Source organism: Methylobacterium sp. E-045, assembly GCF_022829685.1.
Classification (GTDB): domain Bacteria; phylum Pseudomonadota; class Alphaproteobacteria; order Rhizobiales; family Beijerinckiaceae; genus Methylobacterium.
The window spans coordinates 1-96,553 of record NZ_JAKSYE010000118.1; the positions used below are offsets into that span (position 1 = coordinate 1).

At 62.9% G+C, this 96,553-nt stretch carries 90 protein-coding genes and 4 pseudogenes; 38 read left to right on the forward strand and 56 right to left on the reverse strand.

Going from position 1 to position 96,553, the window contains the following annotated elements; genetic code table 11:
• Positions 1–184: SRPBCC family protein (locus tag MKK51_RS21505; RefSeq protein ID WP_243980763.1), on the forward strand; the 184-nt coding region annotated here is incomplete at its 5' end.
• 316 nt (positions 185–500) lie between these two features.
• On the opposite strand, the gene MKK51_RS21510 is transcribed toward MKK51_RS21505, so the two are convergent.
• Positions 501–1,808 carry an MFS transporter gene (locus MKK51_RS21510; protein ID WP_243980765.1) on the reverse strand — a complete coding sequence of 436 codons (1,308 nt, stop codon included), beginning with the start codon at positions 1,806–1,808 and terminating at the stop codon, positions 501–503.
• A 291-nt stretch (positions 1,809–2,099) separates the two neighbouring features.
• Here MKK51_RS21510 and MKK51_RS21515 point away from each other — a divergent pair, with 291 nt between their 5' ends.
• From MKK51_RS21515 to MKK51_RS21550, 9 genes are all read left to right on the forward strand, one after another.
• Positions 2,100–2,891: an IclR family transcriptional regulator gene (locus MKK51_RS21515; protein ID WP_243980767.1), complete on the forward strand. Its 792-nt coding sequence runs from the start codon at positions 2,100–2,102 to the stop codon at positions 2,889–2,891.
• 17 nt (positions 2,892–2,908) lie between these two features.
• The gene (locus MKK51_RS21520) at positions 2,909–4,066 is read left to right on the forward strand and encodes a CaiB/BaiF CoA transferase family protein (RefSeq protein ID WP_243980769.1); all 1,158 of its coding nucleotides are present in this window, start codon (positions 2,909–2,911) and stop codon (positions 4,064–4,066) included.
• Entirely contained in the window at positions 4,066–4,779 is a 714-nt protein-coding gene (locus tag MKK51_RS21525) for an enoyl-CoA hydratase/isomerase family protein (protein WP_243980770.1), read from the forward strand. Before MKK51_RS21520 ends, MKK51_RS21525 begins: the two co-directional genes overlap by 1 nt.
• A gap of 27 nt (positions 4,780–4,806) precedes the next feature.
• Positions 4,807–5,634 (forward strand): CoA transferase subunit A, encoded by an 828-nt coding sequence (locus MKK51_RS21530; RefSeq protein ID WP_243980772.1) that lies wholly within the window; start codon positions 4,807–4,809, stop codon positions 5,632–5,634.
• Positions 5,627–6,358, forward strand: a complete 732-nt coding sequence (locus tag MKK51_RS21535) for a CoA-transferase subunit beta (protein WP_243980774.1) — start codon at positions 5,627–5,629, stop codon at positions 6,356–6,358. The genes MKK51_RS21530 and MKK51_RS21535 overlap by 8 nt, the downstream gene beginning before the upstream one ends.
• Positions 6,359–6,385: 27 nt before the next feature.
• Positions 6,386–7,849 (forward strand): class I adenylate-forming enzyme family protein, encoded by a 1,464-nt coding sequence (locus MKK51_RS21540; RefSeq protein ID WP_243980776.1) that lies wholly within the window; start codon positions 6,386–6,388, stop codon positions 7,847–7,849.
• A 590-nt stretch (positions 7,850–8,439) separates the two neighbouring features.
• Positions 8,440–8,508, forward strand: coding sequence for a hypothetical protein (locus tag MKK51_RS27430; protein WP_313898828.1), 69 nt, complete (start codon positions 8,440–8,442; stop codon positions 8,506–8,508).
• Positions 8,489–8,908: a hypothetical protein gene (locus MKK51_RS21545; protein WP_313898829.1), complete on the forward strand. Its 420-nt coding sequence runs from the start codon at positions 8,489–8,491 to the stop codon at positions 8,906–8,908. Before MKK51_RS27430 ends, MKK51_RS21545 begins: the two co-directional genes overlap by 20 nt.
• Before the next feature lie 20 nt (positions 8,909–8,928).
• Positions 8,929–9,303, forward strand: coding sequence for a hypothetical protein (locus MKK51_RS21550; RefSeq protein WP_243980778.1), 375 nt, complete (start codon positions 8,929–8,931; stop codon positions 9,301–9,303).
• A 79-nt stretch (positions 9,304–9,382) separates the two neighbouring features.
• On the opposite strand, the gene sucD is transcribed toward MKK51_RS21550, so the two are convergent.
• The 4 genes from sucD to MKK51_RS21570 all read right to left on the reverse strand — a co-directional run bounded on the left by sucD (position 9,383) and on the right by MKK51_RS21570 (position 14,278).
• Complete coding sequence (gene sucD, locus MKK51_RS21555) at positions 9,383–10,294, reverse strand: succinate--CoA ligase subunit alpha (RefSeq protein WP_243980780.1); 912 nt, start codon at positions 10,292–10,294, stop codon at positions 9,383–9,385.
• Positions 10,291–11,436 carry a succinate--CoA ligase subunit beta gene (locus tag MKK51_RS21560; protein WP_243980782.1) on the reverse strand — a complete coding sequence of 382 codons (1,146 nt, stop codon included), beginning with the start codon at positions 11,434–11,436 and terminating at the stop codon, positions 10,291–10,293. The genes sucD and MKK51_RS21560 overlap by 4 nt, the downstream gene beginning before the upstream one ends.
• Positions 11,433–12,812 (reverse strand): acylating sulfoacetaldehyde dehydrogenase, encoded by a 1,380-nt coding sequence (gene sauS, locus MKK51_RS21565; RefSeq protein ID WP_243980928.1) that lies wholly within the window; start codon positions 12,810–12,812, stop codon positions 11,433–11,435. Before sauS ends, MKK51_RS21560 begins: the two co-directional genes overlap by 4 nt.
• A 158-nt stretch (positions 12,813–12,970) precedes the next feature.
• On the reverse strand, positions 12,971–14,278 hold the full coding sequence (locus MKK51_RS21570) for an MFS transporter (RefSeq protein ID WP_243980784.1): 1,308 nt from the start codon (positions 14,276–14,278) through the stop codon (positions 12,971–12,973).
• Positions 14,279–14,514: 236 nt separating this feature from the next.
• Here MKK51_RS21570 and MKK51_RS21575 point away from each other — a divergent pair, with 236 nt between their 5' ends.
• The 7 genes from MKK51_RS21575 (at position 14,515) to MKK51_RS21605 (ending at position 21,809) form a co-directional block, all read left to right on the forward strand.
• Complete coding sequence (locus MKK51_RS21575; RefSeq protein ID WP_243980786.1) at positions 14,515–15,378, forward strand: LysR substrate-binding domain-containing protein; 864 nt, start codon at positions 14,515–14,517, stop codon at positions 15,376–15,378.
• 114 nt (positions 15,379–15,492) lie between these two features.
• Entirely contained in the window at positions 15,493–15,708 is a 216-nt protein-coding gene (locus tag MKK51_RS21580) for a hypothetical protein (protein WP_243980788.1), read from the forward strand.
• Between the two features lie 217 nt (positions 15,709–15,925).
• Entirely contained in the window at positions 15,926–17,608 is a 1,683-nt protein-coding gene (locus MKK51_RS21585) for a GMC family oxidoreductase (protein ID WP_243980790.1), read from the forward strand.
• A 53-nt stretch (positions 17,609–17,661) separates the two neighbouring features.
• The gene (locus MKK51_RS21590; RefSeq protein WP_243980791.1) at positions 17,662–19,026 is read left to right on the forward strand and encodes an MFS transporter; all 1,365 of its coding nucleotides are present in this window, start codon (positions 17,662–17,664) and stop codon (positions 19,024–19,026) included.
• Between the two features lie 122 nt (positions 19,027–19,148).
• The gene (locus MKK51_RS21595) at positions 19,149–20,222 is read left to right on the forward strand and encodes a YeiH family protein (RefSeq protein ID WP_243980931.1); all 1,074 of its coding nucleotides are present in this window, start codon (positions 19,149–19,151) and stop codon (positions 20,220–20,222) included.
• Positions 20,223–20,280: 58 nt separating this feature from the next.
• Positions 20,281–21,495 carry a molybdopterin-dependent oxidoreductase gene (locus MKK51_RS21600; RefSeq protein WP_243980792.1) on the forward strand — a complete coding sequence of 405 codons (1,215 nt, stop codon included), beginning with the start codon at positions 20,281–20,283 and terminating at the stop codon, positions 21,493–21,495.
• An 11-nt stretch (positions 21,496–21,506) separates the two neighbouring features.
• Positions 21,507–21,809, forward strand: a complete 303-nt coding sequence (locus MKK51_RS21605) for a cytochrome c (RefSeq protein ID WP_243980793.1) — start codon at positions 21,507–21,509, stop codon at positions 21,807–21,809.
• Positions 21,810–21,879: 70 nt separating this feature from the next.
• Here the strand turns inward: MKK51_RS21605 and xsc are convergent, their stop codons facing one another.
• Positions 21,880–23,655, reverse strand: coding sequence for a sulfoacetaldehyde acetyltransferase (xsc, locus tag MKK51_RS21610; RefSeq protein WP_243980794.1), 1,776 nt, complete (start codon positions 23,653–23,655; stop codon positions 21,880–21,882).
• Between xsc and MKK51_RS21615 the strand changes: the two genes are divergently transcribed.
• The 3 genes from MKK51_RS21615 to MKK51_RS21625 are packed head-to-tail and all read left to right on the forward strand — an operon-like array spanning position 23,596 to position 26,144.
• A complete protein-coding gene (locus MKK51_RS21615; RefSeq protein ID WP_243980795.1) occupies positions 23,596–24,636 on the forward strand; it encodes an IclR family transcriptional regulator in 1,041 nt (346 codons plus the stop codon). The two genes, xsc and MKK51_RS21615, sit on opposite strands and share 60 nt — an antisense overlap.
• 38 nt (positions 24,637–24,674) lie before the next feature.
• Positions 24,675–25,841: an acetate/propionate family kinase gene (locus tag MKK51_RS21620; protein ID WP_243980796.1), complete on the forward strand. Its 1,167-nt coding sequence runs from the start codon at positions 24,675–24,677 to the stop codon at positions 25,839–25,841.
• A gap of 39 nt (positions 25,842–25,880) precedes the next feature.
• Complete coding sequence (locus tag MKK51_RS21625; protein WP_243980797.1) at positions 25,881–26,144, forward strand: hypothetical protein; 264 nt, start codon at positions 25,881–25,883, stop codon at positions 26,142–26,144.
• Positions 26,145–26,495: 351 nt separating this feature from the next.
• Here the strand turns inward: MKK51_RS21625 and MKK51_RS21630 are convergent, their stop codons facing one another.
• Positions 26,496–27,419 (reverse strand): LysR substrate-binding domain-containing protein, encoded by a 924-nt coding sequence (locus MKK51_RS21630; protein ID WP_279601269.1) that lies wholly within the window; start codon positions 27,417–27,419, stop codon positions 26,496–26,498.
• 150 nt (positions 27,420–27,569) lie between these two features.
• Here MKK51_RS21630 and MKK51_RS21635 point away from each other — a divergent pair, with 150 nt between their 5' ends.
• From MKK51_RS21635 to MKK51_RS21670, 8 genes are all read left to right on the forward strand, one after another.
• Entirely contained in the window at positions 27,570–28,382 is an 813-nt protein-coding gene (locus tag MKK51_RS21635) for an ABC transporter ATP-binding protein (RefSeq protein WP_243980802.1), read from the forward strand.
• On the forward strand, positions 28,379–29,107 hold the full coding sequence (locus MKK51_RS21640; RefSeq protein ID WP_243980803.1) for an ABC transporter ATP-binding protein: 729 nt from the start codon (positions 28,379–28,381) through the stop codon (positions 29,105–29,107). The genes MKK51_RS21635 and MKK51_RS21640 overlap by 4 nt, the downstream gene beginning before the upstream one ends.
• Position 29,108: 1 nt before the next feature.
• Entirely contained in the window at positions 29,109–29,972 is an 864-nt protein-coding gene (locus MKK51_RS21645; protein ID WP_243980805.1) for a branched-chain amino acid ABC transporter permease, read from the forward strand.
• Entirely contained in the window at positions 29,969–30,889 is a 921-nt protein-coding gene (locus MKK51_RS21650) for a branched-chain amino acid ABC transporter permease (RefSeq protein WP_243980808.1), read from the forward strand. Before MKK51_RS21645 ends, MKK51_RS21650 begins: the two co-directional genes overlap by 4 nt.
• Positions 30,889–31,446 (forward strand): carboxymuconolactone decarboxylase family protein, encoded by a 558-nt coding sequence (locus MKK51_RS21655; protein ID WP_243980810.1) that lies wholly within the window; start codon positions 30,889–30,891, stop codon positions 31,444–31,446. The genes MKK51_RS21650 and MKK51_RS21655 overlap by 1 nt, the downstream gene beginning before the upstream one ends.
• 20 nt (positions 31,447–31,466) lie before the next feature.
• Entirely contained in the window at positions 31,467–32,702 is a 1,236-nt protein-coding gene (locus tag MKK51_RS21660; RefSeq protein ID WP_243980812.1) for an ABC transporter substrate-binding protein, read from the forward strand.
• A gap of 225 nt (positions 32,703–32,927) precedes the next feature.
• Entirely contained in the window at positions 32,928–34,259 is a 1,332-nt protein-coding gene (locus MKK51_RS21665) for an LLM class flavin-dependent oxidoreductase (RefSeq protein ID WP_243980814.1), read from the forward strand.
• Positions 34,256–34,768, forward strand: a complete 513-nt coding sequence (locus tag MKK51_RS21670) for a flavin reductase family protein (RefSeq protein ID WP_243980816.1) — start codon at positions 34,256–34,258, stop codon at positions 34,766–34,768. The genes MKK51_RS21665 and MKK51_RS21670 overlap by 4 nt, the downstream gene beginning before the upstream one ends.
• Positions 34,769–34,957: 189 nt before the next feature.
• Here the strand turns inward: MKK51_RS21670 and MKK51_RS21675 are convergent, their stop codons facing one another.
• The 4 genes and pseudogenes from MKK51_RS21675 to MKK51_RS21690 form a co-directional block, all read right to left on the reverse strand.
• Positions 34,958–39,004 carry a DEAD/DEAH box helicase family protein gene (locus MKK51_RS21675; protein ID WP_243980818.1) on the reverse strand — a complete coding sequence of 1,349 codons (4,047 nt, stop codon included), beginning with the start codon at positions 39,002–39,004 and terminating at the stop codon, positions 34,958–34,960.
• 535 nt (positions 39,005–39,539) lie between these two features.
• Positions 39,540–39,777, reverse strand: a pseudogene (locus MKK51_RS21680) (IS630 family transposase); the annotation flags it as partial.
• A protein-coding gene (locus tag MKK51_RS21685; protein WP_243980933.1) for an IS5 family transposase occupies positions 39,774–40,549 on the reverse strand; the annotation gives its coding sequence in 2 pieces (ribosomal slippage) (positions 39,774–40,226 and positions 40,229–40,549; 774 coding nt in all). The pseudogene MKK51_RS21680 and the gene MKK51_RS21685, both read right to left, overlap by 4 nt.
• Before the next feature lie 74 nt (positions 40,550–40,623).
• A pseudogene (locus tag MKK51_RS21690) lies at positions 40,624–41,450 on the reverse strand (IS630 family transposase); the annotation flags it as partial.
• Positions 41,451–41,792: 342 nt separating this feature from the next.
• Between MKK51_RS21690 and MKK51_RS21695 the strand changes: the two are divergent.
• On the forward strand, positions 41,793–41,984 hold the full coding sequence (locus MKK51_RS21695; RefSeq protein ID WP_243980820.1) for a hypothetical protein: 192 nt from the start codon (positions 41,793–41,795) through the stop codon (positions 41,982–41,984).
• Complete coding sequence (locus tag MKK51_RS21700) at positions 41,977–44,457, forward strand: AAA family ATPase (RefSeq protein ID WP_243980822.1); 2,481 nt, start codon at positions 41,977–41,979, stop codon at positions 44,455–44,457. Before MKK51_RS21695 ends, MKK51_RS21700 begins: the two co-directional genes overlap by 8 nt.
• A gap of 707 nt (positions 44,458–45,164) precedes the next feature.
• Here MKK51_RS21700 and MKK51_RS21705 read toward each other — a convergent pair.
• From MKK51_RS21705 to MKK51_RS21720, 4 genes are all read right to left on the reverse strand, one after another.
• Entirely contained in the window at positions 45,165–47,120 is a 1,956-nt protein-coding gene (locus tag MKK51_RS21705; RefSeq protein ID WP_243980824.1) for a hypothetical protein, read from the reverse strand.
• 402 nt (positions 47,121–47,522) lie between these two features.
• Complete coding sequence (locus MKK51_RS21710) at positions 47,523–49,190, reverse strand: recombinase family protein (protein ID WP_243980826.1); 1,668 nt, start codon at positions 49,188–49,190, stop codon at positions 47,523–47,525.
• On the reverse strand, positions 49,190–49,738 hold the full coding sequence (locus tag MKK51_RS21715) for a DUF2924 domain-containing protein (protein ID WP_243980828.1): 549 nt from the start codon (positions 49,736–49,738) through the stop codon (positions 49,190–49,192). The genes MKK51_RS21710 and MKK51_RS21715 overlap by 1 nt, the downstream gene beginning before the upstream one ends.
• The gene (locus MKK51_RS21720) at positions 49,738–50,268 is read right to left on the reverse strand and encodes a DUF3489 domain-containing protein (RefSeq protein ID WP_243980830.1); all 531 of its coding nucleotides are present in this window, start codon (positions 50,266–50,268) and stop codon (positions 49,738–49,740) included. Before MKK51_RS21720 ends, MKK51_RS21715 begins: the two co-directional genes overlap by 1 nt.
• A gap of 833 nt (positions 50,269–51,101) precedes the next feature.
• On the opposite strand from MKK51_RS21720, the gene MKK51_RS21725 reads away from it, so the two are divergent.
• Both MKK51_RS21725 and MKK51_RS21730 read left to right on the forward strand, forming a co-directional pair.
• Complete coding sequence (locus MKK51_RS21725; RefSeq protein WP_243980832.1) at positions 51,102–52,790, forward strand: methyl-accepting chemotaxis protein; 1,689 nt, start codon at positions 51,102–51,104, stop codon at positions 52,788–52,790.
• Between the two features lie 74 nt (positions 52,791–52,864).
• A complete protein-coding gene (locus tag MKK51_RS21730) occupies positions 52,865–53,935 on the forward strand; it encodes an HD-GYP domain-containing protein (protein ID WP_243980834.1) in 1,071 nt (356 codons plus the stop codon).
• 299 nt (positions 53,936–54,234) lie between these two features.
• Here MKK51_RS21730 and MKK51_RS21735 read toward each other — a convergent pair whose 3' ends face one another.
• The 4 genes from MKK51_RS21735 to MKK51_RS21750 all read right to left on the reverse strand — a co-directional run bounded on the left by MKK51_RS21735 (position 54,235) and on the right by MKK51_RS21750 (position 57,133).
• Positions 54,235–54,471 (reverse strand): hypothetical protein, encoded by a 237-nt coding sequence (locus MKK51_RS21735; protein ID WP_243980836.1) that lies wholly within the window; start codon positions 54,469–54,471, stop codon positions 54,235–54,237.
• A gap of 265 nt (positions 54,472–54,736) precedes the next feature.
• Complete coding sequence (locus MKK51_RS21740) at positions 54,737–54,958, reverse strand: hypothetical protein (protein WP_243980838.1); 222 nt, start codon at positions 54,956–54,958, stop codon at positions 54,737–54,739.
• 145 nt (positions 54,959–55,103) lie between these two features.
• Complete coding sequence (locus MKK51_RS21745) at positions 55,104–56,303, reverse strand: calcium-binding protein (protein ID WP_243980839.1); 1,200 nt, start codon at positions 56,301–56,303, stop codon at positions 55,104–55,106.
• A gap of 608 nt (positions 56,304–56,911) precedes the next feature.
• Positions 56,912–57,133 (reverse strand): hypothetical protein, encoded by a 222-nt coding sequence (locus MKK51_RS21750; protein ID WP_243980841.1) that lies wholly within the window; start codon positions 57,131–57,133, stop codon positions 56,912–56,914.
• Positions 57,134–57,348: 215 nt separating this feature from the next.
• Between MKK51_RS21750 and MKK51_RS21755 the strand changes: the two genes are divergently transcribed.
• The gene (locus tag MKK51_RS21755; RefSeq protein WP_243980843.1) at positions 57,349–57,561 is read left to right on the forward strand and encodes a hypothetical protein; all 213 of its coding nucleotides are present in this window, start codon (positions 57,349–57,351) and stop codon (positions 57,559–57,561) included.
• A 173-nt stretch (positions 57,562–57,734) separates the two neighbouring features.
• Here the strand turns inward: MKK51_RS21755 and MKK51_RS21760 are convergent, their stop codons facing one another.
• From MKK51_RS21760 to MKK51_RS21845, 19 genes and pseudogenes are all read right to left on the reverse strand, one after another.
• Complete coding sequence (locus MKK51_RS21760; protein WP_243980845.1) at positions 57,735–58,622, reverse strand: calcium-binding protein; 888 nt, start codon at positions 58,620–58,622, stop codon at positions 57,735–57,737.
• Positions 58,623–58,733: 111 nt separating this feature from the next.
• A pseudogene (locus tag MKK51_RS27640) lies at positions 58,734–58,967 on the reverse strand (calcium-binding protein); the annotation flags it as partial.
• 360 nt (positions 58,968–59,327) lie between these two features.
• A complete protein-coding gene (locus MKK51_RS21765; protein WP_243980847.1) occupies positions 59,328–59,654 on the reverse strand; it encodes a hypothetical protein in 327 nt (108 codons plus the stop codon).
• A 47-nt stretch (positions 59,655–59,701) separates the two neighbouring features.
• Positions 59,702–60,211, reverse strand: coding sequence for a hypothetical protein (locus MKK51_RS21770; protein ID WP_243980849.1), 510 nt, complete (start codon positions 60,209–60,211; stop codon positions 59,702–59,704).
• Positions 60,212–60,219: 8 nt separating this feature from the next.
• Positions 60,220–60,729 (reverse strand): hypothetical protein, encoded by a 510-nt coding sequence (locus MKK51_RS21775; protein WP_243980850.1) that lies wholly within the window; start codon positions 60,727–60,729, stop codon positions 60,220–60,222.
• Between the two features lie 303 nt (positions 60,730–61,032).
• Positions 61,033–61,710, reverse strand: coding sequence for a lysozyme (locus MKK51_RS21780; RefSeq protein WP_243980851.1), 678 nt, complete (start codon positions 61,708–61,710; stop codon positions 61,033–61,035).
• A 14-nt stretch (positions 61,711–61,724) separates the two neighbouring features.
• Positions 61,725–61,913 carry a hypothetical protein gene (locus tag MKK51_RS21785; protein ID WP_243980852.1) on the reverse strand — a complete coding sequence of 63 codons (189 nt, stop codon included), beginning with the start codon at positions 61,911–61,913 and terminating at the stop codon, positions 61,725–61,727.
• Positions 61,913–62,065: a hypothetical protein gene (locus tag MKK51_RS21790; RefSeq protein ID WP_243980853.1), complete on the reverse strand. Its 153-nt coding sequence runs from the start codon at positions 62,063–62,065 to the stop codon at positions 61,913–61,915. The genes MKK51_RS21785 and MKK51_RS21790 overlap by 1 nt, the downstream gene beginning before the upstream one ends.
• A gap of 106 nt (positions 62,066–62,171) precedes the next feature.
• Positions 62,172–62,495, reverse strand: a complete 324-nt coding sequence (locus tag MKK51_RS21795; RefSeq protein WP_243980854.1) for a cyclic-phosphate processing receiver domain-containing protein — start codon at positions 62,493–62,495, stop codon at positions 62,172–62,174.
• Between the two features lie 439 nt (positions 62,496–62,934).
• Positions 62,935–63,453, reverse strand: a complete 519-nt coding sequence (locus MKK51_RS21800) for a hypothetical protein (RefSeq protein ID WP_243980856.1) — start codon at positions 63,451–63,453, stop codon at positions 62,935–62,937.
• Between the two features lie 66 nt (positions 63,454–63,519).
• Positions 63,520–64,086, reverse strand: a complete 567-nt coding sequence (locus tag MKK51_RS21805) for a hypothetical protein (RefSeq protein WP_243980858.1) — start codon at positions 64,084–64,086, stop codon at positions 63,520–63,522.
• Positions 64,083–65,675 (reverse strand): FAD-dependent oxidoreductase, encoded by a 1,593-nt coding sequence (locus MKK51_RS21810; protein WP_243980860.1) that lies wholly within the window; start codon positions 65,673–65,675, stop codon positions 64,083–64,085. The genes MKK51_RS21805 and MKK51_RS21810 overlap by 4 nt, the downstream gene beginning before the upstream one ends.
• A gap of 3 nt (positions 65,676–65,678) precedes the next feature.
• Entirely contained in the window at positions 65,679–67,682 is a 2,004-nt protein-coding gene (locus MKK51_RS21815; RefSeq protein WP_243980862.1) for a hypothetical protein, read from the reverse strand.
• A 96-nt stretch (positions 67,683–67,778) separates the two neighbouring features.
• Positions 67,779–71,594: a host specificity factor TipJ family phage tail protein gene (locus tag MKK51_RS21820; RefSeq protein ID WP_243980864.1), complete on the reverse strand. Its 3,816-nt coding sequence runs from the start codon at positions 71,592–71,594 to the stop codon at positions 67,779–67,781.
• The gene (locus MKK51_RS21825; protein ID WP_243980865.1) at positions 71,594–72,028 is read right to left on the reverse strand and encodes an NlpC/P60 family protein; all 435 of its coding nucleotides are present in this window, start codon (positions 72,026–72,028) and stop codon (positions 71,594–71,596) included. Before MKK51_RS21825 ends, MKK51_RS21820 begins: the two co-directional genes overlap by 1 nt.
• A 7-nt stretch (positions 72,029–72,035) precedes the next feature.
• Positions 72,036–72,176: a hypothetical protein gene (locus tag MKK51_RS21830; RefSeq protein WP_243980867.1), complete on the reverse strand. Its 141-nt coding sequence runs from the start codon at positions 72,174–72,176 to the stop codon at positions 72,036–72,038.
• Complete coding sequence (locus MKK51_RS21835; RefSeq protein WP_243980869.1) at positions 72,173–72,679, reverse strand: hypothetical protein; 507 nt, start codon at positions 72,677–72,679, stop codon at positions 72,173–72,175. Before MKK51_RS21835 ends, MKK51_RS21830 begins: the two co-directional genes overlap by 4 nt.
• Entirely contained in the window at positions 72,667–73,107 is a 441-nt protein-coding gene (locus MKK51_RS21840; protein WP_243980871.1) for a hypothetical protein, read from the reverse strand. Before MKK51_RS21840 ends, MKK51_RS21835 begins: the two co-directional genes overlap by 13 nt.
• Positions 73,104–76,919 (reverse strand): phage tail length tape measure family protein, encoded by a 3,816-nt coding sequence (locus MKK51_RS21845; protein ID WP_243980880.1) that lies wholly within the window; start codon positions 76,917–76,919, stop codon positions 73,104–73,106. Before MKK51_RS21845 ends, MKK51_RS21840 begins: the two co-directional genes overlap by 4 nt.
• Positions 76,920–76,934: 15 nt before the next feature.
• Between MKK51_RS21845 and MKK51_RS21850 the strand changes: the two genes are divergently transcribed.
• Positions 76,935–77,330 carry a hypothetical protein gene (locus MKK51_RS21850; RefSeq protein ID WP_243980882.1) on the forward strand — a complete coding sequence of 132 codons (396 nt, stop codon included), beginning with the start codon at positions 76,935–76,937 and terminating at the stop codon, positions 77,328–77,330.
• 310 nt (positions 77,331–77,640) lie between these two features.
• On the opposite strand, the gene MKK51_RS21855 is transcribed toward MKK51_RS21850, so the two are convergent.
• From MKK51_RS21855 to MKK51_RS21920, 14 genes are all read right to left on the reverse strand, one after another.
• A complete protein-coding gene (locus MKK51_RS21855) occupies positions 77,641–78,030 on the reverse strand; it encodes a hypothetical protein (protein ID WP_243980884.1) in 390 nt (129 codons plus the stop codon).
• Positions 78,031–78,073: 43 nt separating this feature from the next.
• Positions 78,074–79,021, reverse strand: coding sequence for a phage tail tube protein (locus tag MKK51_RS21860; RefSeq protein WP_243980886.1), 948 nt, complete (start codon positions 79,019–79,021; stop codon positions 78,074–78,076).
• Between the two features lie 20 nt (positions 79,022–79,041).
• Positions 79,042–79,476 carry a hypothetical protein gene (locus tag MKK51_RS21865; RefSeq protein WP_243980888.1) on the reverse strand — a complete coding sequence of 145 codons (435 nt, stop codon included), beginning with the start codon at positions 79,474–79,476 and terminating at the stop codon, positions 79,042–79,044.
• Entirely contained in the window at positions 79,476–80,141 is a 666-nt protein-coding gene (locus MKK51_RS21870; RefSeq protein ID WP_243980889.1) for a DUF6441 family protein, read from the reverse strand. Before MKK51_RS21870 ends, MKK51_RS21865 begins: the two co-directional genes overlap by 1 nt.
• Positions 80,138–80,506: a hypothetical protein gene (locus MKK51_RS21875; protein ID WP_243980891.1), complete on the reverse strand. Its 369-nt coding sequence runs from the start codon at positions 80,504–80,506 to the stop codon at positions 80,138–80,140. The genes MKK51_RS21870 and MKK51_RS21875 overlap by 4 nt, the downstream gene beginning before the upstream one ends.
• The gene (locus MKK51_RS21880; protein ID WP_243980893.1) at positions 80,506–80,778 is read right to left on the reverse strand and encodes a hypothetical protein; all 273 of its coding nucleotides are present in this window, start codon (positions 80,776–80,778) and stop codon (positions 80,506–80,508) included. The genes MKK51_RS21875 and MKK51_RS21880 overlap by 1 nt, the downstream gene beginning before the upstream one ends.
• An 11-nt stretch (positions 80,779–80,789) precedes the next feature.
• The gene (locus MKK51_RS21885) at positions 80,790–81,842 is read right to left on the reverse strand and encodes a major capsid protein (protein ID WP_243980895.1); all 1,053 of its coding nucleotides are present in this window, start codon (positions 81,840–81,842) and stop codon (positions 80,790–80,792) included.
• Between the two features lie 4 nt (positions 81,843–81,846).
• Positions 81,847–82,227, reverse strand: coding sequence for a head decoration protein (locus MKK51_RS21890; RefSeq protein WP_243980897.1), 381 nt, complete (start codon positions 82,225–82,227; stop codon positions 81,847–81,849).
• Positions 82,228–82,229: 2 nt separating this feature from the next.
• Positions 82,230–82,721, reverse strand: coding sequence for a hypothetical protein (locus MKK51_RS21895; protein ID WP_243980899.1), 492 nt, complete (start codon positions 82,719–82,721; stop codon positions 82,230–82,232).
• A 161-nt stretch (positions 82,722–82,882) separates the two neighbouring features.
• On the reverse strand, positions 82,883–83,782 hold the full coding sequence (locus MKK51_RS21900) for a S49 family peptidase (protein ID WP_243980900.1): 900 nt from the start codon (positions 83,780–83,782) through the stop codon (positions 82,883–82,885).
• A complete protein-coding gene (locus tag MKK51_RS21905) occupies positions 83,779–85,308 on the reverse strand; it encodes a phage portal protein (protein WP_243980935.1) in 1,530 nt (509 codons plus the stop codon). Before MKK51_RS21905 ends, MKK51_RS21900 begins: the two co-directional genes overlap by 4 nt.
• The gene (locus tag MKK51_RS21910; protein WP_243980902.1) at positions 85,308–85,556 is read right to left on the reverse strand and encodes a phage head-tail joining protein; all 249 of its coding nucleotides are present in this window, start codon (positions 85,554–85,556) and stop codon (positions 85,308–85,310) included. Before MKK51_RS21910 ends, MKK51_RS21905 begins: the two co-directional genes overlap by 1 nt.
• A 3-nt stretch (positions 85,557–85,559) precedes the next feature.
• Positions 85,560–87,527 carry a phage terminase large subunit family protein gene (locus MKK51_RS21915; RefSeq protein ID WP_243980911.1) on the reverse strand — a complete coding sequence of 656 codons (1,968 nt, stop codon included), beginning with the start codon at positions 87,525–87,527 and terminating at the stop codon, positions 85,560–85,562.
• Positions 87,528–87,585: 58 nt separating this feature from the next.
• Positions 87,586–88,224, reverse strand: coding sequence for a hypothetical protein (locus tag MKK51_RS21920; protein WP_243980913.1), 639 nt, complete (start codon positions 88,222–88,224; stop codon positions 87,586–87,588).
• A gap of 302 nt (positions 88,225–88,526) precedes the next feature.
• Here MKK51_RS21920 and MKK51_RS21925 point away from each other — a divergent pair, with 302 nt between their 5' ends.
• Entirely contained in the window at positions 88,527–89,141 is a 615-nt protein-coding gene (locus MKK51_RS21925) for a BRCT domain-containing protein (protein WP_243980915.1), read from the forward strand.
• Between the two features lie 758 nt (positions 89,142–89,899).
• Here the strand turns inward: MKK51_RS21925 and MKK51_RS21930 are convergent.
• Positions 89,900–90,532, reverse strand: a complete 633-nt coding sequence (locus MKK51_RS21930) for a hypothetical protein (RefSeq protein ID WP_243980917.1) — start codon at positions 90,530–90,532, stop codon at positions 89,900–89,902.
• A gap of 222 nt (positions 90,533–90,754) precedes the next feature.
• On the opposite strand from MKK51_RS21930, the gene MKK51_RS21935 reads away from it, so the two are divergent.
• Both MKK51_RS21935 and MKK51_RS21940 read left to right on the forward strand, forming a co-directional pair.
• Positions 90,755–91,411 (forward strand): YoaK family protein, encoded by a 657-nt coding sequence (locus tag MKK51_RS21935; RefSeq protein ID WP_243980919.1) that lies wholly within the window; start codon positions 90,755–90,757, stop codon positions 91,409–91,411.
• A gap of 73 nt (positions 91,412–91,484) precedes the next feature.
• The gene (locus MKK51_RS21940; protein WP_243980920.1) at positions 91,485–92,015 is read left to right on the forward strand and encodes a hypothetical protein; all 531 of its coding nucleotides are present in this window, start codon (positions 91,485–91,487) and stop codon (positions 92,013–92,015) included.
• A 91-nt stretch (positions 92,016–92,106) separates the two neighbouring features.
• On the opposite strand, the gene MKK51_RS21945 is transcribed toward MKK51_RS21940, so the two are convergent.
• Together MKK51_RS21945 and MKK51_RS21950 are read right to left on the reverse strand one after the other, a co-directional pair.
• A complete protein-coding gene (locus tag MKK51_RS21945; protein ID WP_243980922.1) occupies positions 92,107–93,201 on the reverse strand; it encodes a serine hydrolase domain-containing protein in 1,095 nt (364 codons plus the stop codon).
• A 345-nt stretch (positions 93,202–93,546) separates the two neighbouring features.
• Entirely contained in the window at positions 93,547–94,065 is a 519-nt protein-coding gene (locus MKK51_RS21950) for a transcription termination/antitermination protein NusG (RefSeq protein WP_243980924.1), read from the reverse strand.
• A gap of 539 nt (positions 94,066–94,604) precedes the next feature.
• Between MKK51_RS21950 and MKK51_RS27645 the strand changes: the two are divergent.
• Positions 94,605–94,748: pseudogene (locus tag MKK51_RS27645) on the forward strand (IS1595 family transposase); the annotation flags it as partial.
• A gap of 711 nt (positions 94,749–95,459) precedes the next feature.
• Here MKK51_RS27645 and MKK51_RS21955 read toward each other — a convergent pair.
• On the reverse strand, positions 95,460–96,404 hold the full coding sequence (locus tag MKK51_RS21955; protein WP_243980926.1) for a toprim domain-containing protein: 945 nt from the start codon (positions 96,402–96,404) through the stop codon (positions 95,460–95,462).
• Positions 96,405–96,553: the final 149 nt, after the last annotated feature.

Genomic DNA, 96,553 nt, shown 5'->3' on the forward strand with positions numbered 1-96,553 from the left:
TGGGCCGCTACCCGTGAAGGCCTACAACGCGACGATCGCCGTGCATCCAAAAGGCAGTGGGTCGACCGTGGTCTGGACCGCGACCTTCGATGCAGCCGGGATGACCGATGCGGAGGCGAAGGCCGACATCGAAGGCGTTTACGAACAGGGTTTAGCTGGCATTGCAAAGGATGCGAGACCGTAGGGTTAGAACCCTATGGCATGCAGCTAGCATCGGCACCGCTCAAGGGTATCAGAGTGCTCAGGGGGGCACTGATGCTTTGGCAGAGGCTCCCCCTTCTCCCAGGGAGGAAGCCCCGGCCAGCCGCCGCCAAAGCGCCGTTAAACAGCACTCTAGGCGTTTCGATGGGTTTAGATGGAGAGTCGAAAGAGAGCGCACCCCGCCTTCCGCTGGATCGAGTAGCTAATGCAGGTGCATTTGCCGGATTGGGTGATACGAAGTCGCGGATGCTGGTGAATTCCAGCAGTATCCTCAGGGCTCCGCGACTGAAGTTTTTACATCAGACCGGGCCGGCCGCTGGAGCCAGCCTGCGGAATAGGTTGGTATTCCGAAATAGCGTAAGCGTTCCAATAATCGAGATCACCGCAGCGCAGGCGAGCCACAAGCCGGGCATGGCGCGATTGCCGGTCACATGGATGAGATAGGTGCAGATCGCGGGGGTGAAGCCTCCGAAAATCGCCTGGGCCAAGCTGTAGGCTAGTGAGAAGCCGGTGGCGCGTACATCAGCCGGCATGATCTCGGTCAACGTGACGACCATCACGCCCTGGTAGCCGCCGTAAAGGAAAGACATCCACATCAGCGCCGCGAACAGCCGCGCGAAGGATGGGTCCGACACCAGCCATGCCATGACTGGATAGGCCGTAATCGCAATCAGTACCGAGAAGGTGATCAGGACGGGAAGGCGCCCGACGCGATCAGACACGGCACCCATGACGGGCACCCAGATAAAGTTTGCTACGCCGACACAGACCGTGACAAGAAAGCTGTCGTTAGCGCTCAAGCCTAGCACCTGCCGAGCATAGGTTGGGGTGTAGGCGGTGATCATGTAGAAGAATACGCTCGTCAGCGTGACGAGAAGTACGGCCTTAAACACAATCGCCCAGTTCTGCAGGAGTGAGCCGTAGATCTCGCGTAACGTCGGCTGACGGCGCTTAGTGCGCTGGGTGAACTCCTCGCTCTCTTGCATCGAGCGTCGAATCCAAAACAGCACAGGAACGATCATGCAGCCGATGAGGAAAGGGATGCGCCAACCCCATTCGAGCATCTGCTGATCGGTCAGAATGCCGCGCAGGCTGACACCGATGATGGCAGCGAAGACAACGGCGACCTGCTGGCTAGCGGATTGCCAACTCACGTAGAATCCGCGGTTTCCAGGGGTTGCGATTTCGGAAAGATAGACCGAGACGCCGCCTGACTCGGCCCCCGCCGAGAAGCCTTGGAGTAGACGTCCGACAATAACCAGGAGAGGCGCGCCAAGGCCGATGGACGCGTAGGTTGGGGTGAAGGCGATCATCGCGACGCCGACCGACATGATGGCGAGACTTAAGATCAGGCCGGCGCGGCGTCCGTGCCGATCGATATAAGCGCCGAGCACGATGGCGCCGAGTGGGCGCATCAAGAAGCCAACGCCGAAAGTCATTAAGGAAAGCATCAACGAGACGAACTCGTTGTCGTTTGGGAAGACGGCTTGCGCTACGTACGAGGCGTAGAATCCGTAGACCATGAAATCGAACATCTCGAGGAAGTTGCCGCTAACAACGCGGACAACATCCTTCTTGGTCGGCCGTCCCTTAACTGTGGCGTCCATGTTTCCCCTCCTGTAACCCGCTATAGTCTCGACCGCCCAAACGTCCGGCAGGCCAGAGCTCCAAACACCGGCATTCTATTGTTCTAATATTTGGAACACTGGTCTACGATATGCTACATTAGGTAAATCATGTCGCGCCCGTCAATCGGATGCAGAAGCATCGTGCATAAAATTTATATGGATTGAATGATCTTAAGAAGCATTGTTCCATTTTCTCCCTTAACCGGCTTGACCATGCCGGTACGCAAGCGATATGAGTTTACTTAGAACGTCGTATTGAATATTGGAACGATGGACAGCACGCTTCTCAAAGGTCTAACCGTTCTGGAACACCTCGCGGCTAGTGATGCGCCGCGCGGCGTCAGCGAGCTCGCCCGGACTCTCGACCTGACTAAAAGTAACGTCCACCGCACGCTGCAGACCTTGGTCGTGGCGGGTTATGTCCGCGCAACTCCAGGAGGCGCCTACGAGTGCACCCTGAAGCTCTTTGAGCTGGCAAGTTCAGTCCTAGCTAGGGTGGATGTGCGGCAGGTCGCCGAGCGTTTCATGCGCTCGCTAGCGGACCAGACCCAAGAGACGATCCACCTGTCGCTGCTCGACAGGGCCGAGGTGATCTACCTGCACAAGATCGAGAGCCCGCATCCCGTGCGCGCCTATTCCTCAATCGGTGGCCGGGCTCCGGCCTACTGCGTCGCCTCCGGCAAGGCGCTGCTCGCCTACCAAGAGGAGGCGCTAGCACATCTCACCGATCCGCTGCCGGTTTATACCGCGCGCACCATCACCAGCCTCGACATCCTGCGGCGCGAGCTGGAGCAGGTGCGGGTGCAGGGCTTCGCAATCAACCGCGGCGAGTGGCGCGAGGGTGTCTGCGGATTGGCTGCCATCGTCCATGATGCGATGCGTAAGCCCATCGCCTCGATTGGAATTTCCGGCCCCTCGGATCGGCTCGATCCGGCGGCTCTACGACGCTTCAGCGACGTGGTCGTCGACGCCGCCCGTGGGTTGTCGCGCGCTCTTGGCTACAACCCCATCGACCTCGCGCCGCGGATCATCCGAACTGGCGCGATGCGCGAACCCGCTTGATTTCAGGAGGACAGGCTTTGGGACCGCTTTCCGGTATCCGCGTCATCGAATTTTGCAGCGTCGCTGCCGGTCCGTTCTGCGCCATGCTGCTTGCCGACATGGGCGCCGACGTCATCAAGGTCGAGAACCCGGAGGGCGGCGACACCATGCGGGCATGGCCTCCGATCAGCGCAGGCTACAGCGAGAACTTCGCATCGCTCAATCGTAACAAACGCTCGGTGACCCTCGATCTCAAGGATCCCGCCGGGAACAATCAGGCGCGCGACCTGATCCGCTCCGCTGACGTCGTGCTTGAGAACAACCGCCCCGGTGTGATGCAGCGGCTCAGCCTCGACTACGCTACCGTAAGCATGGACCAGCCCAAGCTCGTCTATTGCTCGATATCGGCCTTCGGCCAGGAGGGTCCACGCTCGCGCGAGGCCGGATTCGACCTGACGCTCCAGGCCATGAGCGGTGTCATGAGCGTAACCGGCGAGCCGGGAGCGCCACCCGTGAAATGCGGAGTGCCGATCTCGGATTTCGGGACTGGCCTCTATGCCGCCTACGCCATTGCAGCTGCGCTGCTGCAGGTGGGCGCCGGCGGCAGAGGTACGCATATCGACGCCTCGATGTTCGGGGCCTCGCTCGCCATGGGCGCTCTTCAGACGAGCCAGTATTTCGGGAGCGGCAAGGCCCCGGAGCGTCTCGGCTCCGCCCATCCGCGCAACGCTCCCTATCAGGCCTTCCGCGCCCAGGACGGTTACTTCGCTATGGCCGCGGGCAACAACACTCTCTATCGCGCGGCCTGCAACGCCATCGAACGGCCGGACCTGATCGACGATCCGCGCTTCGCCTCAACTGCCCTGCGCGCCGATCACCAGACCGAACTACTCAAGATTCTTGAACGGGATTTCGCAGCCCATTCCTGCGCAGACCTGCTCGAACGCTTCCGGAATGCCGGCGTGCCTTGCTCGCCGATCAACAGCTATGCCGAGGCGCTCGCCGACCCGCAGGTCGCGCATATGGGCTGGGTCCAGCCCGTAAAGCTGCCCTCGGGTGTCGAGACGCGCACCTTCGTCTCGCCGCTGAAATTCTCAGGTGAGGGGTTCCCAATCTACCGCGACCCTCCGGCACTCGGCGAACATAATGACGAGGTGTTCGGTGCTGCCGCCGTGGTTATCGCGAAGAGCGCATGATGGACGAGCTTCTGATCGCGCGGGACGGCGCCATGCTGACCCTGACACTCAACCGCCCCGATAAGATGAACGCGCTCTCGGCACAGCTCGTCGAAGCGCTGCTCGACCAGATCCAGCAGGCGAGCACCACCAATGTCCGCCTGCTCGTCCTTAAGGGCAACGGGCGCAACTTCAGTGCTGGCTTCGATTTCGGCGATTATGAGGATCAATCCGAGGGGAACCTCGTCCTGCGCTTTGTCCGGATCGAACAGTTGCTGCAGGCCGTCTACCACGCGCCCTTCGACACCCTCGCGCTCGCGCATGGCCGGAATTTTGGCGCGGGCGTCGATTTGATCTGCTCCTGTGGCCGGCGCGTCGCCGATCCCGGCGCGACCTTCCGGATGCCGGGCCTGTCCTTCGGGCTCGTGCTTGGCACGCGCCGATACGCCGAGCGAGTCGGCAACACGCTGGCCCGGCAGGTCTTGGAGGAAGGCCAGGCTTTCGACACGACCGAAGCGCTGGCCGCCGGCTTCCTGACAAAGGCCGCGCCGAAGGAGGACTGGGACGAGGTCGTCGCGAAGGCCGCTGCGACCTCGGTGCGGCTGTCGGTAGAAGCGAACGCCGCCCTCATCGCTGCCACCTCGACCGACACGCGGGCACTGGATCTCGCCGACCTCGTCACCTCGGCCGCGCGGCCGGGGCTGAAGGAACGGATCCAGGCCTATCGCGCCTGAGACGAAACACCGATCTGGAGAGCTGACGTGGCTTCGCACTCATCGAAAATCATTCCGCTGACGGAGCTCGCGGCCCTCGTCGCCGATGGCAGCTCGCTGGCTCTCGGCGGCAGCTTTCTGCACCGCGGCCCCTTCGCCCTGGTGCGCGAACTGATCCGACAGGGCCGCAAGGACCTTGAAGTCGTCAAGCAATCTCCGGGTTACGACATCGACATCCTGTGTCGCGCCGGCGCGCTGGCGCGGGCCCGGGCCGGCATCGTCGCCATGGAAGGCAATTTCGGCCTCGCGCCCTGGTACCGGAAAGCGGTTGAGAGGGGCGAGATCAGGCTAGAGGAGCATGCCTGCGCAACCCTGACTGCGGGTCTGCGCGCCTCGGCCTTCGGCGTACCGTTCATGCCCTGTGGCGGCATCCATGGCTCCGATCTGCCAGGGCTGAACGGTTGGAAGCAGATCGAAGACCCCTACGGCACCGGCGAGTCCGTCTATGCCATTCCGAAGATCACGCCGGATTTCGCGGTGATCATGGCCAACGAAGTCAGCGAGGAGGGTGATGTCCGCGTCTACGGTACCTCGCATTGGGACCGAATCATGAGCCGATCCGCCAAGCGCGTGCTGGTGGTTGCCGAAAAGCTTGCACCGAGCACTTCCTTTCGCGAGCAGCCAGAGCTGACGATGATTCCCCATTTCCTCGTCGAAGCAATCAGCGTGGTCGAGAACGGAGCCTGGCCAGGCTCGTGCTGGCCCCATTACGAGGTCGATTACCCGGCCGTGGAAGCGTACATGAAAGATGGCCCGGCCGTGCTGAAACAGCACCTCGACTCTGCCCCCGAGGCACGGGAGGCAGCCCATGCGTGAATGGTCGGGCTTCTCCTACATCGTCACGAACCTCGCCCGGTTCGTCCGCCCCCGCGAGATCACCTTCAGCGGTGTGAACTCGGCGCTGCCGATGCTGGCTTGCCTCGTCGCCAAGCAGGCTTACGATTTCGACTTCACCTACATCAACGTGGCTGGCGGCGTGGATCCGCGCCCGTCGAAGGTTCCGATTTCGAGTTCCGACCCAGTACTGGCAGAGGGCTCGCGCTCGATCTTCTCCAACGAGGATTTCTACGACCTTTGCACCCGAGGCCAAATGGACCTCTGCTACCTCGGCGCGGCCCAGGTCGACGGGCTCGGGCGCACTAACGTCTCGGTGATCGGGGATTGGCACGCGCCGAAGGTCCGGCTGCCCGGCGGCGGCGGCGGCGCGGTGATGCTCCCGACCGCTAAGCGGGCCGTCACTTGGCGCACCGAGCACTCGATCAGGACGCTTGTTGAGACCCTCGACTTCATCACGGCATCCGGCGGTATGCACGGGGTGGTGACGCCTATAGCGGTGTTCATGAAGCGAGAAGGACGCCTCGTCCTGTCCTCTTGGCATCCGGCGGCGAGCCTCGACGAGGTCCGTGCCCGCACTGGCTTCGCCTTTGAGGCAGACGGGGCCGAGCCCACGGCTCCGCCGACCGAAGCGGAAGCGGCCGCGCTGTCCAAGCTCGATGCGGACGGCGACTTCGAACGCGACGCGGCGATCAAGCTGCGCTGAGCCTAAGAACAACCGGGAGGACCCGTCATGGCCGAGTCGATCAGCGCACGCCTCCGCGAGGCGATGACGCGCCATGCTTCAGCCAGCCTTACAGCGATCATCGCTCCGGAACAGGTCAGCTACGCAGATCTCCAGACTCGGATCGATGGCTTCGCAGCGGGATTCCGCACCTGGGGCGTCAGTCACGGCGCGATGGTCGGCGTGATCGCTCCGAAATCGGTCGACGCCATCGCGGCCTATTTCGGCGCTATGCAGGCCGGCGCCTGCGTCTGCTTCCTCGAACCAGGCCTCGCTCCCGACATCGTCGCGGAACAGGCCGATGTGGTCGGCATGCGCCACCTCGTCGTGGACGAGACGCTAATCGGCCGCTTCGACATTCCTGCACAGACGCGCCTGGACATACGCACCCTAAGCGACCTTGAGGGTGAGGGTGCTTTCATCGACGAGGCGCTCGAAGCCCACGACAACGCCATGCTGCTGTTCACTTCAGGCAGCACCGGCCGACCCAAAGGTGTGCTGCTTTGCCATGGAGCGCTGATTTGCAACGCCGATGGCGTCGTGCGGCACACGGGCACCACGTCGGATGACCGGCTGCTCCACGTCATGCCGCTCTATCACACTAATGGTGTCAATAATCAGCTGATCGTGCCCTTCCTAGCTGGAGCGAGCGTAATCTTGCTCGACCGATTCAAGCCGGAGATGACCCTCGCGCACCTTCGCAACGACCGGCCGACCTACTTAACGGGCGTCCCGACGATCTACGCGCGGATGCTGCCGCACCTGATACCGGGTGAGCGGTTTCCTTCGCTGAAGTTCCTGCGCTGCGGCTCGGCCCCGATAACGCCGGCCCTCCATGAGCAGATCGAGGAGGCCTTCGGCGTACCCCTCATCGTATCCTACGGCCTATCAGAGGCGACCTGCACCTCGACGATGAACCCGCCGGAGCGGCGCAAGCTTGGAACGATCGGGACGGTCCTAGCGGGCCAGACTGTCACGTTGTTCGATCCGGTTATGAACAAGCCGGTTCCGTTAGGCAGGGAAGGCGAGATCCGGATCACCGGACCGGCCTTGATGACCGGTTATCTCGGCAGCCCGGAGCAGCCTATTGTAGATGGCTGGCTGCGTACGGGCGATCTCGGCCGCTTCGACGAAGACGGTTTCCTGGCGATCACCGGCCGGATCAAGGACGTGATCATCCGCGGGGGAGAAAACATCTCGCCAGCCCTGATCGAGCGGCAACTCGCGACCCACCCAGCAGTACGCGATTGCTGCGTCGTCGGCGCCCCAGATGACGATCTCGGCGAGGTGCCGGTCGCCTTCGTGGTGCTGCGCGACGGGGAGTCTCTAGACGAGACGGGCCTCAAGGACTTCATCCGCGGCTCGCTTGCGCGGATCTACGTTCCGGCCGAGATCCGCAGCCTCGCCGCGCTTCCTACGAACGGAGTTGGCAAGACCGACCGCAAGTCGTTGCGGAGCCTGCTGAACGCCTGAGGCATCATCGGCTGAAGGGAAACGGGCCAAAGAGCCATCTGGCAGCGGGATGTCATCGTACAGATAGTCTCGAACTTGCCGGCGACGCGGCTCGACCCCAGATTATTCTTCAGCCGCGGGACACTGATCCCCTATCTGGGGCAGGCGGAGCGCTATACGAGGCGGTACGACGCAGTGGCAGCCACCGAACACACGATTCTCGCGCTGTAGGATCACGGCGTCGCACCGATCCTCGCCGTGCACGACCCGAACTAAGTCGCCTTCCTGCGCGAGGTGTGGGATCATCGCGATGACAGACCCCGTGTCGAGGACGAGCTCCTCACGGGACATTTCGCCCGCCCCCACATACGTCGGAAGCCGAAGGGCCTGCTGGCCCAACTCGGCTACTAACTTGTCGACACGTATACCACGATCCGGGTGAGCACCTGGGACGCGGTCTCCGAATCGACCTAAGCCGCAATCGGCGCGGCCGATACGGCTGGGAGCATCATTGCGCCTACACGCTCTGCCGGCCGCCCGGCCACCACGCCTATGCCGATTCTCCCTGAGGCTTCTGCTACCTCAACAACACGGCGATCGCCGCCCAGCGCCTGCGCGCGGCCACCAGAGATCCTGTCGCGATCCTCGACATCGGCGTGCATCACGACAACGGTACGTAAGGCTTCTTCTTGCGCGCTCGGACGTGCTGACCGTTTCGGTCCATGCCGATCCAGCCAACCACATCCCGTTCTTCGCAGGCTTCGCCGACGAGACTGGGATGGGGCAAGCGACGGCTTCAACCTCAACTTTCCACTGGCCTCAGGAACCCGCGATGACGGGTGGCTCGCCGAGATCGATCAGGATCTGGCGCGCATCCTCAGCTATCGTCGGACGGCGCTGGTGGCCGCCTTGGGGCTCGACGCCGCACAAGGCGATCCACTCGGCGTGCTCGCTGTGACGGAATCGGGGTTCTCGTCGGCTGCTTGGCGCATCGCGCGTGTCGGCCTACCGACGACGATCATCCAGGAGGGCAGCTATCTCTGCTACGCGCTGGCGCCGAATCTAGTGGCACTCCTCTAGGGATTAAACAGGACTGGAAGATGCGTCCGAGTGAAATATTCTCCGCCGCACTCAACAAGGAGAAGGACTCTCTCCATCGTCACCTAAATATGGAAATTGCAGCCATTGCTTCGAGGCTATGCTGTGACGACTTAAAGAACAGTCATCAAGCACTCGTGATCGTCATGCGTCCCATTCAATTCGACCCCTACGGCGAGCCCGTCGCGCAGGGCTGCGACCAAAATCGTCCCAGCGCCTCTTCGCGGATTGTGTTGCGTTCGGGCGTCGGTCTTTTTTGGGCGATGGTTGTCTTGATCGTCGCCGCGCGCGCCGCGTATTTTGATCCGGACTTCGCCGAGAAATTCGGCACCGTCGCCTCGCTGGTCGGTCACCTCAAGACGATCGTCGGCGCCTAAACTGCCGAAATCGCAACATCGAAAGCGCCGCGGGCTGATAGGCCCGGGCAATTTCAATGCGAGGTCTTCGGTCAGCGATTCAGGCCCTGAATGCCATGACTTCCGATTGAGTAGCGGCGCCCCCGAGCCCGGCTTCGAGCAGGCCGGGGATCTCCGCTGGCGTATCGGCAACGACGACGCCTGCCGCCAAGAGCGCGCGGCGCTTGCCGTCGTAGCTTCCTACCGTCCCCGACACGATTGCTCCGGCATGGCCCATCTTCTTTCCGGGTGGGGAGGCGCGTCCGGCGATAAAGGACACGACGGGCTTCGACATGCCTGAGGCGTATTCCGCCGCCGCCTCTTCCATCGCGCCGCCGATTTCGCCGACCAGCACCACCGCACGGGTCCGCGGATCCTCATCAAGGGCCTTCAGCGCGTCGCGGGTCGTGGTGCCAATCATCGGATCGCCGCCGATGCCGAGGAAGGCCGATTGGCCGATCCCCGCCCTGGTCAGGTTGAGGCAGATCAGCGTGCCGAGGCTGCCGGAGCGCGAGATCACGCCGATCTCGCCCGGCTGGAAGATGTTCGGGTTGTGCCCCGGCATGATGCCGACGAAGCCCTCGCCCGGGGTGACAATGCCTGCGGTGTTCGGCCCAATGATACGGGTATGGTTTGTCGAAGCTGCGTGGTGGATCGCGATGACGTCCCGGACCGGAATGTGTTCAGTGAGGATCACCACCGTCTTGGCGCCGGCTTCGATCGCGTCGAGCGCCGCATCGCGGGCCATGGCTGGCGGGATGAACATTACCGCGATGTCGAAGGGCGTCTCAGCCATGGCGGCCTTGGCTGTCGCGTAAACCGGCACAGCGAGATGGGTTTCGCCGGCCCGCCTAGGATTCACGCCGGCCACGACCTGCGCGCCGCACTCAATCATCTTTTCGGTCCAAAAGGTGCCCTGCTTGCCGGTGATGCCCTGGACGAGCACGCGGGCGGACTGGCGATAAATGATCATCGGGCTGCTCCTGCACTGCTGGCCGCGTTGACGGCGGCCTGGACCGCGTCCTCCATCAGATCGAAGGGCTCCTGGCCGAGCCCCTCGCGCACGAAACGCACGGCCTCGTCTTCACCGGTGCCGTGGATCGAGAAGAAGACCGGGATGGCCGGGTTCAATCGCTTCCAGGCCGTGACGACGCCCTCCGCCATCACGTCGGTGCGGGCGAAGGCACCGCAGAAATTTACCACGAGGCTCTTCACACCGGGATTCGACAGCACGAGTTTCAGCGCCGCTTCCGACTTGGTGTAGGCCTCGCCGCCAATCTCCAAAAAATTCGCCGGGCGGCCACCGCAATGGGCAATCACGTCCATCGTCGTCATGGTGAGCCCGGCGCCGTTGGCGAGAACGCCGACATTGCCGTCGAGTTGAATGAATTTGAGGCCATTCTCGGCGCCCTCCCGTTCGAGATCGGTCATCGGCTCGGCGGCCGCCTGCGGAGCAAGTTCCAGCTGCCGGAAGGCTGCTGCGTCGTCCAGCGTGAGTTTGCAATCGAGCGCGACGACCCGCCCGTCCGCGAGTACGGCAAGGGGGTTGATTTCGATGAGTTCCGCATCTGTCCCGGCGCTCGCGCGGTAGAGCGCCGCCAGCACCGTGGCAACGCGCTGCTCGGTGCCTGCCATGTCGAGCCCGGACAGCATGGCGAAGGCCGCCGCCTGCTCGAAGCCCGTGTCGAGATCGACGAGGTGCCGGCGCAACGCGTCGGGCCGCGTCGCGGCGACCACCTCGATGTCCATGCCGCCTTCGGTGGAAAACAGCACCAGAGGACGCCGGCTCGCAAAGTCGATCAGGATGGCAGCGTAGAACTCTCGTGTTATCTCGGCCTGCTCCTCCAGCAGCACCGAGCCGACGGCATGGCCGTCGATGGTCATGCCAAGGATGTGCTCGGAGACGCTCCTCGCCTCCGTGGCCGAGTTCGCCGGCTTGATGCCGCCGGCCTTGCCACGCTTGCCGGTGGGGACCTGGGCCTTGACCATGCAGGGTCCGAGTTCCTCGAAGGCCAGCGCAGCCTCCTCGGCCGTGTGGCAATGGACGCTGCGAGGGACCGGAATCCCGGCCGGGGCGAGGACGCGCTGCTTCGCGACGACTTCCAGGAAATTCATTGTGCGGACTCCTCGTATCCGATCCGCTTCCAGTGCGGCCCGAACAGTTCCAACTCGGTCGGCTTGTCCTCCGGAATCGGCGTCACGAGGTGGGTGATGTTGATCATGTGCCGGAAGCTCAGGTTCTCGGAGATCGAGTTCTTTTGCCAGGAGCCGCAGCCCATGCTCAGGGTGAAGCCGAGGCCCGAGTTGAAGCCGCCGCCATTACCGAAGGTGTGAGCGAAGTTTACGAGGACGCGCACCACCTCGAGGTCCTCGGCGAGTTCGCGACCACGGTCCATATTCCGGGTGTGCAGGCCGCAGGAATGGCCCTTGCCCTGGTGCTCGAGGATCGCGCGGACCCGCTCCTTGGCGGCCGCGAAGTCGCTGGCGCGATAAACGGTCAGAACCAGGGCGAGCTTCTCGCCGGAGAAGGGATAGGCCTTGCCGACCCCGCTCTCCTCAACCAGGAAGAACTTCTTACCCTCAGACTCCGGCGCCAGCGCGAACGCTTCTGCCAGCACGCTCGCATCGCGGGCGATGAGGTCCCGGTTGAGCTTTCCCTTGACCCATAGGCGCTCGGCGATCCGCTGTGTCTCGGTGGGCGTGCAGAGATAGGCACCAGCCTGCTCCAACGCGGCGATGGCTCCGTCGTAGACAGCGTCGACGATCACGACCGCGTTCTCGGACGAGCATGAGGTCGCATTGTCGAAGATCTTCGACTCGCAGATCCTCTCCGCAGCAGCATCGAGATCGGCGGTCTCGTCGATAATGACCGGCACGTTGCCGGCGCCGACGCCGATGGCCGGCGTTCCGCTCGAATAGGCGCGGCGGACATTGTCCTGCGAGCCGGTCACCACGACGAGGTCGCAGGCCTTCATCAGGGCCTCTGTCGAGTCCTTAGTCACGGGGGAGGGCAGGATCTGCACCAGATCGTCGGGCAGCCCGATCTTGTCGAGCTCCTGGCGCATCAGCTCAACAATGCGTGCCGTGGTGCGATAGCCGAGCGGAGAGGGCGCGATGACGATGGCGTTGCGACCCTTGATCGCCATCATCGCCTTGTTGACTGGCGTCGCACCGGGATTTGTCGAGGGCGTCACCGCGCCGATCACCCCCATCGGCTTCGCGTATTTCACGAGTCCCTTGGCCTCGTCGCGCTCGATCACCCCGACCGATGACGCGCGCAAGAGGTCGCGCAAGGTGCCGAAGGTCTTGCGCTGCTTCTTGCGGATCTTGTCGGGGATGTTGCCGAGGCCGGTATCCTCGACGGCGAGGCCGGCAAGTTCGCGGGCATGGTCCGGGTTGTACAACGCCCAGGCCAGCGCCCGGACGGCGGCGTCCGCAGTCTCCTGGTCGACGGTGGCGAAATCCCGCTGCGCGGCACGGGCCTTTAGCATCACGCCCTCGACGGGACCCGGCGCGATCGGGTTGGGGGGGACCGGGACGGTTTCCTGCCGCTCGATGGGGCGGTCGGGGGTCTTCAGACCGACGACGGGCATGGGCGGATTCCTTCTTTCGGAGGGAAGGGGAGGTGAGGGCCGTTGAGGCTCTGGGGTCAGACGCCTGGCCTGACCGCCACCGGTGAGGTCAGAACTGGTGCATCGGGCTCGACATCGTCGAGGAAAGGCTCATCGGGCCGCATGCGCAGCGCCAGCACGGCGCCGAGCAGGAGCAGGCCGAGGGAGGCGACGAAGGGCAGGTCCCAACGCCCCGTCGCGTCGATGACGGCGCCGAACACCACCGGCGAGATCATGCCGGCCAATCCGAAGCCGAAGTTCATGAAGCCCGAGGCGGTGCCCGAATGCTGGGGCGCGATGTCCATCGGCACGGCCCAGATCGGAGCGACGATCAGTTCGGCGAAGAAGAACGCGCCGGACAAGCAGAGCGCGATCGTGACGAGGTCGTGCACGAACAGCACCGGCAGCATGAACACGAAAGCACCCAGGAAGCCGACGACGATCACGCTGACCCGAGCCTTCGAGACGCTGCCGGTTTTGCGCAGGATCCGGTCGCTGACGATGCCGCCGACCGTGTCGCCGACGACACCGGCGAAGAACACGCCCGAGGCGAAGATCGCCGATTTCTTGATGTCGAGATTATGCTCGTGGAGGAAGTAGGAGGGGATCCAGTTGAGGAACAACCACAGGGTCCAGCCGTAGCAGAAGTCGGTGAGGGTCACCGGCAACATCCGCTTGAGCAAGCGGCGCCACGGCACGGCCTTTCGCTCGGATGCAATCTTCATGACGGGCAGGACGGCGAGCTCCTCCTGGGTGATGTGCTTGTGCTCGCGCGGATCGTCCCGGAAGTACCAGAACCACAGGCCGACCCAAGCGAAGCTGATCACGCCGACGATCCAGAAGCTGTCGCGCCAGGATAACGTGACGATTAGGAAGGCGATGATCGGCGGCGTCAGCGCGTTGCCGAGCCGGGCGAAGGCGTGGGTGATGCCCTGAGCGAAGCCGCGCCTGTCGGCAGCCATCCAGTTGGCGAGCGCACGGGTCGCGGTGGGAAAGGCCGAGCCTTCACCGACACCCAGGATGAAGCGGGCGACGATCAGCGACATGGCGCCCTCGACGAACCCGATGGCGATCGTGGCCGCCGACCAGATTGCGCCGCAGATCAGCAGCGTTTTCCGGGGCCCGAGTCGATCGCCGAGCCAGCCGCCAGCGATCTGGAAGAAGGCGTAAGGGTAGGCAAAAGCCGAGAAGGCGAGGCCGAGTTCAAAGTTGCTGAGCCCCAGCTCCTTCTGCATCGCCGGGGCTGCGGTGCCGATGTTCACCCGGTCGATATAGGTGACCAGATACATCAGACAGATGATCAGCAGTACGCGATCCGTGGCTTTAAACCGAACAAGCCTCAGCATTCTGCCCTCCTGACCGATCTCAGACAGACTTCGCCAGCCGGCGCGCAGCATCGCGCGAAGGTGGGGCAAGTCCCCGACATCCGTTGAGCGTTTCTCTCCTTTGAGACGACGACCGGTTCAGGATCTTTGATTGCCCTGAATCAAGCGGGAACGCCGCCTCAATCTCACTCTAGAGATTGCTCTTGCATCGGAGAAATTTATTCTCTTTATCGAGATCATTCAGGAAATTGATCGATATGATTCCGGATCTCGAAATTCCGCTGCTACGGACCTTCGTCGCGGTCGTGGAAACCGGCAGTATAACGCTAGCAGGAAAGCAGGTCGGCCGCACCCAGCCAGCGATCACCCACCAGATGCATCGGCTGGAAAAGGCTCTCACCAAACCGCTCTTCGAGGGGGATCGCCGCCACCTCACCCTAACGCGCGAGGGCGAGATGCTGCTCAGCTACGCGCGGACCCTGCTCGGGCTCAATGACGAGATCCGCGAGCGGTTCGAGGCGCCCGACGTCACTGGGCATGTCCGGCTTGGCGTACCAGATCTATACGCGGCCTACCTGCTGCCTGTGGTCCTCGCGGGTTTTTCGCGGGCCTATCCACAGATCGAGATCGAACTTCGTTGTTCTCGCAGCGTGAACCTCTACGCGGCCCTGCAGAGGGAAGAAATCGATATCGCCTTGATGACGCGCCAGCCCGAATTCGGTGGCGGAGCGATCGTCCGGGAGGAACCGCTGGTCTGGGTAGCCGCGCGCGACTACCCCCTCAGCCCGCTTGGGGTTCTGCCCTTGGCGCTGCTGCCGGCGGGCAGCATCTATCGGCAGCATGCCCTGGAGGCACTCGGCCATATTAGGCGGCCATGGAGCATTGCCGCGGTCAGCGACAGCATCGCGGGGCTCCAGGCCGCGGTCTATGCGGGCCTCGCCATCTCGGCTTTTCCCCTCTGCGCCGTGAGCCCCCAAGTTCGACGCCTAAGCCGGGCAGAAGGTTTTCCGGACCTGCCCGGTCTCGAAATCGTCCTGCAGCGGAAACCCAACGGCATTTCTGCAGCGGCCGATCACCTTGCGGAATACATGATCTCGGAACTCGCAAACGTGCAGCGTTAAGATCACGCCACGCGCGTGGGGCAACGGTACCATGCTGCAATGCCGAAAGCCCACATATTGCGATGCACAATAATCTCGATTAAGTGGGATGCATCGCAGCAGGATCTGCCCACCATGCACCCTACCGAGCGCCTCCGCCAGATCCTGCCCTTCGCTGTAGCACTATACCTCGCTGGCAGCATCGCTCAGCTTCAGGCGGCCCGCCCGATGGTTCACATGCCGCGCGACGGCGTATCGCTTAAAAATATCGTGTCCGGCATCAAGTGGCACATGCTTGAGATGGCGAAGAACGAGCAGGCTGAAACATTCGTCGGCTTTACCGGCAACTAGCGTTCACGCAGCACCCCAATCTTCCAGTCTCGCCGGCCTGATCCAGCCGAAGGCTCTCACGCACCCGCCCCCTGCACGCGTGTGAAGTATTCTGCCTGACCGCATTGACAGGACCGCTCTTTCCTCATTTAATCGAACGTATTGTTCCATTTTTCGAGATAGAAAAAGCTCGAAACGGTACGATATCGAGGAAACGCAGACGGGCGAGGTGCAGGCGATGACAATCGCCCCCTTCGACTTCATCATCATCGGCGGCGGTACTGCGGGGTGTGTGCTCGCGAACCGGCTTTCCGCAGATAGCCGGCATCGGGTCCTGATGCTGGAGGCAGGGCCGCGCGATCGTTCGCCCTGGATCCATCTTCCCATCGGCTACGGGAAGACGATGTTCCATCAGACGCTGAATTGGGGGTTCTACACTGAGCCCGAGCCGACCATGAAGGATCGGCGAATCTACTGGCCGCGAGGACGGACGCTGGGTGGCTCCTCGTCGATCAACGGCCTGATCTTCGTTCGCGGGCAGTCGGACGATTACGATCATTGGGCCGCGCTCGGGAACGCGGGTTGGGCCTGGAAGGACGTGCTGCCGTACTTCGTCCGCTCCGAGCACAACACCAGGGGCGGCGGGCCGGCCCATGGCAGCGATGGCCCCCTCTGGTGCTCCGACATCGAGCGCAAGCACGAACTCATCGAAGCGATCATCGCGGGCGCCGGCCACCTCGGGGTCAAGCGCACCGAAGATTTCAACGGTGGCGACCAGGAGGGGGTCGGCTACTATCAGCTCTTTACCCGTAAGGGCTGGCGCTGCAGCAGCGCCGTCGCCTATCTGCGCCCGGCCGAAAAACGGCCGAACCTGCGTATCGAGACCGATGCCCAAGCCACCGGCCTCATTCTCGAAGAAGGCCGCGCCGTCGGCGTTCGCTACCGGCGAAACGGCCACATCCACGAGGCGCGCGCCAAGCGAGAGGTCATCCTCGCGGCGGGCGCGCTGCAGAGTCCGCAGCTTCTCATGCTCTCCGGGATCGGACCGGGGGCCGAACTAAAACGACACGGGATCGCGGTCGCGCACGATCTGCCGGGCGTCGGCGAAAACCTGCAGGACCATCTACAGGTCCGCATGATCTACCGGGTGAGCAAGCCCATCACGACAAACGACGACCTCAAGTCGTTGACTGGCAAGATCCGGATCAGCCTGCAATGGCTGCTGACCCGCAGTGGGCCGCTCGCCGTCGGGATCAACCAGGGCGGCCTGTTCACCCGCGTCATGCCCGGCCCCGGCACGCCGGACGTGCAGTTCCATTTCGCCACGCTCTCGGCCGACATGGCCGGCGGCGCGCCGCATCCCTGGCCCGGCTGCACCTTTTCGGTCTGCCAGCTGAGGCCTGAGTCGCGGGGCACCGTGACCCTTCGCAGCGCGGACCCGTTCGAGGCTCCGGTGATGCGAGCGCATTACCTCGCCACTGAGATCGACCGCCGCTGCACGGTGGAGGGGATGAAGTTCGGCCGCCGCCTCGCCGCCACGGCTCCGCTGCGGAATCTGCTCACAGACGAGATCAAGCCAGGGCGCGATGCCGAGGACGACGCGGCGCTGCTTGATTTTGCGCGCGGATCGGGCGCAACGATCTTCCACCCCTCCGGGACCTGCAAGATGGGCTCGGACCCGATGGCGGTCACCGACATGCGCCTGCGCGTCCACGGCATCGTTGGCCTGCGCGTCGTCGACTGCTCGATCATGCCGACGCTCGTCTCCGGCAATACCAGCGCACCCGTGGTCATGATCGCCGAGAAGGCCTCGGACATGATCCTTGCGGATGCGAGGTCCGAGCCGCAGGCCGTTCGCGTCGATGCCCGGGCGACCGTGATCCAGGCACAGCCGAAGCCGGAGCCGGCCTCGGCCCAGTAAGCCTTGCAACGGCCCCGTCCAGCGGGCCGGCCAAAGACGAAGGGAGGATGGCGATGAGGACGACGGATCGTGCAGCGGCCGCCGAAAGAGCAGGTCTTGGTCGGGTAGTATCGGCGGCACTGATCGGTGCCACGATCGAGTGGTACGACTTCTTCCTCTACGGTGTCGTTGCCGGCATCGTCCTGAACAAGTTGTACTTTCCAGCTAGCGATCCTCTCGTTTCGACACTACTTGCCTACTCGACCTTCGCGGTGGGATTCATCACGCGCCCGCTCGGCGGCGTGATCTTCGGGCATTTTGGCGACAAGATCGGCCGCAAGAGCATGCTCGTCATCACGCTGATGCTGATGGGCGTGGCGACCTTCCTGATCGGGCTGGTGCCAACTTACGCGCAGATCGGCGTCGCTGCGCCGATCCTGCTGCTGGTTCTGCGCATCTTTCAGGGCATCGGGCTTGGAGGCGAGTGGGGCGGGGCCGTTCTGATGGCCTTCGAATACGCTCCGCCGGAGAAGCGCGGGCTTTATGCGAGCATCCCGCAGATAGGGCTGGCCCTAGGTCTCTGCATCGCCTCCGGCGTCGTCGCGGCTCTGTCTTATGGTCTGACGGAGGAGCAGTTCCTCGCCTGGGGCTGGCGGCTCGCTTTTCTCCTCAGTGCGATCCTAGTCGCCGTGGGGGCCTATATCCGCCTTAACGTCATGGAAACTCCGGAATTCGCGAAGGTGAAGGAGACTAACCGCGAAGCCGCGATCCCCTTTGTCTCCATGATGCGGGACTATCCCGGCAACGTCATCGCCGGGATGGGCGCCCGCACTATCGACGGCGTGTTCTTCAACATCTTCGCAGTGTTCTCCATCGGATATCTAACGGGGACCGTGAAACTGCCGCGAACCGAAGCTTTGCTCGGTGTAACCACTGCCGCGCTGCTCCTCTGCGCCACCATTCCGCTCGCCGGCTGGCTTTCCGACAAACTCGGCCGCACACGGGTCTATGCGTGGGGTTCGGTGATCACCGGCTTCTCGGCCTTTCCGGCCTTCTGGCTCTTCCTGAACAGCGGCGGCAGCACGGCGATGATCTGGCTCGCCCTGATCGTCCCCTTTGGCATCTTCTATGCTTCGGTCTACGGACCTGAAGCAGCCTTATTCTCGGAGCTGTTTCCGGCGCGCGTGCGCTACACCGGCATCTCGTTCGTCTATCAATTCTCTGGAATCTTCGCGAGCGGGCTAACACCGATCATCGCGACCGCGCTGTTGCAGTATTCCGGCGCGGACAAGCCTTGGCTCATCTGTGCCTATTGCGCCTTCGCGGGCCTGGTCAGCGCGGCCTCCGCCATGTGGATCGGCCGCAGAGCCCGCCAGGCTGCACTGTCCAATTTGGTGCGGCCTGAACCCCCTCAATGGGTACAAACCCACACCAGCTAAAGAATGTTCTATTATTTAGAACGCTATTGGAAGATTGTTCTCGAAACAGGGTGTGCTTCAGCAAATAATTGCTATGAGGGCATAGGAATAACGGCGCTATGGCTCGGCGCCGAGGGGTGACGATGCTGCAGGACAATCGTTTCGTGACGCCGAAACCACCGCATCCGATCATGGAGCGCCTCACGGCCTTGGCACCAGGCATCGCACTCTGCATCGCGGTGACCCTCGCCTCGATCGGCCTGCAGCATCTGGAGGAGGGAGCGGTCGAGCACCCCTATATCGAGGCTCTCGTTATCGCGATCCTGCTTGGTATGGCGATCCGGACGTTCTGGCAGCCGAGCGCGCTCTGGCGCTCTGGCATCGCTTTCAGCGCCAAGCAATTGCTCGAAGTCGCAGTGATGCTGCTCGGCGCCTCGATCAGCTTTGCGGCGATCATCGCCTCCGGTCCCCTGCTCCTCGCCGCGATCGTCGCAACGGTGATCGTAACGATCGCCGCGAGCTTCATGATCAGCCGCATGCTCGGCCTCGCCGTGCGGATTTCGATCCTCATCGCCTGCGGCAACTCGATCTGCGGAAACTCGGCCATCGCGGCAGTGGCCCCGGTGATCGGAGCGAGTAGCGATGACATCGCGTCCTCAATCTCCTTCACCGCGATCCTGGGCGTCCTGATGGTGCTGGGCTTGCCGCTCCTGATCCCGCTACTGGGGTTGGGCGCGAGCCAGTATGGAATCCTCGCCGGCCTCACCGTCTACGCAGTGCCGCAGGTCCTTGCGGCCACCGTCCCGGCTGGTCTCGTCGCGACGCAGATCGGCACGTTGGTCAAGCTCGTACGCGTGCTTATGCTCGGCCCGGTCGTGGTAGGCCTCTCGCTTCTCGCTCCGCGCTTCAGCGGCACCCAGAGCGATCCGGCGAAGTCCCGCAGGTTCGATCCGTTCAAGCTGGTGCCGTGGTTCATCCTCGGCTTCCTCCTCCTCGCGGCCTGCCGCTCGCTCGGCCTTGTGCTCGACGTCGCGCTTGGGCCGATCACGAAAATCGCCGGCTACCTCACCGTCGTCTCAATGGCCGCCCTCGGGCTCGGTGTCGACGTGCGCGTGATTGGTCGAGTCGGCAGTCGCGTCACGGCGGCCGTGACGCTGTCGCTCGTGCTGCTTCTGCTGATCAGCCTCGGACTGATCCACCTGCTTAGGCTCGGCTGAGGGCGGATATCGACGGACACAGCCGCCGAAGAGGGGGCTGACAACGATGGAGGAAGCCATGTTGCATCGACGCGACGTCCTGCGCGGAGCCGGCGCCGCCGTTCTTACCGCGGCGGGACCATTCGGAGGGCGCTCCGCCCAAGGGGCGGGTACCGACGACGTCATGTTGCCGTTCGGAAATGGCGAGCGCGCCCTCGTGAAGTATCCCGGCAAGCGCCCACTCATCCAGATGACGAGCCGGCCGCCGCAACTCGAGACGCCGTTCTCGGTGTTCGACGAAGGTCCGATTACGTCCAACGATGCCTTCTTCGTGCGCTATCACCTCGCCGGCCTGCCCAGCGAGATCGATCCCGACACGTACCGCCTTGAGATCAAGGGCAAGGTCAACACACCCTTGTCGCTCACCCTCGCCGACCTGAAGAGGCTCGACTCCATCGAGATCACGGCGGTCAACCAATGCTCGGGGAATTCCCGCGGCTTCTTCGAGCCGCGCGTCGCAGGAGGCCAGCTCGCCAACGGCGCCATGGGCTGCGCGCGATGGAAGGGCGTCCCGCTCAAGACCGTACTCGAGCGGGCAGGGATCCAGGCCGATGTGAAGCAGGCGGTTTTCGAAGGGCTTGACGGGCCGGTGCTGGAGGCGACGCCGGACTTTGCCAAGTCGCTGAATATCGATCATGCCGTCAACGGCGAGGTGATGCTGGCCTATGCCATGAACGGCGAAGACTTGCCCTTCCTCAACGGCTTTCCCCTCCGGCTCGTGGTGCCGGGCTATTACGGCACCTACTGGCTCAAGCATCTCAACGCGATCACCTTGATCGACACGGTCTTCGAGAAGTTCTGGATGAAGCCGGCCTATCGCATCCCGGCCAATGCCTGCGCCTGCACGGAACCGGGTGGAAAAATGCCGGCCGAGACGGTGCCAATCAACACGTTCAACGTCCGTTCCTTCGTTACCAGCCTCGCCGACGGCTCCAGGATCAGGGCTGGCACGATGCCCTTGCGCGGCATCGCCTTCGACGGCGGTTCCGGCATCAAGGACGTCGTAGTGTCGACCGACGACGGAAAGAGCTGGGTACCAGCCTCGCTCGGCACCGATCTCGGGCGCTTTGCCTTCCGTCAATGGAGCCTGAACGTCGACCTCGCCGAAGGACGACACGCGATTCGGGTCAGGGCGACGAGCCAGGCCGGGCAGACCCAGCCGATGGATCCGCTCTGGAACCCGCCCGGCTACATGCGCAACGTCGTCGAGACGACGCATGTCACGGCAAGCTGAGGAAGATCGCCATGACCCGCTTCACCACGGCGGCCATCGCCGCGTTCTGGCTTTCGACGGGCGTGGCCCTTGCCATTCCCAAGACCTACGACATGCCCCAGGAGACCGCGAAGCTGCATACCGGCTCCGGGGTCGAGGTCGCGGAGGCGCATTGCCTCACTTGCCATTCGCCGGACTACATCGCCATGCAGCCGGGCCAGAAGGGTCACGCCTTCTGGAGCGCCGAAGTCACCAAGATGATCAAGACATTCGGGGCGCCGATCGAGGAGGAGGACGCTAAAAAGATTGCAGACTATCTCGCGGCGACCTACTGACGAGGTCAGCATGCAACGAAGGGAGCAGCGGGTTGCCCCGCCACTCCCTTCCTCCTCGGTGCACCGGTTTTCACGCCGGCCGTTGCGGCCGCATGTCGGCCTTTTCGATGCCCGCGACTTGCACCGGCTTCTTCATCGCGTCGCGGCGGAAGGGCTCACCGAGTTCCTGATTCAGGATCACCTCGATGAAGGTGGTGACGCCGTTCGATTGTGCCTCCCCGGCTTGCTGGATCGCCTCGGTTAGGGCTTGCTGTGTGTCAACACGGATCCCCTTGAAACCGCAGCCATCGGCGATCCGGGCATAGCTCAGCTTCGGATCGAGCTCGGTGCCGACGAAGTTGTTGTCATACCAGAGCGTCGTGTTGCGCTTCTCCGCCCCCCATTGGAAATTGCGGAAGATCACCATCGTGATGGCCGGCCATTCATCACGGCCGATCGAGGTCATCTCGTTCATCGAGATGCCGAAGGCACCATCGCCCGCAAAGCCGAACACGGGCGCATCGGGGCAGCCGATCTTCGCGCCGATGATCGAGGGGAAGGCATAGCCGCAGGGGCCGAACATGCCAGGCGCCAGATATCTGCGCGGCTTTTCGAAACTCGGATAAGCGTTCCCGATGGCGCAGTTGTTGCCGATGTCGGTCGACATGATCGCGCCGCGCGGCATCCCGGCCTGGATAGCACGCCAAGCCTGCCTGGGCGACATCTTCACGCTCTCGCGTTCGCGCGCCTCCGAATTCCAGCTCGTGCCCTCATCGTCCTCCTCGTGATCGATCGAGGACAGGGCTTGAGCCCAGGCCGATTTGGTGCGGTGGATCAGCGACGTTCGCTCGTTTCGGTCGGCGTCGCCGGCCGTTGCGGGGAGCTGTTCCAGGAGCGCCCGGGCCACATGCTTTGCATCGCCGCAGATACCGACTGAGATCTTCTTAGTAAGACCAATCCGGTCGGGATTGATATCCACCTGGATGATCTTAGCGGTCTTCGGCCAGTAATCGATCCCGTAGCCGGGCAGCGTCGAGAACGGGTTAAGACGGGTGCCAAGCGCCAGCACCACGTCGGCCTTAGCGATTAGCTCCATCGCCGCCTTCGAGCCGTTATAACCGAGGGGCCCGACGGCGAGGGGATGCGAGCCGGGGAACGAGTCGTTGTGCTGGTAACCGCAGCAGACCGGTGCATCTAGTCGTTCGGCCAGCTCGACAGATTCTGCAATGGCATCGCCGATAACCACACCCGCACCGTTGAGGATCACTGGGAACTTGGCGCCGGCCAAAAGCTCGGCCGCGTCGGCGATCGCCTGCTTGCCGCCTGTCGACCGCTCCAGCCGCACGATCTGCGGAAGCTCGACGTCGATGACGTGGGTCCAGTAGTCGCGTGGGATGTTGATCTGGGCCGGGGCACAACCGCGCCAGGCCTTCTCGATCACCCGATTCAGGACCTCGGCGACGCGGGTCGGGTCGCGGACCTCCTCCTGGTAGCAGACCATGTCCTCGAAGAGCGCCATCTGCTCGACCTCCTGAAAGCCGCCCTGGCCGATGGTCTTGTTAGCCGCCTGCGGCGTCACCAAAAGCATCGGCGTGTGGTTCCAATAGGCCGTCTTGATTGCGGTGACGAAGCCAGTGACGCCTGGGCCGTTCTGAGCCACGGCCATCGCCATCTTGCCGGTTACGCGGGAATAGCCGTCGGCGATCAGCGCCGCATTGCTCTCGTGCGCACAGTCCCAGAACGTGATGCCGGCCCGGGGAAACAGGTCCGACACCGGCATCATGGCAGAACCGATGATGCCGAAGGCATGCTCGATCCCGTGCATCTGCAGCACTTTGATGAAAGCCTCTTCCGTGGTCATCCTCATGGCGCGCTCTCCCAGCATGGCTGTGCCAAGTCGTTGACGGTCGTTCGTACCTCGGACGGCAGCGCATGGTCGTGGCGGCCAAACCGAATCTGGGAGAGGACGCGCAACGCGCTGTCGCTTACCCAGACCGAAACTAACCGCGATCGACAACCGCACGCAACGTTAATCTCAATTTTTTGCTTCTTTCATTCAGGAAAATGGAATATCAAGTTGGCAACCATGGATGACGTCACCGAATCGTCGCCGGCTCTTAAGGCTTTCAGCCTGCTGGAGATCATCGCTGCGATGGATCACGCGCCGACGCTCGCAGAGCTCACGGAATCCGCGAACCTGCCGAAACCGACACTGCATCGGTGGTTGAGCATGCTGGAGGGAGCGGAGTTGATTCGGAGGTTGCCAGATGGCCGGCGCTACGAGCTAGCATCGCGGGCGACCGCGCTTGCCTTTGCGATCCTGTCGAACAATCCCGGCTCGACCCAGCGTCATCAGATCTTGGAGCGCGTCGTACGCGCGCTCGGCGAGTCATGCAACCTGACGGTGCTGGAAGGAAGCGAGGTCATGTATCTCGATCGCGTAGAGGCCGCTGCGCCGCTCCGCGTTGCCTTCCAGAAGGGCTCACGTGTCCCCGTGCACGCCTCCGCCAGCGGCAAGATGTTTTTGGCGATGATGCCGCCGGCCAAGCGCGACCGCATGATCGGCACCCTTATGCTGGAGCGCTACACCGCCAACACCCTGGCCGATGTCGCTGCGCTTAACGAAGAACTGAGCCGGATCAGGCGCGATGGCTACGCCTTCGACGACGAGGAATTTCTGTCCGGCCTTTTCTGCGTGGCTGTGCCTATCTTCGACCGCAATGGCCGCGATTGCCTCGCCGCACTCGCGCTCCAGGCCCCGGTAGTGCGGCTGTCGCGAGGCAATGCGGCGGAGCGTCTCCCGACCCTGCGCGAAGCAGCCGAAGCCCTTGCCTTGACCCTGCGATAAGCGCCGCACGGCGCACAACCAGAGAGGACATGCGCGCCATGGACAAAGCCTTCCTCGTCCTCAACGCCGGATCATCGAGCGTGAAGTTCGCACTCTTCCGGGCAGAGTCGCTCGAACCGCTGTGCCGAGGCGGCATCGAAGGGATCGGAGGAAAGGCACAGTTCGGCGGAGCCAAGGGGCGAGAAGCCGTCCTGTTCGACAGGGAGGCACTGTCGGAATCGAGCAACCACGAGGTCGCGACCTGCTGGCTCCTCGACGCCATAAGGCATTCGGACCATGTCGCCCTCGCCGCCGCCGGGCATCGCGTCGTCCATGGCGGCCCGGATTTCGCAACGCCCGTCGCAATCGATGATGCAGTCCTCGCCGCCCTCGATTCCTTGGTCCCACTGGCCCCTGCGCACCAGCCGCACAACCTCGCGGCGATCCGCGCCGTGGCGAAAGCATGGCCCGGTCTGCCGCAGGTTGCCTGTTTCGACACGGCCTTCCACCGGACCATGCCGCGCCTGGCCCAAATCTTTGCAATCCCGCACGAGCTGACCGACCAGGGCCTTGTCCGCTACGGCTTCCACGGCCTGTCATACCAGCACATCGCCGACGTATTGCCCGACATCGCCGGCGAGGCTGCGAGGGGCAGGGTCATTGTCTGCCATCTCGGCCATGGCGCTAGCCTCTGCGCCATGAACGAGCATCGCAGCGTCGCCACCACGATGGGCTTCACGGCGCTCGACGGGCTGATGATGGGCATGCGCTGCGGCACCATCGATGCTGGGCTCGTGCTCTACCTAATCGAGCAACGCGGCATGACCCCGGCCGAGGTCTCCGAAATCCTCAACAGGCGATCAGGCCTCCTCGGCGTCTCCGGTATCAGCAATGATGCGCGCACCTTGCTCGCCAGCGCGGATCCCCGCGCGGCCGAGGCGCTCGACCTGTTCGCCTACCGCGTGGTGCGCGAGGCCGGCTCGTTGATGGCAAGCCTCGGCGGCCTCGACGCCCTGGTATTCACCGCAGGAATCGGCGAGCGTTCGGCCCGGATCCGCTCAACGATCTGCCGAGGCCTGGGCTGGGCTGGCATCGCCCTCGACGAGACACGGAATGCGGCGAACGCGCCTTGTATCAGCGAAGACGGGTCAAAAGTCCCCGTCTTTGTTGTCCCGGCCGACGAGGAGTTGCCGATTGCCCGCGCTGTCGCGAGCGTAGGACGGTAAGCCTGCCCTCGAGAGAGGCTGGGTTGCTGAATATTATCGATGGTAGCTGCGGCCCTTGAGATTGATAGGATCGCGTTCGGCCTCAAAGAGCTTCTGGTAGAGCGGCGTCACCTATTCAGCATCATCGAGATCAGGGCGAGGCTGATCAGGATGAGCACGGCTAGGGATGCCGATACCGCCAGCGCGACTTGCGGTCCGACACGTATGACCGCCCGCAAATCCACGTCGAGGCCAAGTGCTCCCATGGAGACGACGGTCAGGGTGGCGGCTAAGTCAGAGCTCGGCGTTGTAAGCGAAGACTAGACAAGTTCGAGGGGCCGCATAGCGGCGAGGGTTAGAAATCCGAGAATTAACCAGGGCGCCACCTTGGAGAGCGATACGCGTGTGCTGAACAGTTAGGGCCGACCTATTGGCACCGCCGCCGACGCTCCAGTGGATGGTTTTGTCACCGCCCTACACAGAAGGCGGCAGCAATCGACAATCGCGCCGCTACCAGGAGGGTTCGACCAGCAGGCAGCGGCCGGGATCATGGGCGGCCTCCGGAACTGGAGGCACCATGCGGACTCTATGGTCGACGCGGGGCAAACGCCGGCACCATCGCGTTTACGACACGCTCCACGTTCGTGATCGTCCGGAAGGCGAGGCCGAGCTGAACTATTCGGCGGCTGCGCTGTGGGACATCTCGTCCTCGTCTTGGCTGTCGTCGGCGGTCGCACCCGAGACACCGAGCTCGATGTGGCGCGCGAAGTGTTCGGCGGCCTGGGACAGCCCCTGCATTCGTCGCCAGAGCATGATGTCGACCTCCGGCAGTTCGGGAAGCCCGGAGTCCGGCGGCAACCGCTCAAGGCCGTTAACGTGGACCGAAGCCGACAGCACGAGCACGGCTGCATCGGCGAGCGCCATCGCCTGAAGCCCCGCAATGCTTTCCGACACGCAGGCGATGCGCCAGCCGACGCCTGCCTCGTTCAACGCCGCGAGCGCGACGTCGCGGTAGAGATTGCCCTCGGGCAGCATAGCGAGTGGCACGGACGAGCGGCGGTGCGCCTCGCCGTTTACAGCGCCGAGCCAGACCAGCCGTTCCGAGCGCAGCCGCGTGGCGTTGCCGGTCTTCGGTCCGACGCCCGGCATGCGGGTCGCGATCGCCACATCCACGAGGCCTGCATCCATGTCAGCTGCGATCTGCCGCGACAGCGAGCAGCGCACCGAGACCTCGACGCGCGGATAGGCGCGGCGGAAGCTCGCTAGCGTCTTGGGCAGCAGATAGGCGGCATAGAGGTCCGGGCAGCCGAGCGTGACGCGGCCGTCGATCTCCTCCGACGAGAGCTTCATCTGCGCCTCGTCGTGCATCTTCAGCACCGCGCGCGCGTAAGGCAGCAGCGTCTCGCCCTGCGGCGTCAGCCTCAAATGCCGGAGATCGCTATCGAAGAGGGGGCGACCGGCAGCGTCTTCGAGTCGCTTGATCTGCAGGCTGATGGCTGGCTGCGTCCTGAACAGCATCCGCGCTACGCGCGTCACGCTGCGCTCCTCGACCAGCAACACAAAGGTTCGGAGCAGAGAGATTTCGAGTGGCCTCACCATACAAGATAAATATTACTTTGCTTTATGCAAAGCAATATAAATTTGCGCTAATGTATCGCCGGGTAATAAGATTGAACAGATCGAAGAACTCTGGACAATTATTTAGCTTATGCATAAAATTATAGCCGTAGTTGCACGCCGAATGGGCAATTGCTCGGCCGCGACTGCATCGCGCCTCGCGAGGCGTGCGTCGTGACCGCAGGCTCGTTGCTCGAAGTCCGCGACGTCGCCAAGTGGTTCGGCGGGCTTGCTGCGCTCGACGGTTGCTCGCTTGCTCTGGAAGCCGGGCAGGTTACCGGGCTCATCGGCCCCAACGGCGCCGGCAAATCCACGCTGCTCAACGTCATGACCGGGCTCGTTCGCGCCGACCAGGGTTCCGTCCTGTTCGAGGGCCGGGACGTAACGGCCGTTTCGGCGCATCGTTTCCCGAGCCTAGGCATGGCGCGCACGTTCCAGATCGTTCGTGAGCTCGGCAGCCTCACCGTATTCGAGAACCTGCTGCTCGCTCCGCGCTTCCAGACCGGTGAAGGCGTAGTCGCAAGCATCTTTTCGCGCCGCAAATGGTGGGCGCAGGAAAGTGGCAACGCCCAGAAGGCCAAGGCGCTGCTCGAACGCGTCGGCCTGTTCCGGCTCGCCGACCACCCGTCCGGCGGGCTTTCTGGCGGTCAGAAGAAGTTGCTGGATCTCGCCCGCGCGCTGTTGCTCGAGCCTAAGCTCATTCTTCTCGACGAGCCGGGCGCCGGCGTCGCACCACCGCTAAAGCTCGAGATGATCCGGCTGATCCGCGAGCTGAAGGCTGAGGGTGTGTCTTTCGGCCTCGTTGAGCACGACATGCATCTCGTCGGCGAACTCTGCGACCACGTCCATGTGATGGCCGAGGGCAAGCGGCTCGTATCCGGGAACTTCGAGGAGGTTTCGAAGGATCGCCGCGTCGTCGAGGCCTATCTCGGGGTGGCGGCATGAGCGTGGTCCCGGCCTTGTCCGTTAGCGAGCTTCGCGCGGGCTATGGCCGCGGCGACGACATCGTGCGCGGCATAACGCTGAATCAGAGCCCTGAAACCATCCTCGCGGTGATCGGCCCGAACGGGTCGGGCAAGTCGAGCTTCGTGAAGACGCTCGCGGGCCTGCTCGACATCCGCCAGGGCCGCGTCTTGGTGACTGGAACGGATGTCACCTCCGAGACGCCTGCCAAGCGTGTCGCGGCCGGCATGGCCTATGTGCCGCAAGAGCAGAACGTCTTCCCGAGCCTCAGCATTGGCGAGAACCTGAAGCTCGCAACCGAATTCCTGCGCGGCCGCGCAGGCGTCGGGCCTGAGCAGCGCGAGCGTGTGCTGGCGCTGTTCCCGGAGCTTGCCGCCAGGCTCAAAACCCGAGCGGGCGATCTTTCGGGCGGCCAGCGACAAATGCTTGCCTTCGCAAGCGCGCTGCTGGCGAACCCCGAAGTACTGCTGCTCGACGAGCCTTCGGCAGGCCTGAGCCCCATATTCGTCGCTCAAACCATGGAGGCGATCGTTCGCGTGCGGGCGGCCGGCGTTACGGTGCTGCTCGTTGAGCAGAATGTTGCGGCAGCGCTCGAGATCGCCGACGAGGCGGTGGTGTTGGTCGCGGGGCAGGTCAGCTTGCGCGACACCGCCGCGGCCGTACGAACTGCTGATCTCGGCGACCTCTTCTTCGCGAAGGTCGCCTGAGATGGCCGCGCAGCTCTTCTTCAACGGCCTCGTCACCGGATTTCTGCTCGCTCTACCAGCGCTCGCGCTGACGCTCGTGTTCGGCGTGCTGAAATTCGCGAACTTCGCGGTCGGCGCGATGCTCACCCTCGGCGCTTATGCGGCCTGGGTCGCCAACGTCCAGCTCGGCATGCCGATGACCGCTGCCGCCGCCATCGCGGCCGTCACAGTGGCGGGCGCGGGACTTATCGCCGACCAGCTCGCCTTCGAGCGCTTGCGGCTGCGCGGCTCGATCACGCTGCTGGTCGCATCGATGGGCGTCTCGCTCGTGATCGAGAATGTCTGCCGCTTCTTCTTCGGCAACGCCAGCCGCGGCTTCTACGTCGCGCTCTCCCGCCCGATCCGCTGGGAGGGGATCCGCATCAATCAGGAGCAGATCACCATCGCGATCACCGTGGTGGCCTGCCTCGTCGCTGTCGACGTGCTGCTGCGCTTCACGCCGCTCGGCCGCGCCATGCGGGCGGTCGCGGACAATGCCTCGCTTGCGGCCGTCCGCGGGGTCGAGCGTCGGACCATTGCGCGGCTTACCTGGGTGCTCGTCGGCGCACTGCTGGGTCTCGCCGGCGTGCTCGCCGGGCTCGACCGCTCGATCGATCCGCTGATCGGCTGGAACTACCAAATCGCGATCTTCGCGGCCGCGATCCTCGGCGGCCTCGGCTCGCCGATCGGCGCCGTGCTCGGGGCGCTCACAATCGGCGTCGCCGAGGAAATGTCGGCGCTCGTCATCCCCACGAACTACCGGCAGGTCGTCAGCTTCGCGGTGATCCTCGCGCTGCTTCTGTTCCGGGCGAACGGGCTTCTCGGAGCGAAGGCGGCGCGCAAATGATCGCTTATCTCGTCACCATCGCAATCCTGGTCTGCATCGCGGCGCTCGTCGGCCTCGCGCTCAACCTCCAATGGGGCCAGGCCGGGCTAGTCAATTTCGGCGTCGTCGGCTTCGTAGCGATCGGCGCTTATGCGACCGCGCTGCTCGCCCCACAGATCGGCTGGTTCCCAGGTATGCTAGTCGCCGGCGCGCTGTCGGCGATCTTGAGCGCAGGCCTCGCGCTTCTCTCGATCCGGCTTGAGGAAAACTACCTTGCGATCGTCACGATTGGGTTCGGGGAGGTCGTCCGTCTCGTCATCCTCAATGAGGGCTGGCTCACCAACGGGGCGCTCGGCATCCCAGATATTCCGCGCCCCTTCGCGGCGCTCGGACAGACGATCGGCGGCGACACGGTGTTCATCGTCTTCGCGCTGGCGCTGGTCGCTATCGTGTTCGTCCTGCTGGAAGCCATGGCCCGCTCGCCCTTCGGCCGGGTGCTCCGGGCGATCCGCGACGACGCGACGGTGACGTCCGCGCTCGGCAAAAACGTCTTTGCGCTCCGCGTCCGGGCGTTCGCGGTCGGGGGGGCCGTGATGGGAATCGCGGGCGCGCTCCACGCCTTTTACCTCACTTATATCGACCCGGGTCAGTTCAACCCGATCGTCACGGCTTACGCGTTCATGGCCGTGATCGCGGGCGGCCGCGGTTCCAATGTCGGCCTTCTGATCGGCGCCTGCTCCATCATGGCGCTACTCGAAGGCACGCGGTTGCTGAAGGACTTCGTCACCGTCATTGACGGCGTGCAGCTCTCCGCGCTCCGGCTGGGGATGATTGGGGCTGGCATCGTGCTGCTGCTGATCCTGCGGCCGCAGGGCCTCGCGCCGGAGCCGAAGCGCCGCGCCGCGGATGTGCTTCCACAAGACAAGGGGAGCGCCTGATGCCTCGCGTCGCCGTGCTGCCGTCATCAAGCCTACCGCCGCATCTCGCCGAACTCTACGAGACCTTCGCGTCGGGCTACGCTGACTTCAGCGACCAGGCGGCGGTGATGGCTCATGTTCCAGCGGCGCTCGAAGGCCTGTTCGGCATGCTGCTCGAACTGCGCGAGCAGGGAAATCTCCCTCGGCGCTATGTCGAGCTCGGCGTGGTTACCGTCTCGGTCATGAACGCCTGCCCCTACTGCGTCACCCATCACGCGCCGCTGCTCGCCGTCGAGGGCGTGCCCGCGGAGGCGATCGCGCAGCTGCCGTCTGCTGACCACCCAGCCTTCGACGACACCGATCGGCTCGTCGTCGAATACGCCACGCTCGTCACAAGCCGCGCCTGGGGCATCCGCGAAGCCGTGTTCGAGCGGCTGAAAGCGCGGTTCGAGGACGCTCAGATCGTCGAGCTGACGCTGCGCATCGCTCTCGCGGGCTTCTTCAACCGCTTCAACGACGCCCTACAGATCGACGATGGCCGCGCGGCCGCCGCCATGAACCTCCCAAGCCCGCCGTGACAGTGAAAAGGACGCTCTCGATGACTGACAGCAGATTCGTGGTGAACCGCCGGACCGTCCTCGCGGGCGTTGGCTCACTGCCGCTCGTGGCCGCGCTCGGAAAACCAGCCATCGCGCAAGGGGCCGCCGGCGACGTGCCGCTCGGCATGGTCCTGCCATTCTCGGGCGCGACAGGCTCCTATGGGCCGGCAATGAAGCAGGCGGCAGAACTCGTCGTCTCGAAGGTCAACGAGGCGGGCGGCATTCTCGGCGGCCGCAAGGTCAAGCTCTTCATTGAGGACAGCGAGACGAGCGCCACCGCGAGCGTCGTGGCGTCGAAGAAGCTGCTCGAGGTCAACAAGGTCGAGCTCGTGGGCGGCTTCTGGGGCAGCCCCGAAGCGCTGGCAGCAAAACCCGTGATCCTCGCGGCCAATAAAGTGCAGATGCTATCCTGCGCGGCGAACGCCGTGACCGAGGGCGACACCAAGGGCCTGATTTACCGGCTGCAGGCGAAGTCGAGCCAATGGGGCCCAGCCGGTGCCAAAGTGATGGACAAGATCGGCGCAAAAAAGGTCACGGTGCTGGCCCAGCAGAACCCGTTCATCGTCGCGATGGTCGAGCCGTTCAAGTCAGAAATGAAGAAGATCGGCGGCGAGGTGGTCGACGTCGTGATGTACAATCCCGACCAGGCCTCCTATCGCGCCGAGGTCGAGAAGGCCTTCGGGCGGGAGCCCGACGCGGTGTTCGTGCTGCCGCTGCTGACCGATATGGTGTCGATCTCCAAAGAGATCTTCCGCGGGGGCTTCAGTTCGAAGGTCGTGTCGCTCGGAACCGGCGCGGACGCGGAAGGCAAGTTCCTGCAGGCGGTCGGCCCGGAGGTCGCGGAAGGCATCTACCACCTCCAGCCCTCACCCCCGATCGACAGCCCGTCCTACGCCCGCTTCGTCAAGGCAATGGGCGCGCCGGAAGGCACGGTGTTCCTGTTCGCGGGAAATGCCTGGGATCAGGTCTGCGTCACGGTGCTGGCCATGCAGCACGCCAAGACGCAGGAGGCGGCCGTGTGGACCAAGTCGGTCCGCGAGGTCTGCAACCCTCCCGGCGAACCCGTCGACGACATCGTCGAGGCGCTGAAGATGGTCCGCGAGGGCAAGGCCATCAATTTCAACGGCGCCGGCTCCACCTGCGACTTCGACGAGAAGGGCGACTCCCTGAACCGCTCCTTCTACGTGCAGCTCATCAAGGGCGGGAAGAACACGCCGTTCGGCGTGGTCAGCTGACGGAAGGCTGAACCGGCCGTCATCGTCGGACTTGACGGCCAAAGCGACCGAAGTCGCCACGCTGAAACCGGCGCCCCATCGCTCATAAGTAAAACTTTGCTTTATGCAAAACAATATCAATTTGCGTTTGTATGTGGCGATTACTAGGATTTTGAATATCGCTTGATCCTGGTTCTAAAGTAAAAAATCAAACCAATAAAAAGCTATGGCTTGCAAGGGGCGCACATGACCAAGTCAAAGCCGATCCATTTTTGCGGATTTCTCGTCGCGGGCCCGGTGGTCCACAGTCACGCGATCTGGCGCAACCCCGCGCATGAGACACCGTTTCTGAGTCTCGCGTACTATGCCGGCATCGCGAAGACGCTGGAGCGGGGTTTTTTCGACTTCGTGTTCTTCGCCGACCGGCTCGCGATCGCCGACCGCTACGGCGACAGCCATGAGATGGGCCTGCGTCTCGGCGATCAGGACGCGACTCGCATGGACCCGCTGCCGATCCTCGGGGCGATGGCGGCCGTGACGAGCCATCTCGGCCTCGGCGCGACGCGCTCCACCACCTATGACGCGCCGTTCAACATCGCGCGTGAATTCGCCACCCTTGACCACATCTCCGGCGGCCGCGCCGCCTGGAACGTCGTCACCTCGATGAACGACGGAGAGGCGCTTAACTTCGGCGATGTGCCGCACCTCAGCCATGACGAGCGCTACGACCGCGCCGATGAATTCATGGAGGTTGCGTTCAAACTGTGGGACAGCTGGGAGCCGGACGCGCTGGTGCTCGATCGCGCGGGCGGCGTCTACGCCGACCCGTCGAAGGTTCATTACGCCAACCACAAAGGCCGGTGGTTCAAGGCGCGCGGGCCGCTCAACATCCCGCGTAGCCCGCAGGGTCGGCCGCTCATCATCCAGGCCGGTTCGTCGGGCCGCGGCAAAGCCTTTGCGGCGCGTTGGTCGGAGGTGATCTTCGCGCTGCAGCCGAGCATGACGCGCATGACCGCCTTTACCAAGGACGTCCGCGCCGCGCTGGAGACCGCCGGCCGCGCGCCCGACGCGGCACGCGTGATGATGGCCGTGATGCCGTTCATTGGCGAGACGCGAGAGGAGGCGCAAGCCAAGCGTGACCTCCACGACAGTCTGATTGATCCGCGCGTCGGCCTGTCGACGCTCGCTGCCCACGCCAACGCGGACTTCGGCGCGCTGCCGCTCGATGCCACGATCGACGAGATCGCCGATACCGGCAGCCAGGGCAATCTTGCGGCGCTTCGCTCGATCGCCGGCGACGGCTCCATGACGATCGCGGACGCAGGGAAAATCTACGGTCGCGGCGTGATGTGTCCGCGCCTCGTCGGCACCGCGGAAGACGTCGCGGACGAGTTAATCGCGATCGTGGATTCCGGCGCAACCGACGGCTTCGTCATCTCGCCCGCCTTCCTGCCCGACACGTTCGACGATTTCGTCGACAAGGTCGTGCCGATCCTTCAGGCGCGCGGCCGCGCTCGCACAGACTATGGGGCTGGTTCGCTGCGCGAGCGTCTCGGAACGTCGGGAGCACGGCCGTGAGCGCGACCGCTGTCATGCACGCCACGCCGCAGCCGGGCGTCGACCCGGCCGCCTTCAAAGCCGCGATGCGCCGCTTGGCGGCCGGGGTAACCGTGGTGACCAGCCGCCATGACTCGACCGTCAACGGCATGACCGCGACCGCGGTCTGCAGCGTCAGCGCCGAGCCGCCACTGGTGCTCGTGGTGCTGAACCAGTCGAGCGCCTCGCATGGCGTCGTCTCGCGCGGAGGGGCTTTCGCGCTCAACTTCCTGAGCGAGACGCAAAGCGAGCTCGCGACATACTTCGCGGGCCGCGACGGCAAAACCTTCGACGCCGTCCCCCACCGCCTCGGCGCGACTGGTTGTCCGCTGATCGAGAGTTGCGCGGCGCGGCTCGATTGCGTGTTGGAAAGCCGCCACGACGAGGGCACCCACACGATCTTCGTCGGCAGGGTGCTTCATGCCGAGACCGGCGACGGCTCGCCGCTCATCTATGTCGACTCGGCGTTCCACGGCCTGAAGCCGATCTAGTGATGAAAATCTGACGTTTGGTACCCACTGCCGGGCCTGCTTTTGACCCTACGCGGAACTTGAAAGCGTCCGCTTCGGGGCCGCCCGATATGGTGGTGGGAACGATCTGAGTAGGGTGGATTGTGGTCAGGCAGCTTTCCGGCCAGCACACGGCAAAGCGGTTGCTCTTACCCCGGTGTCACGCACCGGTCACGCCTTCGCGATGCGGTCGCTCAACCATCTCTGCACCCACTGTTGTAGCTTGATGCCACCTAGCCCATCCAGAGCCGATGCTGGCAAGTGCCCTTCCTCGACGTCGAAGAGACGACGCGCCGGATGACCATGCGGAAGGAGATCGAGAATCGCGTCGCTAGCAGCCGGCTCGCGATCATGGAGGACATAGGCGCCGAGCACAGCGAGCGACCTTTTTTCGTTCGAATGGCCCATGCGCTCACAAAGTGCGACGGCATCGTCGAGCATCGCATGCCGGCAGACGAGGACGATTGCCGATGTCGCGAGCGCAGGACCAAGCTTCATGATCCGCTCCGCTGTGAACGGGGCCAGTAGCTCAGGCTCGATCGTGTCCGCTAGGGCTAAGGCATTCAGCGCATCAAGCCGAAGCCAGCCACTTTCGCGATCGCCAATTATCGCACGGATCTTCATCCGGATAGCCGGTGAGCCACGGCCGGCAGCAACCTGCAGGCACTCCTGACTTAGCGCCCGGTCCGGTGTCGCGGTTGCGAGCTTGATGAGCTGATCGCAGATTCGGCTAGACAAAGGCTCGTATGCTGCGAGCGCCTCCACCGCGTCTCGCGCGATCGGAAACGAGTCGGGCTCGTTATGCGATGGGTCGGCGTCGGACCATGTGTCGCCGGTCAGGCGGAGCAGCACAGATAAATGGTCCGGGTGCGGCTTGGCCGCGAGCGCTCGCACCAATGCCCGGCGGACACGACAGCCGGGATCGGCAGCCAGCGCGAGCAATTCGGCGGGGAAGGGTGAATCAGCCCGGCCTGCGAGGTATTGAAGAGCGATCACTCGCGCATCGGCCCGAGGATGGCGAAGGGCCAGTGCAATCGCTGCCTCGTCCCCGATTTCCGCCGCCGCGGAGGCAGCCGCCTCAGCGAGGTCCTTGTCCGTGGTGTCGGTCAACCACCGGCGGATCAACTCGGCTGGAGCCTCGCCGGCTCTAATTAGGAGCGGCATGATCTCCGAGAGGATGCGGGCCGGCACAGTATTGGCCGCCTGCCCGAGGACCTCGATGGACTGGCGGCTGAGCGGCGCAGAGCGGGACGCACCGCGAAGAAGCGCCCAACCGATTTCGCGGAACGGCACCTCCAGCGTTTGAAGGAGGCTCGGTAACCCGGCTTTCTGAATGCGTGAATAGCGACGCCGCGTACCTATGAGATCGCAAAGGAAGGCAATACGCAAAGCGGCAGTCGGCGAGGCCGTAAACGCCTCGGCGAGAAGGGTTCGATCGACCGACATAGCGCAAGCCATCGCGGCGCGACTGTCGCTCTGATCAGGGATGCCGGCGGTGAGGGCTTGCTTGAGCGGCTCGCGAAAATACGGATGCCAATGGTGGCACACAGCGTCCCAAGCGTCTTTTTCGCGGCCACCTAACTTGGCTGCAACAAACATAGCTGCCATCTCCTCAAAACTGGGAGGAGCGCCTGTGTCGGCGTCTTGGATCGCGCGCGCCCATTGATAGCAGAATTCCGACGCGTGGTTGTGTCCGGCGAGTGCCTTCCAATCGCCAACCGCACGGACTGCTTCGACATAATGCTCAACAATGACGCCGGACGAATAGCCCTCCTCGTCGTTGCCGGAGGTGAAATATTCCTTGATGCCGTAGTCGCACTCGCCGTCGTCAATAGCGCGCCATCGTTCGGTATTTTTCATCCGTGTGGCATCATCGCGGGCGAGATCTTCGAGCGCTGCTTCGAAGACCGCCTTAAATGCAGGAAGATCGCGGAGCGCGCCAGCGATGACAGCCTCCGCGTTGGATACGTAGCCCCTGCCGACGAGACAATGCGCCGCCTGGAGGTAGGCGCCCTCAAGGCCTGTCGCGATGCGATCGAGCTCCGCCGCGAAGCCAGCACCATAGGATCCGTGCTCGTTAGACAGCTGGTCGCGGACGAAACGCTCAGCGATCGGAAAAGAGCGCGCATCCCGCGAGATCCGCTCGTACCATTCCTCGGGAAAGGTCGGCGCTTTCCACCGGTCGATGAAGAATGCCGCTCCACGCTTGACGTTGGTCAACAGCCATCGAGCAAGCTCCGATGGGTTGGAGGTCGGACTGCCAACATCACTGGCGAGCTGAAGGAGCTTGGGGAAGTCCGTGTCAGGGTCGAGCAGGGATGCTTCGAGCCAACCGTCGATGGCCGCGTGCGCGGCCGCCGGAACATCGAAGTTGATCGCACCGCCCTCGACATCGGCGACAAGCCGGCGCGCCTCGTCGATCAAGCGTGCGGCCGTCTCCATGCCCCAATTGGCATGCGGTTGCGGAAGGGTGGTGAGCGCTATCAGCACCGCCGCAAAGGCCGTCTCATATCGGAACCAGTCTTCATGCAGATGCTTTTCGAAGCCCGCACGCACGCTTGGATGTGCGAAGGCGACCGACGAAGTGGGCTGACGCAGATGACGCGCGGCAATCATCGTATCAACTAGCTTGTCCAGACCGACGGCAAGGTCCGGGGCACTGGTTCGCAACGTTCGCATCAGCGCGATGAGCTGCATACGATCGAATGATCCTCGGGCTGCCAACACGCCCCAGATCACAGCCGATTGTCCGGTCTTGTCGACATTGCTTAAAAATCGATCGACCACGCCCTCGACCGCGTCACGATGCGCGAGACCAATCAGGCGACGCAACCATTCCCCGTCATTCTCGCCCTCCCCGCGACCTGACAGGATGTTAGCGAAGAACAGGTCGAGCTCAAGTGGCTTCTCAAGTGCGTACAAGACGTCGGGCCTGAAGCTGAGCACCTTCGACTGTAGATCAGGGGGGAGGAGGTCCATGCGCTTATCATAGATTTTGCCGAACCGACCGTTGAGATATCGATCAGACTCGAGCTCTATTGACCAAGGCGCGAGCCCGACGACAGCTTGCGCGCCGAGCAACATATCGCTCCGCGACGTGACGACGTACTGGTTTTCGGGATGGGCATCGCGAAGCATGCGCGGAAGCTGCTCCGTCCACGTCTCGGAACCGGTGCGGAGGCTGTTCTGGCCCCAGGGGTCTTCGAGATAGAATAGCTTCGGTCCGGTCTGGACGATCTGTCGTATGCTCGATGGGTCGCTGTTCGGATTGACCACGACGATATCGAGCGAGCCATTGCGCTTGCGCGCCTGGTCGCACAGCGCGCGTGCAGCCAGCGTCTTGCCCGTGCCGGATGATCCGGCGATCACAACCACATTCTTCTTTTCGAGCTGGCGGATCATGTCAGGGAAGTTTGTCGGCGCGACGAATGCGTCGAGCTCGGCGACACTCGCCAGAAATCCGCCATGGCTACGGATCGTACCGAGGAGATCGTTATAGGCCCAGACGCCTGGCGTAGTCCCCCGCATCCGAACCTTGGCTTCGTCACGGAGCGCCGTGAGGCATGGTCCTTGCCGATCCTTTGGCACCCGCAGGATTTCGGTCAGGATATGTTTAATCTCATATTCTAATAGCTTCGGCGACAGACCGGCATAGATGGCGACACGTCCTTCCGGGGCGTCGGGCAGAGTTTTACGGAGTGAGGCAGGGAAATCGTCTTTGCCGGTCGACTCTTCGAAATCTTCAACCAGCAGACTTCGAGCCTCGCGCGAGACATCGGCATTTGTCACCAGGATGTAGCGGGTGTCGGGATCGGCAAGATGATCTTTGGCTGGCGAGCGTCGCTTCCCATGCTTGAGCAGACGCTCAAACGCGGCGAGCGACCATGGATCCCCTCCGCGCAACTTAACCTGCATGATCAATCGGGTGGCGACGCCCAACTGCGCCTGCGTCTGGACGTGGCCGGGATCATCGTCATCGAGCTCGACCTCGATATCCTCGGCATTCGCCGGCTCCAGCGTAATGCGTGTCGCTGATTTGGTGACAAAGAGGATTCGCAGAGCCGCAAGGATTGAGACGTCAAGCTGATAGTCATAACCGGCGAGCGCGGCTGTGGCGCCGGTATCGTTTCCCAGTGCGGGAGCAGTGCTAGCAGGTTCGTTCATCAGCGCATTGTAGATCAGATCGGAAACTGAAAGACAGTGGGGAGGGCAGGTCATGGCGCTTTCGCCGGCAGCGGTGACATAAGGAACAACTGGCTGCTACAAGCCACCACGCTCCAGATGTGCAATTTTGCCGTCTGCAATCAGACTAAGGGCAGCCAAACGGCTGGCATCGCGATTGCGTCAGGCAACTATCGCTGCTCGTCGCCCGAAAAGCGGTGTAGCTTCTTTTTTCCAGAGCTGGTCACGGACCGAGGCAGTCAGCACGCCCTGCGAACGGCTGCTCTTGGGATGCCTCTGCAAAGCTCGCAACGAAAATGATAGGTGAAGACCGGATAGTTGGGCTTCCGAAACTGAACGTCCGCTACCGGGTGTCGAGCCGACTGCTGTTTTTTTGAGCGGATTGCTGAACGAGGCGGACGCGAGCTGCTGACCCTTTGCAGAAGAGCAGCATTTCTGCTTCCGGGAACCTCGATACACTTGTCGAAAAGCGGCAGATGTCTAAGAGCAGCTTAGCTTTCTCGGATTGCAATATGAACAAAAGCTGCGTCCCTGCCGAGAGGGCAACGCCTCTCAAGCCTAGTGCACTGATTCAGACGGATGGTTCAGGGGCACGATTGAGTGCATCTAAGATGGCGGTTGCGGGTTTGGTCCAGACGAAGGGTCGGGCGCTGCGGTTGTGCTCGGCGATGTAGCGTTTGATGGCAGCCTAAAGATCGACGACACCGGTGAAGGTGCCCCGTTGCAGGCGGCGGCGCATGAGCGTGGAGAAGAAGCTTTCGACCGCATTGAGCCATGAGGCAGAGGTCGGGGTGAAGTGGAAGGTCTAGGTCGTAGAATCATAAGATCGGATCCAGATGCGGACGGCTGCGAGTTTGACGCTGGCGAGATAGTTGGCTGGGTCCTTGTCGTAGCGGGCGGCTACTGCTCTGAAGTGTTTGATTTTGTTGAAGAAGCGTTCGACGAGATTGCGGTAGCGGTACAAGAATGAGCTGAAGGCCGGGACGTTCTTGCGGTTGGGCATCGGCCGGACGTTGGCCCACGCTCCCTGTTTCGCCAGACGGTCTCGCCGTTCGTCGCTGTCATAGGCTCGGTCGGCGAGCAGGGTCTGCCCCGGAACAAGCGCGCTGAGCATATCGTCCGAGGAGCGGCCGTCATGGGCCTGCCCCTCGGTCAGCTTGAGGGCGATGGGGCGGCCCTCGGCATCGACCAGGGCATGGATCTTGGTGGTCAGGCCGCCGCGCAAGCGACCCATGCAACGGGATCGGGCGTCTTTTTTCTAGCGGTGGCAGCATGCTGGTGCACCCGCACGCTGGTGGCGTCGATCATCTGAATGTCGCCATCGTAAGCCTTTGACACGGCATCGAGAAGGCGATCCCACACCCCGGCCTTGCGCCACCACCGGAAGCGGTTGCCGCAGGTCGTTTGAGGTCCGTACCGCGCTGTGATGTCGGCCCAGGGCGCACCCGTACGCAGACGCCAAAAGATGCCATTGAGCACGCGCCGGTCGTCCACCCGCTCGACACCTCGTGTGTCCGTCGGCAGGACCGGCTTGATCACCGCCCATTCTGCATCCGTCAGATCAAACCGATCCATCGCCATCTCCTTCCAGAGAGGGAAAACCTGATGATCCTCATCCTGATCCAAAACCCGTTATGAGTTCACGACCTAGCGTGATGGCGGGCAAGCCAGGAGCGCACCTCCGGGTGCTTGTGGCTTCCGTAGTTGTCGAGCACCACGTGGATCACCTTGCCCGCAGGGACCGCGGCCTCGACGGTGTTGAGGAAACGGATGAACTCACCGTGGCGATGGCGCTGCATGCAGCGGTCGAGCACCGTGCCGTCCAGGGCGGCGAGGGCGGCAAACAGCGTCGTGGTGCCGTGGCGGGTATAGTCGTTCGTCTACGCGGCCGGATGCCCGGGTCCGAGGGGCCGTCGGGGCGTGTGCGCTCCAGGGCCTGAATCTGGCTCTTCTCGTCAATGGACAGCACGACGGCATGGGTGGGCGGGTTCATGTAGAGACCAACCACATCCTCGACCTTCGCAGCGAAGTCCGGGTCGTGCGAACGCTTGAACGTGCGCACCCGGTGCGGCTGCAGGCGGTGCGCTTCCCAGATCCGTTGCACGGCACGCAAGGCGATCCCGACGCGCTTGGCCAGGGCGCGCCCGGTCCAGTGGGGGACCTCGTCCGGCGGCTCCGAACAGGTCAGTGCCAGTACTTCCGCCACCGTCCGCGTGGAATGCGACGGCGTGCCGGGTGGGCGGGTCTTGTCGCATAGCAGGCCCTCGACGCCCTCCTCGGCAAAGCGCTGCTGCCAGCGCCAGACCGCGGGCCGACTGACGCCGGCTTGCCGAGCCACCTCTTGCACGGTCAGGCGCTTGCCTGAAAGCGGGACGATCCGGGCGCGCAGAATGTGCTTGAGGGGACGGGAGCGGTCACCCGCGATCCCGGCCAACTGGGACATCGTGGCGTCATCAAGGAGTACACAGACAGTCTGAGCCATGGCCCAGACTCACACGCTTCACGACCCGCGTGAATCATCAGTCCGCGTCACTGCACTAGCGTGAGCGTCATCGATAGCCGGGACGCAAACAGGATCGAAGTACGTGGCCTCAATGTTGAGTCACATAAGAGCCTTTCGTCATAGTACTTTAACGCGTCGCGGGCTTCTCTCGGAGAAGGCGGCAGGCGAGATTGTCATCAGGCAGAGGAATAATTTCCCTTAAAGTTAGTGGAATTATTCACCACGCGGGATTCACTTTAATCAGAACTCAACGTAGAGTCGAAACGGAAAACAGGAGGACCGATCGTGGATGGGGATTCAGTACCGCCGGAAACGCCCGATATGTTCCTCATCGCCTTGGGGCAGAATCTCAAGGAAAAGAAAGGCATTGATGCCGAACTTGCGGCCATCCTGATGACGCACATTCTGAAAGCCGTTACAACGCAGAATGCCGTCGCTCAAGCAAAGGAAGCCATTCTTAAACTCGCCGTCGAACGGGCGACTCCACCGAAGGTAGAGGCGATCAATGGCTGACCCCTATTATTTCCATTCATTAAGCCTTGCTGGATTTCGAGCATATCTTCACCCGAAGACATTCGATTTTAGCAAAAAGAAATGCCTGGCGATCTTTGCGCCAAACGGTAGCGGCAAATCCAGTTTAATCGATGCTCTAGAGTTCATGTTCTCCAAGGATGGAACACTCGAACGGCTCGGACAGCGCACCGTCAACACCAAGGCTGGCCCTGCAGCATTGGCGCACAATCTGACCGAAGAAGCGAAAATCGCGCCGACAGTTACGATTGACATGATCGCGGGCAAGGAGATCACGAATGGTAGTCGTGCTGCGGCCGGCCCAAAGCGAGCTATTCCAGCAGTAGCAACACTCGTGAATGCCTGTTTCGCGGTGCAACCAATCATTCGCGGCCATGCTCTCCGCACCTTCGTCGAGGTTCATACGCCAGAAGATCGCTACGCCGATGTGGCAAACTGGTTGCAACTCAGTCCATTGGTTGAGGTGCAGAAGAATCTTCGCTCGCTGCGCACTCAGGTGAGGGCTGCGGCCGACGACGAGACTGCGTTCATGCGCGTTGATACCCAACTCGCTAAGGCGACAATTCAGACGGTCAAAATTTGGGACGCAGCAGCGGTTATCTCTCACGCCAATACGTTAATCCTTGCGCCACTTGACCCGGCGCTTGTCCTCACGACTCTGACTGCGCTAGATCCAGCCTATGTCGAACTGGAGGTGCGCGCCAAAGCGGAGGAGAATAAGATCGGACTTGCCAGCTTGCGTCAGATCCGCAATGCGGCTGAAAGCTTGTGGCAGGAGACGACTGACGTCGATCTTGGTGAGACCGTGTTCAGCGGCGCAGTCCCAACCTTTGATGCCGCCGTCACGAAGCTTGCGATGGCCGAACGCAAAGAAGCAGAGGAACGCGATAAGGCAGCCGGAACCGTGTTTCAGGCTTTGTGGAAAACCGCTGAGCCGTTCTTCGCCGAAGATGCGCCCGTACCTGATGTTTGTCCGATCTGCATCACACCGATTGCAGAAACGACGGCCGGAAGCCCCGAGGCGATCCGAGACCACCTTTCCAAACATCTCGAAAAATTGGCCGAATACGCTACCGCCAAGAAGAATCACGATAGCGCTAAGACCTCGGCGACTATGGCCCATACCCTACTGGTAGCATCACTGCCGGGGCTGATTGGCTCACTTGGGGATAGCGAAGCAGCGCTCAAATCAAAACTGATCACTTATCAGGCTGGCGTCGCCGGTTGGCCGAAAAGTGCTGCGCCAGTTTCAGCCGACATTGCCGCATCGATCGCCAAATTACTGACTGCACTTGATAAAACTATTTCAGATATCGAGGGGACACAAGGGGATCACACCTATATCAAGGCTAAAGCGATGATTGATCGCCTGCTGGAGCTGGAAGCCGAACGGAATCTCGCGCTACTGACAAGCAGAGAGTTGGGGACGTTGTCCGAGGCGCTGACAGTGCAGGCAGCAACGATCTCGGCCGAGATCCGCAAGAAGGTCCAGGCACTGCTCAATAAGCTTCAGACGCCTATGAATGACATTTACAAGATGATCCAGGGCGCGGGCGCCAAGCCAATTCGATTGGAACTGCCAGGCGAGGACGATACCAACCAGCAGCGTCTCAATCTGCTGATCGATTTTGCTGCAAACCGGAAAGGTGTGCAGCCAGGCGGCTATTTGAGCGACTCCCAAATCCATTCTGTAGCGTTGGCGCTGCGTATGGCGGCGATTAAGCAGTTCAACGTCGGTGCACCGATTATCGCCCTGGACGATATTGTCACCTCTTACGACGCCGATCACCGCCGTACCATTGCCGGACTGATCGCTACCATATTCAGAGATTGCCAGGTCGTGATCACAACTCACGACGAGCGGTTTTTCAACTATCTGAAGGACCAGCTCGAAGCAAAAAATTGGCATTTCACACGTATCATTGGTCTTGACCCCGCATATGGACCGAGATTCGCAGACCATAAGATCAGCGATGACATGATAGAGGCTCGCTGGGCAAGCGGGCAATCGGCAGCCAATGAGATTCGTCAGGCCGAAGAGGAATGGCTGCTCGGCATATGCCGGGATTTTGGAGTCAGCGTCCGTATCCGAACTCTGGAAAAGGCCTATTCCTATGAGCGTAGTGAGTTGGCATCAGCGCTCGGCGGTTTGCTCAAGGACGCCAAGCTGGAACCATCGCTGGTGCCTGGCGTAAACAACCGCTTTCTCACCAGCCTTGCGTCAGGCATGATCGAAAACTTTGGAAGCCATTTTCAGGATGTCCCCTACGGCGATGGGTCAATTGGCGATGAAAAGGCGCGATGGGACGAGTTCAAGTTGTTCCGTAGCCAGTTCGCCTGCAAGAAATGTAACCGCACCAAATTCCAGCGCCCCTTCATGCTGAAGAAACCGGTGTGTGCGCATGGTGGGTGTGAGGCTCAGTTCGAATTCGCAAATGCAGAAACGGCACGATAGGAGGGCGATCGAAATTCGTTGAGCTGGCGACGCATTTTTGGTGAAAGGTAACGCTATTTGTTCGTGAAAGCGATGCTGAACCGCACACGCCCGTTAGCTGGGTCAACTACGAGGATGTCACGGACGTCACCGCGACGGCGTCAGTTTGCTTACCACCATCGTTCAGCAGATACGGTCCGGCCGGTTCCGTTCGAGTTGACTGAGACAGCCCGCGAGACGCAGGCGGCATGGCTAAAGCTGCGGGGACTGCGGGCCGGCGGCTCGCTTTTTCCGAGCCACTGCCGCCCGGGCCAGTACCTGATGACGCGCCAGTACGGCAGGCTCGTCCATGACTGGGTAGTGTTGATTGTCCTCGACCCAGCGGGATACGGCACGCACAGCATGCGGCGGAGGAAGGTCGCGCTAATCTATCAGCGGACTGGCAGCTTACCGGCCTGCCAGCTGCTCCTTAGGCATACCAAGCTTGAAGCACGGTATGCTAGCTAGGCATCAAAGCGCACGACGCACGCGTAATGTCACGGCAGACTGGCATTTGACGCTGACCGAGGCGGCACCTTGAGTCGCGTCACATGACCTCTTTCTCAGAGAGGGAAGTTAAGTCGATATAGTTTACTGTCTATGAAACGGCCTTTTACGAAAATGTCCACTTTGCTGTTTTGTGTCCACATAATCACCAAGACAATCATTTTGGAAATTTAGTATTATAGCTAACGGCGATCTTCGCTGCGCCTCAAAATCGCGACCTCTACATTAACGGCAGGAATGTTCATCAGCCGTCGCGGCAAGGATCCAGAGCGGCCCTCGGCTTTAGCCACGAGCTTTGTGTAAGGATCGCCGACGCGCAGCGCGAGCGCATCATAGGTTAGCCAGTCTGCCAGCGATCGAGACGCAGTCGCTACGGTCGCTCGGGCAAGCTGGGATCCAGAGCCTTGATGCTCTGACAGGTCAGCTACGAGCTGGGTTGGGATAACTGGTACGCCTCGCCCACCGAGCGGTGGGCCGTGGAAGAAGTAGACGCTTGCGTTGGTCTGCATCTGCAGCGAGCGACGCTGATCCACGTTAATTGCGAACGAACTGCTCCATGCGGGTTGAATGGCAGCGGTATGATCGCGGTAGAGTCGCTTCGCCTGCACAAGGGTGACGCGACGGCCCAAAGACTTACCGTCGAGAATTGGATCGACGATCAGGCAGAGATCGGCGGAGAAGCTCTTCGCGCCCCTGATACCCTTCTTACCTTCTTCCGCACGGTCGACGTTGCGATAACGCATATTTACCGAAACACGGCTGGGCGCCGAGGCGGCTCGAGCAAGCCCCTCTAGAGCTTGATCGAGATCAGCGAAGCGCATTGCTAGCGTCGTGAAGAGGGAAGACAGTAAGCGGTCCTCTCCTTCGTCGCCATGTGCCTCATACTCCCGTGCGACACGCGACTCGACCGATGATATGGTGCGCTCGATCAGTTGCTCCACTGCGCGGTCACCTAGCCATGTGAAGGCAGCCTCATCATTCGCCGCGACGTTGCACTCGATCGCGGCAAGACTTTGTACCAAGCCGCCGATTGTGGGAAGCGCCGGGACGGTCAAAGGTTCACCCAATTTGGCGGCGCGCACGGCGCGCGCAGAAAAGCGGACAATTTGGATTGGGTGGGTCTCAAGTTCGATTAACCAGGGGCGATCACTGGCTTCCGCTACGGCAAAAGCAGCAAACTGCGCTAGATCGCTTGTTCGGTCATTGGCTAACCACAACAAAGCCTCGATCACAGCCCGGCGAAGCGCATCGTCGCCAGCAATCGCGACGTGCAACCTATCTACATAAGCGGCACGGACCTCGGCGGGGCGCGAGAGGAGGCTTTGATCACCCCAGCCGGCGGATGGACCTACAAGCTGAAGAAGAATTGCCGCGACCTCACGGACTTTGCACAACGGCTCAATGGCATTTGCCAGCTCGAGACGCGCATCTATAGCGACTTGAGACTCTCGGGATCGATCGCCGGATCGCTCGAAAATAGCGGCGGGATGTGCATAGTCTGGCCGCGCTTGAAGTAGAGTTTGCAACGCAATCCACGGAGACCAGTTCATGCTCCGGCCGATTGCCGCGAAAAGCGCACCTTTGACCGACGCTGCGCTTCGTTCATCGCTAAGATGACGCTCGTTTAGTGCGACAATAAGAAGACGCGCATCGCCCGTAGATATGTGTGAAACTTTTACAAGTATATCGTCTATTCTCGCGTAATTACGATGATCGGAAATTGCAGCGACCAATCTCGAAATCAGGATGGGATCCCGCAGCAGTTGCGGGAAGGCGGCGAAGATGAGCTCTGTATCATACGTGCTTACGGCTTTGTCGGCGAGAGATGTAACTAAATCAGCCCAGCGGCGCTCGACGTGGGCCACAACCTCCGTCGACAACGCGTCGATACTTGCACCACTGTGGCCAGAGCGGTTGATAGCGCGCAGTAAAGCTATTGCGACCTCACCGTCGACATATTGATCAGTGCGGGGGTCGGAAAGGAGCGCAGCTACCAATTCTAGCTCGGCATGACTCACTTGGCGATCACTGGTCGCAAGAAACCTGTGGCGCTTCAGGTGGGGTTTCCGATCGGGCAACAGGATGCCTATGACAGTCATCAGATTGTCGATTGGCGTTATCGCAACGTTGTCAGGCAACGGACATCTCCTAGTTCGCTATTAAACGTATGATTTAAGTGGACTATTGATGATCTGCCGAATATACGTACGGGTAATGCCAATTTTTGGGTAATAAATTTTAGAATTTGGTGGATTTATCCTGGCTGCATATACGTCTCAAGCTTAGGCTGCTCTCAGGCATCGGCGATTAAGTAGCGGACGGGCGACTTTTGGCCAACCTAAGCTGTATACGCCTAAGCGTACCACCGGCAAGCGGATATCCGAAGGTTTTAGAGGGGTCGTTAGGTCAGATACGGAATGTCCGCTTCCAGGCAGACGGCCAATTTCCGCTCATGGCGCATTGCTGCCGGAGCAATATGGCGACGTGCGTCCGTCTAATAGGACGGCTTAGAAAGTTGGGAAAGCAAAGCAAGCCCGCCTTCATGCTCCGTTACTGCTATGGGCATCAGCGTATTCGCTCCAGATCGTTGATGCGTTCATGAGCGTGGAGATGCCAGAACCCTCTGGTAGGGTTCCCTCGATTGCCGCCTGAATGACGGATGGTGCGAGGAAGGCGAGGTTGAGGGTCATGCGAACCGAGCGCTCGCTGCAGCTTTCTGCTATGGCGATTGCGTGGGTGTCCGCCACGCGGCCGGCGATAAGATCATCGAGCCAGGAGCGCGCCTTGGCGATCCCATCGACGAGACGGGCCCGGGTCTCGACCCGCATCGGCCGCGGTGGAGTCGCCTGCTCATCGCCCTCAACGCGGATGACCTCGCGCCGACGACGGCTCGGTCGGGCCGACCACGGCACACGAAGGGGGGGCGGCTCGATGGCTCCTGCTCCGTTTGTGATGTCGTCTTGGTCTGCCCCGTCCGGCTCGACGAAGCTGATGGCAAGATAGCTTGGGTGAACGACGATCCGGCTGACGTGAGCGAGCAGGGGCATCTCTTCGGATGGTGAAGGTTGATCAGGGGAGGGTTGTGGAAGCGCCTCCCGCACCGCCTGCTCGATCTCGGGCGCCGACACCCGGGAGACCGAACCCGCCTCGCTGCGCTGCCCGGTCTCGAGCGCGCGTGAGACGTAGTAGCGGTAGTGGAGTGCCCCTTTCCTGGCCGAGCTCGGCGTCATCCGGTTGCCGCGGTCGTCGTAGAGCAGCCCCGTCAGCCACGAGCCGGTGTTGCCCCGGACGGAACCCTGCGCCTGCGCCTTCTCGCTCAGCGCCGCCTGGACCGCATCGAAAAGCTCGCGTGGGACGATGCCCTCGTGCTCTCCAGGATAGTGCCGGTCCTTGTGGATCACCTCGCCGATATAGACCCGGTTGCGCAGGAGATAGGCCAGCGGCCCCTTGGTGAAGGCAATTCCGCCACGGATCGTGCCGTCCCGGCGCGGGGATCGCTTGGTCAGGATACCCCGGTCCTGGAGATCGGCCGCCAGCCCGTTCAAGCAGCCGAGCGCGAGGTAGCGTTCGAAGATCGTTCGTACCTGGGCCGCCTCATCGGGGCAGGGGACCAGCTTTTTGTCGTGGACGCGGTAGCCCAGCGGCACCGGTCCGCCCATGCGCATGCCTTTGCGCTTCGAGGCCGCGATCTTGTCGCGAATGCGCTCGGCCGTAACCTCTCGCTCGAACTGGGCGAACGACAGCAGGACGTTGAGCGTCAGCCGCCCCATGCTGTTGGTGGTGTTGAAGGCTTGGGTCACCGAGACGAAGGAGACGCCGTGCGCGTCGAACAGCTCGACGAGCTTGGCAAAGTCCGAGAGGGCGCGAGTGAGCCGGTCGACCTTGTAGACCACCACCACATCGATGCGCCCCGCCTCGACCTCGGCAAGCAGCCGCTGCAGGGCCGGACGCTCGAGGCTGCCACCCGAGACGCCGCCATCGTCGTAGGCTTCGGGTAGCAGGCGCCAGCCTTCATGGGCCTGGCTCTTGATGTAGGCCTCGGCGGCCTCACGCTGATTGTCGAGGGAGTTGAAGGCCTGCTCAAGCCCGTGCTCGGTGGATTTGCGGGTGTAGATTGCACAGCGCAGGGACTTGGGGGCGTGGGTCTTGGAAGGTTGGGCCTTCGAAGGCGAGGTCTTGGGATGCGGCGGCTTGGAAATGGATGCCATTACGCGATCCCTCCCAACGTCAGAGCTATCGATGCATCGCCAGCGCCGCTTGGTGCTCTGGAGGCTACCTTGTCCCGCAGCCCGAAGAAACGGGGACCGTTCCAGCGAGTGCCGGTAATCGCGCGGGCAACCTCCGATAGGCTGGCATAGGTCGTTTCCTTCCAGGCGAAGCCACCCGTCACCACGGTGACGGTGTGGACCTCGCCCCCGAACTCGCGCACCAGCAGTGTGCCGGGCCGAAGCCCGGGAGCCGGGATCGGCGGGACGATCGGAGGAGCCTTCGGCTTGGCCGCGCGTTCGGCGGCGGCGCGGCGGCGCAGCCTCTCCTTCGCAATCCGATCGAGCAGTCGGGCACTGTCGCGATCGAGGTCGCCCAGCACCTTGGCCTGGATGCGGTAGGCCAGGAGCCGCACCATCAGGGTGCGGGACAGATGCGGGGGAGGGGCCGTTCGCAGATGCTGACGCCAGCGGATACGCAGGTCGCCCAGATCGAGGGAGGCGAGCGCCTCGATCTCACGCTTGAGCTCGGGGCTGATCACGGCGGCCATCACCGGGCCTCCGTCGTGGCATCGTTGGTCAGGCGATAGACGGTCCGACCCTCCGCATCGCATCCCTTCGTGAGGATCATCCCTCGCTTGCGCAAGCCGGTGAGGGCGGCGCGCGTCGAATGGGCGAGCCAGCCGGTGGCAGCCATCAGGTCGCCGACCCTGGCGCCCTCGTCACGCTGCAGCATCGTGATGATCAGCGCCTGCTTCGTCCCGGATCGCGGCTTTGTCCCGGCGCTGTCCGGTCCGGCATCCGCAACCGGCATCGAGGCGACGGAGCCGCCTACGTCGGGCCCGAAGCCAAGACTTTCCCGACCAGCGGTCGTGAGGCGCAGCCCGATCGGACCGCGCTGGTCTTGATGCCAGTGCCGCTCATCCCCGGTGACAACGACCTCGACCGCCAGCGCGGTCTGGCAAAGCTTGGCGGACAGCGCCTTGGCGGCTCTGGTGTTCAGCCCTACGGGCCGGGCGATGAGCTGATCGTGTGACTCGGCGGCTGTCTTCAGCAGCGCCTGGTGCGTCTCGTCGATCATGAAGGTGAGCCTTGCGATGGTGAGGCAGCGGGTCTGCTGCCACCAGCGCAACCCCGCGGATCGCGAGGGATCGGCAGGGGGTCGAGGGCGCACCGCGTCGGCGGCCTTGCGAACACCGACAGTTCCGCTCCATTCGCAGCGCAAGTCCAGTCCGAAATGACGGGGATCGCTCACACACCAGTGCACGGCCGCCGGCGAACCTATGCTCCGCTGGCCTGCGAACTGGTCTCCAGCACGGCGAGCCGAAATGCTGCGGAAGATGCATCGACGACCGGCGAGAAACCGGTCGAAATCGCCCAGAATCAGGCCCTCAGCACCGCCCCGGAGAAGGGACCGCCAAACAGCAACTCTTCGCTAAGTTCTTGAGATTGCCCACGTCTCCCGCGAAATGCGAATTCCCGTCATTCGCGGGGAGTGAGTGGTGGGCCCGGCAGAAGTGAAATTACCCAGTGAAATCAAGGGCCATATCCGCAGGTGCGGGAATATAGGCCCGTATGATTTCACACGGTTATTTTCCGCCCATCCCGCACCGACCAAGGGCGGACGAGGCGCAAAAGAAAGCCCGGCGCGGAGTGATCCAGCCGGGGTTCAGTCGCTTTGTTGAAGTACGGCATCGAATGATCGAAGCTTAACCACCTTGCATATTTGTTGAGCATCCATGTCATCGACTCCTCACTCACTCAAATCTGCGTGATCGAGTTAACTTTAGGGATGCGTTAAGTTGTGTGAGGTCTATCTAGATCAAGATAGCGCGCAATCGAACCGTTTCAGGGCATAAATTTGCCCGACATTGAGTTTCGTGCGGCCTTCGCTCTATAATGAGGAATATCGTCGTGCTGCTGCCCAATATTGCCATTCGAATCAAGCTGGTTGCTGCGTTCAGTTTGCTAACACTGCTTATGTTTGGGCTTGGTCTTTTCGGCCTACATTCAACAACTTCAATACATGGGTTGCTGCTTGACGTCCAGACAAACTGGATGCCCAGCGTAAGAGCCGCAGGCGAAATTAATTCTTGGACAAGCCGTTACACTACTAACGTTTTTCGGCATGTACTCAATACCGATGAAGCTGCCATGACAAGCATTGAAGCCGAGGGGGAAAAAAGAGCCAAAAAAATCTCGGAATTCACCAAGTCGTACGAGGCTTTGATTTCCTCTCCGGAAGAACGAGCACTTTTTGATGTTTTCAAGCGTGAGTGGCAAGATTTCACGAGGGAAGTTCAGCCGGTATTGATTCTATCTCGTCGGAATGAGAATGATCAGGCTCGGTCTTTACTTGATCAAAAAGCTACGCCGCACCAGAAGGCAGCGTTCAATGCGATTGAGGAAATCATCGCGGTTAACAACAAAGGCGCAGAGGCAGCTCAGCGGCAAGCATCCGACACCTACTCAGTGACGAGGACGCTTTCGCTTGCGTCCGTCTGCCTTGGCCTCATTCTGTCAGTGGCGCTCACCGTGTGGATCATTCGCGGAATTTCCGGTGGTATCTCTTCTGTCGTGCAGCCGATGCAGGCTTTGGCAGCAGGCGACCTTACCATCTCTATTCCTCATCAAGGGGCAAAAACCGAAATCGGCATGATCGCGGATGCGGTTCAGGTTTTCAAAGACGGTTTGATCCGTATGCGGGTTCTCGAAGAGGAAACAGTTCTTGCCCGCGCCAGTGCGGAAGAGCAGCGTAAGAAGGGCATGCGGGACATGGCTGATGGCTTTGAGCGGGCCGTAAGTGGCATTGTCAGCACCGTCACGGCTGCTGCAACCGAACTGCAGGCCACCGCCCAAAGCATGGCCGGCACCGCAACCGAGACCGCCAATCAGTCGACCACCGTGGCCGCGGCTGCTGAAGAAGCGTCAACCAACGTCAACACAGTCGCCGCGGCCGCTGAAGAGCTAGGTTCGTCCGTCCAAGAGATCGGCCGGCAAGTTGATGGTTCGGCGAGCCTTGCGCAAGCGGCTGTCAACGAGGCTGACCAGACGGCCGCTCTCGTGCAGGAGCTGAGCGGCGCCGTAGCGAAGATCGGCGACGTCGTAACGATGATATCGACCATTGCTTCGCAAACGAACCTGCTTGCTCTTAACGCTACCATCGAGGCGGCCCGGGCAGGAGAGGCGGGACGCGGCTTCGCCGTGGTCGCTGCTGAGGTGAAGGAACTGGCCAACCAGACCGGCCGAGCGACAGCTGAAATCTCTGCCCAAATCGGACGGATCCAGGGGTCGACGGGTGAAGCTGTATCGGCGATCGGCCGGATCACAGCGCGTATCCAGGAGATAAGCAGTGTAGCTACAATGATTGCTGCAGGCGTCGAGGAACAGGGCGCGGCAACTCAGGAGATTGTACGCAACGTATCTCAAGCTGCCGTGGGTACGAGCGAGGTGACATCGAACATCTCTGGGGTTGCTCGGGCCGCTGAGGACACCGGCGCTGCCGCCAGTCAGGTGCTGGGTGCGGCTGATGAACTGTCCCGCCAGTCAGAGTGCCTTAATGTAGAAGTGGCGCGGTTCCTCCAAACTGTTCGCGCTGCATAAGACGGGTTCGATCCGAACCAGATGACGAAAATCACGGGAGCGAAAACGTAAACTGATACGATGAGAGATCGACTATGAAAGAACTGATGCTTATCAGTGACGATTTTCGACGCACAGAGCGATTACTCCACGATTTACGGCTATCACTCCCGACGACGATCTACGATCTCTATGACCACATTCCTCCAGCAAATCCCCCTGTCATCGTCCTTAGTGATATCAGGGAATTAACGTCCGATGCCGTCGCTCGGCTGAAGCATCTCCTTAGCCAAGCCGGCATCGGCAAGAAGCCGCATGTCTTCGTCGTTTACAATGAAGGTCCGCGGACCCAAGCTTATGCCCAGATGCTTGGGGTAACCACGATGATTAACGCTGCGGCCTTCTCTACCCTGCCGCGAGTTATCGAACGCGTCGTGGTCGAGGCCGGGATGGTGCCTCTTTCAGTAAAGAAGCACGCCAGCCGGGCGCGGGAGTTTTTACGCGACACGATTATGGCTGGCGTGCTGACACCAACCGAGGTTGCGAACGGAACGGAGATCGTTGCCACTGCCATTAGCACCCACGGGATCTACGATTGGATCCGCGTAGTGCGCGACTTCGATGATGGAACGCACCAGCATATCCTGCTCGTTGCAGGTCTGGCAGCAGCCTTCGCCGGCACCCTTGGAATGTCGATAACCGACCGACACCGATTAGCTCAGGCGGCTCTCCTTCATGATGTCGGTAAGATCAAGATCCCTGTTGCCATCCTGAACAAGCCAGGTAGGCTTGACGCATCCGAGATGACGGTCATGCGAACGCACGCCATCGAGGGCTATCGCATGCTTATCGGGTTAGGGTTCGATGACGCCATGCTCGGCGTCGTCCGATCCCACCACGAGATGTTAGATGGATCTGGCTACCCCGATGGATTGTCGGGGAACTCCATTCCTGACTTTGTCCGGTTGATTACGGTCTGCGACGTCTACGGCGCTTTGATAGAAGAGCGACCTTACAGAGAGCCGATGGCCGCGACGGAGGCGTACTCGATCCTGGTAGGCATGATGGGAAGGTTGGATGCCGATCTAGTGCATGCGTTCAGGCCCGTCGTGATAGCGTCGGCGATGCACGCCAATCGCTTTGGAAGCCCCGTGTCATCACATTGACCGAACGCAGATATGACGGCGCTGACATTTCCGCGCTCTTTGATTCGGAAGGCCAGGATATCGCTGCTAACCCCATAGGAAGATCCGCCGCGGCGCAAGCCGGGCTGGGCCAAGTCGCCAGCTCAGGGAAGAGCTGCCCCTCGTAGAGGAACGCAAGGGCGGTACATGGGCTGTGCCGGGCTAGGTCATCAGAGCGGGCTGACCTCAACCTTGACCCGGATCACGGTCTCGTCCCCTGTCAGGGGCCAGCTTTTGGAGATGGCGATCGGTTGATATGCAACATCCCGTGAACCGGGATCTTAAGCCATCCCGTCGGCATCGTTCATCGGATCGAACATGCAGGCGGCGAGCTCACCTCGCACTCGAAGCGCCTCGATCCGATGCGCTCTTACGATCAAGGTCACGGCATCCGCTTCAGGCCTGCCACCCTGCAAGCGCAGATCGGCTGCAACACCTGCCATAACGAAAGCAAGGTGTTCCAGTGCATCAATTTTGCCAGTCAGAATTTCTATGAGCTCGGCTCGTATCTGGTCCATTTCGCAGCTCGCTCCTGAGCGGCAGGGGGCGCAGGTGGAAATGACGCCTCAAGCCATTGGGCCCATTGCGGGGCTGGATATTAAAAAGGCGAATAGGGAAAATCCCGCTGCGACCTAAGCCGAGCGCGCTAGTAGCTAATGCTCCTCAGAGGAAGCAGCCCCCATAGCAAGCGTCACATGGCAGGCATGTGGCATCGTGTATGCCCTTCTGCATCGCGTAAGCCAAGTCCGCGCTGGATCTGGAGGCGGTGCGTTTTAGAGGCGCCTAACGTGAGCCATCCGCCCAAGTGATGGACAAACCGGGTTCCTTCCGCTCCGGCGCATTCAGCGCGCCTGCAAGATCGTCGGCGTCTTTAAATGGTAGCCCAACCCGCCGGACACTTTTCACCAGCGCGGCCTCCAGCGTCTTCACGTTGTAGACCGTCCAGGTGTGCCACCCGTCCGCTTCGGGCAAAATGTCGTAAACGGGCGGCTCGTTGTCGTTCATCGGGCGCAACCCCTGAATCGGCAGGCCAGCATAGCCACGTCGATCCCAAACGAAAAACCCGCCCGGCTCAGGCCGCGGCGGGTTTGGGCAGGGCCTACAGAGTCGCAAGCCAATGCGTACGGCGGTGGGCGCCGTACGATCCCGCCTAGATGAAGAAATTGTCTGCCGTCAGGCTCGATGCAATCACATCATGCAAAATGATTTTATCAGCCGGGTTTGTGCTCGTGGCGAAGGTGATCTCAGTGTCCTGTCCCTTATGGACGGACCTGATGTTCACCTCATCGAAGCTGTCAACGATGTCAACGACATCGAGCCGGTCGTGGGTGACGTCGAACCGGTAGATGTTGTCTCGGCCAAAATCCAATGGCAGCTCGGTCAAGTAATGCTTCTGATAGGTGAAGATATCTCCGCCCGTTCCCGCGAACATCTTGTCGTTGCCTGCGCCTCCGATGAGGATGTCGGATCCACGTCCTCCATAAATCCGGTCGGCGGCCTCAGAGCCGATGATGACCGCCATGTTGCCCGCTGTGCTCTGCGACACGACGGTCTGGCCCGTCGTCATCGGCGTAAAATCGGCTGAGCCGCCATTGCGCACGTAGGTTTTCTCAACATTTATGAAAGTCCCGTCCGTGAAGAGGGACGGACCGACGACGATCATGATGTCAGTGCCACTGCCCCCGTCGACGATCATGGGGGTCTCTGACACAACGAGGCGGTCGTTGCCGCCCGCGCCGAACAAAGAGTCGTAGACGCTGCCCCCAATCAGCGTATTGGCCGCATCATCCCCAGTGAGGACGTCTTCATGAGCGCTGCCGATGATCCGCGAGATCCCGCTCAGCGTGTCACCCTCGGCGTCGCCGCCGGTGTTGATGCCGGTGAGGAGATTGACCGTTACGCCTATGGACGAGCTCGCATACGAGGCCGTATCAGTACCCCCTCCACCATTCAGAATGTCGGCTCCGGCGCCCCCTTCCAGCACGTCGCTGGCTGCGCCTCCCGTAAGGGTGTCGTTTCCTTCGCCGCCTGTAAGCGTGTTCACACCGGACCCACCGGTGATGATGTCGGCGAAATCACCGCCCTGGATCGTCACCGTTCCGGTGCGGTCGGAGAAGTCGAAGAAGTACCCGCCCGTCCCCGGCGTGGCGTCTACGAGCCCGGATCCGCCGCTGTAATAGAGTCGAGCGCTTGTTCCGCTACTACCCTCAATAACGTAGCTGCCTAGAAATTCATCGAGGAAGATCAGAAGATTCTCTGCCGGGTCGGCATTGAATTCGAACGGTGGAAAGATCACCGTGGTATCATTCACGTTGAAATCAGCGCCGAGGGTGACGTCGATCGTAGGCATAGCTCACCTTGCCAAAAGTATGTCGCAGGTATGAAAACTACCAAATTAGCGTTAATTGATAGTTTATGTCAACGCGCTGATGACGCTGGCATTCGTTCCCGGTAGCGGCGTCCGCCACGTGGATGCGTTCCTGGCGGTGAGAACTAAAAGCCCGGCGCGCCATGACGGCGGCCGGCCGGGCTTTTAGTTTGAGAGGCAGGTCGTGAGGTTAGGTCCGGAGGGCTAGCTCAGACCACGCACGCGTTGCCAATCACTTAGGGCAATGCTGCGGGCATCGCAGAGCGCGCGAAGCCTGGTTCCGTCTTCCCCACGGCCCGCCGGTTGGTCCGAGACTGCATTGACCATCTCGTCACCAAACAGCGCCACGAGCTCTGCAGCCCAAGCCGCGTCAGCCGCATGAAGGCGGCTGGCTGTGACCGACAAGAAGGGGACAGGTCTCGGGTGGGCTTTCGCATTCGTCATGCGTGCCGATACGGGCGACTCACCGCTCCGGTTTCAAAAATGAATACAAAATTTCTTAAAATTTTAAAGGATTGCCCCCTTTCGAGGTAGCGAGGCGAGTTTGAGGGTAGCGATCAGCTACCAAAGCTAATGCTTGACGAGCGCCTTTAGCGTGAGCCGTCGGCCCAGGTGACGGACGATCCCGGCTCCTTCCGCTCCATGGCGTTCAGGGCGTCGGCCAGATCGTCGGCATCGGCGAATGCTAGCCCCACCTGCCGCACGCCCTTCACAAGCGCTGGCTCCATCGTCTTGGTGTTGTAGACGGTCCAGGTGTGCCATCCGTCCGCCTCGGGCATGATGTCGTAGACGGCCGGCTCGTTGTCGTTCATCTGGCCCAAGCCCCGTATCGGAAGGCCAGCATAGCCACGTCGATCCCAAACGAAAATCCCGCCGCGGCGCGAACCGGGCGGGTCAGTCATTCAGAGGAGCATCGGGGAGGATAGCTCCGGAAGAGGTGGGGCACGGGGCGTGCCGGGGGCTATGGCTGCGAATAGTGACGGCACCTTCTGTCTGCGGTAACCCTGGCGCGAACAGGGACACGCACATGTCGGACAAGCCGAGCCATACCCAAGGCCGCAACGAAACTAGAGCAGCGCTCGCATCGGAGCGGGCGGAATTGGCCGAACGTGTATGGGGGGAAGTTGAAGTGCAGAAGGTCGCCGCCGATCAAAACACCGCACGGCTGAAGGCGCTGCGGCTGGAGCGCGATGCCGCTGTGGCGGCTGTGAAGAAATCCGAGTCGGACGCCAAACCATAGCTGGCGCCGCAGTAGCGCGAGCCTGCGCGTCCGGCTCTCGATCGCCTGCTCTCACTCATTTGGCAGAGAAAACCCGCCGCGGCTGGAAGGCCGGGCGGGTGAAGTGATGGCTCAATGGAAGAGCGCTCCTTGGGGAGGAACTACTTCAGTCTCGCAGCGCTGGCATACCAGCGTCAAGCCCCGAACGTGAACAGGTCACTGGGACCCGCGTGGATCTCGGCCACGGTCACGTCGTGCAGGATGATCTTATTGGCCCCCTCGACGCCGGCGAACGTGACGATGGTGTCCTGCCCACCGTGGAACTCCTTGAGCGTCACGCCGGTGGCGCCCGCGATGTCGACGGTGATGTGATCGGTCGCGACATCGAACTTGTAGACGTTGTCGCGGCCAAAACCGGCCTGGAAGTGGAAGGTGTCCGACCCGGCGCCGGCAAACAACTTGTCACCGCCGGCACCGCCCTCGATCGCATCCCCGCCCTTGCCAGCCTTGATCGTGTCGGCGCCGGATGTGCCGATGATCTCAACGCCATGGCCGACAGTGGACTGCGATGCGATCCTACTGCCGGTGATAACCTGCGACATGTCTAGGTGCGTGTCGTTGCGGACGTAGACACTCTCGATGCCGGTGAAGGTGCTTTCGCTAAGGCTCACGGAGCCACCGCCAGACACGAACAAGAAGTCCTTGTCCGATCCACCATCGATCATGGTCGGGGTGTCAGTGATCACCAACCGGTCGTTTCCAGCCATGCCGTAGAGCGCATCGCCACCGCCGTTGCCAGTTAGCGTGTTGGCTGAACCATCGCCAGTGAGGGTATCTGCAAACTTGCTGCCGAAAAGGTTCGAGATGTCGAACAGCAAATCCCCCTCGGCATCTCCGCCGGCATTCACGTTGGTCGAAAGATTGACGTTCACCCCAGCCGATGAGCCATTGTAGCTCGCCGTATCGATCCCGCCATTGCCGCGTATGGCGTCAGCGCCCGCGCCTCCCTCAAAGACGTTGTTACCTAACGACCCATTCAGCACATCATCCTTAGCGCTACCAATTACGTTCTGAATGTTCAAGAACGAGTCGACGAGTCGGCTGGTATCAATCAGATCGTAGGCGTAACCGTTATTAAGATAGACAGCGATGCCGGCATTTAGCGACAGCGAAAGATGTTCGTAACTGATCGTGTTGGTGCCCGACCCGCCGTCGATGGTGTTATTCCCGAGCCCCGCCTCCAGTACGTCGTTGCCAGCGCCACCATTCAGCGTGTCGTTTCCCGAGCCACCGCGAAGGATGTCGCCATGGTCGCCCCCCGTGAAATCGACTGCGGCAATGTTGTCTGAAAGATTTATATAAAATCCACCATAGGATTTGCTATAAAAAGCGCCCGCTCCATTGTTTGGATTTGACTCAAATTCAATGGAACTGCCTAGATCTACAGACTAGTAAGAAACATTTGCACCCTGATAGATTACCGCATCGAAAAAAGTTATTTGAGAACTTTTTTCTTCACTGTAATTACCGCCAACTGTGTACCTAATAGAAGCCATTCGACGGACCTTTCGAGATACAGATTATGCGCTGGGATTACTTATGTGATCGCGGTGTGCATGACCCTTCGCTTCTAAAAAAGGCGTGCGTGGCAACACTCTAACTCAGCGGTTGCAACCCATACTAGCTGCCCGAATGTAATGCAAATTAAGCAAAGCGAAGGCGCGCACCATGCGTCGTCTTAAGATGCAAATGGTTTGCAATTGGTACAGGAGATACGCGCTGCAGCCTCAAATGTGGGCATCCCGCCCGTGTGTCCGGTTCTCGATGGCCTGCTCCCTCTCGATCGCAGCGAGGAGCTTCGTGTGTTCCTTCGACTCGTCCTTGATGATCCGGACGCACTCGGCGATGCGACCGGTGTCCTCGATCTGCCGGCGGGCCAGATCGCGCATCTCCCTCATCAGATCAATGACCTCGCGAGGGCCCTGCAGAAAAGGTTGCGGAACGTCGGCCAGGGTGGCCGGCGCGGGCGCGGGGAGGTGATCCTTGTCGCCCTTCGCTCGCGTGACCATCCAGCCGATCAGGATCATCGTGCACCCGCCGACGAAGATCTGCATCACCTCTTGGCGGGCGATGGTGTTGCCCAGAAATTCCAGCCACCCCATTACCCGGCCATCCTCTTAAGCTTGTCCATGGCCGCGCCGATCCGGCTCTTGCGCGAAACACCGTCGAGGACGGCAATGTAGACCGACAGCGCCTCGAACCATGCGAGCGTTCCGAAGACCGGGATGTTGAGGCTGGGAGAGTGGGCGACGGTGAAGGCGTCCCAGATCAGGGCCATCGTGAATTGGCCCATGATGAAGCAGCTCACTGCCGCGCCGAAGGCTCGGAAATAGGCCCCCTTCGGACCGACCGTGACGTTGTTGATGAAGCCGTTGAGGAACAGGGCCATGACCCTGATCGCCCCGACGGAGCCGAAGACCATCGCCATGTTGGCCTCGCTGGCGCCCATCTCGGCGATGGGGCGCAGGGCGTTGCGCTCCATTGTGTCGCCCGGCATCGCCAGGGTGAAGGCGATAAGGAGCATCATCAAGGCCATGCACCACTCGAACAGCCGATAGGTGCTGTACGGCCCGGCGGGGTGCATCGGGAGGAAGGCGCGGCGGTACGGCATCCGCCCGCCTACTTCACGAACGACAGCGTCGACAGCGCCTGGACCAGCGGCGTCAGGGTGTTCTTGTCCGACACGGTCTCATCGAACTTGAAGACCCGGAACAGCCGCTCGGAGATGCCCTTCGGCCCGCCCATCTCCTTGATGAGCCAGTCGGGGGTCGAGCCGAGGATGCGCTCGAGCGCCACCTTCAGGACGGTGTAGCCGACGTCGACCGAGATGGCCTTGCCGGCGGTCGCGCCCTCTACCGCGTTCAGGGCGTAATCGGCGCCGGTCTGTAGCGCCCGGTCGATCCGCTGTGTCGTGAGCCACATGGAGATCCACCAGGGCAGCTTGCCGGCGGCATAGGCCACCGCAGCGAGCACAACGGGATACAGGGCCTCCACGGCGACCTTGAACAGGCCATTGGCCATGTCGCCCCACTGGATCGGGAGGGCGGTAGTCGAGGGCGTAGCACACTGCGCGAAGGCGACAGAGACGGCACAGGCGAACGCCAGCGCCGCGAGGAAGAAGCGGGTCATGATAGTCTCACGATGTCAGGGGTTGCGCGGCGACCGGCCGGCTCGGTAAGCATTGCAGGATGCCCTGAGCAGAGCTGGCACAGGAGGCTGCTTATGAGCGGCAGTGAGCGATCACACGCCTTGACGGTCAAGGTGTTCGAAGCTCTGTCCCCTACGGGTGAGACCGTCTCGGCATCAGTGTGGCCGATTGCGAACGGCGGTTGGGGGCTGTCCCTCTCCGTGGGCGACAAACTTGTCGGCGATGGCTGGAATGAGCTTCGCTGGAGAGCAGTGCAGCTATGTTGGACCGCTGCGCAGAAATATCTAATTCCTCCACGGGGAGGTGAGGACCATGAACAAGCGCCAACCCCATGACTGTTCGGCGACCACTGTATTGACGGGCACGGACATAGAGGCCGAAGAAGGGGTCACAATCAAAGCGGTCGCTGGCGAGACCACGACGGGCGTGGGCAGCGGCACGATCACCGGGGGCGCGTCGAGCGGCGTCAGGGTCGAGAACGGCGCGCTGACGGGCTTCGCATCGGTACTGCGGGCCTTCGGTGCCGCCTTGCTGTAGGGCGTGAGGAACTGGTCGCGCTCGGCGGTGCGCCGGCTGATGATCTCAGGCGGCTTGCGCCAAGACATGATTGCCGCGGCGCAGCCAGCCCGATCGCCCGCGTTGAGACGCTTGACGAAGGTCGACTTGCGGAAGCCTCCGGGGCCGATGTTGTAGCAGATCGAAACGAGGGCATCGCGCTCATGATCGGCCATCGGCACGGTGACAGCCTGGTCGACGGCAGTCTCGTACTGGACGAGGTCGCGGGCGAAAATGTCGAGAGCTTCGGCTTGGGAGATGACGAGGCCCGGCGTCACGGTCGGAGGGCCAGCCGCGGATGTATGGCCGACGCCGATCGTCCAGATGCCGACGCTGTCCTTGTAGGCGGTCGTCTTCAGCGCCTCGCGCGAGACGAGGGCTGCGCGACCGGTTGCCGTGAGGGCCATCGGAATTCCTCAGATCAGGGAGTTAAGGTCAAGGCGTGGATGGCCGCGAGTGCGAGCCCGGCGACGAAGAAGAGGAGCCCAACCAGCGTCACGACAGCCGCAGCGGCCATATCGTGCATGTCGGCCTCACGCCGTTCGGACATGGCGAGGCCGGATAGGACCAGCGCCAAGGCTATGGCGAGGAAGAGGGCAGACAGAAGCATCAGCGCCGCGCCGGCCGAGAGCAGACGAGGGACGGGATGCCCTCAATGTCGACGGCCACGCAGACCGGACGGCGCCGAGCGGCCATGGCTGGTGAGGCCAGCGCGCAGAGAAGCGCGAACGCGAGGATGACGCGGGCCATAGCGGTGCTCATGATGTCAGGGGTTGCGCGGCGACCGGCCCTCTCTGGAGGGGCGCTGGAGGCCCGTAGGCGTTGACCCGGAGGGGTCAGGCGTTGACTGTCGGCACTATGGCGTTGACTAGCGCCCCAGGTGCTCCACGAGCCCCAGCAAATAGCCGTTGATGTTGGCCGCCCCGATAGGGTTCTGCGAATGGACGTACCATTCGAAGCCGTCGAGGCTCAGGCCGTTGTCCATGACGAAATCGCCAAGCCAACGCGCGAAGTCGGCGCCGGTCGGCAGAGGCTTGCCAGCCTCGTCCGCGCCGAGGTCGTGATCGAACGAAATGAACGACGGCAGGCCGCGGGCCTGAACGAGCGCCTGAGCGGTTTCAAGCGACCGCACCACCTCCCACTCGCCGGCAGGCGGATCGCGCTCATCGTCGAGGAACAGGCGGTAGGTCACGGCAGCACCTTATCGTGGTAGTGTGGCCCCGACACGCCGGGGCGGCCCAGAGCCAGCGAGAGGCCCTAACCGCCCCACTCGAAGACGGTTAAGCGAACGGCGAAATCCTGCCGCCGGCCTTAGGATCCGACTGGGGTGCGTGTCGGATCAGATAGCGGACCTACCGCCTGTTCCACTTTCGATAAAGGTCATGGGTTCCAACATCGACGGCCTCATATACGTCGTCAGCGATTTGTCGAAGTATGATCCGGTCGCCCTGATTGACATTGATTATGAAATAACCTGGCGCCCCACCAAGCTTTCGTTTGTCGAACCCGGTCAGCAATGGCTCGAATTGGAACCTATCAATAGACATAGCCACTGTCCGCTGGCGATGAGGCGGCAGCTTCTTTATGGCCTTCTTAAAGGCCGGAGTGGGGATGACTCGAGCCTTCACAAGCTAGCTGAGGAGGTAGCTGGCCAGATCGCCCGGCTTATCAAAGGTTGGGCCACCTCTAGACTCAGGGTTCACCTCAGCTCGCATCGCCCGAAGCTCGGAAGAAACATCGACCCGCATATCAATCTCTTTGCCGATGATGGCGAAGAGACGCTCATCGAGATCGGCAAGCGCATTTAGCCTTCCTGACTGTCTCCGAGCCCGCTTTATTGTTTTGCGAAAGCGCTTAAACATCTTTTCGTGAAACTCAATGCGCTCATCGCTCACCATTATAAGATCGTCCAAAATCTCAATAATATTCTCCGGCCTATCATCGACAAATATCATGATACTCCAGAAGACTTCATGATTTCGCTTGAAGCCTTCCTCCAATTTTTTTAGGAGATTGTTCATATGGGCGAGAAGGGACTCAAGCCTGTTGCGCTCCTGGAATAGATGCGTGTCCGCCAGCCGCTCAACGATCGCTAGAGGCGACGTTGAAAGCGCGAGCACCATCTCCGAAAGGGCAAAATCTAGGGCCATGGGAAGGATCATACTCGGCCCCCTTCGATCCGGATAGAGAGGTGTGTCAGATCGCGAGCACGCGCTTCAGAACACTTCGACCTGCCGGATCAGGCGCCGGAACACGACGATGTTGATCCGCAGCGCCTCGGTGACGGTGGGCTTCCAGAGCAGACGCGGATACCGGGCGACGCGCTTCTGAAGCACGGGCACCTCAAGAACCGCATCATCGGCGTTGAGCCCTGCGAAGCTCTGCGAGGCGTCCACGAGGATCGTGCGGTTCGTGCTGTCGCCGCCGTAGAGGTTCGCGCGCAACGTGCTCGGCTGCTTCGTCGCCCCCCAGAACAGCACCGTGTCGATGACATAGGTGTCCTGGCCGTCCTGCGTCGCCATGCCGAGTTCGATCTCGTTCGTGGTCGAGCAGTCCACGCCCTCCACGGTCATGAGCACGCCATCCGGCCGCTGCCAGATGGTGAGCGGGCCATCGACGCCATCGTTGCTCTCGATGATGATGCCGCCGCGCCCATGGATCGGCATGCCCATGAGGAGCGGGTTGTCCTTTGTCCCGCCCAGCTGGAACACGACGCCCCGGCCCGGAACGCTCGGCAGCCCGCCGCCGGATCCGGTGCTGAACCCTCCGCCGATGAAGCTCATATCTTCAACCCCAAGCTGGATGCGATCTCGGCAATCTTCGCATACGGGACTTCCGTCACCGGGATTCCGTCGCGGATTGCGATGTAGAAGGCGATCGCCGCGGCCTCGCCGATGCTCATCCACGTCGGCTCCATCCGGAGCGAGCACATGACGATCTCGCTGACCGCCGGGCACCCGATCTCGAGCATGTTGTGGATGATGCCGGCCGGTGGCTTGATCGCGGCGAACGGCAGCCCCCAATACGAGCGACCGTCCTGGACGTCGTCGAGCATGTCGCCGTCCTGCATGTAGCCGCCGCCGGGCAGCGTCGCATGGCATTTGGCGTGGCTGTCGGCGTGGTATCCGCCCTGGCCCATCGACTCGAAGGTAAGGCCGCGCGCGGCCCGCCCGATGTTCTCGAACGAGATCTTTCCCGCGCACATCATGCGATGGCTGGTCCGGACGTAGAGGTGCGAGGACCAGCCACGCTGCCCGAACCATTCGGTGACGTTGTGGTTCGCAGGCAGGCCCCAGAGCGCCATGTTCGCCTTGAGGGCCGGATTCACCCGCGATGACGTCTGCGCGAGGTAGTACCAGCCGGCGGTGTAATAATAGTGCCACGCCCAGAACAGTCGACGCTGCGCCTTCGTCTTGCAGCGGATATACTCCATCGGCGAGCCCCACTGAGAGCCGCCGTTGGTGGTCATGCAATACTGATCGACGAACTGACCGGACGAGATCTGTTCGATGTTGGTGTAGACGCTGCCGCGCTTCGCGATCCAATCCTCGAAGTCGGCCTCACGGAATGGCAGACCGTCGGGGCGGGTCGGCGCCTGGAAGGGCAGGCGATCCGATCGCTGCGAGAACGTCGAGCGCCAGTTGAACGCCATGTTGCGGAGTTCACCGATACCGGGAGCCACGATGGTGTAGCCCTGGTTGCCCCGGATGATGTCGCCCTTGGGGTTCAGCAGGGCCGCCGGCTGGATGTTCCGGTTGTTGCTGTAGGCACCGGCCAGCAGCTCGTTGTAGGTCGCCCGGTTCTCCGAGCGGCCGGCAGTGTAGGGCACGCGAGCCGCGCGGCCGAGCTGCGCCTCGTAAGAGGCGGACGCGAACTGCTTCGCCCGCACCTGCCGGCCATCGGAGAAGGTGACAACGCCGCCGAGCTTGGTGACGGGATCAATCGCAAAATCAGCGATCTCGATATCCCAGAAGGGCTGAATCCCGGAGAGCATGCGGTCGCGGGCGAAGCGCCCCCATTCCGGCAGGTAGCGCCGGGGCAGATCCGCGTACTGCCGACCATACCCACGGACCTCCGCCGTCGGAGGTGTGGTGGTGTTATCTGCGGGCGAGCCGACCACAGCGCCGTCCGCGATGGCGGCGGTCTCGCAGTCGATGAAGAACTGGCGGCCGACACCGGTCAGCGTATCGGTGCTGGCCCCGACCCCGACATAGTCGGGCAGGCCGAGCCCCCCCGTCAGCAGGCCGCCTGGCCATTGAGCCTCGTCCGCCGTAGCGACGGAGAGGCCGAACTTGCGCATGCGCGCGCCAACCGAGAGCCCGGCACCACCCGAGCCCATGACAAAAACATCGACGTCTGCAACGATCGCCATGGCTTAGGCTCCCAGCGCGGCGTGGAAGGCCGTGAAGGCGTTCGCGAGCTTTGCCACCTGATCGTCGGTCGGCACGCCTACGCAGAAGCCCGCCATCCGCATGGGGGTGGTTTCGCCGAACTGCAGGCCGGACGAGGTGTTGAGCGCGCCGATTGCGATGGACTGCGCGCCGCCGGTCGTCTCGTTGATCGTCTTGGCGACGTCCTGCTTGAAATCGGCACCGCTGTAGTAGCGGAAGTTATCGACGTCCCGCCGGACATAGCCCTTGAGCCCGCCGTACCGGGGGATGCCGCTGATGATGCTCGACCCGGCGCCCGTGTAGACCGAATCCGCACCGTTGGACCGGTCCGGGTTCAGGCGCAGCACCGTGTTGCCCATTGAAACCTTGGCCGCGCTCTTGAGCGTCGGATCGGTCCACGAGAACATGCCGTGGCCCGGCAGCACCGAGAAGGCCGGCTTGACCAGGCTGTCGATGGCGTTGAGTCCGTTGAACAGGGTGCCCGCGAACGACGTGTCCGGGTAGACGTTGTTGTCGCCCTGCAGGATGCGCGCGAAGTTGTTCGTCCCAGTCCAGTTGATGAGACCGTCGAAGTTGCCGGGCGCCGAGCCGACCCAGAGGAACCCGCCCTTTTGCGCACTGAAGAGGTCGTTCCAGCCGGCGTCGAACAGCGTATTGAAGAGGGTGCCGATGGCCGTGCTCTGCGGAGCGGTCATTGCTGTGCCGTAGCGCGCCAGATGCTTCGCGGCCCGGTCGGACGAGTTCGGATCCAGGTTGACCGTGGAGGTGAACGTGCAACTGATCGGCGACCCCTCGGTATCCGACAGGAAGCTAACGCGACCCTGCTGGAGGGTATCGAGGAACAGCGGCATCCCTGGACCAAGAATGTACGACCCGCCATCCGTAAGGCTCGGAGAAATGCCCGCGAGCGCGACGGCGACATAGGCTGTGCGCGAAGTGTTCTGAACCCGCAGGTTCTGAATGATTGCGCCCGCAGCCGGGGCGGCAACCAGCGTTTGCTCGGCCTTGGAGGCGACCTTTGCCCCCTTGAACCAATAGACAGGGGGTGGTGCCAAGTAAGCCTCCACGTATTGTGCGAGCGTCAGGGGGGCGAGCTTTTTGATGAGCTTCGCGCTGTCATCGAGGATGAAGATGCGGTCTTCCGGCGCGATGGCGTCCGTCATCTCCGGAGCGCTGGTCAGGCTCTGCGACGAGCGTTCGACGCTCACGACGTCGATTGAGCCGGTGCCCTTGCCGCCGGGGATCAGATTGACGCGCCGGGTCCCGGCGGGCAGATCGACGGTGCCGAGGCCAGCAACGAGCGAAGCGCGGAAGGTGAAGGTCTTGAACCCCTGCGCGGCCGTCAGCGGGTCGACGGGCAGGGGTACGGTGCCGTTGTCGGTTCCATCTGGCTTGAAACACGCGAAAGCGAACGCCGGGGCGTTATTGGCTGGGTTCGCCGGCGTCGTCGTATCGTCAGCGCCACGCTTGATTGTGGCCTTGAACTCCTCGACCTGCGTGTCGTCGAGGAACACCTGCGCGATTGGACGAGCTGCTGCGACGCCGGTGATCCGAAGAGCCGGCCCCAGTGTGGTTGCGACAATGCTGTATGCGCCTCCCACCGTCAGCGGGACGGCCGCAGCCGATGTCGCGGCTATTGATGCCGTCCACGTGCGGATCGCCTCGCCGGGCCGCCCCCAGTACCGGGTCGAGCGAACGGCCGTGCCATCAGCCGCGAGATCGGTGCCGGGCGAGATGCCGGCCAGCCCCTCCAGGGTGGTGATGCGGGTGGCGAGGCTCGCGATCTGGTTGGTGTAGCCCTCGGCGGTGGCGAGGCGGCTTTCGATGACCGCGATACGGGCACCGACGAGGCTCGTCGAACCGAGGAGAATTGCCTGCAGGCGATCCAGGCCCATCCGACCCGTGGTCGGAGGCCCGTCACCGTTCAGCCGAAAGTCGCCAATGAACTCGAAGAGATCACCGACCGGCAGGTCCGTCGTCATCGGCATGCACAGGGTCTCCCGCGCGCCATCGCTCGCTTGAGGCGAGGCGGCGTCAGGTTGCTCGGATGGGTGGGGTGGGTCGGGTCAGGTGCGCCGCGGCGCTCAGGGCACCGGGGCGAGTGAGCAGGCCCAGGCGAGGAGGCCCTTGGTGGTGTCGCCGGCGTAGGAGATGGTCGTGCCGCCCGTGCCGAGGTTCAGACGATCCTCGACGGCCAGGGCGCCCGACGTGCCGGCCGAGGCCGACGTGGTGGCGGTGATGACGATCAACCAGAAGTCGGCGGAGACCTTCTGGATGGTCGCCGTGACGCCGCTGAAGGTGGTCCCGCTGGGAGTTCCGACGCTGATCGTCCCGGCGGTGAGATCGAACGTGGTCCGGACGTAGTCGCCGTTGCCCGTACCGCCGCTGTTGATGAGATCGATACGGCCTGCCGAACGGCCCGAGGCTTTCAGACCCCAGACAGCGCGGACCTTGGAACCCGAAGCGAGGCCCGTGGCCTTATAGGCGACGGTGTGCGTGCCGGTGGTCGCGGTCTCCGCGATCATGGTGGCTGCGGCGCCGTCCGGCCCGGTGCCGTTGAGCGCCGCTGTAGTGGCCGTCTTGATCCATTCAGCGTTCGTGAGATCGTTCGGGAACGAGTTCTTGGCCCCCGGCTGGGTGACGTAGAGGAGCGACTGCGAGGCGCTCGGCACGCTCGACACACCCGAACCGTTCTGCGCCGTCAGCCACCAGGTGATGTAGCCAAGCGAGATCGTATCAGTGAGCGTGTCGGTCTGGTTGGGATCGACCGCCTTGCTGGTGCTGAGGGCGGCATTGGCGAAGGTGCTGCCGAAGCCGTTGGCGCGGAAGAGCTGGACGCCGCGCGCGTTGCCGCCCGACTGCTTGATCGCGTGGGTGACGGTCGTCCCGCTGAGCGTGGCGGAGGTGTAGGTCGGCGCGTTCGGTGCCGCGGGATCGGAGACGGCGCGGATCGGCGAGCCGGTGGCGGCCACGAAGTTGCTGATGTCCGCCCCGGAATCCGTCGAGAGCGCGCCCTGGACCTCGTAATCCGTGGCATCCGATAGCGTGCCGGAGGCGATGGACGTCCGGCTGGACGTGTTGAGCGGGATCGCGGTCCACGTGGTCGAGCCGACGGGACGGTAGCGCCCGACGAGGGACAGGTCGGTTCGGGTCGGGGCCGAGCAGGTGAGCCGGAGGAAGGCGACGGAGGTCCCGCCGTTCACCGTAGCGCGCTCGATCGCGACGACGAGGCCGGTCGGGGACGGCGCATCCGTGGCGCCGACGGTGTGGGTGGCGAGGCCCGTGAGATCGCCCGCCGTGCCGCGCGTGGAGACGCCCCGGGCCTGATACTCGATGACGTCGCCCTTTGCGTAACCGGCGAGGAGAACGCTGCCTGCGCCGGCCAGGGCCGAACTGGTGAGCCACGTGGTGGTGCCGACCTTGCGGCTGAGCACCTGGAAGGTCGCGAGCGGCGTCGTGCCGGACGGGTTCGGCCGGAGGTTGACCACGACCGGATAGGGGTTTTCGGTCGTCGCGAGGCTCGAGGCGGACGTGCCGGAATCGACGCTGACGATGATCGGCGCGACGGGAATGCTGACCGGCTGGTCCACCACGGCGCCGGCGCGGCCGCTCCAGGCCGGGGGCACGTCGTTGGCGACCAGCGTCTCGATCTCCGGCGCGTGCGGGATCAGGGTAAGCGCCGCGGTGAAATCCTTCTGCGGCTGGATGCCCTTTACGGTGCATGCCTGGGAGATCCGGGTGGCCTTCCCGAACATGACGAGGTTGTCCATGTCCGGCAGCTGGCCGGGCCCGTCGAGGATAAGGACGTTCGAGGTGCCGGCCACGGTTCGGACTGGAAACACGTTCGAGGTGCCGTCGGCATAGCGGACGCGCGCCGCATAGCTCTGCCCCGCCTCCATCGTCAGCATCTCGTCGACGATGATGGCCGACAGGCTCTCTGGCTTGAGGATGATGCGGGCGGAGATCTGATCGCGGTCGAGAACGTCGTGCGAGAGCTCGACACGGTCGCCCCGGGTCGGCACCAGGCTCTCGAAGTCCTGATTGACCGTGAAGGTGTCGAGCCGGAGCATGATCTCGTACTGGCGCTTCCTGGCCTCCTTCCAGACCTGGGCCGGGTTGGTGATGCCGGGCAGTTCGAGCTTCTCGATGACCTTCGGCTGGCCGACGAAGCCGGGCCAGGGCACGATCCGGTCGGCCTTGGTGAAGCTGTTGGTCTCATCGAGGAAGCTGACGCGGAACGCGTCCGGAAAGGTCAGGTAGGCCCGCTCGCCCTTGAAGCCCCACGAGTTGCGCGGGGTGATGTGCGCAGCGACCGTATCGAGGGCGCGGTCGATGACGACTCCCCAGCGGTCCCCCTTGTCGTGCGGGCTCGCTCGGCCGGCAGCGGCGATGTCGGAAAGCACGTCGAGGACGGACGCCTCGTAGTCGTGGATTCGGTTGTAGGTGAGCCCGTTCGCGACACAGTAGGCGTGCCAGCCGCCCAGCGCGTCGACCTCGTCCACGGTCAGCGGATAGGCGCCGGCCGGACCCGTCAGCACGTGCCGGAAGAGCGAGGCCGGGTTCTGCGTCTCGCGCTCGATCCAGGTCTTCGAGGTCGCATCCCAATCCGGGCAGACGCAGAACGCGTCGCAATTGTACTCGTCGAGCGTGCCGTTTAGCTGTCCGGTCGCGCGGATGCGGATGGCCGTCACCGCCAGGGGAGTATCGAAGTTCAGCGGGTATTCGGGTCGGAACGAGCGCAGGGCCGACCATTGCGAGCGGCCGGTCCGCTGGATCTCCTTCTTCGACAGATCCTGGTCCGGACGGTCGAAGTCGGCGCTGGTGCGGGTGACCTCGACCTCGTACAGGCCGCGGTCGGTCACGTCATAGGGGAACGTGCGTGTAAACGGCTTGCCGGAGAGCTTGGCGTAGACCGAGATCGGCCGGACGGTCCACGGCTCGGTGCCGACTTTGCGGTAGCGCAGCGTGAAGGTGGCCTCGACGCCGACCTTCTTGCCATCCTTGTCGACGCCGCCGAGGCCGCCCGGGAAACCGATGTCGATCGAGAACGAGGAGATGTCCGCCTTCGTGTAGCGGGTCTGCGGGCCGGCGCCGGGGCCGCCGCTGAGCAACTCGATCGTCAGGCCGCGCTCGACTACCTGACGAGGGGTCAGCGTCAGCGCCGCGTCGCCGGCCCGTCCCTCGCGGTGCTCGGCCGTGACCTCCTGGTACTTCTCGAGCGGCGTCTCGCCGATGCGGTGGTTGCGCAGCGCGATCGGGCCGTAGCCATGGATGAAGAGCGCGGTGACGAAGCGATCGTCCCCGACCGATTCCGTATAGGGCAGCATCCCGTAGGGCGGCGTCGAACGGATAAAGCCGAGGATACCGGGGACGACTCCGTCGGGCTGCGCCTGATTGCGCAGGCCCTGGATGCCGTAGGTGGCCGTGTCCTTCTTGTCGCTGCGGATCGGGATCAGCGCGTTGATCAGGAGCGTGCCGGCAAGCAGCGTCGTTGCCGTGATGGCACCGGACAGCACCGTGCCGAGCGAACCGGTGCCGACGCCGCCAAGCCCGCCGAACAGCAGTTCGCCCGCCAGCATAGGGCCATAGAACTGGCCGGCAGCCACGGCCGCGACGGTGAGGGCGATGGTGAGCACGTTCCGCAGGATGTCGCCCTGCGGCACGACGCGGATCAGCACCTGCGTGCCAGGCTTCGGCTTCACCGCGTGCCAGAGGGCGTCCGCGATCGGGTGACCGTTGAGGGTGACCCGGAAGTAGGCGCCGCCCAGCCGCCGCCCCGACGGCATCGCCTCGGCAACCATCTGGGCGATGGTCTGTCCTGGCGCGACCGTGAACTCGACCCGGTCGCGGGTTGGGTCGAGCAGGTGCGGCTGTGCGAGAACGCGGACCGGTGCGTTCATCAGGCGGCCATGACCGCGTCGAGGATCCGTGCCTTGTGCGCATAGACCCCAACGAGCCGCGAAGCCCAGCGCCCGGTCGTGTAATCGACGAGGCAGCTATCCTGGCCCGTATCGATATGAAGCATGCGGCCGCCGTCGACGGCGATGCCGACGTGGTGCGCGAGCCCAACTCGGCGGAAGACCAGGATGTCGAACTCGGCAGCTTTACCGGCACCGACCTCAACCCATGGACCGGCGGACGAGGTCGCCTCGGCAAAGACCGCCGCGACCTCTGCGCGCTCCTCAAGCGAGGGCACCGCAGCAGCGTAATCTGGCAGGGGGATCCCGAGGCACTCGGCATAGACGAGGCGTGCGAGCCCCCAGCACGCGATACCATCGCGCGTGAGACCGCCGACCTGCCAGGGCAGGCCGATGTAATCGACAGACCAATGCATGAGGGGCCTAGCGGCTGAAGTGGTTGGTGATGAGCGCGGCACCCGCGCTGGCACAGACGGCAACCGCGACCTGCGTGCCGTCGAACCCGAAGGCGACGGAGGCGATGGCAGCCGTGGCGGCCGACAGGGCGACCTGCGTGCGGGTCATGGAAACAGCCCCGGGAACCGGGCCGGCGAGAACCGGCCGGAGGGCCAGGGTTCGGAGGTGTAGGGCTCGCGCGAGATGTCGAGCGATACGGCGTCGGCGTCGTAGGATGCCTTCACGCCGCGCAGGTTGAGGTAGAGGGCCTCGAGCTTATCCGGCGACAGGGCCATGACCACCGCAAGGTCTACGCGGGCCGGCGACGAGATGGCCCGCAGCGGCGCCGCCATGTCGGGCGCCACGTTCTCAAAGGCCAGGGTGGTCTTCGGCGGCGTGTCCTTCTCGTCATCGGGCATGATCGCGCCCATGATGACGAAGTCGTAGTCCTGCCCCTGGTGGCGGGTGCCGTAGCGCAGCGGGTCCATCGAGAACATCATCGTCGGATCGCTCGACAGGTAGACCGGCGCCGGCAGTGTGGCGTGCGTGATCTTGATCAGCATCACCGGCCCGTCGTCGGTCGCCGAGGCGTTCATAGCCTGGCGGGCGTTCAGCGAGATCAGGCGGCCCATGAGTACAGCACCGTCATAGGGACCGGGACGACGAAGGACATTCCACGGGTGCGGGTCCCGGCGCTGGGGGCGGTGCCGCCGAACTGGACGAGCCACCACTTCGCGTTCAGCAGCGGCGCGCCGCTCGCTGTCAGGATCGGCTCGCCGGCGGTCGTCAGGATCGGGATGCCCCCGCGGGTCTGGTCGGGGAACCAGAACGGGCGAACACCGCCGCCGGTATCGACATCCCAGAAGCGCTCGAGGGTGGTGAACTGCTCGGCGTCGATCTTGATCGATTGCAGGATCGGCTTGCCGACGGCCGACGAGCCACGGCGCAACTTCGGGACGCCCCGCTCGGGCGCGGTCTGCAACCGGCCTTCGCGAAGCCCCTCGTTGAAGCCCTCGGCGAGGACGCGCTGAGGCAGGCTGGCGGGCCAGAGGGGAATCATCGGGTGGCGACCCTCGGCTGGTTCATGGCCTGCTGCCCCTGACGGGTGCTCGCGCCCCGAACAAACGCCTCGCGGATGACGATCTCATCCCGCTGGCCGCCGCGACCGTCGGGGACCTGGCGCTTCTCGACCCGGGCGTCCTCGAACTGGTTGATGATCCGGAGATCGACGGGCTGCGGACCGCTCGAGTTGGCCGGGCCATCGAACTTCGGCACGTAGCCGCCGGCGAACCGAGGAAGCCGGTTCTCGTTCATCGCCTTGATGACCGGACCGAAGCGCCGGGTGGCATCTGCGTTGACGATGGATTCTCCGTTCGAGATCATCGCTAGTATGCTGTCGGACGTGCCGGTGCCGGGCCCGTAGACCACGCCGGCCGGCGTCATGCCGGTGGCGTACTTCGGCAGGATGCTGGACAGGAAGGTCTTGATCGAGCCGCCATCCTTGCTCGATCCGGCGAACATCATCGAGACCGCGCTATCCAGCACCTTGTCCGATAGGCGCGAGGCCAGACGGCCCAGCGCGTTCGACATGGCGGTGGTCAGCGACGCGCCCTGTGAGAGATCGTTCTTGAGATCCTTCAGGAACCCGCCCGTCGAGCTCTTCGTCTCGGACAGGCGCTGAAGGTCGCGCAGGCGATCTCGATAGGTGTCGAACTCCTTGGTGCCCTCCTCCGCGTAGCCGCGCGCACCCATGTAGGCGGACTGCTCCTCGGGGGTCCGGCCGAGCGCGCTGTAGGCGTTCGCGGTGTCGCGCTCGAACCGCGACGAGAGAGCGGTTGCAACGACCGTCTGACGGGCTTTCGCCACCTCCAAAAGTGCGGCTTTCTGCGATTGTAGCTCGGCGGTCAGGGTTTCCGTCGGTGCCTTCAGAAGCTCCTCGGCCGTTTTGAACCGAATGCCGATTTCCTCGCCGCGCTCGCGTGCGGCGTTCAGTTGCTCCTGGATTGCGCGGAGGTACTCCTGGCGCGACGCACTCTGGTCGTAGGCCGTCGTCTCCGCACGAATCGCGACGACCCGTTCGGTCGAAGCCCGGGCCGGGGCGTTGTTTCCGGTGGCGCGTTTCTGCGCGTAATCCAAGACGTCCTGAACCGTCGCGGCGCCGTTCTTGAAGACCTCGGGGTTCTTGGCGGCGGCGGCTCGATCAACAGATGCAGCGTTGGCCGACGGGTCGGCGTCGAGGAACTTCTTCGCGCTGCCAGGCCCGAGGAAGTACCCCAGCTGCGCATTCCGCGGCGTTCCGGCATATCCGTCCTTCACCAGGCTGTTGGTGACTTCCTGCAGGTAGAGCGCGATGTACTTTTCCGCGGTCGGACGGTCCGTGCGCAGCTGCGCAATCTTGTTATCTGCCTCCTTCCGTGAGGCGCTGGCCGCGTCGATCTCGGCCGACGCCTCGGAATCGTAGCGCCGGTAGAGATCGACGAAGGTACTCTTCAGGAACTGGCCCGCGCCGAGCGCCGACGACCGAGGGTTCTTGGCAAAGTTGTTGCCATCACTCTCTGCCGAGATGGTCGTGGCGACCGCATCGTTCGGGATCGCTGTCGCGCGGATGACCGCCTGACGATTCTGCGCCGCCAAGGCTGCGAGGGCGGCGGTGCGCGCCTCATTCAGCGTCTCGACCGATACTGTGCGCCGGCCGGCATCGCCCGCCTTCCGCGCTTGGTCGACGAGCTGATCGTACTGGTGGTTCAGCTGGGCCACTGAAAGGGAGTAGCCCTGAAGGTCGGCTGTCGACTTGGCGAAATCGGCCTGTTTTAGCGCCGATGCCGCTGCGTCACCGCCCTTCGCCATGTTGGCGCGCATCTCGACGATCTGTGCGTCGAGGGCCTTGACGGTCTCGAGGGCTTCCTGGGCGCCAGCGTTAATCTTCGGATCCGGGCTGAGCAGGATCGTCGAAGCTCCCTTGCTGATCCGGTCCCGAACGGCCTCCAGCGCCTCGATGCCAGCCAGTTCAGGGTTCACGAGCTTGGTCGCGCGGGTGGCCTGATTTGCGATGTCGTCGGCCTGAGCGCGCGCCGGGGCGTTGCGAGCAGTTTCCGCCTGGGCCTGAAGATCGGACACGACCTTGCGCTGGCGGCTGGTTTCATTCTCGTAGAGGTAGGAGTTCGAGCGGTTGCCGTACTTCGCGCGCGAGGCCTCGAGTTCGGCCAGCCGCGCCTGAGCGTCCGCGATCCGCTTCTCGAACGTGTCGGTGCCATCGCCGAACAGCGCCTTGCCGATGAAGTTGATGTTGTCCGAGAAGCCCTGCTTCGTCCGCTCCCACTCGCGCGACAGGCCGCCCATTTGCGAGGAGGCCTTGGTCAGCGTGGCCGGCAGCGCGTCGAGGATAACCTTGACGGCGCCTGTCTGGTCACCCGCCGCCGCCAGCTTCTTCGCCATGTCGCCCGCACCACCCCCGAGCGGGCCGAGCTTCGCCTCAAGCGCATCGACACCGGTCGCAACATTAGCCAGGGCGCCGGCCAAATCGCGGGTCGCGTCGGGAATCTCCTGCTTCGTCGTGGCGGCGTAGTCGCGCTGGATCTTGATGAGGTCGCCGAAGAACTGCGGCGCGATCCGGCCAGTTGAGGCATAGACGCCCGCCATCTCGCGCGCGGATGCGACGGACACCTCACCTTGGCGTGCCGAAGCTTCGGCGGTCGCGTTCAGCTGGGCCACGGTCGCGCCGCTGAGACGGCCGATGCCGTTCAGCGACATCTGGGCCTCGCGCTGGCCCGCCGAATAGGTGCTGTAGGCGTAGGCGAGCGTGCCGCCGATCGTGCCGATAATTGTAGCCGTTGCGGTCAGCGGCGTGACGAGCTTTCCGACCGCCTCCGCTACGCCGGACAGGACTCCAGACACGCCACCCTGGCCAGGGCCGAAGGTCTGCATGACCTGTCCGCCCTGCTGAAGCAGGATCGTCAGCGGAGAGGCCCCGCTGGCGGCGGACGCAACGACGTCCGAGACCTGATAGGTCAGGTTTTGCAACTGGTCCGGACGCAGCCCGCCGGTGCGCTGCCGCTCTGTCGTCTTGGCGAATTCGTCGTAGGTCGTGCGAGCCTTCGCAACGGCAGCGGTGTGCTCGGTGACCCTGATCGATCCCTTCGCCAGCAGGTCATCAGCGTTCGCAACGGCAGCGTTCATGCGCAGTTGTGCGGCGCCCAGCGGGTCGATGACCTCACGAAGAGCGCTGGCTCGCTTCTCCAGATCCTCCTGCGCGCGTGCCGCCTCCTCGAAGACTTCCGCCGATGCGCGGGCGGACTTCACCGGAGCGGCGTTCACGCCATAGGCGGCCGAGACGTTCGCCTGGTTGGTTGCGGCCATCTGAGCTGCGCGGGCATCACGAAGGGCGGCGGCACGGCGCTCCTCCTCGTCGGCAGCGCGCGCGGCTTCCTCGAACACCTCGGCCGACGCCCGGGCGGATTTCGATGGCGTGGACCCGATGCCGTAGATTGAAGAGAGGTTTGCCTGGGTCGTCGTCGCGAACTGCGCGGCGCGAGCCTCAGCGATGGCAGCGTTACGGCGCTCTGCTTCCTCGGCAGCCCGAAGCTGCTGTTCGAATACGCCCGCCGAACTACGCGCCGACACGCTGGGGGCCGTCTCAACGCCGAGCAGGGAATTGATGCTGGTCTGCGCGCGGCCAGCGGCTTCGGCCTCTTTGGCGGCCTGCGCAAGACGCTGGAATCGCTGGACCTGCCGGTCGGACGCGGTCCCGGCCTTGTCCATCGACACGACCACGCCATCGAACGCCTGCTTTCCAGCGGTGCCGACGTCGCCGAATTCGCGTTTGACTTCGGCGCCACCCTCGACACCGAGGCGGATTGCGACAGATTGGGTCATCACGCCTCCATAAGTATGAGAGCGGCAGATGCCGCCCAAAGGAAGGAAGCCGCTGTGCTAAGAACGATCGCGCTTGCAATGTGCTTTGGTCTGCTCGCTGTTCCTGCTCAATCGCAGGAAAACAGGCTAAAAGTTTTAGGGGATCGTGCTGCCGCACTAAATTCAATGGATATATTCTGCGGAAACTTTTATTTGGTTGATAAATTAGAGGCACAAAAATGGGCCCAGCGGGTTGCCAAAGAAGCTGTCGACCGGTTTGGTCTTGATAGCTACAGTAAGGCGCTCAACGACGGATCGAAAACAGCAATTGAACAAATAAAAGCCAACGGCGCTGCGATCTGGTGCCCAATGCAGCGTGAAAACCTGAAGAAAGCAGGAATACGCGGAGTGATTGGCGGAAACCTTCCCTAGTCTTCCCGCGCCGCCCTGTCTCGATATGCTCCCATGATGATTGCCTCGATGGCCGGTAGCGCCTCGGCCAGTAGGGCAGACATCGCGCCCATCGCATCGGCCATCATGAGCACCGAGGAGTAATCGAGGCCGTAGGGCGCGTTCTTGCCGTACCGGACCTGAGCGCCGCATGCCCTGATGACCGCCCAGGCGCTGATCCCGTCAGCGGTCTGGGGCGCATTCTCGGTGTAGGGACACGCCTCGCATTGAACCTTACAGGCGGCACAGTATTCCTGACCCTCGTCGGCGAAATGCCACTCGGCGAGGGCCTTCAGGCGTTTTTTTCCGCCCCTCGGTCCAAAGCCGGGCCGACATACAAGCGGTCAACGGCGTCGTAGGCCCGCCATTCGTCGAGGAGCAGGTCGACGTTTTCGGGCGTGACCGGGGCGAGGTTGCCGTTGGCATCTCCGACACCTTCCCACTCGACGATTCCGGCATGCGCCAGGGACCGGACGAGGGCGATACCGGCATGCGTCCCGACATTGGGGTTGCCGGCATCGGCATCGGCCTCCGAAGCCACTCGGTTCTCCATGAATACCTTGCCCGCCTCGTCGCGCCCGATCAGCACCATGGCGACGCTGATCGGCTTCACGCGGACACGCACGCCGGGGAGGAGATCGAGCCACGTGAGGTCGGTGGCGGCAGGTTTCAGCTTCAGCATGTGGACTGACCGGAGGTGCGAGAGGAATCGGGGCGAGGCAGCGTCAGCCGGTGTAGGCGGTGACGTTGTTCACCAGCGTCGCGGTGACGGACTTGCCGAGCGTCATGTCCTTGGCCGCCTGGAAGGAGAAGGTGGCCTGGACGCCGCCGGGGCCGGTGACCGGCGTCTTGGCCCGCGGCAAGTAGACGGCGTGCGCCTTGAAGATCAGCGAGCGGGATGCGTCGGTGACCCATCCGAAAGTCAGTTCCACCGGCGTTCCCGAGGTGGCCTGGGCAAGAAGATCCGTGTTCGCGAACCGGACGACGATCGATCCCTCCATGCTGACCATTCCGGGATCGGCGTCCTCGATGCGGCCGTCGTTCCGGATGACTTCCACCTTGTCGAGGTTGTTCGAGTAGGTGAACTCGGCCGAGACCACGGAGGCCAGGGCGATGCCACTGCGGGTGATGCTGCCCTGGAACGGCGAGAACCGCTCCACGGAGGCTTCCAGCGGCGTGCCCGAGCCGGAGGTGCCCAGCTTGTTCTCGCCCTGCGCAATGAGGCCCAGCGTCGCCGTCAGCAGGCCGGAGCGCTGCATCTGAACGCGCATGGTGTTGCCGCGGACGCCGAAGTTCTGGCCGTAGCTCGGCACCTCGGGAAGGCCGACCTCGATCGTCGCCGAGGGGAGGTCGCGCTTACCGGAGGTGAAGACGTGGGTGTAGACGCCGGTGGCGTTGGTCGTGGCGGGCTCGCCCATGTAGAGGCGGAGCCAGTTGCCGAAGTTGCGCAGGTCGATCGGCACGACGACGTCACCGTCATTGTTGATGACGTCGCGCGTCGGCGGCAGCGGCTCGCGGCCGTAGCCGAGCAGCTCGGACTGAATCAGCCCCTGCTCCTCGCCCAGAGTGGAGGAGACGAACGGCAGCTTGCGGTAGCCGGTCGTGGGCGGGGTTCCAGGGATAGTCTCGAACGCAGCCGTCATGATGGCGTTCGCACCGCGGGCTCGGGCCATGGTCGTCTCCTCGGGTCGGATCAGTTCAGGGGATCGGTGGTGCCGTAGACGACGACGAGGCCGACCAGGGCGGACCGGGAGACGGGCGCGCCGTCCGCGGTAAGGGGTTCGGTGACGGCCGCCTGGACCTCGACGTAGTCGCAGAGGCCGCCGAGCGTCCGATCGGCGGCGACGGCCTCGCCGACCGCCTGCAGCATCTTGTCGAGGCGCTCCTCAGCGGAGACCGTCCGGCTCGCGTTGGCGGCGAACTCAAGCGGGATCTCGTGCTCGTAGATCCAGGTGGTCGGGTTGAGCGTCACGTCGGGCTCGCCCGGGTCGCCGTCGTCGACGTTGGCGTAGCCGCCGGCCGGAATCGTCTGCTGCTTGACCTCGTTGCGGTAGTGGGCCGCCTTCGGGAGGGCGGCCTTCACCAGCGCCGCGACGGCCTGGATCACCTGTTCGCGCTTGCTCGGCATCAGGGCGTCCAGTTGGCTGCGATGGCGCCCGGGATGCGGTCGGCCCAGCGTTTTGCGGTGGCATCGATGTCGAAGCGCTTCCGCAGCTTCACCTGCTTCACCAGCACGAAGATCACGACGAACTGGCGCCCCTTGTCGGGCCCGCTCTCCTTGATCGGGCGGAAAGACTTCCGACCCTGGTAGCGCCGCGCCTGTCGGCGGTAGAAGGCGTCGGCGACGAGCACACCCCCGTTTCTGGTCGGGATGAATCGCAGCTTGACGCCCGTCTCCCGCTCCCAGGATGCCGGGCTCAGGGTGTTGTCGGTCGAGCCCTTCGTGCGGCGCTTCGAGATCTGGCGGACGCCGGCTTCGGGCGTCGGAATGGCGAGGTACTTCCGACCGCTGGCAACGATGGTCACGCCGCGGTCGAAGGCGTCGATCAGCTTCGGAGCGTTGGTGCTGACGTAGGCGGCGGCATCGACGCTTTCACCGGTCTTCGGAAAGGTCTGACCGCGCCAGGTGTTCGCGAGGCGCTGGCCGAGGCCGGCCTCCGTGACGTCGTCGCGTAGATCCTGCTTCAGGCCGTCGGTGACCTGCTTCATCGCCGTCGTCACTGACTTGGCGATCTGGACCTCCGCGCCGGACAGCGCCTGGCGGATGTCGGGGACGGTGGCCCGGTATCTCACGGCTCGTCCGGGTCCTCGTCCGGGTCGTCGGGCTGAACGGCCGACACCTCGCAAGTGCGGACGAGCCGCCGGGTGTCGATCTTGCCCATGCCGATGACGAGTAGCGTCTCGGCGAGTTCGCCATCGTCGTCGAGGAGGTCGACCGCATCGCCCTTCGCCGGCACAGCGACCTCGGAGAGGCGGATGTCGATCAGCATGGCGTCGAGGTCGAACTGATTGCCGGCGAGACCGACGACGGCCTCGGGCGCCTTCCTGATCACGCGGACGGAGACCCCATCGGAGCTGCCGCCCGCGCGCCAGATCGCATCGATCGCAAGGTTCGGGTCGTCGAAGATGGCATCGACGCCCATTGCGAACGCGTCCATCACGCCGCGCGCAGCGCCGTGATGATGTCGGCCTTGGTCCGGGCCGCCGAGATGTCGACGCCCTTCTCCTTGGCGAGAGTTTCGAGGTCGGCCTTCGACTTGCCGTCGAGGCCGTCCTCGTTGCCGTCGGGCTCGGGGCCCTGCTCGCCGGAGATGGCACCGCCGGTGTCGTCGTCGTTGACGACCTCGTGCGTGCCGGCCAGGAGCGCGGCCTGAGCCTCGTCCCAGCCCAGGGTGACGACGTCCTTCTTGCCCTTCTCGCGCAGTCGCATGACGCCCTCCGTCAGTTCGAGGTGGTGCCGCGCACGAGAAGCGCGGGGCGCTTCACGAGCGGGAGCGGGTTGGACTCGGTGTGGATGTCCATGCCCTTGCCGAACTTCTTCGGCTCGAGCGGGGCCACGAACACCTCGGAGTCGGCGCCGCCGGGCGCCTGGTTGACGCTTCCCCAGAAGTCCGGGGGAGCCCAGAAGTTGGTGAAGGTGTCGGTGGTGCCGAGCGGGATGAACCGCACGTCGCCGGCCGGGATGAAGCGCTGCGGCACACTGGTGGTGCCGTCCTCCTGCATGAAGGACGCGCTGCCGCGGTACTCCTCGAAGGTGATGCCGCCGAAGGTGAAGCCCTTGCGGACGTCCTCGCGGAGGATCTGCGGGCCCGACTGGTAGTACTTGAAAGCCTCCTTGACGGTGGCGTGCGTGGTGAACTTCCGGAACCACTCCGGAGAGCACAGCGCATGCACGCCCGTCATCGTCTCACCGAGGAGGTTGTCCTCCATGTAGGCGGTGACGTCCTGGCACTTACCGAGCACGTCGGTGCTGGCGGTGCCGAGGACGAAGTCGACGACCTGCTCGGTGACGCCGAAGGCGGTGAACAGGTTGAGGAGCACGCTTCCATCGGAGTCGCGGATGATGCCCTTCACGGCACCCATGCGCAGGTTCTCGAGCGTGATCGCGTGCTTGCGCCGCATCGTGATCAGCTTCCGGTTCAGGAAGCCGAGCACGCTTTCGAGGCCGACGCCGCCGTCACTGGTGAGCGCCAGCATGTTCTGCACGTCCGTGGCGAGGACGCTGTCCTCGTGCGGGATGTGCGGAACCACGAACGACACGGGCTTCTGCTTCCCGCGGGTGCCGAGCGAGGCCGGACCACCGCGCGGACGGGTCGGCAGCAGGTTGAGCACGCCGTTCTCGATGAGAACGATGACGGACGTGGTCGCGATGGGCTCGGCGGTGAACAGTCCGAGCTGGTTGATCCGGCCATAGGCGTTCGGCACCATGGAGATGCTGCCGGTCAGCGAGGCCGCCGAGAACGCGTCCTGGTTGAAGATGTCGAGGATGGGCATCGGCTTACGCTCCTTCGCGCACGATGATGCCCGCCGCCTTCAGCTGGCCGTTGGCCGCTGCGCGCTTCGCCGCATCGTTGATGGTGGGGCCGTAGGTCAAGCCGTTGTGGCTCACGACGGCATGTCGCGAGACGATCACGGCCTTCTGGTCGGCGCTGGTGGCGTCGACGGCGGTAAAGAGGACGGCGGTCGCGGTCTGCGAGCCGTCGGCGCCGGTGGCGGCGGCCGGGACGTACTTCCCGGTGGCGGTCACCAGAGCAAGCACGGTGCCGGTCTTCAGCTTGCCGGCGCCGGAGGCGATGATGGCGGTATCGCGGCTGCGGTAGCTGGCGTCTTCGACCTTGAGCCAGTCGGAGCCAACCTGAGCGGTTTCGAGCAGGGCCATGATCAGGCGTCCTTCTTCAGGCCAGCGCGCTTGAGCTCACGCTCCATGCTGTTGGCGGATGCGGTGGGGCCGGCCGGAATGGCGGCGGGGACGTGGGAGGAGATCGAGGTCTTCTCCTCACCGGCGACGAGCTTGTCGAAGAGGGCCGCCCGGACCTGCTCGACCGACTTGCCGTCGGCGAGCATGGTGGCAGAGAGGTCCTCGGGGATGCTCGCGTCCTTGCGGCGGGCGAGCGCGACGAGCTTCTGAGCTTCGCCGGCCGCGCCGATCCGCTTCTTGGCGTCCTCGAGGGACACGCCCTCGGCGAGGAGGGTTGCGGCCATATTCGGCACGCCGCCTTCGACACAGAGCCGCGCGATCTGCGAGGCGTCGGTGCGGTCGATCGAGGTGGTCGAGGTGCGGTCCTTCTCGGCCTCGGCCGTCGCGATCTTGGCGTCGAGGGTGGTGACCTGCGACGCGGCAGCGTCGAAGTCGCGCTGCTCGTCGTCGGTCATCGAGCGGCCGCGGGCTGCGGTCGCAAGTTCGTTCATACGGTCGGATGCCTTCGTGCGGTCGCGACGAAGGCCAGCGAGATCGCCAGACATTCCATTCTCCAGGGTGGTGAGGAGAGCGCCGAAGCGCCCGTGTCCCGGCTCTCGCCGTGGATGATCCGCGGCTACCGCCGCGCGGCTCTCGCCTGGCGCTCGTTCGACGCCGTGCGGGCCAATTCTGAATAGGTGCGCTCGTAGCTCTGGACGCGGTCGGCCATGCCGGCGGCAACCGCCTGAGCGCCGACCTTCACGCCGCCGCCGCCGAAGGATTCCTTGACCTTCGAGGCCGTGATGCCGCGACCGCGAGCGACGTCGGCGATGAACTGCGTCTCGATGCTGTCAAGGAGCGAGCGGATCTCCGCCACACCGTCCTCGGCCTGCGGGTCCGGGCGCTTGTTCGGAGCGTTCGACGAGACGATCTCGATGGCGATCGAACCGGACGCGTCGGGCTCGACCTGCTTGGAGATGCCAGCCACCACGCCGATCGAGCCGAGGATGCCGGTCTTCTCGGTGGTGATCTCACCCGCCGACGAGGCGATCCAGTACGCCGCCGAGGCGGCGGAGCCCGAGACGTGGGCGATCACGCGCTTGCGGCCGCGGGTCGAGTAGATCTGGTCGGCGAGGCCGTTGATGCCGGTCGGAGATCCGCCGGGCGAGTCCACCAGCAGCATGATCGCGCCGATATCGGGGTGGGACTGTGCCACCCGCAGGTCATTGGCGAGCATTGCCGCCGACACGCCGCCGGACATCTCGGTCATGAGATTGGCGCGCGGGAAGATCGGGCCGGTGATCGGGATGACCGCGACGCCGTCGGCGGTCGCCATGGCGTAGCGGGCTCCGTCGAGGCGGCGCGGCTGGCCGCCGATGGTAGCGGCGAGGTCCTGGCGGAACCAGGCATCGCCCTCAAGGGAACGGCGATCGGCGCGTTCGACCCGGTCAAGGGTGGCGAGACTCGCCATGAAGTGGAGATAGTCGGGACGGATAGCCCAGGGCTCACCCGTCAGCGCATGCAGGGCGCGAGTCATTCCGGCTCCTGTGTCGGTGGCGGGTTGGGGGCGTTCGGACCGTCGTCGGTCGCTGTCGCAGGTGCGGACTTCTGCCGACCGTCGCTGGTGTAGGTCAGGCCCAGACTGTCGGCCCGCTCATTGTCACCGGCCTGCTCGGCGTCCACGGTCTCCGAGTCATAGCCGCCCTCGGCAACCTTGCGGGTGCGGGTCGAGAGACCGGCCTGGATCTCCATCGTCTTGCCCTGGACGTCCTGGACGGGGTGGATGTACGGCCACGCCTGCGGGATCCAGTTGACGGCGTAGGCGTCCTGCCGGGTCATCCCTTCAGGCAGGCGGAGCACACCGGAGAGCAGCGCGAGGTCGATCCACCGGATCCAGATCGGCCGGCACAGCTGGAACACGACCAGATGATGCTGCCACTGCTCGACGGCGCGGCGGAAGTCGTTGAGCGCGGCGCGCAAGGTGCGGTCGTTCAGCTGGCTGTAGTCGCCGCTCAGGATCTCGTAGAGGAGCCCGCAGGCCGCCGCGACGCTGCGCTTCGACTCGCGCACGAACATCTCGAAGTTGGGCCCGACGTCCTTTGGATCGCTGAAGGTCATGTCCTCGCCGTCTGCCAGCACCTGAATGGTGCCGGGCTCGAAGTCGAGGGTGGCCACGCCATCATCATCGCCGGGATCGGTGCCGAGCGGCCCCTCTTGCCCATCGGCGAGCACCCGCTTCACGAAGCCAACGAGGCGGGCAGCGTTCTTCTTCCGGATCAGCTCGGCATCGAGATAGCCGTCGAGGTCGTAGAGGGTGCGCAGCGCCCGCGCGAGCCAAGGCTCTCCGCGATCCTGCCCGGGCCGCATCGCGCGGTAGAGGTGGCAGATGTCCGTGGCCGGGACTTCGACGGGCTCACCGAAGCCGGTCGCCATCACACCGTCGCCCGGGTGCTCGCGATAGAGCCAGTATCCGGTCCGCTTGCCGATGGCGTCGTACTGAATACCCTGGCGAATGCGGTTGGTCGCATCGGTCTTCAGATGCGGGCAGTGGTCGCCCTCGAGCAGCTGCAGCTGCAGTGGAACCGTAAGCCCATCCTCGGGGCGTCGGGTGCGCAGGCGGGTGAAGGTCTCACCGCCCTCGACCATGCCCCGAACAGCGAGGGCCTGCAGGCCGTAGAAGTCGTGCGCGCCGATGCTGTCGGCCTCATCCGTCCAGGCGAGGAACAGCTTCTGGATCTGCGCCCGGAAGGCGGCGTCCTCGGCTTTCCGCTTCTTCGCGGCGGCCTTCGACAGTCCTTCAACGGACCGCGCCGCCATGGAGCGCGGCACGATGCCGGTGCCGATAATGTTTGTGACGAGCCGGTCGACGGCCGCGCCGGCATAGGGGTTCTTCCTCGCCTGGTCGCGCGACTTCCGGCGTAGCTCGTCGAGCGCATAGACGATCGCCGAGTTCGGCCCGTAGCTGCCTACGCGCCATGAACGCGACCGGCGGCCGGCGCCGTTGGCGACGTCGTAGGGCTGGCTCTCGCGCGCGACGGCGACGTCTTCTCCGGAGAGATCCATCACCACCCGCTACGGCTCGTCGTGACGATCTGACGGGTGCGGCGTGGAGCACCGGCGGCCGGGCCCATCAGGGCCTGGAGACGCGCCAGCAGGTCCGAGCGAATGAGGCGCATGTCGCTGTAGTCGCGATAGCCCACGCTTCCGGTATCGGCGCTTTCCACGCGCTCGACGCCGCTCGCCATCGTCCGATCGATGTCCGCGATCTGCTTGCGCAAAGCGGCAATCTGCTTGTCGAGGTCGTCGGCCATTCGCTACCTCGTCGTTCTGCTTCGGACCTTGCTGCGGCGGCCGGCGGCGCGCTGAAGGTTCCGGGCCGCTAGCGAGCCGGCGGCGACTGTCGGTTGCTCAATCTCGGTCGGGACGATGACCCCGCCCCGCTCGACGCCGAGCGAAGCCTCCAGATCCCGCCAATGCACCTCGCGCCACCGGTCCCAGCCGCGCATGGCGGCGAGCCCGCGGGCATAGTTGGCGCAGTCGAGCACCTCGTTGCGCCGTCCGCCGATCGGAACCCACTCGCGACGCGTCCGGCCCCGGGTGACATGCGTGACGAGCTCCTCGGCCGTCAGCTGCTTCACCTGGTCCTCGGTCACATCCTCCGGCAGGTGGACGAAACCGGCCGGAAAGGGCCTGCCGTCTGGCGGGCGCTGCAGGGACAGACACCCCATCAGCTCTTGCTTGGCGAACGAGGCCCCGACCCGGATCGTTTTCAGGCCGCGGCGCAGCTTTTTGCCGGCCGGGGTCGCATCCTTCGCGCCGACGCCGAGGAAGGCCGCTGCGTAGCTGTCCTGACCATCGACGGCATGGACCGGGCGGCCTGCCTGGCGCCGCACGAAGGCGTAGACCTCGGCGGTGAAGCCGCTGGAATCCACTCCCCAGTCCCGAACTGCCATGTCCGCGCCGCCCTCGTGCGGCCACGTCTCCGAGAACAGGGCTTCGAGGTCGTTCCAGACCTCAGCCCGGTTGGTGTCGCCCGGGAGCACCCGGTGTTCGATGAGCCAGCGCTCGCGGTTGCGTCCGAAGGCCCAGATGCTCGCCTCAAGGCGGTCTTTCTGAACGTCGACGCCGCCGAATAGGATCAGCCCCCCGAAAGGCACCGTCCCGCTGCGGTATCGACCCTTGCGGGTGTAGACATCTTGCCAGTCCGGCGCGTCAGCGCCTTCCTTCCAAGTCCTGGCAAGCTGCGTGTTGAAGAAGGTCCGCAAGGCCTCCGGTCCCCGCCGTAGCGCGCGGGCGAATTTCGCCACCGTCTCGCGAATGGTCTGCTTCGGGGCGTAAAGCTTCGACGCCTGGAACCCAGCATGATCGTTCGGCACCGCCTCGGTGCCGCAATGGATGCACAGGGCCCTTCGGACCCCGTAGGCCTCGGGCGCCCAGCGCTCCGGAGACTGGTTTTCGCCGCAGCAGGTGAACGAGCGGGTCTGCCGCCACTCGATTTTGCGCAGCGCGACGAGCCGCTGGGGCTCTGTCATCGGATGCTCGCAGGCTACGCACTCGTAGCGCGCGCTCTCCGCCCGGATTTTGCCGTCCGCATCCTTGTCGAAGCGGACCTGCTCCCATTCGAGAGGGTGCCAGCCGTGACAACCAGGGCATTCGACAAACGCCTTACGCTGGTCACTCTCCTCATAGGAGGCTTCGATTGCGCTGCGGCCCGCCACCGTGGGCGAACAGGCCCGCACCGACAGACTGTTGGCCTTGAACTCGGCCTGGCGCTCCTCGGCGAGGTCGATGGGCGAGCCTTCGCCACCGGCGGAGAGCGGATATTTGTCGATCTCGTCACAGGTGAGCAGCCGGATCGGCCGCATCGCGAGGTTGGTCGGGCTGTTCGAGCCGACGAGGGTGATGTGTCCACCCGGGAACTGCTTGTGCGTCAGGGTCGCGCCGGCGTCCCGAGACTTCGAGTCCCCGAAGATCTCCCGCAGGACCGCCGTGTCCCGGATCATCGGGGCCAGCCGGTCCTTCGAGAAGGTCTCGGCCGCGTCGTCCTTGGGCTGAACCACGAGGATCGGGCACGGATCGATGTGCATGAACCGACCGAGGATGTTCTCGATCACGGTTGTTTTGAGGAGCTGCGTACATGCCATCAAGGTGATGACGCTGACGCCCGGCTCCGTCGCCGCGAGCATCGGGCCGCGGGCCACCTCGACCCGGGAGACGATGAAGCGACCGCCGTTCGACGATTCCTTGCTCAGCCTGCGATAGCGCTCGGCCCACTGGACCACATCTAGGTTCGGGGTCGGGGTTGCCCCCTTCCTCCATGACCTTGCGAGGCTGTCGGTATCAAGCGAACTCGGCCGAGGGTTCTCCGAGCTCGGAGAGATGCTGTTTGACATGCGCGTTCAGGATCGTCGTCAGCGCACGGGGGTCGACCTTCAGCTCATCCGCCATCACCACCGCGACCCGCGCCGGCCAGGACTGCCAGGCGTCGCGGTAATCACGAGCGGTGTCGAAGAACAGCTTCTCGGCCGCCTCGCGATCGACGAGCTTCTTGTCGTTCTTCTCGACCTCCTGCTTGCGCTGAAGGCCCAGGAAATTCTCCTTGCGCCGGATCGCCTCCGGCAGCGGTAGGTTCGTCGGGTCGAGCGGGCCGATGTCCTCGGCCTCGTCGCCGTCCGGAAGCGCTGCCGGTCTCGGCATCGCATCGCCGAGCTTCTGCCAGGTGTCGGGCTTGGGCTTCGCTGGCGCCGTCGGCTCGCGCGCCGAAGTGTTACCGGTAACGGCCCGGATGGGCCGATGGGTAACACCGCCTCGGTAGCTCGCAGGGCGCTGATCCAGGTTCCATTCCGACGCTTCAACGTCGATCAAACCTGCATCAGAAACTACCAGCAAGCCCTTCTGTTTCCACGCAGTTACGGCCTTGCGGGATACCCCTCGCCGACGGGCGAAATCGGCTTGGCTAAGGTGCCTGTCGTCGCTCATCCCGGCTGTTACCTGTTACCCTGTTACCGGGTTTTTGGACCCTGGCGCTAGGAACATTGGGGGCCCCGACCACCCGTATAGGGTTGGAGGCGCCAGGGTCCCTCGGCACCTAGGACGGACGTCCCATCAACTAAGCGTTGGCAACATCAGGGGTGCGGTTTCGAGGCGAGGCTTGAGGGTGGTGAACCGGGCCATCGCCAGCATCCTGATCTTGACGGAAGTGGTGGTTGCTGATCGGTTGAGGGGTCGGCGCTACTCGCGCCAAAGTCGCAGCATAGCGACGGCTAGAGGAGCAGACCGTGATGACTGATGCCTTCTACAACCGCGTCGGCGCTGAGCGTATCGACGATCGCCAAGTCGCCGAAGTCATCGGCATCGCCCACGGTATTATCGCCGATGGCAGCGTATCTCAGGCGGAAGTCGAATACCTTCAGAAGTGGCTTGAGGCCCGCGTGAATGTCACGTCGAACCCGGTCGTTCGGCTGCTTCGAGATCGAGTGAACGAGGTGCTCGCCGATGGCATCGTTGATGAAGACGAAGCCAAAGACTTGATGTCGACGTTGTCCGCATTTGCTGGCGGCGACTTCGAGAAAGGCGAACTGACGAAATCGACCAGCCTACCTCTCTGCAATCCCTTTCCTTCCATGGTCTTCCACGGCTCGCTCATCTGCTTCACAGGCACGTTTGCGTTCGGCCAGAGGAGGCATTGCGAGGAAGCGGCGCTGGCGCTCGGCGCGGTTCCAGGAAGCCTGACCGCAGCAACCCGCTATCTTGTGGTCGGCGCCTATGCGACCGAAAGCTGGAAGCAGTCCTCGTTTGGGCGGAAGATCGAAAAAGCCGTCGACCTGCGAACCAAGGGCAAGCCAATCAACATCGTTGGCGAAGCACACTGGGTTGAACAGATGAACGGTCGTTAGCGCGCTGGCCGCCACTGAAACAGAGGACAATTTTATGGACACCGATGAGCCAACACCCATCACGGTACGATGGAAACACCTGGGTAAAAGTATTGGCCTGACGGTTTCTCGCGCGGGCCAAGAAGTATTGGAGACTGCTCTAACGGCGCCCGAATTGGATGATCTCATCCAGCTTTTAGGCCAGCTTCGGTCAGGGCTTCCAGACACGGTTAACCCCGAACTTGAGCCCAACGCTCGGGTTGTATGTACACCACATCCCGCAGTGGTGATGAGGAGTCAGGGAGATCAAGGCTTTGAACTAATTTTCCGCCACCCTGGATACGGATGGCTTTCATTCCTTCTTAGCACCCAGACGCAAGAAGCAATTGGCAAAGCGCTCCTTGCGTCGCCACCGAAGTAACTACCGCCTCAGCGGCAAATTGACGGACGAGCGGCGAGGACTCGACTCAGCAGCGATGTTTCTGCAACTAAGCGTTAGGAGGAACGCTGAAATGGCAAAAACGTCCGAACCCGAGTTGGGCCGCGCAGTGATGCGCTTTTTGGCGACCCGACCAGGGTACCAATCTACAATGCGCGTGATCATCAAAAGACTGCCCGCGCACATAGCGCTAACGACTGAAGATCATGAGCCGTCAGGGACACGAGTGGGCGAAGCGATGTGGGAACAGCGCGTTCGCAATCTGAAATCTCACAGTGCGACGCCGGGTAACGTCATCGCAGAAGGTTATGTTGAACGCCCATCACGCGGCAACTATCGCCTAACTGCTAGCGGTGCCAAGCATCTCGGCCTGTCTCCCTGAGGAGTATCTGGCTTTGTAGCCAGGCTTGAACCATTTCAACTCGGTCCCACCGAGCGCATCTTTGTCCCAAACGAACCATGCGTAAGCAGTAGTTCCGCTACCCTTTTGCACCGCGCCCGATGGGTAGAAGGTGATCCGCTCACTGAAAACCCAGACCCGACTTGGCGGATGAACAGCAAAAATCGTACTGGCTCGGTTGGCTCCCTCAAGGAATGCCAACCGTAGCAGCAAAGCGAACTTTCGCTTGGAAGCCTCGACCCCGCTCCTAACAAATCCCTCCGCAGCGTTGTACGGCGGGTTTGTAACGATGTTGTCCGCCCTTCGCCTGGGGGACAAAAAGTCTTCGCCTGCCTCGCCGTAACCCCTGTCGAACAGATCAGAGCTAATTACGGACCTGTTCGCCGTCTCCAGCACGCGGGACATAGCGCCATCGCCGCACGCACTTTCCCAAACGTCACCGACAAACTTTTCATTGTCGATTAGTGCATGAGTTGCCCAGGCTGGGGTCGGGAAAAAGTCTGGACCGTCAAGGTCCGCGAAGCGTTTCGCTGTCGGCTTGAAGCCGCCGTTCAGGTGATAGGTCGCATCCATGGCCCATCTTAACCGAACGAGAGCGATCCTGTCTCTCCACCGGTTGAGTCAAAGCGACTCACGTCCCCGATCGACGATCTGCAGGCCTCTGGTTGATGATGGTGGCACCGCTCGGATTTGAACCGTGGACCTTCAGACGATGAGCATGAGGGCTTGTGAGATCGGCGATGGCGAGGTGGTAGAGAGAACCTGATCCCCTGCGCCATCGCTAAGGCCTGCCACATGAACCGACCGTCGCAACTTACCTTCGGCCTGCTGCTCACCGGGCTGGCCGGCTACATCGACGCGATAGGGTTCATCCAGCTCACCGGGCTGTACACATCGTTCATGAGCGGCAACACCACGCAGATGGGGGTGTCGATCTCTCACGGTGCGGTGGACGGCATCGTAAGGCCAGCCGTCTTGATCGCCACGTTCCTCCTCGGGTCGACCATTGCCAGTGGCTTGTCCATCGTCACGCCTGCGCCCTGGAAGACGACGATCGTCCTGACCTACGAGGCCATTCTCGTCTTCGGAGCGTTCGCCCTCGGGCTGCAATTGCCCGATCTAGGTCTGGTGTCGTTCTTCCTGGCTTTGGCCATGGGTGCGCAGAACGCCGTTCTTGGCTCAGTGCAAGGCTTTCGAGCCGGAACGACCTTCGTCACTGGGGCGCTGTTCAGCCTTGGTCAGAAGATTGCCGCCGCCTTCACTAAGACGGGGCCGCCCCTGGGCTGGGTTGGCGATGCCGCGGTCTGGTTGGCCCTATTGATCGGAGCCATTGGTGGAGCCGCTGTCTACGGCACCATCGGTATCTTCGCCTTGATCTTGCCCGCCGGCCTCACAGCCTGCCTCGCAACTATGGCCGCGCTATTCGCTAGGGCGCATCGGGTCGGCGCCTGAAGGGGGCCAGGAATGACGGTGAGCGGTGAGGCTCAATGGTCGGGGGCGAACGATGCAATCTGATCCTGAAACGATGAACGAGCAGTTCCGGACGGACTGGTCACGGTTCCATCACAACCTAGAGCCAACAGGATGGCTTCTAAGGTCCGGATCGATTCCCTGGGTTCGCTTTCATGCGCTTCCCGACTCCAAGCGCTATGCCGAAGATGCCACCGAGCGTGCGACGATCCTTGCTCGAGCATATGCTCTTGCGGCTGAAGTGCTTGGCGAAGGTGCCCCGTGTTGGATGATCGTGTCGCGGACCGGAGAGGAAGTGGCCGGAACTGCACCTGCTTTAGAGTGGACGTATGATGACGACGGCGATCTCAGCATTTGGCGCAGCTACGTCAGCTTAATCGAATGGCGCACGGGCGAACACGACCAGGTGCTGACAGATATTGCCGAATGGAAAACCGCCAACGAAGTCTGGATGGCTAGGGCCACGGGGGAGATCTTTGCGCCATACGATGGCGGCTTTGACCTCTTCCTATCTGACTGGACGCGCGTAGCCTTCTTGAAGCAAAAATGGGCCGACTGGCTTTCTTCGCATCCCGAAGGTCTGTGAGAACTTGCTGCCACCCGTTTTTCTTAAGCTTCGCCACCGGCGAGGTGAGGAAATGGCCCTGCGGGTATCTAAGGTTCCAAGGCGAAGCTGATCAGCCGTCAACGTTCCACGAGGAGACGGTTCTGGCCATTGCCCAAAGCATGTTGTCGAGCGCGGTCGCCAAGGCGTTGTCGTTGTCTTCATTTCTGATGTTCAGAACGGCACCCCAGGTCATACCAGTGCCTGTGTGCACCTGGATTGAGGTGGTGCCCGGCAGGCTGCCTGTATGCCAAGCATTGCCTCCGTTATTGAAAGCCAGCCCGCAACCGTATGCCCCCGACGGCGAGGCGATACTGGCGGACGTGCAACTCAAAAGTAGTTCGAGGCTGCTCCGCGTGAGGATGACGCTCGAACCTTCGTCATCCAGCGCCCCAAACAGGCCCGCCATGAATTGCGCTTGGTCGCCGGCACTGGCAATCCAGCCACCGTGCGCTGCCATGCGCGTGATGTTGAAGGAATACGGCTCATTCTGATCCTGCCCATCCGGCATGAAGTAGTGGACTTCGTTGGGCTGAGGGGCGATGGCGCCGATCATCATGTCGGTGATGCCAATGGGCGACAGAACGTTGTCTTGAACAAAGGCCTCATAGGTCTGGCCGGTGATTTCTTCGATGATCCGTCCCAGAACGCAGTAACCGAAGTTGGAGTAGGCGTAGCTGCTACCGGGTGGATTCTGGAGCGGGTAGGTCTGGAGCGCCCATATGATCAGCTCATCTGTCGATAGCTCCGGCTTTTGAAACATGGGGTCATTGGCATCGTTGGGCCAACCTCCCGACGTATGCGTAAGGAGTTCATGGACGGTGATCAGCGGAACCCAACCGCTGGGTGACCCGAACCCGCTAAATTGCGACAGCAGACCATTCGTATCGAAAACCGTGGAATTGAGCGCCAGCTTGCCTCTTTCCATTAAGAGGAAGATCGCTGCCGCGGTTATGGCTTTGGTGTCGCTCGCGATCCGGAAGAGACTCGTCGTCGTCACGACATTGAGGTTTTGGTCGGCAAAGCCGTACCCTGCTTCGTACAGCAAGGTACCGCCGCGCCGAAAGCTGAGTGCTCCGCCCGGCACTCCATAGTTCTCCATGAACTCGATCATCAAAGCGTCAATTTGCGGCTGCGGCGAGAATGTGGATGTGTTTGGATCTGCCATGATCATCGCCCCCTGCGTTTGCTCGTGATGCTCTCACAGTCGCAGGCTGTACCATCGCGAGTTTGTCCGCAACGTGCATCTCCCAGATTTTAATCGGCCGGGAAGCACTGGAGCAAAGGGGAATGACCTTCACTCTTGAAGCTTGCCGACCACAGGGCAGCGCTTCGCTACGCCGAAGAGAAAGCTGACTGCCCTTTCTAAGGGCCAAGTAGTACCCCAATGGGGTCAGCTTTGCGGGACCAGCCTCCAAAGTGGAGAAGCGGTCTGACCCGTCTCCGTCGCGGCTCAACTGACGACGCCCATAGCAGGGCGGAGGTAAGCGGCGGCTGTCAGATCTTGAAAATGTCACACCACCTGGATTTGCGCAAGGCTTAACTCCACAGGAACCGGTGCACTGAACATGGAAACTGAAACCCGCACCTTGCCCCTTTCCAGGATCACCTCCTCGATCTCGGCCGGCAGACTGAAGAATGGGCCGTCGGTGACGATAACTCGCTGTCCTATCGCGAAGGTGATGGGCGCAGGCTTCGTGTTCTTAAAGACGTTGTTGGCGAACCCTTGAAGGGCCACGGGATCAAGGCGCGCTGGCTTGAGCACCTGCCCGGCAATGTTGCCTTTCAGGCTCGTGTCGTCAGTCATGTAGCAAACCACTTCGGCAACAGGCGGGGAGGAGGGGTCAGGCTCGAACTCGCGCCGAACCGTTTCGAGCTGCGCCGCATCCTCAACGCCGATGAAGACGGTTCGTGCCAGCGTTGGACGCAAAGTGTCTATGCGTCGGCCTCGTCGGGTGACGACCTCCATCGTGCAAGGCTGGAATGTGACCGCCTGGGATAGGGTGATAGCCCTCAGGGCCACATCCTTCATTCGAGGTGCCATCCGGACAACATGCCAGGAGAGGGCAGGGTCGATGTCGAATGGAGCTTGCCCAACGGCCTCCTCCGGTTTCGAGATGAGCGACGCTGCGGGGTTCATGGCGCTCGCGAGCCGTCGCTCCTGCCTGCGCCTGTTGCGATCCCTCTGACGCTGCTTCTTATCCCGGCGAGCCATAAGCGTGTCCCTTTCATTTTGGGTGGGCCAAGGCTCGACGTGGGCCTCCGGCTCTCTAACAGTAGTGGTTTATAGGGTTTTGTTTCGGCCACTAACCCCTAAACTGCCTGAAGTACGTTTAGACAGTTCCCACGCGTTGGTTAAAACAAACCCTTAAACCCCTATGGTTGTGGCTCGAGCGGGGAAATTTAAAACTACAACGCCCATTCCAGGCAATACAGTGCCCCATCGAATCTTGGCCAGAGCAGAACGCGGCGCGGCCCGTTTGGCCTTCAGGATCTGAGCTCGAGCGTTGACGTCCAGCTTTTGCCAGACCGTTAGGACCATCGGTTCGGGACACCGGCGGCCTCTCTCAAGGGCGTCGCTTCAAGTGCACGGGCTGCGGCAAGCAGTTCAGCGTCACCAGCGGGACCATTTTCGCCTCGCGCAAGCTGGCCTTCACGAGCCTTTGTGCTGTCGCCGCCATCCTCGTGAACGCTGTGAAGGGCCTCTCGGCCCTTCACGCGGCCGCGACATTCTGGCATCTGCGCGGCTATGCCCAAAAAGCCCTCTTATTTCGCCTTCCTAATCGCAGTTCGCCAGCCAAACGAGACGGATCGGATTTATGCGATCCTGGCTCGCACGATGGGCGAAGCGATCGAGGTAGCCGCGATTCAAGAGCCAAAAGGTCCTACGCCACGCTATGTCGGCTCGCTTGGCGCTCGATCCGTTGAACGGATGGGACTTAAGCCAGGAGAAGCGCGGGTTATCTAACGCCGCCCAAATCTAAGCGAATTGAACATCAAATAACTATCTATCGAAAGCCGATAAAGATCCATACTGCGATGGATCTTGACTTTGTGATGCAGAACCATTTTCTATAAGCAGTTGGTGGCGTGCTTTAAGGAGGTATGCCTGTCGCTCAAACAAGCTAGCGTAACCTCCGTCTTTATGAGAGCCTTTACCTTGCGGTGGCAACTGGCGCCAAACCCGCCCAGGATGATCGCGCTCGAAACTTTGTTGCGCTCGCTCATGAACCTGAAGTTCGGAAATCTCGGACATTCCACCAGCCCCAACGTCCGAATGAGCATATAATCACCCATGAATGTCGGAAAGCGGAAAATCCGAGCCAAGCGTCTGTGCGTGGGCGCTCAAAACGCCGCAGCAGTGAGCTAAAATGGGTCGCGGCGCTGGCTTGGTGCATTTGCTCCGGAAGGCCGGTTTCATGCGCATTACCTCGCGATCAAGCCGCGCGGAAAATCGGCCTTCCGCAACAGAACGTCGTTCCAATCTGCTCCGGCGAGAGCAGGTAGCTCAACGCGCACGGGCCAACCCTTCATTGCAAGGCGGTGCGCCAAGCTGTAGGCGGAGGCCTGTCCGGCGAATTTCTGATCGCTGTCCCCAAACACGATGATCTCGCGGACGTCCTCGGGCGGTATCCACTTGGCGAGCATGGTGCTGCTCACCGCGGCCCAGCACGGCACGCCGAACAGCGAGGCGGCGGCAAAGGCGGTCTCGATGCCCTCGGCGATGCCCAGCACCGGCGCAGGGTCGAACAACCGGATCGCGGCGCCGTCCGGTATCGTTCCGGGCATCAGCCGCCGCGGCACCTCGACATCGGCCTTCGTCCCGCCGGGGGCGAGGTAGGTCCGATGCAGGGTGGCGGGGATACCGTCGTGCCCCATCACCATGGCGATCATGGCGGGATGGTAGGACACGACGTCGTCCTGGTAGCGCAGCCTGTCCGCGCATCGCAGGCAGGCCGGCACGTTCGTCAGGCCGACCCGGCGGAACAGGTATCGCCCCACGGGATCGTCGCATGTGACCGCGTGCGAGGTCCGCCATAGGTCGTTCATGCTCCGCCGGCAGTCATCCTGCGACCGGGTTGGCTTGACCGGGCGTTGAGCTGCCTCGCCGAGGAGGGGATCGATCCGCTTGGCCAGCGCCCGGAAATCCAGCCCAAGGACCCGCATCGCCAGTTCGGCACCGTCACCGGCTCCGCATGCGTTGCAGATCCAGGTGCCGCGGCCTTCAAGGTCATCGAACCGGAAGCGTGTCTTCCCATCGCACATAGGGCAGGGGCCCTGCTTGCCCGACAGGAACCGGCTGTCCACGCCGACTAGGGGCAGGAGGTTCCGCCACCGGCCACGGGCTCGCTCAGCGAGAGGCTTGCGCATTGCTGCCCCCCTTGGCCTTCGCGTAGGCGATCTGGCGCGATCTGATCCAGTTCAGCAGGAACGGCTGTGGCTCAACCAGCGGGGCGTTGTGGTAGCGGTCGGGCCATACACCCGTCAGCTCGCGGAACTTGTGTGCCGCCCATCCCTCC

Bases quoted from the DNA above. Each gene is read 5' to 3' on its own strand.
- MKK51_RS21660 (WP_243980812.1), top strand. From the start codon at position 31,467: ATGACTGACAGCAGATTCGTGGTGAACCGCCGGACCGTCCTCGCGGGC.
- MKK51_RS21850 (WP_243980882.1), top strand. From the start codon at position 76,935: ATGAGAGCGGCAGATGCCGCCCAAAGGAAGGAAGCCGCTGTGCTAAGA.
- MKK51_RS21620 (WP_243980796.1), top strand. From the start codon at position 24,675: ATGGACAAAGCCTTCCTCGTCCTCAACGCCGGATCATCGAGCGTGAAG.
- MKK51_RS21515 (WP_243980767.1), top strand. From the start codon at position 2,100: ATGGACAGCACGCTTCTCAAAGGTCTAACCGTTCTGGAACACCTCGCG.
- MKK51_RS21550 (WP_243980778.1), top strand. From the start codon at position 8,929: ATGCGTCCGAGTGAAATATTCTCCGCCGCACTCAACAAGGAGAAGGAC.
- MKK51_RS21575 (WP_243980786.1), top strand. From the start codon at position 14,515: ATGATTCCGGATCTCGAAATTCCGCTGCTACGGACCTTCGTCGCGGTC.
- MKK51_RS21800 (WP_243980856.1), bottom strand. From the start codon at position 63,453: ATGGCCCTAGATTTTGCCCTTTCGGAGATGGTGCTCGCGCTTTCAACG.
- MKK51_RS21840 (WP_243980871.1), bottom strand. From the start codon at position 73,107: ATGATTCCCCTCTGGCCCGCCAGCCTGCCTCAGCGCGTCCTCGCCGAG.
- MKK51_RS21580 (WP_243980788.1), top strand. From the start codon at position 15,493: ATGCACCCTACCGAGCGCCTCCGCCAGATCCTGCCCTTCGCTGTAGCA.
- MKK51_RS21730 (WP_243980834.1), top strand. From the start codon at position 52,865: ATGAAAGAACTGATGCTTATCAGTGACGATTTTCGACGCACAGAGCGA.
- MKK51_RS21775 (WP_243980850.1), bottom strand. From the start codon at position 60,729: ATGACCCGCTTCTTCCTCGCGGCGCTGGCGTTCGCCTGTGCCGTCTCT.
- MKK51_RS21900 (WP_243980900.1), bottom strand. From the start codon at position 83,782: ATGACTCGCGCCCTGCATGCGCTGACGGGTGAGCCCTGGGCTATCCGT.
- MKK51_RS21600 (WP_243980792.1), top strand. From the start codon at position 20,281: ATGTTGCATCGACGCGACGTCCTGCGCGGAGCCGGCGCCGCCGTTCTT.
- MKK51_RS21615 (WP_243980795.1), top strand. From the start codon at position 23,596: ATGCTCGATCCCGTGCATCTGCAGCACTTTGATGAAAGCCTCTTCCGT.
- MKK51_RS21815 (WP_243980862.1), bottom strand. From the start codon at position 67,682: ATGCCGATGACGACGGACCTGCCGGTCGGTGATCTCTTCGAGTTCATT.
- MKK51_RS21875 (WP_243980891.1), bottom strand. From the start codon at position 80,506: ATGGACGCGTTCGCAATGGGCGTCGATGCCATCTTCGACGACCCGAAC.
- MKK51_RS21890 (WP_243980897.1), bottom strand. From the start codon at position 82,227: ATGGCCCTGCTCGAAACCGCTCAGGTTGGCTCCGACTGGCTCAAGGTC.
- MKK51_RS21740 (WP_243980838.1), bottom strand. From the start codon at position 54,958: ATGAACGACAACGAGCCGCCCGTTTACGACATTTTGCCCGAAGCGGAC.
- xsc (WP_243980794.1), bottom strand. From the start codon at position 23,655: ATGAGGATGACCACGGAAGAGGCTTTCATCAAAGTGCTGCAGATGCAC.
- MKK51_RS21790 (WP_243980853.1), bottom strand. From the start codon at position 62,065: ATGAGCACCGCTATGGCCCGCGTCATCCTCGCGTTCGCGCTTCTCTGC.
- MKK51_RS21935 (WP_243980919.1), top strand. From the start codon at position 90,755: ATGAACCGACCGTCGCAACTTACCTTCGGCCTGCTGCTCACCGGGCTG.
- MKK51_RS21865 (WP_243980888.1), bottom strand. From the start codon at position 79,476: ATGCCGAGCAAGCGCGAACAGGTGATCCAGGCCGTCGCGGCGCTGGTG.
- MKK51_RS21640 (WP_243980803.1), top strand. From the start codon at position 28,379: ATGAGCGTGGTCCCGGCCTTGTCCGTTAGCGAGCTTCGCGCGGGCTAT.
- sauS (WP_243980928.1), bottom strand. From the start codon at position 12,812: ATGCTAAAGGCCCGTGCCGCGCAGCGGGATTTCGCCACCGTCGACCAG.
- MKK51_RS21540 (WP_243980776.1), top strand. From the start codon at position 6,386: ATGGCCGAGTCGATCAGCGCACGCCTCCGCGAGGCGATGACGCGCCAT.
- MKK51_RS21570 (WP_243980784.1), bottom strand. From the start codon at position 14,278: ATGCTGAGGCTTGTTCGGTTTAAAGCCACGGATCGCGTACTGCTGATC.
- MKK51_RS21940 (WP_243980920.1), top strand. From the start codon at position 91,485: ATGAACGAGCAGTTCCGGACGGACTGGTCACGGTTCCATCACAACCTA.
- MKK51_RS21735 (WP_243980836.1), bottom strand. From the start codon at position 54,471: ATGGACCAGATACGAGCCGAGCTCATAGAAATTCTGACTGGCAAAATT.
- MKK51_RS21835 (WP_243980869.1), bottom strand. From the start codon at position 72,679: ATGGGCCGCCTGATCTCGCTGAACGCCCGCCAGGCTATGAACGCCTCG.
- MKK51_RS21645 (WP_243980805.1), top strand. From the start codon at position 29,109: ATGGCCGCGCAGCTCTTCTTCAACGGCCTCGTCACCGGATTTCTGCTC.
- MKK51_RS21780 (WP_243980851.1), bottom strand. From the start codon at position 61,710: ATGGCCCTCACGGCAACCGGTCGCGCAGCCCTCGTCTCGCGCGAGGCG.
- MKK51_RS21585 (WP_243980790.1), top strand. From the start codon at position 15,926: ATGACAATCGCCCCCTTCGACTTCATCATCATCGGCGGCGGTACTGCG.
- MKK51_RS21925 (WP_243980915.1), top strand. From the start codon at position 88,527: ATGACTGATGCCTTCTACAACCGCGTCGGCGCTGAGCGTATCGACGAT.
- MKK51_RS21785 (WP_243980852.1), bottom strand. From the start codon at position 61,913: ATGCTTCTGTCTGCCCTCTTCCTCGCCATAGCCTTGGCGCTGGTCCTA.
- MKK51_RS21665 (WP_243980814.1), top strand. From the start codon at position 32,928: ATGACCAAGTCAAAGCCGATCCATTTTTGCGGATTTCTCGTCGCGGGC.
- MKK51_RS21950 (WP_243980924.1), bottom strand. From the start codon at position 94,065: ATGAAGGATGTGGCCCTGAGGGCTATCACCCTATCCCAGGCGGTCACA.
- MKK51_RS21770 (WP_243980849.1), bottom strand. From the start codon at position 60,211: ATGCCGTACCGCCGCGCCTTCCTCCCGATGCACCCCGCCGGGCCGTAC.
- MKK51_RS21765 (WP_243980847.1), bottom strand. From the start codon at position 59,654: ATGCAGATCTTCGTCGGCGGGTGCACGATGATCCTGATCGGCTGGATG.
- MKK51_RS21920 (WP_243980913.1), bottom strand. From the start codon at position 88,224: ATGAGCGACGACAGGCACCTTAGCCAAGCCGATTTCGCCCGTCGGCGA.
- MKK51_RS21825 (WP_243980865.1), bottom strand. From the start codon at position 72,028: ATGCATTGGTCTGTCGATTACATCGGCCTGCCCTGGCAGGTCGGCGGT.
- MKK51_RS21710 (WP_243980826.1), bottom strand. From the start codon at position 49,190: ATGGCATCCATTTCCAAGCCGCCGCATCCCAAGACCTCGCCTTCGAAG.
- MKK51_RS21805 (WP_243980858.1), bottom strand. From the start codon at position 64,086: ATGAGCTTCATCGGCGGAGGGTTCAGCACCGGATCCGGCGGCGGGCTG.
- MKK51_RS21810 (WP_243980860.1), bottom strand. From the start codon at position 65,675: ATGGCGATCGTTGCAGACGTCGATGTTTTTGTCATGGGCTCGGGTGGT.
- MKK51_RS21590 (WP_243980791.1), top strand. From the start codon at position 17,662: ATGAGGACGACGGATCGTGCAGCGGCCGCCGAAAGAGCAGGTCTTGGT.
- MKK51_RS21955 (WP_243980926.1), bottom strand. From the start codon at position 96,404: ATGCGCAAGCCTCTCGCTGAGCGAGCCCGTGGCCGGTGGCGGAACCTC.
- MKK51_RS21715 (WP_243980828.1), bottom strand. From the start codon at position 49,738: ATGGCCGCCGTGATCAGCCCCGAGCTCAAGCGTGAGATCGAGGCGCTC.
- MKK51_RS21860 (WP_243980886.1), bottom strand. From the start codon at position 79,021: ATGGCCCGAGCCCGCGGTGCGAACGCCATCATGACGGCTGCGTTCGAG.
- MKK51_RS21880 (WP_243980893.1), bottom strand. From the start codon at position 80,778: ATGCGACTGCGCGAGAAGGGCAAGAAGGACGTCGTCACCCTGGGCTGG.
- MKK51_RS21750 (WP_243980841.1), bottom strand. From the start codon at position 57,133: ATGAACGACAACGAGCCGGCCGTCTACGACATCATGCCCGAGGCGGAC.
- MKK51_RS21510 (WP_243980765.1), bottom strand. From the start codon at position 1,808: ATGGACGCCACAGTTAAGGGACGGCCGACCAAGAAGGATGTTGTCCGC.
- MKK51_RS21930 (WP_243980917.1), bottom strand. From the start codon at position 90,532: ATGGATGCGACCTATCACCTGAACGGCGGCTTCAAGCCGACAGCGAAA.
- MKK51_RS21525 (WP_243980770.1), top strand. From the start codon at position 4,066: ATGGACGAGCTTCTGATCGCGCGGGACGGCGCCATGCTGACCCTGACA.
- MKK51_RS21945 (WP_243980922.1), bottom strand. From the start codon at position 93,201: ATGGCAGATCCAAACACATCCACATTCTCGCCGCAGCCGCAAATTGAC.
- MKK51_RS21745 (WP_243980839.1), bottom strand. From the start codon at position 56,303: ATGCCTACGATCGACGTCACCCTCGGCGCTGATTTCAACGTGAATGAT.
- MKK51_RS21650 (WP_243980808.1), top strand. From the start codon at position 29,969: ATGATCGCTTATCTCGTCACCATCGCAATCCTGGTCTGCATCGCGGCG.
- MKK51_RS21595 (WP_243980931.1), top strand. From the start codon at position 19,149: ATGCTGCAGGACAATCGTTTCGTGACGCCGAAACCACCGCATCCGATC.
- MKK51_RS21845 (WP_243980880.1), bottom strand. From the start codon at position 76,919: ATGACCCAATCTGTCGCAATCCGCCTCGGTGTCGAGGGTGGCGCCGAA.
- MKK51_RS21905 (WP_243980935.1), bottom strand. From the start codon at position 85,308: ATGGATCTCTCCGGAGAAGACGTCGCCGTCGCGCGCGAGAGCCAGCCC.
- MKK51_RS21630 (WP_279601269.1), bottom strand. From the start codon at position 27,419: ATGGTGAGGCCACTCGAAATCTCTCTGCTCCGAACCTTTGTGTTGCTG.
- MKK51_RS21720 (WP_243980830.1), bottom strand. From the start codon at position 50,268: ATGATCGACGAGACGCACCAGGCGCTGCTGAAGACAGCCGCCGAGTCA.
- MKK51_RS21605 (WP_243980793.1), top strand. From the start codon at position 21,507: ATGACCCGCTTCACCACGGCGGCCATCGCCGCGTTCTGGCTTTCGACG.
- MKK51_RS21910 (WP_243980902.1), bottom strand. From the start codon at position 85,556: ATGGCCGACGACCTCGACAAGCAGATTGCCGCTTTGCGCAAGCAGATC.
- MKK51_RS21560 (WP_243980782.1), bottom strand. From the start codon at position 11,436: ATGAATTTCCTGGAAGTCGTCGCGAAGCAGCGCGTCCTCGCCCCGGCC.
- sucD (WP_243980780.1), bottom strand. From the start codon at position 10,294: ATGATCATTTATCGCCAGTCCGCCCGCGTGCTCGTCCAGGGCATCACC.
- MKK51_RS21755 (WP_243980843.1), top strand. From the start codon at position 57,349: ATGTCGGACAAGCCGAGCCATACCCAAGGCCGCAACGAAACTAGAGCA.
- MKK51_RS21820 (WP_243980864.1), bottom strand. From the start codon at position 71,594: ATGAACGCACCGGTCCGCGTTCTCGCACAGCCGCACCTGCTCGACCCA.
- MKK51_RS21855 (WP_243980884.1), bottom strand. From the start codon at position 78,030: ATGCTGAAGCTGAAACCTGCCGCCACCGACCTCACGTGGCTCGATCTC.
- MKK51_RS21675 (WP_243980818.1), bottom strand. From the start codon at position 39,004: ATGACCTGCCCTCCCCACTGTCTTTCAGTTTCCGATCTGATCTACAAT.
- MKK51_RS21885 (WP_243980895.1), bottom strand. From the start codon at position 81,842: ATGCCCATCCTCGACATCTTCAACCAGGACGCGTTCTCGGCGGCCTCG.
- MKK51_RS21695 (WP_243980820.1), top strand. From the start codon at position 41,793: ATGTTCCTCATCGCCTTGGGGCAGAATCTCAAGGAAAAGAAAGGCATT.
- MKK51_RS21655 (WP_243980810.1), top strand. From the start codon at position 30,889: ATGCCTCGCGTCGCCGTGCTGCCGTCATCAAGCCTACCGCCGCATCTC.
- MKK51_RS21895 (WP_243980899.1), bottom strand. From the start codon at position 82,721: ATGACCGACGACGAGCAGCGCGACTTCGACGCTGCCGCGTCGCAGGTC.
- MKK51_RS21535 (WP_243980774.1), top strand. From the start codon at position 5,627: ATGCGTGAATGGTCGGGCTTCTCCTACATCGTCACGAACCTCGCCCGG.
- MKK51_RS21700 (WP_243980822.1), top strand. From the start codon at position 41,977: ATGGCTGACCCCTATTATTTCCATTCATTAAGCCTTGCTGGATTTCGA.
- MKK51_RS21830 (WP_243980867.1), bottom strand. From the start codon at position 72,176: ATGACCCGCACGCAGGTCGCCCTGTCGGCCGCCACGGCTGCCATCGCC.
- MKK51_RS21625 (WP_243980797.1), top strand. From the start codon at position 25,881: ATGGTAGCTGCGGCCCTTGAGATTGATAGGATCGCGTTCGGCCTCAAA.